At 59.9% G+C, this 104,596-nt stretch carries 100 protein-coding genes and 1 tRNA gene; 41 read left to right on the top strand and 60 right to left on the bottom strand.

Annotation, left to right across the window (positions count from 1 at the left end):
- Positions 1–171: 171 nt before the first annotated feature.
- Together WAW39_RS03275 and WAW39_RS03280 are read left to right on the top strand one after the other, a co-directional pair.
- Complete coding sequence (locus tag WAW39_RS03275) at positions 172–1,455, top strand: GDSL-type esterase/lipase family protein (RefSeq protein WP_422315732.1); 1,284 nt, start codon at positions 172–174, stop codon at positions 1,453–1,455.
- A 192-nt stretch (positions 1,456–1,647) separates the two neighbouring features.
- A complete protein-coding gene (locus WAW39_RS03280; protein ID WP_422315734.1) occupies positions 1,648–4,908 on the top strand; it encodes a tetratricopeptide repeat protein in 3,261 nt (1,086 codons plus the stop codon).
- Between the two features lie 122 nt (positions 4,909–5,030).
- Here WAW39_RS03280 and WAW39_RS03285 read toward each other — a convergent pair whose 3' ends face one another.
- The 20 genes from WAW39_RS03285 to WAW39_RS03380 all read right to left on the bottom strand — a co-directional run bounded on the left by WAW39_RS03285 (position 5,031) and on the right by WAW39_RS03380 (position 25,925).
- The gene (locus WAW39_RS03285; protein ID WP_422315736.1) at positions 5,031–6,107 is read right to left on the bottom strand and encodes a COX15/CtaA family protein; all 1,077 of its coding nucleotides are present in this window, start codon (positions 6,105–6,107) and stop codon (positions 5,031–5,033) included.
- A 94-nt stretch (positions 6,108–6,201) separates the two neighbouring features.
- Entirely contained in the window at positions 6,202–7,014 is an 813-nt protein-coding gene (locus WAW39_RS03290) for a cytochrome c oxidase subunit II (protein ID WP_422315738.1), read from the bottom strand.
- 16 nt (positions 7,015–7,030) lie between these two features.
- Complete coding sequence (locus WAW39_RS03295; protein WP_422315740.1) at positions 7,031–7,234, bottom strand: hypothetical protein; 204 nt, start codon at positions 7,232–7,234, stop codon at positions 7,031–7,033.
- Between the two features lie 5 nt (positions 7,235–7,239).
- Positions 7,240–7,446 (bottom strand): hypothetical protein, encoded by a 207-nt coding sequence (locus WAW39_RS03300; RefSeq protein WP_422315742.1) that lies wholly within the window; start codon positions 7,444–7,446, stop codon positions 7,240–7,242.
- A gap of 17 nt (positions 7,447–7,463) precedes the next feature.
- Positions 7,464–7,796 carry a cytochrome C oxidase subunit IV family protein gene (locus WAW39_RS03305; protein ID WP_422315744.1) on the bottom strand — a complete coding sequence of 111 codons (333 nt, stop codon included), beginning with the start codon at positions 7,794–7,796 and terminating at the stop codon, positions 7,464–7,466.
- A gap of 21 nt (positions 7,797–7,817) precedes the next feature.
- Positions 7,818–9,167 carry a cytochrome c oxidase subunit 3 gene (locus WAW39_RS03310; protein WP_422315746.1) on the bottom strand — a complete coding sequence of 450 codons (1,350 nt, stop codon included), beginning with the start codon at positions 9,165–9,167 and terminating at the stop codon, positions 7,818–7,820.
- 36 nt (positions 9,168–9,203) lie between these two features.
- The gene (locus WAW39_RS03315) at positions 9,204–11,165 is read right to left on the bottom strand and encodes a cytochrome c oxidase subunit I (RefSeq protein ID WP_422315748.1); all 1,962 of its coding nucleotides are present in this window, start codon (positions 11,163–11,165) and stop codon (positions 9,204–9,206) included.
- 10 nt (positions 11,166–11,175) lie between these two features.
- Entirely contained in the window at positions 11,176–11,988 is an 813-nt protein-coding gene (locus WAW39_RS03320) for a carboxypeptidase regulatory-like domain-containing protein (protein ID WP_422315750.1), read from the bottom strand.
- An 11-nt stretch (positions 11,989–11,999) separates the two neighbouring features.
- A complete protein-coding gene (locus tag WAW39_RS03325) occupies positions 12,000–12,719 on the bottom strand; it encodes a c-type cytochrome (protein WP_422315752.1) in 720 nt (239 codons plus the stop codon).
- Positions 12,720–12,745: 26 nt separating this feature from the next.
- A complete protein-coding gene (locus tag WAW39_RS03330) occupies positions 12,746–13,426 on the bottom strand; it encodes a cbb3-type cytochrome c oxidase subunit II (protein WP_422315754.1) in 681 nt (226 codons plus the stop codon).
- Entirely contained in the window at positions 13,423–14,910 is a 1,488-nt protein-coding gene (locus WAW39_RS03335) for a cbb3-type cytochrome c oxidase subunit I (RefSeq protein WP_422315756.1), read from the bottom strand. Before WAW39_RS03335 ends, WAW39_RS03330 begins: the two co-directional genes overlap by 4 nt.
- A gap of 3 nt (positions 14,911–14,913) precedes the next feature.
- The gene (locus WAW39_RS03340) at positions 14,914–15,435 is read right to left on the bottom strand and encodes a hypothetical protein (protein WP_422315758.1); all 522 of its coding nucleotides are present in this window, start codon (positions 15,433–15,435) and stop codon (positions 14,914–14,916) included.
- A gap of 14 nt (positions 15,436–15,449) precedes the next feature.
- Positions 15,450–16,766 (bottom strand): hypothetical protein, encoded by a 1,317-nt coding sequence (locus WAW39_RS03345; RefSeq protein WP_422315760.1) that lies wholly within the window; start codon positions 16,764–16,766, stop codon positions 15,450–15,452.
- A 24-nt stretch (positions 16,767–16,790) separates the two neighbouring features.
- On the bottom strand, positions 16,791–17,486 hold the full coding sequence (locus tag WAW39_RS03350; protein ID WP_422315762.1) for a c-type cytochrome: 696 nt from the start codon (positions 17,484–17,486) through the stop codon (positions 16,791–16,793).
- Positions 17,487–17,504: 18 nt separating this feature from the next.
- Positions 17,505–18,104: a DUF3341 domain-containing protein gene (locus WAW39_RS03355; RefSeq protein WP_422315764.1), complete on the bottom strand. Its 600-nt coding sequence runs from the start codon at positions 18,102–18,104 to the stop codon at positions 17,505–17,507.
- Between the two features lie 22 nt (positions 18,105–18,126).
- Complete coding sequence (gene nrfD / locus WAW39_RS03360; RefSeq protein ID WP_422315766.1) at positions 18,127–19,590, bottom strand: NrfD/PsrC family molybdoenzyme membrane anchor subunit; 1,464 nt, start codon at positions 19,588–19,590, stop codon at positions 18,127–18,129.
- A gap of 9 nt (positions 19,591–19,599) precedes the next feature.
- Positions 19,600–22,914 (bottom strand): TAT-variant-translocated molybdopterin oxidoreductase, encoded by a 3,315-nt coding sequence (locus WAW39_RS03365; protein WP_422315768.1) that lies wholly within the window; start codon positions 22,912–22,914, stop codon positions 19,600–19,602.
- Between the two features lie 24 nt (positions 22,915–22,938).
- Positions 22,939–23,745 (bottom strand): cytochrome c3 family protein, encoded by an 807-nt coding sequence (locus WAW39_RS03370; RefSeq protein ID WP_422315770.1) that lies wholly within the window; start codon positions 23,743–23,745, stop codon positions 22,939–22,941.
- 175 nt (positions 23,746–23,920) lie between these two features.
- Entirely contained in the window at positions 23,921–24,967 is a 1,047-nt protein-coding gene (locus WAW39_RS03375; RefSeq protein WP_422315772.1) for a retropepsin-like aspartic protease, read from the bottom strand.
- 64 nt (positions 24,968–25,031) lie between these two features.
- A complete protein-coding gene (locus WAW39_RS03380) occupies positions 25,032–25,925 on the bottom strand; it encodes an aspartyl protease family protein (protein WP_422315774.1) in 894 nt (297 codons plus the stop codon).
- Positions 25,926–26,064: 139 nt separating this feature from the next.
- Between WAW39_RS03380 and WAW39_RS03385 the strand changes: the two genes are divergently transcribed.
- The 5 genes from WAW39_RS03385 to WAW39_RS03405 are packed head-to-tail and all read left to right on the top strand — an operon-like array spanning position 26,065 to position 32,900.
- Positions 26,065–27,363: an ABC transporter permease subunit gene (locus WAW39_RS03385; protein WP_422315776.1), complete on the top strand. Its 1,299-nt coding sequence runs from the start codon at positions 26,065–26,067 to the stop codon at positions 27,361–27,363.
- Positions 27,363–28,883 carry an ABC transporter permease subunit gene (locus WAW39_RS03390; protein WP_422315778.1) on the top strand — a complete coding sequence of 507 codons (1,521 nt, stop codon included), beginning with the start codon at positions 27,363–27,365 and terminating at the stop codon, positions 28,881–28,883. Before WAW39_RS03385 ends, WAW39_RS03390 begins: the two co-directional genes overlap by 1 nt.
- Positions 28,880–30,940 (top strand): ABC transporter substrate-binding protein, encoded by a 2,061-nt coding sequence (locus tag WAW39_RS03395; protein ID WP_422315780.1) that lies wholly within the window; start codon positions 28,880–28,882, stop codon positions 30,938–30,940. Before WAW39_RS03390 ends, WAW39_RS03395 begins: the two co-directional genes overlap by 4 nt.
- A complete protein-coding gene (locus WAW39_RS03400) occupies positions 30,940–31,935 on the top strand; it encodes an ABC transporter ATP-binding protein (protein ID WP_422315782.1) in 996 nt (331 codons plus the stop codon). Before WAW39_RS03395 ends, WAW39_RS03400 begins: the two co-directional genes overlap by 1 nt.
- Positions 31,932–32,900, top strand: coding sequence for an ABC transporter ATP-binding protein (locus tag WAW39_RS03405; protein WP_422315784.1), 969 nt, complete (start codon positions 31,932–31,934; stop codon positions 32,898–32,900). The genes WAW39_RS03400 and WAW39_RS03405 overlap by 4 nt, the downstream gene beginning before the upstream one ends.
- Positions 32,901–32,972: 72 nt before the next feature.
- On the opposite strand, the gene WAW39_RS03410 is transcribed toward WAW39_RS03405, so the two are convergent.
- Both WAW39_RS03410 and WAW39_RS03415 read right to left on the bottom strand, forming a co-directional pair.
- Positions 32,973–34,541, bottom strand: coding sequence for a cation acetate symporter (locus WAW39_RS03410; RefSeq protein WP_422315786.1), 1,569 nt, complete (start codon positions 34,539–34,541; stop codon positions 32,973–32,975).
- A gap of 51 nt (positions 34,542–34,592) precedes the next feature.
- A complete protein-coding gene (locus tag WAW39_RS03415; protein ID WP_422315788.1) occupies positions 34,593–34,901 on the bottom strand; it encodes a DUF485 domain-containing protein in 309 nt (102 codons plus the stop codon).
- A 134-nt stretch (positions 34,902–35,035) separates the two neighbouring features.
- Between WAW39_RS03415 and WAW39_RS03420 the strand changes: the two genes are divergently transcribed.
- Both WAW39_RS03420 and WAW39_RS03425 read left to right on the top strand, forming a co-directional pair.
- On the top strand, positions 35,036–35,593 hold the full coding sequence (locus tag WAW39_RS03420) for a hypothetical protein (protein ID WP_422315790.1): 558 nt from the start codon (positions 35,036–35,038) through the stop codon (positions 35,591–35,593).
- An 86-nt stretch (positions 35,594–35,679) separates the two neighbouring features.
- Entirely contained in the window at positions 35,680–37,470 is a 1,791-nt protein-coding gene (locus WAW39_RS03425; protein WP_422315792.1) for an SLC13 family permease, read from the top strand.
- 7 nt (positions 37,471–37,477) lie between these two features.
- Here WAW39_RS03425 and WAW39_RS03430 read toward each other — a convergent pair whose 3' ends face one another.
- The 4 genes from WAW39_RS03430 to WAW39_RS03445 form a co-directional block, all read right to left on the bottom strand.
- Complete coding sequence (locus WAW39_RS03430; RefSeq protein ID WP_422315794.1) at positions 37,478–38,914, bottom strand: aldehyde dehydrogenase family protein; 1,437 nt, start codon at positions 38,912–38,914, stop codon at positions 37,478–37,480.
- Between the two features lie 216 nt (positions 38,915–39,130).
- Positions 39,131–39,862 carry a ribonuclease III gene (rnc, locus tag WAW39_RS03435; protein WP_422315796.1) on the bottom strand — a complete coding sequence of 244 codons (732 nt, stop codon included), beginning with the start codon at positions 39,860–39,862 and terminating at the stop codon, positions 39,131–39,133.
- A 47-nt stretch (positions 39,863–39,909) separates the two neighbouring features.
- Positions 39,910–39,984 (bottom strand) — tRNA-His (locus WAW39_RS03440).
- Positions 39,985–40,083: 99 nt separating this feature from the next.
- Positions 40,084–42,465, bottom strand: a complete 2,382-nt coding sequence (locus WAW39_RS03445) for an MMPL family transporter (RefSeq protein WP_422315798.1) — start codon at positions 42,463–42,465, stop codon at positions 40,084–40,086.
- Positions 42,466–42,550: 85 nt separating this feature from the next.
- Between WAW39_RS03445 and WAW39_RS03450 the strand changes: the two genes are divergently transcribed.
- Entirely contained in the window at positions 42,551–44,044 is a 1,494-nt protein-coding gene (locus tag WAW39_RS03450; RefSeq protein WP_422315800.1) for a GntP family permease, read from the top strand.
- A 73-nt stretch (positions 44,045–44,117) separates the two neighbouring features.
- On the opposite strand, the gene WAW39_RS03455 is transcribed toward WAW39_RS03450, so the two are convergent.
- The gene (locus WAW39_RS03455) at positions 44,118–44,849 is read right to left on the bottom strand and encodes a hypothetical protein (protein ID WP_422315802.1); all 732 of its coding nucleotides are present in this window, start codon (positions 44,847–44,849) and stop codon (positions 44,118–44,120) included.
- Between the two features lie 138 nt (positions 44,850–44,987).
- Between WAW39_RS03455 and WAW39_RS03460 the strand changes: the two genes are divergently transcribed.
- A complete protein-coding gene (locus WAW39_RS03460; protein WP_422315804.1) occupies positions 44,988–45,590 on the top strand; it encodes a nitroreductase family protein in 603 nt (200 codons plus the stop codon).
- Positions 45,583–46,131 carry a DUF456 domain-containing protein gene (locus WAW39_RS03465; protein ID WP_422315806.1) on the top strand — a complete coding sequence of 183 codons (549 nt, stop codon included), beginning with the start codon at positions 45,583–45,585 and terminating at the stop codon, positions 46,129–46,131. The genes WAW39_RS03460 and WAW39_RS03465 overlap by 8 nt, the downstream gene beginning before the upstream one ends.
- A gap of 40 nt (positions 46,132–46,171) precedes the next feature.
- Here the strand turns inward: WAW39_RS03465 and WAW39_RS03470 are convergent, their stop codons facing one another.
- Together WAW39_RS03470 and holA are read right to left on the bottom strand one after the other, a co-directional pair.
- The gene (locus WAW39_RS03470) at positions 46,172–46,543 is read right to left on the bottom strand and encodes a TSUP family transporter (protein WP_422315808.1); all 372 of its coding nucleotides are present in this window, start codon (positions 46,541–46,543) and stop codon (positions 46,172–46,174) included.
- A 6-nt stretch (positions 46,544–46,549) separates the two neighbouring features.
- Positions 46,550–47,674, bottom strand: a complete 1,125-nt coding sequence (gene holA, locus WAW39_RS03475; protein ID WP_422315810.1) for a DNA polymerase III subunit delta — start codon at positions 47,672–47,674, stop codon at positions 46,550–46,552.
- Between the two features lie 108 nt (positions 47,675–47,782).
- Here holA and WAW39_RS03480 point away from each other — a divergent pair, with 108 nt between their 5' ends.
- Positions 47,783–48,358 (top strand): tetratricopeptide repeat protein, encoded by a 576-nt coding sequence (locus WAW39_RS03480; protein ID WP_422315812.1) that lies wholly within the window; start codon positions 47,783–47,785, stop codon positions 48,356–48,358.
- 335 nt (positions 48,359–48,693) lie between these two features.
- Here the strand turns inward: WAW39_RS03480 and pdhA are convergent, their stop codons facing one another.
- Positions 48,694–49,767, bottom strand: coding sequence for a pyruvate dehydrogenase (acetyl-transferring) E1 component subunit alpha (gene pdhA, locus WAW39_RS03485; protein WP_422315814.1), 1,074 nt, complete (start codon positions 49,765–49,767; stop codon positions 48,694–48,696).
- A gap of 1,077 nt (positions 49,768–50,844) precedes the next feature.
- On the opposite strand from pdhA, the gene WAW39_RS03490 reads away from it, so the two are divergent.
- Entirely contained in the window at positions 50,845–52,788 is a 1,944-nt protein-coding gene (locus WAW39_RS03490) for a tRNA uridine-5-carboxymethylaminomethyl modification enzyme MnmG/GidA (RefSeq protein ID WP_422315816.1), read from the top strand.
- Positions 52,789–52,843: 55 nt separating this feature from the next.
- Here the strand turns inward: WAW39_RS03490 and WAW39_RS03495 are convergent, their stop codons facing one another.
- Positions 52,844–53,908, bottom strand: a complete 1,065-nt coding sequence (locus WAW39_RS03495; protein ID WP_422315818.1) for a zinc-binding dehydrogenase — start codon at positions 53,906–53,908, stop codon at positions 52,844–52,846.
- A 227-nt stretch (positions 53,909–54,135) separates the two neighbouring features.
- On the opposite strand from WAW39_RS03495, the gene WAW39_RS03500 reads away from it, so the two are divergent.
- From WAW39_RS03500 to WAW39_RS03510, 3 genes are all read left to right on the top strand, one after another.
- Positions 54,136–54,585, top strand: coding sequence for a hypothetical protein (locus WAW39_RS03500; RefSeq protein ID WP_422315820.1), 450 nt, complete (start codon positions 54,136–54,138; stop codon positions 54,583–54,585).
- A 57-nt stretch (positions 54,586–54,642) separates the two neighbouring features.
- Entirely contained in the window at positions 54,643–55,107 is a 465-nt protein-coding gene (locus tag WAW39_RS03505; protein WP_422315822.1) for a hypothetical protein, read from the top strand.
- 232 nt (positions 55,108–55,339) lie between these two features.
- Positions 55,340–55,522: a hypothetical protein gene (locus WAW39_RS03510; RefSeq protein ID WP_422315824.1), complete on the top strand. Its 183-nt coding sequence runs from the start codon at positions 55,340–55,342 to the stop codon at positions 55,520–55,522.
- A gap of 34 nt (positions 55,523–55,556) precedes the next feature.
- Here the strand turns inward: WAW39_RS03510 and WAW39_RS03515 are convergent, their stop codons facing one another.
- Positions 55,557–56,879, bottom strand: coding sequence for a 3-keto-disaccharide hydrolase (locus tag WAW39_RS03515; RefSeq protein ID WP_422315826.1), 1,323 nt, complete (start codon positions 56,877–56,879; stop codon positions 55,557–55,559).
- A 148-nt stretch (positions 56,880–57,027) separates the two neighbouring features.
- On the opposite strand from WAW39_RS03515, the gene WAW39_RS03520 reads away from it, so the two are divergent.
- Positions 57,028–57,264 (top strand): hypothetical protein, encoded by a 237-nt coding sequence (locus WAW39_RS03520; RefSeq protein ID WP_422315828.1) that lies wholly within the window; start codon positions 57,028–57,030, stop codon positions 57,262–57,264.
- A gap of 105 nt (positions 57,265–57,369) precedes the next feature.
- Here WAW39_RS03520 and WAW39_RS03525 read toward each other — a convergent pair whose 3' ends face one another.
- Complete coding sequence (locus tag WAW39_RS03525; protein WP_422315830.1) at positions 57,370–57,888, bottom strand: hypothetical protein; 519 nt, start codon at positions 57,886–57,888, stop codon at positions 57,370–57,372.
- Between the two features lie 39 nt (positions 57,889–57,927).
- A complete protein-coding gene (locus tag WAW39_RS03530; RefSeq protein WP_422315832.1) occupies positions 57,928–58,299 on the bottom strand; it encodes an MGMT family protein in 372 nt (123 codons plus the stop codon).
- 89 nt (positions 58,300–58,388) lie between these two features.
- On the opposite strand from WAW39_RS03530, the gene WAW39_RS03535 reads away from it, so the two are divergent.
- Positions 58,389–58,970, top strand: coding sequence for a hypothetical protein (locus WAW39_RS03535; protein ID WP_422315834.1), 582 nt, complete (start codon positions 58,389–58,391; stop codon positions 58,968–58,970).
- A 121-nt stretch (positions 58,971–59,091) separates the two neighbouring features.
- On the top strand, positions 59,092–59,478 hold the full coding sequence (locus WAW39_RS03540; RefSeq protein ID WP_422315836.1) for a hypothetical protein: 387 nt from the start codon (positions 59,092–59,094) through the stop codon (positions 59,476–59,478).
- 32 nt (positions 59,479–59,510) lie between these two features.
- Here the strand turns inward: WAW39_RS03540 and WAW39_RS03545 are convergent, their stop codons facing one another.
- The 13 genes from WAW39_RS03545 to dnaK all read right to left on the bottom strand — a co-directional run bounded on the left by WAW39_RS03545 (position 59,511) and on the right by dnaK (position 72,044).
- The gene (locus WAW39_RS03545) at positions 59,511–60,239 is read right to left on the bottom strand and encodes a hypothetical protein (protein ID WP_422315838.1); all 729 of its coding nucleotides are present in this window, start codon (positions 60,237–60,239) and stop codon (positions 59,511–59,513) included.
- The gene (locus WAW39_RS03550) at positions 60,236–60,754 is read right to left on the bottom strand and encodes a hypothetical protein (RefSeq protein ID WP_422315840.1); all 519 of its coding nucleotides are present in this window, start codon (positions 60,752–60,754) and stop codon (positions 60,236–60,238) included. Before WAW39_RS03550 ends, WAW39_RS03545 begins: the two co-directional genes overlap by 4 nt.
- A gap of 96 nt (positions 60,755–60,850) precedes the next feature.
- Positions 60,851–61,072: a hypothetical protein gene (locus tag WAW39_RS03555; protein WP_422315842.1), complete on the bottom strand. Its 222-nt coding sequence runs from the start codon at positions 61,070–61,072 to the stop codon at positions 60,851–60,853.
- Positions 61,073–61,149: 77 nt separating this feature from the next.
- Positions 61,150–61,578, bottom strand: coding sequence for a peptidoglycan endopeptidase (locus WAW39_RS03560; protein WP_422315844.1), 429 nt, complete (start codon positions 61,576–61,578; stop codon positions 61,150–61,152).
- A 390-nt stretch (positions 61,579–61,968) separates the two neighbouring features.
- Positions 61,969–63,483, bottom strand: coding sequence for a Gfo/Idh/MocA family protein (locus WAW39_RS03565; RefSeq protein WP_422315846.1), 1,515 nt, complete (start codon positions 63,481–63,483; stop codon positions 61,969–61,971).
- A gap of 76 nt (positions 63,484–63,559) precedes the next feature.
- Positions 63,560–64,057, bottom strand: a complete 498-nt coding sequence (locus WAW39_RS03570; RefSeq protein WP_422315848.1) for a hypothetical protein — start codon at positions 64,055–64,057, stop codon at positions 63,560–63,562.
- A gap of 226 nt (positions 64,058–64,283) precedes the next feature.
- Positions 64,284–65,648: an arylsulfatase gene (locus WAW39_RS03575; RefSeq protein ID WP_422315850.1), complete on the bottom strand. Its 1,365-nt coding sequence runs from the start codon at positions 65,646–65,648 to the stop codon at positions 64,284–64,286.
- A gap of 205 nt (positions 65,649–65,853) precedes the next feature.
- A complete protein-coding gene (locus WAW39_RS03580; RefSeq protein ID WP_422315851.1) occupies positions 65,854–66,363 on the bottom strand; it encodes a hypothetical protein in 510 nt (169 codons plus the stop codon).
- 149 nt (positions 66,364–66,512) lie between these two features.
- The gene (gene groL / locus WAW39_RS03585) at positions 66,513–68,135 is read right to left on the bottom strand and encodes a chaperonin GroEL (RefSeq protein WP_422315853.1); all 1,623 of its coding nucleotides are present in this window, start codon (positions 68,133–68,135) and stop codon (positions 66,513–66,515) included.
- Between the two features lie 43 nt (positions 68,136–68,178).
- A complete protein-coding gene (locus tag WAW39_RS03590) occupies positions 68,179–68,475 on the bottom strand; it encodes a co-chaperone GroES (RefSeq protein WP_422315855.1) in 297 nt (98 codons plus the stop codon).
- Between the two features lie 106 nt (positions 68,476–68,581).
- The gene (locus WAW39_RS03595; protein WP_422315857.1) at positions 68,582–69,394 is read right to left on the bottom strand and encodes a hypothetical protein; all 813 of its coding nucleotides are present in this window, start codon (positions 69,392–69,394) and stop codon (positions 68,582–68,584) included.
- A complete protein-coding gene (locus tag WAW39_RS03600; RefSeq protein WP_422315859.1) occupies positions 69,391–69,975 on the bottom strand; it encodes a hypothetical protein in 585 nt (194 codons plus the stop codon). The genes WAW39_RS03595 and WAW39_RS03600 overlap by 4 nt, the downstream gene beginning before the upstream one ends.
- 128 nt (positions 69,976–70,103) lie before the next feature.
- Positions 70,104–72,044 carry a molecular chaperone DnaK gene (dnaK, locus tag WAW39_RS03605; protein WP_422315861.1) on the bottom strand — a complete coding sequence of 647 codons (1,941 nt, stop codon included), beginning with the start codon at positions 72,042–72,044 and terminating at the stop codon, positions 70,104–70,106.
- A gap of 385 nt (positions 72,045–72,429) precedes the next feature.
- Here dnaK and nuoB point away from each other — a divergent pair, with 385 nt between their 5' ends.
- The 5 genes from nuoB (at position 72,430) to WAW39_RS03630 (ending at position 77,638) form a co-directional block, all read left to right on the top strand.
- A complete protein-coding gene (gene nuoB, locus WAW39_RS03610) occupies positions 72,430–72,966 on the top strand; it encodes an NADH-quinone oxidoreductase subunit NuoB (RefSeq protein ID WP_422315863.1) in 537 nt (178 codons plus the stop codon).
- Between the two features lie 12 nt (positions 72,967–72,978).
- Positions 72,979–73,551, top strand: a complete 573-nt coding sequence (locus WAW39_RS03615) for an NADH-quinone oxidoreductase subunit C (RefSeq protein ID WP_422315865.1) — start codon at positions 72,979–72,981, stop codon at positions 73,549–73,551.
- 85 nt (positions 73,552–73,636) lie between these two features.
- Complete coding sequence (locus WAW39_RS03620; RefSeq protein WP_422315867.1) at positions 73,637–74,899, top strand: PQQ-binding-like beta-propeller repeat protein; 1,263 nt, start codon at positions 73,637–73,639, stop codon at positions 74,897–74,899.
- Between the two features lie 129 nt (positions 74,900–75,028).
- Entirely contained in the window at positions 75,029–76,753 is a 1,725-nt protein-coding gene (locus WAW39_RS03625) for an LptF/LptG family permease (protein ID WP_422315869.1), read from the top strand.
- A 30-nt stretch (positions 76,754–76,783) separates the two neighbouring features.
- Positions 76,784–77,638, top strand: a complete 855-nt coding sequence (locus WAW39_RS03630; protein ID WP_422315871.1) for a hypothetical protein — start codon at positions 76,784–76,786, stop codon at positions 77,636–77,638.
- Between the two features lie 7 nt (positions 77,639–77,645).
- Here the strand turns inward: WAW39_RS03630 and WAW39_RS03635 are convergent, their stop codons facing one another.
- Entirely contained in the window at positions 77,646–79,823 is a 2,178-nt protein-coding gene (locus WAW39_RS03635; protein ID WP_422315873.1) for a S16 family serine protease, read from the bottom strand.
- Positions 79,824–79,947: 124 nt separating this feature from the next.
- Between WAW39_RS03635 and pyrE the strand changes: the two genes are divergently transcribed.
- The 12 genes from pyrE (at position 79,948) to WAW39_RS03695 (ending at position 88,599) form a co-directional block, all read left to right on the top strand.
- Positions 79,948–80,517, top strand: a complete 570-nt coding sequence (gene pyrE / locus WAW39_RS03640; protein ID WP_422315875.1) for an orotate phosphoribosyltransferase — start codon at positions 79,948–79,950, stop codon at positions 80,515–80,517.
- A 68-nt stretch (positions 80,518–80,585) separates the two neighbouring features.
- The gene (locus tag WAW39_RS03645) at positions 80,586–80,906 is read left to right on the top strand and encodes a hypothetical protein (RefSeq protein WP_422315877.1); all 321 of its coding nucleotides are present in this window, start codon (positions 80,586–80,588) and stop codon (positions 80,904–80,906) included.
- Between the two features lie 93 nt (positions 80,907–80,999).
- The gene (locus tag WAW39_RS03650; protein WP_422315928.1) at positions 81,000–81,281 is read left to right on the top strand and encodes a DUF1330 domain-containing protein; all 282 of its coding nucleotides are present in this window, start codon (positions 81,000–81,002) and stop codon (positions 81,279–81,281) included.
- Between the two features lie 141 nt (positions 81,282–81,422).
- Positions 81,423–82,271: a TIR domain-containing protein gene (locus WAW39_RS03655; protein ID WP_422315879.1), complete on the top strand. Its 849-nt coding sequence runs from the start codon at positions 81,423–81,425 to the stop codon at positions 82,269–82,271.
- Between the two features lie 42 nt (positions 82,272–82,313).
- Positions 82,314–82,535, top strand: a complete 222-nt coding sequence (locus WAW39_RS03660; protein WP_422315881.1) for a hypothetical protein — start codon at positions 82,314–82,316, stop codon at positions 82,533–82,535.
- 426 nt (positions 82,536–82,961) lie between these two features.
- Positions 82,962–83,234, top strand: coding sequence for a helix-turn-helix domain-containing protein (locus WAW39_RS03665; RefSeq protein WP_422315883.1), 273 nt, complete (start codon positions 82,962–82,964; stop codon positions 83,232–83,234).
- 27 nt (positions 83,235–83,261) lie between these two features.
- The gene (locus WAW39_RS03670; RefSeq protein WP_422315885.1) at positions 83,262–84,869 is read left to right on the top strand and encodes a DUF3987 domain-containing protein; all 1,608 of its coding nucleotides are present in this window, start codon (positions 83,262–83,264) and stop codon (positions 84,867–84,869) included.
- 180 nt (positions 84,870–85,049) lie between these two features.
- Complete coding sequence (locus WAW39_RS03675; protein ID WP_422315887.1) at positions 85,050–85,529, top strand: hypothetical protein; 480 nt, start codon at positions 85,050–85,052, stop codon at positions 85,527–85,529.
- Positions 85,530–85,661: 132 nt separating this feature from the next.
- A complete protein-coding gene (locus tag WAW39_RS03680; protein WP_422315889.1) occupies positions 85,662–86,651 on the top strand; it encodes a Fic family protein in 990 nt (329 codons plus the stop codon).
- Positions 86,652–86,949: 298 nt separating this feature from the next.
- Positions 86,950–87,381: a hypothetical protein gene (locus WAW39_RS03685; protein WP_422315891.1), complete on the top strand. Its 432-nt coding sequence runs from the start codon at positions 86,950–86,952 to the stop codon at positions 87,379–87,381.
- A gap of 32 nt (positions 87,382–87,413) precedes the next feature.
- On the top strand, positions 87,414–87,911 hold the full coding sequence (locus WAW39_RS03690) for a hypothetical protein (protein ID WP_422315893.1): 498 nt from the start codon (positions 87,414–87,416) through the stop codon (positions 87,909–87,911).
- 55 nt (positions 87,912–87,966) lie between these two features.
- On the top strand, positions 87,967–88,599 hold the full coding sequence (locus WAW39_RS03695; protein ID WP_422315895.1) for a hypothetical protein: 633 nt from the start codon (positions 87,967–87,969) through the stop codon (positions 88,597–88,599).
- Between the two features lie 222 nt (positions 88,600–88,821).
- Here the strand turns inward: WAW39_RS03695 and WAW39_RS03700 are convergent, their stop codons facing one another.
- The 9 genes from WAW39_RS03700 to WAW39_RS03740 form a co-directional block, all read right to left on the bottom strand.
- Positions 88,822–89,142, bottom strand: coding sequence for a type II toxin-antitoxin system RelE/ParE family toxin (locus WAW39_RS03700; RefSeq protein WP_422315897.1), 321 nt, complete (start codon positions 89,140–89,142; stop codon positions 88,822–88,824).
- Complete coding sequence (locus tag WAW39_RS03705) at positions 89,139–89,414, bottom strand: addiction module protein (protein WP_422315899.1); 276 nt, start codon at positions 89,412–89,414, stop codon at positions 89,139–89,141. Before WAW39_RS03705 ends, WAW39_RS03700 begins: the two co-directional genes overlap by 4 nt.
- Before the next feature lie 71 nt (positions 89,415–89,485).
- Complete coding sequence (locus WAW39_RS03710) at positions 89,486–90,502, bottom strand: exo-alpha-sialidase (RefSeq protein WP_422315901.1); 1,017 nt, start codon at positions 90,500–90,502, stop codon at positions 89,486–89,488.
- A gap of 44 nt (positions 90,503–90,546) precedes the next feature.
- Entirely contained in the window at positions 90,547–91,032 is a 486-nt protein-coding gene (locus WAW39_RS03715; RefSeq protein ID WP_422315903.1) for a DUF2059 domain-containing protein, read from the bottom strand.
- A 112-nt stretch (positions 91,033–91,144) separates the two neighbouring features.
- Entirely contained in the window at positions 91,145–93,397 is a 2,253-nt protein-coding gene (locus WAW39_RS03720; RefSeq protein WP_422315905.1) for a hypothetical protein, read from the bottom strand.
- A gap of 43 nt (positions 93,398–93,440) precedes the next feature.
- Positions 93,441–94,685 carry a DUF3142 domain-containing protein gene (locus WAW39_RS03725; protein WP_422315906.1) on the bottom strand — a complete coding sequence of 415 codons (1,245 nt, stop codon included), beginning with the start codon at positions 94,683–94,685 and terminating at the stop codon, positions 93,441–93,443.
- Between the two features lie 32 nt (positions 94,686–94,717).
- Positions 94,718–95,422: a hypothetical protein gene (locus WAW39_RS03730; protein WP_422315908.1), complete on the bottom strand. Its 705-nt coding sequence runs from the start codon at positions 95,420–95,422 to the stop codon at positions 94,718–94,720.
- A 180-nt stretch (positions 95,423–95,602) separates the two neighbouring features.
- Positions 95,603–97,702: a TonB-dependent receptor family protein gene (locus WAW39_RS03735; protein ID WP_422315910.1), complete on the bottom strand. Its 2,100-nt coding sequence runs from the start codon at positions 97,700–97,702 to the stop codon at positions 95,603–95,605.
- A 116-nt stretch (positions 97,703–97,818) separates the two neighbouring features.
- Positions 97,819–98,241, bottom strand: coding sequence for a hypothetical protein (locus WAW39_RS03740; protein WP_422315912.1), 423 nt, complete (start codon positions 98,239–98,241; stop codon positions 97,819–97,821).
- Positions 98,242–98,403: 162 nt separating this feature from the next.
- On the opposite strand from WAW39_RS03740, the gene WAW39_RS03745 reads away from it, so the two are divergent.
- The 4 genes from WAW39_RS03745 (at position 98,404) to WAW39_RS03760 (ending at position 103,085) form a co-directional block, all read left to right on the top strand.
- A complete protein-coding gene (locus tag WAW39_RS03745; RefSeq protein ID WP_422315914.1) occupies positions 98,404–99,858 on the top strand; it encodes a c-type cytochrome in 1,455 nt (484 codons plus the stop codon).
- A gap of 10 nt (positions 99,859–99,868) precedes the next feature.
- Entirely contained in the window at positions 99,869–101,188 is a 1,320-nt protein-coding gene (locus WAW39_RS03750) for a c-type cytochrome (RefSeq protein WP_422315916.1), read from the top strand.
- Positions 101,189–101,259: 71 nt separating this feature from the next.
- On the top strand, positions 101,260–102,564 hold the full coding sequence (locus WAW39_RS03755) for an ATP-binding protein (protein ID WP_422315918.1): 1,305 nt from the start codon (positions 101,260–101,262) through the stop codon (positions 102,562–102,564).
- Complete coding sequence (locus WAW39_RS03760) at positions 102,561–103,085, top strand: response regulator transcription factor (RefSeq protein WP_422315920.1); 525 nt, start codon at positions 102,561–102,563, stop codon at positions 103,083–103,085. Before WAW39_RS03755 ends, WAW39_RS03760 begins: the two co-directional genes overlap by 4 nt.
- Before the next feature lie 18 nt (positions 103,086–103,103).
- Here the strand turns inward: WAW39_RS03760 and WAW39_RS03765 are convergent, their stop codons facing one another.
- The 3 genes from WAW39_RS03765 to WAW39_RS03775 all read right to left on the bottom strand — a co-directional run.
- Positions 103,104–103,421 (bottom strand): hypothetical protein, encoded by a 318-nt coding sequence (locus tag WAW39_RS03765; RefSeq protein WP_422315922.1) that lies wholly within the window; start codon positions 103,419–103,421, stop codon positions 103,104–103,106.
- A 26-nt stretch (positions 103,422–103,447) separates the two neighbouring features.
- Entirely contained in the window at positions 103,448–104,173 is a 726-nt protein-coding gene (locus WAW39_RS03770) for an SCO family protein (RefSeq protein ID WP_422315924.1), read from the bottom strand.
- A 4-nt stretch (positions 104,174–104,177) separates the two neighbouring features.
- On the bottom strand, positions 104,178–104,596 hold a 419-nt coding region (locus WAW39_RS03775; protein WP_422315926.1), incomplete at its 5' end, for a c-type cytochrome.

Consider the following 104,596-nt stretch of genomic DNA (forward strand, 5'->3'; position numbering starts at 1 on the left):
GTAGTAGCGTGCCAGCCCGCGCTGCCGCCGTTCATCGAGCCTGCGCTGCGCGGTGAGTGCGAGCGGATGGGCGGGGATGGCGATGCCGTGGTGGAGCGGGGAGCGAAAGTCGAAGTTGTTCATGAAAATTTGCTTCGCATGCTGACGACTCAACCTTTCAACCGAGTCCTTATGCTGCGCCACTTCCTGTTTCTGCTTTTTGCCACCGCCACTCTTCATGCTGCGGATGAGTTCCCGCTCGTGCCTGCGCAGGAGTGCCATCCGCGCAACGGTCTGCCGAACTTCTTTGCGAAAGCGAACACGGCGGGTGCGGAGATCAAGATCGGGTATCTGGGTGGATCGATTACGGCGCAGCCGGGCTGGAGGCCGAAGACGCTGGCGTATTTCCAGCAGACGTATCCGAAGGCGAAGTTCAGCGAGATCAATGCGGCCATCGGTGGCACAGGCTCGGACCTGGGTGTGTTTCGTTTGAAGCAGGATGTGCTGGATTCCAAGCCCGACCTGATGTTCGTGGAGTTCGCGGTGAATGACGGTGGTGCCTCGCCGGATCAGATCTTTCGCTGCATGGAGGGCATCGTGCGACAGACGTGGAAGGCGCTGCCGGAGTGCGACATCTGCTTTGTGTACACGGTGACCGAAGCGCTGGTGCCTGCGATGCTGGAAGGGAAGTTCCAGCGCTCCGCGAGTGCGATGGAGAAGATTGCCGATCACTACGGCATCCCGACGATTCACATGGGCATGGAAGTGGCGAAGCTGGCGAAGGAAGGCAAGCTGGTGTGGAAAGCGAAGCTGCCAAAGACAGACGAGGAGAAGAAGGCGCTGGAAGGGAAATTCGTCTTCGCGCCGGACAGCGTGCATCCGCATGTGGAAACCGGACATGAGCTGTATTTGGCGGCCATTGTGCGTTCGCAGGAGCCGATCAAGGCGGCTTCAAAAACGCCGGGTGCGCATGTGCTGGGCGCACCGTTCATCGCCACGAATTACGAGCAGGCCAAGTTGCTGCCGATCAGTGCCGCGACGCTCTCGAAGGGCTTCACGCTGCTGGATTCCAAGACCGACAAGTTTGGCAAAAACTGGGCGAACCGCATGACCACGCTGCACAAAGGCTCGCAGCCGGGCGAGACGATCACCTTCAAGTTCAAGGGTACGCGCTGCTCCATCTATGACATCATCGGGCCGGATTGCGGGCAGGTCAGCGTGACGCTGGATGATCAGCCTGCGAAGATCGTGCCGCGCTTTGACGCCTACTGCACCTACCACCGCCTCAGTGCGCTGGTGATCGGCACCGATCTGGAAGACAAAGTGCACACGGTGAAGATCGAGATCGATGCGAAACAGCCAGACAAGGCGGCCATCCTCGCGAAGAACGGCAACAAGATCGACAAGCCGGAACGCTTTGATGCCACCGCCTTTTACCCTGGGGCCATCCTGATGGTGGGTGAGCTGGTGCCGTAGCGAGCTCTGGCGGGCCATCGCTCGTCCTTGCGCGTAAAATGCTCCTCACATCCTTTCCTTCTCCATGAATGAATATTCCTCATGGATGAGGAGTTGGGTGAACCGCTGTTAAGAGTCGTTTGAACCCTGATTCAATACCGCGAACCGAAGCAAGTCATATCTTTATGGAAATAATAATATGCACTGTTTCCTATGAACCACGACCCTGCCCGCGTCGAGCAGCTCTTCAACGAGGCGCTCGAACGTGCAAACCACATTGAGCGCCATGTCTTTCTCACAGGAGCATGTGGGAACGATACGGCGTTGTGGAATGAGGTCTGGGACAGGCTGCGCAATCACCCGGGCAATGGTGGACAGCAGCGCCGCACGCGAGGGATCCGCGTGCCTAAATCCCCCAGCCACGGGGCCTTGGAAGAGAAGCCGGGGGACATGATCGGCCCTTACCGGCTGCTGCAAATCATTGAAGACAGCACGAGCAGCACCATGTGGATGGCGGAGCGAAACGCGCGCGTGGCGGAGTTCGTGACCATCAAGATCATCGCTGCAGCCGCGAACGACTTTTTGATCCGCTATGAAGCCCAAAAGCATGCGCTGGCGCTGCTGGATCACCCCGACATCGCCAGGCCGCATGCCTGTGGCATGACTCCCGGCGGCAGGCCCTACCTCGTCACGGAGCTGCTGCATGGGACGCCCATCACCCAGTTTTGCGATGATCAAAAGCTCTCGCTGCTGACGCGCATTCGCTTGTTCATCCAGGTTTGTGAGGCCATCCATCACGCCCACCAGAAAGGCGTGGTGCATGGGGACATCAAGCCTGCCAACCTGCTCGTCCGATGGGGCGATCAAGGGCAGCCGTTGCTGAAGGTGACGGACTTTGGCATCGCGAAGGCGATGAACCACGCACTCGTCACACCCACGGGGCAGCTGCGGGCACCTGCCTCGTACCTGTCTCCCGAGCACGTGGCCGCCAAGGCGATCGATGCACGCACGGACATCTATGCGCTGGGCATGCTGCTGTATGAAATGATCACGGGAAGGCTGCCGATTCCCACTCCCAGAGACGCGGCTGAGCACCTGAACGAGGTGAAGAAGGTGGTGTGTGAGACGCTGGTGGAAAAGCCGTCCGCCCTGCTACGCACGCTGCCCAAGGCACAGCTCACGGGTCTTGCTTTGAACCGCAAGCTGGAGACCGCCACCTATCCTGAACTCATGGAGGAGCATTTCGACTGGGTGGTGATGCGGGCCTTGGAAAAGCGGCCTGAAAGCCGGTACCCGAGCGTGGATGCAATGGAGAATGATTTTCTACGCTACCTCAAAGAAGCGGCGGCTCAGGAGGAAAAGCCGGCGGTCCAGGGTACTGCGCTGGGCAATTTTATCAGTGAGCACCGGGGATTGTTTGCTCTCGCTGCGATACTGGTGCTGCTGGTGGCCGGCGGCATGGCGGTGATGGGCTGGCTGCTGGTGAAGGAGAAGCAGGAAGAAGCACGCGTGACCGTGAAACAAAAGGCTGAGTCCTATTCCATGACCTCCCGCTTTCTGCAGGAGATGTTTGCCTTTCTAACGCCGGAAACCGTGAAGGGAAAAGACACCACGCTGGTGAAAGGCATGCTGGACGCGGCGGTCGAACACCTGGACGCGCTGGCTGACAACCCTGAGTCCGGAGCGCGGGCGCAGGAGACGATCGGGCTGACTTATCTGGCGCTGTCACAACCGCTGGATGCGCAGAAGCAGCTCCAAGGCGCCCTTGAGAAGCGGAAGCTGGCGCTCGGGGGCACGCATCGGGACACGCTGCGCTCCATGCGGCAACTGGCGACCGCCATGGAGGCCGAAGGCCGGTATGTGGATGCGGAGACACTGCTGCGCAGGACCTTGAGCTCCCAGCAAAAAACTCTGGGTCCGGACCACCCGGACACTTTTGTGACGATCTCGGTGCTGGCGGCGGTCTGTGATGACCAAGAGAAGCATCTGGAGGCCGAGACTTTGTTTCTCAATCTCTATCAAGTGCAGAAGCGTGTTCTCGGGGCGGACCATCTCGATACCTTGGCGACGCTCGGCAATCTGGCGAATTCATGCACCCTGCAAGGCAAACATGCCGAAGCCATGAAACGACGTGGCGAGCAGGTGGATGGGATGAGACGTGCATTGGGAGCCAGTGATCCGCGCACCCTCATCACGATGAACGTTGCAGCCCAGGCCTGTGAAAAGGGCGGCATGCCATCGGACGCGGAGAAGCTGTACTTCGGCGCGCTGGAGATCTTGAAAAAGTCACTTGGTGCGGAGCACCCTGACACCTTGGTGCAGGCAGACGAGGTGGCGCTGATGCTGGGACGCCGCGGGCGGCATGTGGAAGCGCTGAGGTTGCACCACGAATGCCTGGACGCCAAACGCCGCATGCTTGGCCCAAAGGACCCGCAGACACTTTTTTCAATGAAGAACCTGGCGAACGAGTATGAGGCGCAGGGCAGGCAAGCCGAAGCCGAAGCTTCCCAGCAGCATGTGCTGGAGACTTTGAAAACGGCTTTTCCTCCGGAGCATCCTGAAATCCTCGCGCAGATGGACACCGTCGCCCAAGTGTATGACAGCCACGGGCGCTTTGCCGAAGCCACGAAACTCCGGCAGGAATCTCTAGTGGTGAAACGGCGTGTGCTGGGCGCCACGCATGTACAAACTCTGCACTCGATGCAACAGCTGGCCGCCTCGCTCGATGCAGATGGCAAACATGCGCAAGCCACCACGCTTCAGCTTGAGACGCTGGAAATCATGAAGACGGCCTACGGGCCGGGCGACCCTGATGTGCTGGCGCAGATGCATGCGATGGCGGCCATGCATGACCGGCATGGTGACCATGCGCAGGCGGAAAAGATCTACCAAGACCTGCTGCAGATTCAGCAGCGCGTCCTTGGCGTCGAACATGCGGACACAATCGCCACGCTGTCCGGCCTGGCAGCAACGCAGCGGCATGCAGGCCGGCTTGAAGAGGCCGAGGCCCTGTATCAGCAGGTGCTGGAACTGCAGCGCAAGCGCACGCCCGCAGACACTGCCGCAGTGGCCGCAGCCTCCACAGACCTTGGGAGCTTGTGGCTGCAAACCGGACAATCGGCCAAGGCGGAGCCGCTGCTGCGTGACTGCCTGGAGCAGTGCTTCAAACAACAGCCTGAGCACTGGCTGCGCTTCAATGTCGAGAGCCTGCTGGGAGGAGCGCTGCTGCATCAGAAAAAATACACCGAGGCAGGACCGCTGCTGCAATCTGGCTACGAGGGGCTGAACGCACACGCGGGCATGCTTGCGATTCAGGATCGCTTTCGGCTGCGCAACGCCATCGAACGCCTCGCTCAATTCAACGATGCCACCGGCAATGCTGCGCAAGCAGCGCAGTGGCGGCAGAAGCTCGCCGAGTTTGATCAGCCGCGGGTTGTCTCGGGCACCCCGAAACTCAGCATGAGCACGAAGTAGGGACGTTTACAGTTGCTGACCGTGGTTGACGGCAGACATCCAGAAGATGGAGTGAAGTCTGCGCGCCGTGTTGCAGCGCTGTTTATGATGGAGGACCACCTCTGCGTTATCGCAGACAAAGCTCAAGCATCGTCCACTTCGTCTGCACGACGGCATAGCCGGTCACCCCAGAAGGTGGCGACGAGCAGACTGCTGAGAGCGAGGAGGCCCAGTCCATTGAGGACATGGAAGTTGGTGACCCAGAAGCTTTTCCCGGTCAGGATCACGAAGATGCCCAGCGCCACCTGCACCGTGGGCATGAACAGCAGCAGCGTGGCGACAGGGCGCATCTGCGGCAGCGTGACCAGCCAGCGCCGCGCATGCACCGCGACGAAGATGATCAGCAAGGCGACGGTGAAGCCCCAGTATTTGTGGGCAAAGAGAAGAAACACATCTGGTGGATGAAGCGCCGGCAGCCACTGGCCCTTGGTGGTGAGAATGTCGCTCGCGGCCAGATGTGTGCGCTGCGTGTGGCGCAGGCTGGCGCCGAGAACCAGCTGGCCGAACACACAGAGAAACAATGCCAGCGACCAGAAGCGTGCCCTGGCGGCTTCTTTGAGTGTGAGAACGAGGCGGCCTTCCGTCCAAGTGCGGGAGGATGCGAAGGCGATGAACACCAGCAGGCAGTAGAACAACTGACCGAGCGTGCCATGCGTGACGCCCAGCGGATCCGACATTTTCAAGACCCGCAAACCACCGAGTGAAGCCTGCAGCACGACCAGCAACAACGCGAGCGTGGTCAGACCGCGCAGCAAGGGCCAGCGCTGGCTGTACCATTTCAGAACGAGCCAGGAAAAGCCGAGAGTCCCGATGAACGCAGCGGTCCCAACGGATCCCATGTAGATCAGCACCAAGAAGCCCATGGAACAAAGGATGATGCCGACACCCTCCATCAAGCCGGGCTTGAACTTGGCAAACTGCCAGAAGTAGAGGCCAAGCACCAGAAAACCGATGGTGGTGGCAAGCCAGCGGTGCCCATGCTCAAGCAGCAGAGCAGGCACTTTGTACCAGCCTTCAGGATTGAGCTTGCCGTAGCACAGCGGCCAGTCCGGCACCGCGAGTCCGACGTCTTCCGTGGTCACCGCTGCGCCCCACCAGATCAACACCACACCCACGGCGAGCGTGAACAGAGCATAGCGATGAAAAGCACGGGAGGGCATGTCGGTCAGATCAGAAACGTGCGGCAAAAGCAGAAGGGCAAAATAATGAGGTCATTATTTTGCCCTTCGGTTCAACCATCCAGAAGGATGGAAATTAGTGAGCGGCAGGCTTCGGCGCAGCGGCTTCGGCGTCTTTGGTTTTCTTGCTCGCGGCATCGGACTGCTCTTTGGCCCAGGCGTCATATTCGGCGGCGGGAACCACCTCGAGAATGGCCTTCATCTGGGCGTGGCCTGGGCCGCAAAGCTGACCGCAGATGATGTCCCAGCTGCCTTCCTTGACCGGCTTGAACCACATGTGGCTCTTCACACCAGGAGTTGCATCCTGCGCGGCACGCATCGGCACGAGCGCGAGATTGTGAATCACGTCCTTGCTGGCCACGTCCACGATGACCGGGCGGCCCACAGGAAGCTTCATGGTACCAGGATTGACGAAGTCGTCCTTGCCGTTGGGGTCGTGCAGGTCCTTGCCCATGGTGTTGGTGCCGCCGTCCACGTTGCGGAGATCCCAAGTGCTGAGCATCATGTCGGTGCCGGGGTATTGGAAGTTCCAGAGGAACTTCTCGCCCAGTGCGCGCATGCGGATGGTGTCGGGGGAGGTGGGATATTCGTCGGCCTGACGGGACCAGAGCGGGAAGGCGAAGCCGAGCAGGAGAATGGCTTCAACGATGACCACGCCGATTTCGATGTGCGTGGTCGCATGCCCGCGGAAGCCATGGTAGTCGGCACGGGCGGTCTTCTGTTTGCGGAAGCGATAGAAGGCGATGGCGAGATAAATGGACCAGCCTACGCCGAGCACGACCATGACCCAGTGGACAAAGCCCAGCATGTGGTCAACAAGGCCGCCGTGTTCTGAGGCGTTTGCGGTCTGGCCCATCCAGACATTGATAGAATCGAGTTTAAGGGTCATAAGCTAAAAGGGGAATTCAGGCGGAAGCGGTGGTGAGGTCCTGATGCGCGCGCTGACGGCGCACAAAGGAAAAAACGAAACAGGCGGCGCAGATGAACATGAAGGCGAGCATGCCCAGCATGAAAAGAATGGCGAAGCCCTGAGCCTGTCCGACAAGGCTGCCTTTGTCGGCCATGCAGGTGGCGCAGGCGAGAACGGAGGATGGAAGTGCGGGAATCATGTGGTTCAGACGATGATGGTGCGCATTTTTTTGATCACGTACCACACGCCATAGAACATAAGGGCCAGGCAGAGCAGACCCGCGTAGTTTTTCAGGGGTGCGGCACCGGCGGCGGCGGCGTCTTCAGGCATGAAATGCATCCACAGCCAGAACGCGGCATCGCACAAGATGGCGAAGACGAGAAAGACGATGTGGAAGTGCTTGAGCGACATGGCTGAGGTGCGGGGAACTACTGCTGTTCGACAGGAGCGTAGAAGCCTTTGAACTGGAGAGGGTCTTCGTGGGAGAAGATGAAGAGCGCGAAAAGGACGACCGCCAGCACCACCGTGAAGAGGAGGATCTTGTAGATCATGCTGCGCTCATGATTGAGATGCATGAAGATCAGCGCCACGAGCGTGGCCTTGATCGTCGCCAGAATCATGCCGACGAGGATGTTCAAGCTGTGGGTGGGCAGCTCCACATAGGAGAGCCACACGGTGGCTCCGCTGGCGAGGATCAGGATGCCTCCGATAATGAGGTACCATTTGATCGATTTCTGGATTGCTTCGATGTTGTCGGCCATGGCAGTGAAAAGGGTGAGTGATTACAGGAGGTACAACAGCGGGAAGAGGAAGATCCACACGAGATCGACGAAGTGCCAGAAGAGGCCGCCGACTTCGACGCGATTGGCGAGATGTTCGGGATCCTGGCGCAGGCGCTTGCCGTCAAACGCAAGGAAGTAGAGCAGCACCAGCGCACCGGCGATCACGTGCAGACCGTGCAGACCGGTGAGTGTGAAATAGATGGCGTAATAGGTGTTCAGCTTTGGCGTGAAGTTGGAGAAGAAAGTGAAGTCCTTCTTTTCCAGCACCACCGTGGGGTGATGGGCGTGAGCATCGCCGTGACCGCCGGCAGGAGCATGAGCTTCAGCACCATGCGCATCGCCATGGGCGGCACCTGCAGCAGGAGGCTCAGCGGAATTCAGTTTGAAGAAGAGGGACTCTTTCTGCAGCGTGGCCGAACGGGACTTGTCACGGGTTGGATAGTCCTTCTCGAATTTGGTGATGTGGTGGTCACGGTTTTCAACGAAGGCCTTCTGCCAGGCTTCACCCAGATAGCGGTGATCGAAAGCGAGGGACTTTTCCGACTGGGCGACGCCGCGTGCATCGACGCCGTCGACTTCGATGGTCATCTTGTCATCGGCCAGCTTGCCAGTGGCGGTGGTGCCGTCGCGGAAGGTGATGGTGGTGTCGGTGTAGGCAAAAATTTCGGAGGGCTTCACCGCGAACTTGATCGGGGCGGTGGCGATGAGCTTGATGGAAGCGGTGCCTTTTTTGGCTTCTTGCGCTTTTTTTACGGCTTCCGCGCTGAGCGCCTTGAACGAAGCTTCGTCCAAGGTGATTTCCTGACCGCCTTCGGTTTTGAACTTCGGAGCCGTGCCCTCGATGAACGGGAGGACGTGGCCGATTGGATCAGCGGTCACGGCGCTTGTCTTGAGCGGAACGGAGAGATTGAACTCCGTTGCACCCTCAAACTTCACCTGATAGCCATGAGGAAGATGGCCGGTGAGCATCGTGCCGTCCGTCAGTTTCACGGCGTAGTGGGCAAACTTGGCCTTGTACTCAAGGGACTTGTTGAACATGAAGACCCCAGCGCAAATCACGGTGATGGCCATGTTGATGCGGTACCAGCCAAACTTGCGCAGCTTGAGCATGGCCCAAGCCATGACGACCGTCACGGAGGAGGCGATGAGCACGACGGTGTTGATGAAACCGAGCGTCACATCCAGATCATGCACCGGCCATGGATAGTCGGCACCGACGCGAAGGAAGATGTAGGCGGAGAACAAGCCGCCGAAGAGCATGACTTCCGAGGCAAGGAAGAGCCAGATACCGATCTTGGCATTGTAAAGACCGGTGTCTGGACGGGCGTGAACTGTGTAAGGGATGTCCATTGAAGTAGTCGCGGTGCGCGGTTGGAAGTTCGCGGTTTAGTGATGAGCCTGGGCTTTTTCAGCGACGGCTTTGAGGTCGGGTTTGCCGGGTTCGGACTCCCACTGCGGATAGAAGTCTGTGGCGTGGCCAGGAACGCTGTACTCGTAGGGACCACGATGGGCGACCGGATCAAAGAGGAAGTTGCCGTGCGGAGGAGGCGTGGGTGTGGCCCATTCCATGGTGGTGGCATCCCATGGATTGTCGCTGGTGGCCTTTTTGCCGCCCTTGAGGCTGAACCAGAAGTTGATGATGAAGGGCACCTGGCCAAGCGCGAGGATGAAGGCACCGACGGACATGACGATGTTGAGGGACAGCATGTTGTCAGGGATGTCCAAGCCGAAGAAGGCGCCGACCTCGTGGGTCAGGGAGGTGGTCCAGTGGGACATGCCGCTGGTGTTTTCGAAGTACTTGCCGCCGTCATACCAGCGGCGGTGGAAGCCGGCCAAGCCCTGAACAAACATAGGGGCGAACACGAGATTCATGCCGAGGAGCGAAGGCCAGAAATGCAGTTTGCCGAGCTTGTCGTTCATGAAGCGGCCGGTGAATTTCGGGAACCAGTGATAGACGCCGGCGAAGAGGGCGAAGATTGTTCCAGGAGCGACAACGTAGTGGAAATGGCCGATCACGTAATAGGTGTCGTGCAAGGCGAGATCGATGAACGAGAATGCCAGAGGCAGACCCGTGAGACCACCGATACCGAACATGGGCAGGAAGGCGGAGGCAAAAAGCATCTGCGTGTTGAAGCGGATGGAACCGCCCCAGAGAGACACCATCAAGCAAGTCAGCAGCACCACGGACGGCACCGAGATGAGAACGGTGGTGATCTGGAAGTAGGTGGACATCATGGTGCCCATGCCGGTGAGGTACATGTGGTGGGCCCAGACGAGGAAGCTGAGGAAACCGAGCGTGAGCACGGAATACACCATGGACTTGTACCCCCAGAGCGGACGACGAGCATTGCAGGGAATGATGTCCGTCAGGATGGCGAATGCAGGAAGAATGAGCACGTACACCTCAGGATGGGCGAGGAACCAGAAGAGATGCTGGTAGAGCAGCGGGCTGCCACCACCGGAGATGTCGAGGTGCTTGCCACCTTCCATCAGGCCGGTAGGCAGGTAGAACGAGGAACCGAACACGCGGTCAGAGAGCTGCAGGATGGCCGCCACTTCGAGGGGTGGGAAAGCAAGCAGGAGGAGGAAGGCGGTGACGAACATCGCCCAGCAGAAGAAGGGCATCTTCATCCATGCCATGCCCTTGGTGCGCAGGTTGATGATGGTGGCGATGAAATTGACGGAGCCGAGGAGGGATGCGGAGATGTTGAACACCATCGCCATGAGCCACCACATATGGCCGTGGCTCCAGATGCTTGTCACGCCGATGTTGGTCGTGGAGGCGAGGGGCGAATACATCGTCCAGCCGGTCTGCACCGGGCCGGTGCCGACGAAGAAGCTGTACATCATCAGAATGCAGCTGATGAAGAAGAACCAGTAGCTCATCATGTTCAGGCGGGGGAACGCCATGTCGATGGTGCCGATCTGGAGAGGCATGACGAAGTTGCCGAAGGCGGCGAAGCCAAGTGGCACGATGCCGAAGAACACCATGACCGTGCCGTGCATGGCACCGAGCATGTTGTACAATTCACCGTTCAACGAACCGTCGGCGTTCAGCCAGCGGCCAAACATCTGCTCAAAAAGGTCTCCGATGAGGGGCAGGTGACGAATCACCTCGACCGCCGGCACCGGGATGCCCGGATAGGCGATGCTCCAGCGCATGAGCAGCATGAGGAAGAAGCCAAAGAGAAGGAAGATCAGGCCGGTGAGACCATACTGCAGACCGATGGTTTTGTGATCCGTGGAGAAGATGTACTTCCAGACGAAGCTCTGTTCATGATGCCCGTGTGCATGGTCGTCATGCGAGTGGTCGTGGGCGTGATCGTGAGTGGTGGCGGCGGCGCTCATAGGCTGGTGGTCAAAAGGGATCAGAGGGGTGGGCGTTCGCGAAGTCGAACTCGAAATCAGCGGTGGCCTTGCCGCCACGGACGGTGACGGTGTGGGTGATGCTTTGCGAAAACTGCGGATGCCAGGCTTCAACGACGTATTCGCCATCGGCGAGCGCACGGGAGATGGAGAAACGGCCGTCGGTGCCGGAGACTGCACTGTGCGCACCTTCGTGCACAAAGACCCAGGCGTTCATCCAACGGTGCACATCGCATTCAAGGCGGTAGATGCCCGGAGTGTTGAAGGTCTTCACATTTTCGTCGCCACGAGAAGGCTGCCCGAAGTTGTCGATGTTAGCACCTTTGCCCTGGGCATCGTAACGAGCGATGCGGATGTTGTGGAAGGTCAGGTCACTGTTGTGAAAGCGAACTTCCTGCCCGGCTTGGATGGACACGGTGTGCGGTACGAACTCGCACTTCGTCTGGTCCACCAAAGGAGCAGCGGAGACGTTGCTGGCGCGCTGGCTGCCACGCACGGTGATCACGGTGTCAGCGAGAGAGCCATCCGCAGCCACTTTCCAGGTGGAGTCAATGATGTCGCCATGGCCGGTGCAAAAGGGATTGCCACCGACATCGACAACTTTGCGCAGTGCCGCAGCATTGGCACCTTTGAGCGTCACCTTGCCGGTGATGCTGGGAGTTTCGGCGATCTGGACGGCAGGAGCGAGCTTCACCTCGGCGGCAGCTTCAGGCATCTTGCCGCAGCTTACGTTCGCGATCAGCATGACGGCTCCGAAGGCAGCCCAAGGTGCCTGGCGGGAGACGGTTTGCTTCACACGGGTCATTGCAGTTGAAATTACTTGGCGGCAGGTGCAGCGGCAGCAGTCGCGCCAGGGCCGGCGGGGATGTCACCTGGGACATTCTTTTTAGCGAAAGGCTCCAGTTCGGTAACAGTCCACTGGGAGGCGCGTTTTTCTTCATCGCGCACCTTCTGCACCATTTCCTTGGTGATCATGGAGCCTTCATTACCCCAGGAGTTACGAACGAAAGTCAGCACGTTGGCGAGATCCTGGGAGGACATGGCCGCACCGAAGGCCTGCATGCCGCCGGGGGTGTTGAAGCCCTGGCCGTTCACGGTGACGGGGCCGGTGAGGCCGTGCTGCACGATGCGGATCAGACGCTCGGTACCACCGAGGACGTACTCGGATTTGGCGAGGGGAGGGAACTGGCCGGGAAGTCCGCCGCCATTGCCCTGATGGCAACCACCGCAGACGGAATAACCGCTGGCGCCTTTTTTCATGGCCAAGGCGAAAGGATCAAGCGCAGCTCCGGCTCCGGCTCCGCCCGGGCGTGGGTCTCCGCCACCAGCGGCGGCAAAGGGATTGCTGACGTTGAAGCTCCAGCCGCCGGTCATCGGGCCAAGCTGGCCACCGGCGATGATGGCAACGAGCATGAGCAAAAACATCGCCCACAGGGGAGCGGGCTGGCTTTCGGGAGCGAGATCTTCCTTCTCGCGCTTCACGGCGGAGTGAAGGCGATCAAGATCGGTGCTGTCTGGATGGGCGGGTGCGCTCATGGGGGCGTGCGGGTCGCGAGAGGGGGCTATTTTTTGGCGGGAGAGGCAGCGACGGCTGCGCTCTGTCCGGGGACGGGATAATCCTTTTTCAGGGAGAGAAGGTATTCGACGAGGCGTTCGGCTTCTTTCGTCGGAACGACTTCATAACCGGCAGGCGGCGCAAACTTCTTCGGCAGCTTCAGGGCACGTTCGGAAACGGGGCCTTGAATTTTTTGCAGGGTGAAGAGGCCGGTGTAGGCGGGCATCGTGCTCCAATCGTGGATGGAGCGCGGTGAGTAGAGGTGCTGATAAAGAGCGGCCGCCGATGGTGCACGCCAGCCGTAGTTGGCGAGGTCAGGTCCGACACGCTGGATGCCGAGCAGGGCGTATTTCTCACCGAGGTAGTCACCCAGAACGTTGGAACGAGCTGGAGTGGTGGGGCGGGCTTCCTGATCCTGACCCCAGCCTTTGTACCAGCCATCCAGGCCGAGCTGAACCGGACGAATCATCTGTGTGTGGCACTGATTGCAGCCTTCACGGATGTAAACGAGCTGGCCCTGGCCATTGACGGGGGCAGGTGGGAAGAATCCTTCGACGCCGTCCTTGTCCTTGTCATAAGCGACAGGGGTGAGCTGTTCGTACTGCATCGCCGGAAGAACGATGAGACACAGCCATGGCAGCCCGAAAGAGGCGGCGAGACCGAGAATGAATGTGCGGAAGTTCGTCATGCGTGGGCTTCGTGGGGAAGAGCTTGATCGCCGTGGTCGTGTTCAAGCAGGGTAGGTGCCGAACTGCGGCGACCCAGGCCTGCGACCATGAGCAGAAGGTGAAGAAGGAACATGAAATTGGAGAAGCTGATGAGGCCCCAGGCCACCGCACGTGAGACCACGTAAGGGCGGGAATTGATGACGTGGTTCATGAAGGTCTGGTCCCAATGCTCAGGATCGTTCAGATCTGCACCCTGCTGCCAGCCGGCCACGAGGCTCATGATGACGATGGTGCCGATGCCATAGACCGAGAACCAGAAGTGGTTGCGGATCAGGCGGACGCTGAGCCATTCACAACCGGAGAGGCGGGGAACGATGTAGTAGATGGCACCAAACACGCACATGCTGAAGAAGCCATACAAGCTAACCACCTGAAACGAATACCATGACTGGGTGAACTGCAGGTTGGCACCGGTCCAGAAGGCGGAATTCAGGGCAAGAACCAAGCCCGACACAGGATAGAACAGGGCTCCGAAGAAGATGAAGCGGAGGGTTGGGCTGGCGGCCACGGAGCTGTGCTTGCCGAGGGTGGTGAGGTGGTGATTGAGACCCACAAGACCCACTGGAATCAGCAGGAGCACGCCGGCGCAGGCACCGACCGAAGACATCCAGGCTGGCAGAGGGCCACCCATGTATTTCTGCATGCCGGTCCAACCGCCAAGGATGGCGAGGCTCCAGAAACCGGCGGATGCCAGCTGTGCCGAAGCGATGGGCTGTCCGGTGATTTTTGGAATGAAGTAATAAGCCGAGCCGACACCCACGGGGACGAAGAAGAGCAGGATCACCGCGTGGATGTACCAAGCATCGATGCCAGCGCCGATGGCACCCAGGCCTGGCAGGCAATGGAGGGCGACGTTGGCGGTGATGAAGATCCATGGGAACCAGAAGCAGGCGCCGAGGATGTACCACGTGCTGACCATGAAGCCTTCGGGACGGAAGGCGCGGCCAAACATGCGGGCGATCGGCCAGGCATAGCAGAGGAAGCAGGCCAGCAGCACGGGCCAGACGAACTTCGGCATTTCAAGCCACTCGATCGAGGTGCTCTTGCCCATGAGGATGGCGAGGATGCCGAAGGTGATGGTGATGTTCCAGAACACGCCGGCGGTGATGAGGAGGGTCTTGCCACCCTTCAGTTCCTGACCGGAGCGGCGTGCCATGATCCACAGCATCACGCCCAAAGCGGCCTGGATGCCCCAGCCATAGACGAGCGCATTGATGTGCGCAGGCTGCAGGCGGCCATAAGTGATGTACGGGCAGTCTCCCAGAAACTCAGGTTCCACCAGCTTGATCGCGGCGAGAACGCCGAGCAGCGTGGAGAGCATGAGCCAGAAGGCTCCATTGGTGAAGAGGAAGAGCACAGGTCCTTTCACCGACTTGTCGATCGCCGCGCGGCGAAGATTGTCGGCCTGAAGGTCCGTGTCAGGAGTGGCGGGAGTGGTCTGCATGACTTACTTGGGCGAAGCGGGTGCGGCAGGGGCTGGTGCAGGAGCTGCGGGTACGGCGGGGATCGGAGGTGCGGAGCCAGCAGGAGCAGCGGGGACCGAAGGAACAAACGTCGTGGGAATCGGAGGCGCAGGGTTTGAGGGAGCAGCAGGAGCCGGGGCTGGAGCTGCGGGAGCGGCAGCAGCCGGTGCAGGAGCGGCAGCAGCGGCCTGTTTGAGCTGGGTGGGTGATCCCGGGACAACCTGGGTGCTGACGCCGGGCTTCTTGGCGCCAAGTACGGCGAGCGTCTTCGTAAAGACCGCGTTCTTCTTGGTCTCATCGTTCAGACCCAGCTTGGCGATGCTTTCTGACTGCGCCTTGAGGATCTCAGCGGTGTAGTCGCGGCGTTCCTGTTCACGCGGGTCAAAGCCCTGCTTCGAATCAGTGATGGACTGGATGAGGATGAAGAGCAGGGCGAAGCCTGCGAAGGCTCCGAGCACCCACACAAAGGTGGCACCGGCTTTTTTAGGTTGATCGGGCTGCGACATGGAAAATCGGGGAATCAGTTGATGACGTTCACGGACTCGAGGAGGCGCGGATCACGCCATGGATACAGGCTGTATTTGGCCAGGCCACGGAGGTAGAGGAAACCCATGATGCCAAAGACGGCGCAGAAAGCGGCGATGTCCTGCACCCAGGCATACGGAGCCAGGACGCCGAGGCCAAGGGACGGGCCACGCTCAGGGATGACATTCCAATAGATGTCCACCACGTGCATGAAGAGGATCCAGATACAGCCAAGGCTGATCACCACGGGGTTCTTTTTGCGCTGCTGGGAGAGCAGGAAAAGGAAGGGAACGATGAAATGCCCGAGGAGAATGAAGATGGAAACAGCCTGCCAGCCTTCCGTGTTACGGATGAGGTAGAAACGGGTTTCTTCCGTGATGTTGGCGTACCAGATCAGGAAATACTGGCTGAAGGAAATATAGGCCCAGAACACCGTGAAGGCGAAGAGCAGCTTGCCCATGAGATGGTAATGCTCATCTGTGACGACCTTCTGCAGGTAGCCCAAGCTGCGCAGCCAAGTGACGACCAGAATCGACAGTGCCATGGAGGCCCAGGCACAGCCGGCAAAGATGTACACGCCCCACATGGTGGAAAACCAATTGTAGTCCAAACCCACAAGCCAGTCGAAGGCGGCAAAAGTGACGGTCAGGGCGAAAGGCAGCAGGACGATGCAGGAGAACTGACGGGACCAGATGGTGTGTTTGATGTCGCCATCCTGCTCCTGCTGGAGTGATTTGCCACGCAGGGTGCGGGCAATGAACCAGAGGATGAGGAAGTAGAGTGCAAAGCGGGTGTACCAGGAGAACCAAGTGTTCAGGTTCATGTAACCGAACTTGGTCACAAGCACATGCAGATGGGGATTTTCCACGGCCATGTGATGCAGCGCCTGCTTCACGGTCGTTGGATGATCGGCATGGGCGGCATGTTCCGCAGCGGTGCGATGGTGGCCCATCCACTCATAGAGCGGCTTGTTCACCGCAGTGATGAGAAGGGGAGAGGCAAGAATGGCCAGAGGGACCACCATGTTGGCCAAGTTTTCCCAGATGCGGCGCACGGCAACGCCCCAGCTCGAATTGGAGGCGCTGTGGAGGAGGATCCAGAAGCAGCCGCCGACCACGAAGGTGAAGCAGAAGAAGACGGCGAACAGCCAGGAATAGGCAAAGGTGTCCGTTTTCGTGAAGAAGAACCAAAGGGAAGCCAGGAAACCGAGCCCGCCAAAGAAGCCGAGCGTGTTGATAAGCTTGCCGCCCTTGGCTGTTTCGAATTTTTCTCCGCCTTGGGGCAGATCTTTAAATGTGACGTGGTGACTCATGCCGGGATTCGAGTAATCGTGCCGTTACTGAAGGGGGAGGGTGACTTTAGACTCTTGGGCCGCGATTTGCAGAGAGCGGATGTAGGCCACAATGGCCCAGCGGTCGCGCAAGGTGATGTTGCCGCCGTAGCTGCCCATGAGGCCTTTGCCGTTGGTGATAACATCAAAGATGGCACCATCCGCACGGTAGGCGGCGGCATTGGCAGCATCCAGATTGCCAGGCTGCTGAAAGTTGAAGGCGGTGAGGATGCCGTATTTGGAGGTCACACCCTTGCCGTTGCCGGAGGTGCCGTGGCAGATGGCGCAGTTGATGTTGTAGCGCTGCTCCCCGCGCTTGATGAACTCCGCATTGAAGACAGAGGGATCGCTGGTGATTTCTTCCGGCAGACCGTCGCCGTAGAAGTCACCGACTTTGCCGGTGTCGTAGTAACCCAGACCGCTGGTGAAAGCGACACGGGCGGGCTTGGCCTTAGGACCGACGGCATCAACCGCAGCGACAGCGGGGATTTCGAAACCCATCGGCAGGGTGCCTTTGACCGGGAGGCGGGCTCCGCGGCCATCCGCAAAGAATTCGGTGCCGACCTGGTATTTCACCTTGGCCTGATGATCCATGTCCGGGATGACTTCGAGCGGCGGCAGTTCAGATTTGCTGCCACGGAAACCAAACGCGCTCACGACGATCGCGATGACGAAAAGATAGCTGAGAAAGAAGTACTTCATGGTGCGGGTAAGCGAGGCTTAGATTTCGTCCTCCACGAGTTCGATGTTCTTGCCGCCGACTTTTTCGAGAAGACTCTTGGTGCCTTCCTGGGAGAATTTAGGATCGCGGGCTTCGATGCAGACGAAGAAACCGTCGTCCGAGAACTTGCCGAAGTTCTTGGAAACAAAAAGAGGGTGGTTCCAGCGTGGCAGGCCGATGAGCGCCAGCAGGCCGAACAGGGTGGTGAAGGCGCTGAAGAGAATCGTCAGCTCAAACATCACCGGGAAGAACGCCGGAAGGGTCCAGATGTCGGTGGGCTTGCCCTGCACAACCGTCGGATAGGTTTCGACGATCTTTTGGAGGAAACCAAGGCCGATGCTGCTCCAGAAATTGGTCTGAGTGATCGTTTCGAGAGTGAAGGCGACCGCAGTTCCGGTGATGCCACCGCAGAAGACAAACATGGGCAGCTTGGAGCGTGGGTTGCCCATCGCCTCATCCATTCCATGGATAGGGAAGGGCGAATGCACGTCCCAGCGCTGGTAGCCGGCATCGCGCACATGCTCGGCGGCATGGTAGAGATCCTTCACGCTGTCAAATTCAGCGAGGTAGCCGTGGACTCGTTTGAGGGTGGTGCTCACAGTCAGGGTTCAGTTTAAAATGTTAGGCGGCAACGGGTTTGGCGACGTGACGGTCGGCGTAGTCCATGAGGTCTTCCTCCTGGATGCCCTTCTCAGCGTGGTCGTCCTGGTGCGGGTTCGACTGTGGGAGCACCCCTTTAACTTCGCCGATGGCGATGACAGGCAGGAAGCGCAGGAACAGCAGGAACAGCATCATGAAGAAGCCGAAGGTGCCGAGGAAGGTGTACTTATCGACCCAGGTGGCCTCATAGATGCCCCAGGAGCCCGGCGTCATGTGACGCTCCAGGGTGGTGGCGATGATGACGTAGCGTTCGAACCACATGCCGGCGTTCACGAACATGCAGACAATCATGACGACCCACACATTGTGGCGGCACCAGCGGCTCCAGAAGAGCTGCGGAGCAAACACGTTGCAGCTGAACATCCAGTAGTAGGCCCAGGTGGAAGGACCGGTGAGACCACGCAGCGTGAAGGCGGCAGCTTCATACGGATTGGCGCTGTAGTAGGCCACGAAGAGCTCCATGCAGTAGGCGTAACCGACGATCGTACCCGTGAGGAGGATGATCTTGGCCATGTTGTCCACGTGCTTGGCCGTGATGAGGTCATCCAGGCCGTAGATGCGGCGCACAGGAAGCATGAGGGTCAGCACCATCGCGAAACCACCGAAGATGGCGCCTGCGACGAAGTAGGGCGGGAAGATGGTGGTGTGCCAGCCGGGAACGATGGAGGTGGCGAAGTCGAAGGACACGACGGAGTGCACGGAGAGCACCAGCGGTGTGGAGAGAGCGGCCAGAAGCATGTAGGCGGTCTCATAGTGGCTCCAGTGGCGGTTACCACCGCGCCAGCCGAGGGCGAACAGGCCGTAGAGGAACTTCTTCAAGCCCGGGCGGCAACGGTCACGCAGCGTGGCAAGGTCGGGCACGAGGCCCAGGAACCAGAACACGGCGGAAACGCTGAAGTAGGTCGAAACGGCGAACACGTCCCAGAGGAGGGGGGATTTGAAGTTCTGCCAGATGGCGTTGGCGTTCGGAATCGGCGCGAGGAACCACACCATCCACACACGACCGACGTGGAAGGCCGGGAACAAACCGGCGCACATCACGGCGAAGATCGTCATGGCTTCCGCAGCACGGTTCACGGACGTACGCCACTTCTGGCGGGTGAGGAACAAGATGGCGGAAATGAGGGTACCGGCGTGGCCGATACCGATCCAGAACACGAAGTTGGTGATGTCCCAAGCCCAGGCGACCGGCTGCTTCTGACCCCAGACACCGACGCCGGTGGAAATGAGGTAGGTAAAGCAGAAGACCATCAGTCCGGTGAGCAACACGGAAGGCACAAACAGGATCCACCAGAGGGCGGGCTGCTTGTTTTCCACGATGCCGCAGATGCGGTTCGTGATCCACGAATAGGAGCGGTTGTTCAACACCAGCGGCTCGCGGTCGAGAATACGCGGGGTGTTAGATGCTGTAGCGGAGGCGTCCATGTGTCCGGGTTAGTATTGATTGTTGCTCCACACGGCGATGTTCTCTGCGCCGGGCATGTTCTTGTTCGGATTGCGCAGACGGGCGAGGTAGCTCGTGCGAGGGCGGGTGCCGATGTACTTGAGCAGCTGGTAGTTGCGGGGCGATTCCGGGATGCTCTTCGTTGGATCCTTGAGATCTTCGTAGCCTTTGATCTGGACGATGGCGCTGTTTCTGTCGGCCAAGTCCCCGAAGACGATCGCTTCTGCCGGGCAGGACTGCTGGCAGGCGGTTTTGACAGTGTCGGTCGGCACGCGGAAGTCCTTGGAGTCGCGCTGCACCTGCTTCTGCAGAATCTTGGCGGATTCGAGGCGCTGCACGCAGTAGGTGCACTTCTCGATGACACCGCGCATGCGGACGGTGACGTTCGGATTGCGCTGAAGGCGGATGCTTTCGTCTTCGCGCTTCTCACCCAGAGGGCCGGCGTAAAGATTGCCGACTTTCATGCCGAGCACGGTGGTGTCGATCAGCGGATTGCGCTTGTTGTAGTCGAACCAGTTGAAGCGGCGGGCGGTGTAAGGGCAGTTGTTCGCGCAGTAGCGGGTGCCGATGCAGCGATTGTAAGCCATGGCGTTGAGGCCATCTGGCGTATGGACGGTGGCGTTCACCGGGCAGACGGTTTCGCACGGAGCAGATTCGCACTGCTGGCAGGCCAGCGGCTGGTGCACCATTTCGGCGTTCTCGAGCTGCTCAGGCGTCGCGTTGTCTTCGGCCCAAGTGCTTTCCTGTTCGACTTCGTTCTTGCCCCACTTTGGCACGGCGAAGTAGCGATCCATGCGGATCCACTGCATCACACGTCCTTTGCGGACCTGATCTTTGCCGACGACTGGAATGTTGTTTTCGCTCTGGCAGGCGACGAGGCAAGCCGTGCAACCAATGCACTTGCTCAGATCGATGGACATGCCCCACTGGTGCTGCTTCTCGTAGTCGAAGCCGTCCGGGTTCTCTTCGGATTTCACTCCGACCTGGCCTTTGTAGAAGGAGATGTTTTCCGGGATGTGGCTGTCCATGCCGGTCTTCTGCGCGAAGGCCACGTCCTTGTTGAAGGTGTCGAGCGTACCTTCACGGTAGACCGCACGGCCTTCCATGGTGTTCTGGCTCTGAGTGATGGCCAGTTCAGCGATGGTGTCGAGCACTTCGATCTTGGCACCGCTCAGGACGAAGGTGCCGGGCTTCGTGCGCAGAACGTAAGCGTTCACGCCGCGGTCGCCACTGACCATGCCGACACCGATCTGGCCGTAGCCGAGAGGCAGGGTGATGGAATTGGACACATGCCCGGGGGCTTCGATGGCGGGGATTTCGATCGAAATATCACCAACGGTAATTTTGACGTGCTGGCCTTCTTTGAGACCCAGACGGCGGAAGGTGACGGAGCCAATCCAGGCTGCGTTTTCCCAGGTGAGTTTCGTCACTGGATCCGGAGCTTCCTGAAGCCAGGCGTTGTTGACGTAGCGACCGTCATAGACGCTGGAGTCGGCGACGAGGACGACTTCGAGCGCATCGTCCGTTGGTGCGACGACAGGCGCAGCCTTGGCGAGGATGCCAGCAACGGCGGCGACATTCGGAGCCGTGGTCGCCTTGGCGTAAGCGGAGCCTTTGAGGAAGCCGTCACGCAGGGTGAAATTCCATTTCTTTTCGTCGAGGCTGCCAGCCAGGGTGGCGAAAGTATCGCGCACGGCGGTGTAGGCGGCGTCTTCGGCGGGGGCAGCAGGTGCGGCACCGGCGGCGGCTGGCGCAGCAGCTTCGACCGGGCCAAGCTTTTTGCGGCCAAGCAGGGCAAGCAGAACTTCCACACGGCTTGCACCGTCGTAGAGAGGAGCGATCATCGGCTGGACGATCGAGTAGGTGCCATCTGCGGCACGGACATCACCCCAGACTTCAAGGTAGTGAGCAGCAGGAATGTGCAACGCAGCCTGACGAGAAGTGACGTTTTTCTGAGTGCCAACGTGAATGAGCTTCACGCCTTTGTCTGCCACGAGTTTGGCCAGTGCCGTAGCGTCTGGGGCGTCGTAGTAGAGACTGGAAGGAGTCAGCGAAAGAAGGGTCTTGACCTGACCGCCAGCAATCGCCGTCTGGAGATCGGCGAAGGTGCCGAGTTCAGGGGAAGGAGCGCCTTGCAGCAGTTCGATGGTTGAACCGTAAGCGCCAAGGGCGCTGTTGATCGAGGCAACCAGCGCATGCACTTCCGCGCCGTAGCGGGAACCGGCGAGGACGACGGCCTTGCCTTTGTTGTCGATCAAATCACGCACGGCAGGTGCGATCCACTCTTTGAGGCTGGCGGGCGCGGTGTCGGCCAGAGCCTTGGCGGAGGCGTCTCCCAGCTGGGCAGCGATCACAGCTGCGGCCACAGGGATGAGACTTGCCGCGATCGGTTTGCGGTGATCGGCCATGCCGCCGGTCAGCGTGTAGCGATTTTCCAGGACGTAGAGGCGGTTCATTTCCGCTTCGGTCGTTTCCTTTGTCTTGGCACGATGCTTGGTGAAAGCAGAGATGGGCTCGCCTGCCACGGGGTCCACCCCGAGGAAGTCACAGTCCAGGGAGAAAATGCGCATCGCGGAGCCGAGCTTCACGAAGGGCTTCACATCAGCGCCCAGCACTTCCTTGTTGGCAGCGGCCTGGCCTTCGCCACCCACCGCTTCGTATTTGAAGAGTTTGATCTGCGGGAAGGCAGCCTTCACCTCGCCCAGCAGGCGCTGGTAGGTCGGGGAAGTCGAGCCGCCCATCACGATGCCAAGGCTGGCACCCGAGGACTTTTTCGCTTCATCGATGGCTGCGGCGAGCAGTTCGTTCGCCTTGGCCCAGGAAAGTTCTTTGCCAGCGCCCATCGGCTTCTGGGAGCGCTCCGGATCGTAGAGATCCAGCACGGAGGCCTGCGCAAAGCTGTTGAGCCCTCCACCCAGCGGGTGAAGCGGATTGCCAGCAAGGTGCGTTGGACGACCTTCATGCGTGGTGACCACCAGAGGCACAGCACCACCGTTTTGGGGCATCGTGGTTGCGTACAGGAGCGACTTGCCCGGCACCATCCATTCGACGTGCTGGGTGTAAGGCAGGATGTTGACGAGGGGACGGCGGCAGCTGGCCAGACCCATCATGCCCACGCTGGCACCCATGATCTTCAAAAATTCACGACGGCTGTTCTCACGCTCTTCGTCGTTCAGGCTGTCTCCCGCAGGGAATTCCTGGCCCAGATTTTTCAAGAAATCTTCACGACGGTCCAATTCGGCGACACTGCGCCAATAGCGCTTGGCGTTCTGCGGCTCCTCAGGATGCTTCCAAATACGTTTCATGTGTCAGTAAAAGGGGCGCGGGGGTTAGCGATGGCAGGTGGTGCAGGATTCCGGCGGCTGAATCTGCCAGTGCTTCTTGATCTGGGTGCCCACTTCAGTCTGGGTCACGTTTTTACCGTAAGTTTTCTCCGCGAGAGCGACGATCTGTTCAAGATTGTCCGCTTTGGCACCTTCACCGCCGATGGTGGTGGCGATCTCGGCTGCTGGAACCTTCTTGTCGATAAGAGTCTTGTAGAACTCGTTGCGCTTCAGGTCGCTGGGCTGGTAGTCCAGCTTGGTGACGAACTCGAGAGGGCGGAGGTTCTTCTCAGGATTGCGGTGGCAGTCAAGGCACCAGCCCATGGACTGCGACTGATCGTGGCGGACGACTTCCATTTCGTTGATCTTGCCATGGCAGGAAACGCAGGAGATGCCGCGGTTGAGATGCGCGCTGTGATTGAAGTAAACGTAGTCAGGCGCCTTGTGGACCTTGACCCATGGGATCGACTTGCCGGTTTCGTTGGCCTTGATCACCATCTCCAGCTTGGGAGAATTGCTGCGGATGTTGCCTTTGCCCGGGCCATGGCAGTTGAAGCAGGTCTGGTTGGTCGGCACGTTCGAGTGACTGGAGGTCTCCACGAAACTGTGACAATACCGGCAGTCGAGCGCGAGCTGTCCTGCATGAATCTTGTGTGAAAATGGCACCGGCTGCGTCGGTTCATAACCTACGCGAGTGTATTTCGGTGTGAAGTAGTAGGCAATGCCGACACTCACGCCGAAGGCAATGAACACGACGGCAATGGCGAGCTTGAGCGGCAGCCAGTTGGTCCAACGCGGAAAAAAGTTACCCATAGAAAGTGTCGGCAGATGAGCTTGTGAAAAATTTCACAAGGAAGTCCAGAATAGGGAGACGTGAGCAGGTTTGCAACCGTCATCTTGATTTTTTTGAACTTTTGTATGCAATCCTTGTCTATTGCGATTCTGTCGCAAAAAAAGCCGCTGATGAGCGTTTTTCCCGCCTCTGGGTTCAACCCCACTCGACCCAGAGTACATTGTGCTCAAAATCCAAGGTTACACGATAGTCCTCCAGCAGATAGGTGCCGAGACGTGACGGCCCGGGCATCACATCCACCTGCGCAAAGGGGTAATAGGAGCCGAACAGGCCGAGCGCCTTGAACTCCAGCACGCGCACATTTGCCTCCTTCGGAGTCTGCGCGCCACCGACGCCCGTAATCAGGTAGTTTCCTCCCACGTCCCAACCGCCATTCTTGTAACCCAGCACCTCGGCGACGCGGCGGTCCAGTTGCACGCCGAAAACAGAACCTGAATCGACCACGGCCTCCCAGGAAAGCTTGCTGTATTTGAGCAAAGTCGTTGGCACGCCGTGTTTCATGCTGAGGCTGGCCTTGTGCATGTGCTTGCGCACCTGACCTGGAAAACTGCGGGTAATGCCAAACTCAAACTCCTCCTTCAAAAAATCGAGGGTCGCATACTTGCAGTTCCTGGCCAGCATGTTCACGCCAAGAAGGGAGACCCCCAAATGCTCCTTGAGAATGCCCGCACCCAGAGTCGTTCGCTGCATGCGGACGATGCAGGGCAGGTTTTCCAGACGCCAGGTGCCGATTTGAAGCGTCGGGATGATGGCGGCCATGCCTGGTACGTTTTCCAGCACTCCCGCCATGGTGGGCCTCACCTGCGGCACCGTGCGCATGCCGTACTCCACCGCTTGTTCAGCATCGAACACGCTCATGGCAGCCCCGGTGTCGAGCATGTACTTGGTCGGTTTGTGGCCATTGAGGCTGACTTTGAGATACGGGATGCCCCTCTCATAGTACATGGGCATCTTGACCACCCCCTCAGGCGGCGGAACGCTGTTCGTTCGTATGTTGAAGCCGCCTTTGCTCGCGGGCTTGAGTTCGGAGGCTGAGATCGCCTGCGCCTGCAACTGCTTCTGCACCGTCTCTGGCACCGCCTCTCTTTTCACCGCGAACGAATCGGCACACCCGGGGAGACAGGCCAGGGCGACGGTCGTCAGCGCCATTCTTAGGATGATGGTAAAATGCAGACCATTCATGATACGCAAGCCTTCCGTTGGGGATTGCCACTGTCAACCAGCAGCGCTCACAAGAGTTGCGTTCTCACCGCTCCAGCCAGAGCACATTGCTGCGAAAATCCACCGTCAATCGCGTGCCCTGCCAGAACCGTGAACCGATGCGCTTTGGGCCGGGCATGACATACAGGGTGGCTCCCGGATGAGTCTCCCCGCACAGTGTGGCCGCAGGAACTTGGATCGTGCGCGCACCCACCTGATCCGCCCGCACGCTGCCGCCGACGCCGCTCAAGATCAAACCTTCGCCCATGCCCATGCCATCGTGCGCATGGCCCAGACGGGCGGCAGTGCTTTGATCGATCACGATGCCCCAGGTCGAACCCGAATCCACCACCGCGTCCCAGGAGATGCCGCCGGAGCTGACCCGGATGACGGGCATGCCGTTCACCCAGCGCAAGGGCGTACGCGTCACCACACCCCGGATGGGCTGAAACGTATTAGAGAATCCCAGCTCCACCGTGTTGCGCTGGTAGTCGATGGTCAAAAAGCTGCAATGCCGGCGCAAGTGATCCATGCCGAGGATGGCGCTGCCCAGCCCATTGGGCCGAAAGCTGGAAATGCCACGCACCAAGCACCGCACGTTTGTAGCGTGCCATTGGCCGAGATCCATGGTGCTCATCACCGCCTGGCTGGCTCCTGCGGTACCATGAACGCCGCGAATCTGCAGCCGGTGCCCGCCGGAGGGGAGAAGACCGCAGTCCGTGGCCACATCGGGCTCGAAGACGCTCAGCGTTGCGCCGGTGTCCAGGAGCAAAGGAATGGCTCTCTGCCCGTTGATGCTGGCCATGACATGCGGCGTTCCCGAACGCAGCTGCATCGGCACCGCCACATCCGCCCCGGGATTCTGCGGTCCCACCGGCAGAAATGGCATCACGCAAGATGACATCAAACACGCGATCAGAAGGGCGAAGAACGTTTTCATGTGGCTGACACATGACTACCTCTTTTCCGCGCATGTGCATCCGGTGCTTTTGCCACGAGGCAGGACGATTCGTTCAAATCACACACAAATCCTTGTGCCCAGCGGCGTATTATCGGAGATTTCCTTTTTGCCGACCTGAATGACAGCCTACCTGATTCGACGCCTATTGCTCATCCCGCCGACGCTCATCGGCATGACGTTGGTGGTGTTTTTGATCATTCGCTTCACTCCCGGCGGCCCGATGGAGCAGGCTCTGCTGGAGGCACGCATGAAAAGCGACGGGCAGCGCGGCGGCACGAACCGCCAGCAATCCAGCGGCCTGACCCCTGCACAGCTGCTGAAACTGCAGGAGCAGTACGGACATGATAAACCCTTCCTGATCGCCTATGCCTCATGGCTGGGTGCCTGGCCGAAAGAGACAAATCGTTCCCGCGCTGAATACGCCGAGGGCAAAACGGAAACCGAAGTCAAAATTCCCGGCACAGCGAGCCTGGTGGTGGTAAAACGAACCACCCAGAACACCGCGGAGATCGTGCCGAGCAAGGAGGTGGACTCCTCCTCGTGGAGAGCCCGCATCATCACGCCGGAGCAGCAAAAGATCGAATGGGAGAAGGTGAATCCCGGCCAGAAACTCGACAAACCCCAGCCATACGTGGCGCTCATCTATCAGCCGAAATTCGCCGGAGTGCTGGAGGGCAATCTCGGTGACTCCACGCGCTACAGTGAACCGGTGTGGACGATGATGAAGCGACGGTTTCCGATTTCTCTGTTCTACGGCATCACCTCCATTCTGCTGACTTACCTGGTATGTGTGCCGCTGGGTGTCTTGAAGGCCATCAAGCATCGCACTCCCACAGACACCGCCACCTCGGTGCTGATCTTCTTTGGCTATGCGATTCCTGAATTCGTGCTCGGCGTGTTTTTGATGGTGATCTTTGCCGCACGGCTGCGCTGGTTTCCGCTGGAAGGCTTTGTGAGCATCAACTTCGCGGAACTCAGCTTCTTCGGCAAAGTCTACGATCTGCTCCATCACGCCTTCCTGCCGCTGTGCTGCTACATGGTCGGAAGTTTTGCCGGCCTGACGATGCTGGTGAAAAACAATCTGCTCGACCAGCTTGCCAGCGATTACGTGCGCACTGCTGTGGCCAAGGGCGTGGAATTCAAACGCGCCGTCATCGGGCATGCTCTGCGCAACTCCTTCATCCCCGTGGCCGCCACGATGGGGCAGGCGCTCACGGTGCTCGTGGCTGGCAGCTTCCTCGTGGAGCGTATTTTTGACATCGACGGATTCGGCCTCATGGGATTCAACGCCTTGCTGGAAAAGGATTACCCCATCGTCATGGCCACCGTCACCGTGAGCGGACTGTTGCTCATGCTCGGCAACCTGCTTTCCGACATGATCACCGCACGACTGGATCCCCGCATTCGATTTGAGTGATGAACCGCAAACTCTCCATCGCAGCCATCACCCTCGGTGCTCTCGCCATTCTCGGCGAGCTGTGCGGCATCTTGATTCCCACCGTTTCCTGGTTTTTCGACAATGGTCGCACGTTTGGCTGGACCAGCTCGATTCTGCTCATCGTTGGCGGCATTCTCGGTCTGCGGTTCCTGCCGCGTGAGATCCGCTGGACGCCGGTGACCTTGCAGCGCTTCCGCCGTTTCCGCAGCATTGGCCGTGGCTGGTGGTCGTTCCGCATTCTGCTGGTGCTGATCGCACTGGCAATGCTGGATCAGGCTTTGGTGGGCAAGCGTGCGCTGCTGGTGCGGTGTGATGGCAAAACATATTTCCCTGCGTTCTCCCAGAAGCGTTATCAAGCGCAGGATTTTGGCCTCGCGGGAGAGCAGGAGGCGAATTATCGCGAACTGAAGGAGCGCCTGAGCAACGAGAAGCGCGGCTTCGTGTGGATGCCGCTGGTACCATGGGACCCGGTGCTGGACACCGACTCGCTGCAATCGATCACGCTGGAGCAGCGTGGTGGCGTGTGGTTCAAGCCGGGTGATGCCGAGCCCTATTCCGGCCGTGCGCAGCAGTTCTATGCAGACGTGCCGACGCAAAAGCACACGGATACACGTTTCCGCAAAGGCCTCCCAGATGGAGAGTCGCTGGGCTACTCACGCACCGGAGCACTGGCGCTTTCCGCCTACTACAAGGCCGGGGTGAAAGACCGTGAAAAATGGACCGGTGAGATGCCGCAGGAGGAGTTTGAGAAAGCGGCGGTCACCTCCTATGAAATGATCATTTATCCGGCGATTCCACCCTTGTGGAAGGCAGGTCATTACCTCGGCACGGACAGCCGTGGCTGGGATGTGCTGGCGCAGATTTATGGCGGATGGCAGCTCAACCTGAAGGCGATTTTGCTCTTCATTCTTTTCACCTATGGCGTGGGCATCATCATCGGTTTGCTGATGGGTTTCCTCGGCGGCTTTTTTGACATCGCCATGCAGCGTTTCATCGAGATTCTCGATGAGCTGCCCTTCCTCTACATCGTGATGATCCTGATCAGCATCATCGGCGTGGCCAACATGAACCTGCTGATTCTCCTGGGTGTGATCTGCTTCTTCTCCTGGACGAGCCTGACCTACTCGCTGCGTGCGCTGGCTTACAAGGAAAAGGAGCGTGACTACATCGCCGCCGCCCGCCTGCAAGGAGCGAGCACCTGGCGCATCCTCACGCGCTACCTGCTGCCGAACATGCTCGCCACCATCGTGACGAAAATTCCGTTCAGCGTCGCCGCCATCATTTCATCGCTCACCGCACTGGCGTTCCTTGGCTTTGGCCTGCCGGAAACTTATCCGCAGTGGGGCTGGCTGTTTGACGACGGCACCAGCCACCTTTCCGCCGTGTGGATCTCCATCTCGATGTTCAGCGTGATGGTCTTCATCCTACTGCTCGTCACATTTGTCGGTGAAGCGCTGCGTGAGGCGTTCGATCCGAAGAAGTTCACCACCTATCAATGAAGCTCGCTGTTCCCCGTTTGCTGTTGGCTTTTACCACCGCCGCCATCTTTGGCGGTGCGCTGCATGCCGCAGATTTCCCGCCTTATGACGGCACCAAGGAGCGCGAGGCCTTTTGGAGCTTCTACAACAAGAAGGTGCTCGCAGGACTGCAGGGCCAGGAGAAGGAACTGCCCGATTTGATCGCGAAGGAAGCTGACGCAGCGAAGAAAGCGGAGCTGGAGGCCCAGCTCACCGCGACACGCGAACGTCTGAAAAAGCCTGAGTACTTCACCTTCGCCAAACCGGAGGATGTGCCGGCGGATTTGAAATGGGAGAACGGCATGGATGAGCCGGAGATCGGTGACGCCCATGCGAAGAAAGGCGGCACGATGCGCCAGTATGTTCTCTCTTTCCCACCGACGCTCCGCGTCCTGGGCGAGAACAGCAACAGCTCCTTCCGCGGTTATCAATACGACGATGTGGAGATGGCGTTGATCAGCCTGCATCCGGAAACCGGGCGCATGATTCCTGCCATTGCGAAAGAGTGGGCCGTGGCCCCGGATAATCGCACGGTGTATTTCCGCATCGACCCGGATGCGACCTTCTCCGACGGCACGCCAATCGAGGCGGATGACTTTTTCAATCAGTTCTACATGCAGCTCAGCGAGTACCCGAAGAACCCCTTCGGCAATCAGTGGTATGGGGAGAACTACGCGAACATCACGCGCTACGATGCGCGCACGTTGTCCATCTCGCTCACGGAGCCCAAGCCGCTTGCGGCTTATTATGTGAACACCTCTCCCATGTCCCGCCGCTTCTACAGCGAGTTCGGACCGGACTTTGAGCAGCGCTATCAATGGCGCTGCCGGCCAACCTCCGGGCCCTATGTGATCCGTGAGGAGGACATCCATTTTGGTCGCGACATCGCTCTTACTCGCGTGAAAAACTGGTGGGCACGGGACAAGAAATTCTCCCGCTATCGCTTCAATGTGGATCACATCGTTTATCGCGTCGTGCGTTTGCAGGAGAAGGTGATGGAGCTCTTCCGGCAGGGCGAGCTGGACGTTGAAGAGCTCATGATGGGCATCCCGGAATACTGGTATGAAAAACTGGAGATCCCCGAGGTGCACAAGGGCTACATCCACAAGGCGAAGTTCTACAACGTCTGGCCGGGGTCTCACGCCGGCCTGTGGCTGAACTGTGCGGTGGCACCGCTGAACAACAAGGAGGTGCGCCTGGGCCTGAGCTACGCCACGAACTACCAGAAGGTGATCGACTTCGATCTGCGCGGCGACTTCCAGCGGCTCAACTGCTTCAGCAAAGGCTTCCCGCTCATCGGCGATCCGCCCATCACTGCAAGACCCTTCGATGTGCAGCTGGCACGCGAACACTTTGCCAAAGCCGGATACACCAAGCTCGGCAACGACGGCGTGCTGGTGAATGACAAAGGCGAGCGCCTGTCTGTGACCATTCTGCACCGCAAGGTGGAGATCATTCAGAAGGTCATGCAAAGGCTCAAAGAGGAGGCGATCAAAGCCGGCGTGGAATACAAGCTCGAAGGCCTCGAAAGCACATCCTACTTCCAGAAGGCCACGCAGAAGAAGCATCAGATCGCGTCCGTGGCTTTCAGCGTGACGCCCCCGATTCCCGATCACTACCAGGCCTGGCACTCCAAGGATGCCTTCATGGAGGACGGCAAAACGCCGAAGCTGAACACCAACAACCTCTGCAGTTTCGCCGATCCGCGCATGGACAAATTCTGCGAGGACGAACGCCACGCGACGACCATCGAGGAGATCCGCAAAGCCTCCTGGGGCGCAGACCAGATCATCTACGACGAGGCCGCATGGATTCCCGCCTATGAACAGAACTACTACCGCTGCGCCTACTGGCGCTGGGTGAAGTGGCCGGAAAAAACCTTCAATGTTGCTGTCAGCGAACTGCCGATGTCCAACCACGTCCACTGGATCGACGAAGATGTGAAACGTGAAACCGAAGCCGCGATGCGCGCCGGAAAAACCTTCCCCGAAACTGATCAGGTCTTCGATCACAACCTCAAAGCAGGAGGAACCAAGTAATGCCAACACCTCTGCTCGAAGTCCGCAATTTGCGCGTCGGTTTCCAGACCGATGAAGGTCTGCTCACCGCCGTGGATGGCGTCGATTTTATCCTCGAAGCCGGCAAGACGCTCGGTGTTGTCGGTGAAAGCGGCTGCGGCAAAAGCGTGACGGCCATGAGCCTGATGCGTCTGCTGCCACAGCCTGCAGGGCGCATTCTCAGCGGCGAAGTACTCCTCGAAGGCCGCGATCTCACGAAGCTGCCGATCGACGCCATGCGGAAGATTCGCGGCAATGACATCGCGATGATCTTTCAGGAGCCGATGACGGCCCTGAATCCTGTGCAGCCTGTCGGCATGCAGATCATCGAAGCGATTCAGCTGCATGAGCCCACCACTCCTGCCAAAGCGCTCAGGCGTGCTGTCGAACTCATGGAATGGGTCGGCATCCCAGCGCCCGAGCAGCGTGTGAACGAGTATCCGCACCAGCTCAGCGGCGGCATGCGCCAGCGCGTGATGATCGCCATGGCGCTGTCTTGTCACCCGAAGGTCCTCATTGCCGACGAGCCGACCACGGCGCTGGATGTCACGGTTCAGGCGCAGATCCTCGACCTCCTGAAACGTCTGCAAAACGAAACGGGCATGGCGGTCATTTTGATCACCCATGACCTCGGTGTGATCGCTGAAACCTGCGATGATGTCGCCGTCATGTATGCGGGTCGCATCGTCGAACGCGGACCGGTGTATCCGATTTTCGCCAAACCGCAGCACCCCTACACGCAGGGTCTCATCCGGTGCCTGCCGAAGCTTGATCATCCGCCCAAGACAACGCTGCCCGTCATCCCGGGCATGGTTCCCAGCCTCAGGGACATGCCTGCAGGCTGCCGCTTTGCCTCGCGCTGTCCGAACCCGCACAGCACCGATGTTTTAAACACCCGCCAGCCCTGGAAAGAATGCGGCAGCGGTCATGGCGTGGAAGCCTGCGCTTGCTTTGCCTCTCAAATCTCCGCGTCATGAGCCTTCTCTCCGTTCAAAATCTCAAGATGCACTTCCCGGTGCGTGGCGGTGTGTTTTACACCACCCAGGCTGTGTGCAAGGCCGTGGATGGCGTGAGCTTCGAGCTGAAAGCAGGCGAAACGCTGGGCCTCGTCGGTGAAAGCGGCTGTGGGAAGTCCACGGTGGCCCGCTCCGTGGTGCGACTGCTCAAGCCCACCTCCGGCAATGTGATCTTCAACGGCCACGACATCTCCACGCAGTCACAGAGCGCGCTGCGCAGCCAGCGCCGTGAAATGCAGATGATCTTCCAGGACCCTGCCGAGTCGCTCAATCCAAGGCACACCATCGGGCAGATCTTGGAGGAGCCTTTCATCATTCAAAAGATGGGGACTCGCGCAGAACGGGCGGAATGGTCGGTCGAGCTGCTCAAGCGTGTCGGTTTGCCGGCAGATGCCATGCATCGCTATTCATTCGAATTCAGCGGCGGTCAGCGGCAGCGCATTGGCATCGCGCGTGCGATCGCCTTGAATCCCAAGCTCATTGTCTGCGACGAGCCGGTCTCTGCGCTCGATGTCTCGGTGCAAAGCCAGGTGCTCAATCTGCTGCTCGAACTGCAGCGTGACATGGGGCTGAGCTACTTGTTCATCGCTCACGGGCTTAATGTGGTGAAGCACATGAGCGACCGCGTGGCGGTGATGTATCTCGGCAAGATCGTCGAGCTTGCGCCAGCCAGCGAACTCTATCAAAACCCGCGCCATGCCTATACCAAGGCATTGCTCGACGCGATCCCCATCGCTGATCCGAGGCAGCGCCGCGCACGGCAGCTCCTGCGCGGTGACGTTCCTTCACCGATCAATCCGCCCGCCGGCTGCGCCTTTGGCCACCGCATGAAGCATCCGAAGTGGGAGCAGAGCGTGGGCATGGATCTCACGCTCAAGGAAATCTCACCGGGGCACTTCGTGCAGCCTTGTCCGTGCTGCACGTGATGAAGTGATGCAGGCATCGCTGCCTGCATGGCGAGATGACTGCGGGCAGGAGGTGCCCGCATCACTTTTCGATCAATGCGAGGTCGCCTTTTCCGAGCCAAGGCCGGTGTGGGCGCGGACTTTGAGCTCGGCGAATTTGGCCTCCGCTTCGGGATCGCGTGCGCTCAAGAGAGTGCCCAGCCAGGCGGCGAGGAAACCGATGGGAATGCTGACGATGCCAGGATTGCTGAGCGGGAAGGGGGCGGCCTTGCCGTAAATGCCGCTGGGGCTGAGCAGGATGAGAACGATGGAAACCACCAGACCGGTCGCCAGACCGGCGACGGCGCCAGTGGTGTTGAAGCGTTTCCAAAACACACTGAGCACGATGACAGGCAGATTCGCCGAAGCGGCGACCGAGAACGCAAGACCCACCAGGAAGGCGGCATTCACGGTTGGCCCCAAGTAGATGGCGAACCCGATGCTGGCTGCGCCAACACAGAAAGCCGTGATGCGGGCGACGCGGATTTCCTGGCCCGGGCGGTTCTCTTTGCCGTGATGAATGACGTTGGAATAGAAGTCATGTGCAAAGGAGGCGCTGGCGCTCATGGTCAGACCGGCGACAACTGCGAGGATGGTGGCGAAGGCGACGGCGCTGATGAAGGCGAAGAAGAACTCGCCGCCCAGCACCTTGGCGAGAATCGGTGCGACCATGTTGACATCCAGCTTCCCATCGGTGGTGAGCTTGGCCTTTTCGATAATGGTCGCGGCGCCGAACCCAAAGAGGGTGGTCATGATGTAGAACAGACCGATGATGGCCATGGCCCACACCACGCTGGAGCGCGCCGTCTTGGCATCTGGCACGGTGTAAAAACGCACCAGGATATGCGGCAGGCCAGCGGTGCCCAGCACAAGGCCGAGGCAGAGCGAAATGAGGTCGATCGGTCCCCACGGCCCGGCGACGGCGACGCCGAATTTAAGGCCCGGCTCCATGAGGTTTTTCGGTGCGGCGCTGCCGCCGTAGTCGGCATGAGCGACGGCGTTGAAGAATTCGGTGAAACTGAAGTGATGGAACTTAAGCACGAGGTAGCTGAGCATGATCGCACCGACCATGAGCAGGAGCGCCTTGATGATTTGCACCCAGGTGGTGGCCAGCATGCCGCCGAAGACGACATAGACGAGCATCAGCAAGCCCACGCCGATCACAGCCGGTTCGAAGCTGATGCCGATCAACTGCTTGATGATGGCACCTGCACCGACCATCTGAGCAATCATGTAAAAAGTGGAGACCACCAGCGTGCTGAGCGAGGCGAGCGCACGCACCGGGCGCGGCTTGAGCCGGTAGGCAAGCAGGTCGGCCATGGTGTACTTGCCCGCGTTGCGCAACGGCTCGGCCACGATGAGCAGGACGGTGATGTAGGCGACCAGAAAGCCCACGGAATACATGAACCCGTCATAACCAGCGACGTAGATCATGCCGGAAATGCCCAGGAAACTCGCGGCGCTCATGTAGTCACCGGCCACTGCCAGGCCGTTCTGCCAGCCGGTGATGCTGCGACCGGCGGCGAAATAGGCGCTGGCTCCAGTGTTTTTCTTGGCCGCCCAGAAGGTGATGAGAAGCGTGAGGCCGACGAAGGCCAGGAACATGATCAGGGGAGTGTTCATCGAGAGGGAAAGAAGCAAAGAGGAGAGGAAGATGCAGCAGGAGAGCAGAGATCAATCGTGACCGTGGATCACAGCGGCAGCAGATTTGTCCCACTTGGCGGCAACGCGCACATAGAGAAAGGCCAGGACCCAGGCCATGATGAACTGCGACAGGGCGAACACGTAGGCCACATTCACTTCACCCCAGACCTTCTGTTTCATCATCTCGGGGAAATAACCCACCAGCACCGGCAGCGCGATGTAATAGAGCATGCAGAAGATAAAAGCCGGAATGATGAAGGCTTTTTTTTGCGCCAGCAATGCGCGGAATTCCGGCTTCGCCTCAAGGGCTTCCCAGTTCACAGGTGTTTTTTCGCTCATAGTGGGGCGGAGAGTATGGAGACAGACGCTGGATGGCAAGAGTGGAAAGCAGCGGAGATGAAAATGCCCCGGGTTTTCCGTTCCCGCTGACAGACCGTTGCTTGACTCTTTATCAAGCACCTTGAAATGGGTTCATGATTCCTCGGCAAAAATGCGCGCATTGCGGGAAACTCGCGGATTTTAAAGACGAGTTCTGCACCTCCTGCTGGAGTCATCGTACCAAGGGGAAGGTGCTGACCCCGGAGCAGATCACCACGTGCGAGGCGCAGTATGCCGCATTGAATGACAAGAAACGCTGGCAGGCTGAACTGGGGACATGGCAGAACCGGCTGCTGCTTCCGGCCATCCTGATGGTCCTCTGGAGCCTTTACGGGGTTTTTAGCCTGCTGCCCTTCTATTTAAAATTCGGTGTGGGCCAGCTTGAGCTCGCCATCAACGTGTTTTGCTCGGCGAGTTTTGCCATTGGCGGTTATCTAGTCGGCGGAGCCAGGGCGCTCAAGGCCGCCTGCTGGTTGCTGATTGTCGCCAGCCTCGCCGCCACTTATCACAGTGGAGACTATTTGCTGGATGTGCTGCACGATGAGGCAGAAATCGACAAGGGGTTTCTTTACAGCTGCATTCGTCTGCTGTTCTGCGGTGCGATTCTGATCTCGTCCATCCAGATTCTGCGCCTCAAACGCCCTGCTGACTGATCTTTGCACGGTAAAGGTCAGTGCGGATTGCCACCACAAAAACGGCTTCCAGCCATGGTTTGCGCGGCTTGTTCCTTGAGTGGTGAATGTCCCTGCGCCACTGGTGCGTCCTAATGGAAGCATGGATCGTCATCGGACTGCTCGTCGTAGCCGTCATCGCCTTTGCCACGGAAAAAATCTCCGTGGATCTCGTCACTTTGTCGATGCTGTGCGTGCTGGTCATGTGCGGCATTTTGAAGGCTGACCGCGCCTTTGCCGGATTTGGAGATCGGGTGATCATCCTGCTGGCGGCGATTTTTGTGATTGGTGCCGCGCTGCGTGAGACCGGCGTGCTGGACATGATGGGCGGTGTGCTGGCACAGACCTTCGGCACCCAGCCAAAGCGGCTCATGGGTTTCATGATGGCCGTGGTGGGCGGTGTGTCCGCCTTCATGAACAACACCACCGTCACCGCCGTGTTTGTGGGTCCGGTGATGGGCCTCTCGCGCAAGCTGCGCATCCCGCCTTCACGCCTCCTGATGCCACTGGCTTTTGCCTCGCTGATGGGTGGTACCTGCACGCTGATCGGCACCTCCACGAACGTGGCCGTGAGTGGTGCGATCACCAAGCTGGGTTTGGAGCCGCTGCGCATGTTTGAATTCACCGGAATTGGTCTGGTGCTGATGCTGACCGGCATCGTCTACATGGTTTTCATTGGCACCCGCCTGGTGCCTGAACGCGACAAGGCTGCGGCTGCTTCCGGTGATGCCATGCGTGACTACCTCGCCGAGGTCATGGTGCTGCCCGGATCTCCTCTCATCGGCCAAGCCGCGTTTGATTCGGATTTCTCCGCGTTGGACTTTCAGGTCATGAAAATCCGCCGGGCCGACCAACCTCTGGATGCCGGACCCAATCTCCGCTTCGAAGAAGGCGATGTCGTTCTCGTCGCCGGGAAGGTGGAAAATCTGATCCGGGTGAAGAAGATCGAAGGACTGGACATTCTCGAAGACGTCACGTTGCGCAGCTCCGGCGTGGACATGCGCGATGCGCAGATCGCTGAGGTCGTGCTCACGCCGCGCTCCGGCTTTGTCGGCCGGTCCTTGCGCGACAACAACTTCCGCCAGCGCACCGGCCTTTCGGTGCTGGCCTTGATGCGTGGAGATCGCACGTTGATGCATCACATGGCGGATGAGAAACTGCGGGCTGGCGATGTGCTGCTGCTGCAGGGGCCGAGCGATCGCTTCCGTGCCTTCGAAGAAGGAAATGACATGATCGTCATCACACAGCATCAGTTCAGTGCAGAGGCGCGCCGAAGAGGCGTCATGCTGCTGGCTGCCTTTGTTCTCGCCGTGATCGTGAGCAGCATCGGCTGGGTGCCTGACACCATCGCTTTCGTCATGGTCGCCATCTTGGCCGTCCTTTCCCGCTGCATCAAACTGGAGAACGCCTATGCCAACATCGACTGGCGTCTGCTCATCCTGATCGGCGGCATGATGGCTTTTGGTGAGGCGATGCAGGTCTCTGGCGCCTCCAGCATGATCGCCCATTTCATCACCGGCTGGCTGCAGCCCTGGGGAGTGTTTGCGGTTTTCGCCGGATTCTGTTTGCTGACGATCCTGCTCACCCAGCCGATGTCCAACGCTGCCGCGGCCCTCGTTGTGCTGCCGGTGGCATTGCAGGCCGCTGCCAGCATGGGTGCGAATCAGCGGGCCTTCGCCATCGGCGTCATGCTCAGCGCCTCCGCGTCCATGCTCACGCCGTTTGAACCCAGCTGCATCCTCGTCTATGGCCCCGGGAAATATCGCTTCGCAGACTTCATCAAGGTGGGGGGTGGTCTGACCCTCGTGATGCTGATCGTCATCCTGGCCATGGTGCCGGTGTTCTGGCCGCTGAAGTAGCTCGTTCTTACTTGCCGCCAGGCCCAAGCCCTGTCTTCTGTTTCAGGACCATTTTTTCGATGGCTTTCATCTTCGAATAGGGTGGATGAGGCAGAGGCACCAGCGAGGCGATGAAGCCACCCTGGTGCACCACAGCGCGTTCGTGTGAGAACGTGAGAAAGCTGTGATGACCGTGATAGCTGCCCTGGCCGCTCTGGCCCGCGCCACCGAAGGGCAGATGTGAGTTTACAATGTGCAGCAAGGTGTTGTTGATGACCGTGCCACCGGCACTGGTTTCACCGAGCATGCGTTGAATGAAAGCCTCATCCTGACCAAAAGCATACAAGGCCAGTGGTTTGCCGCCGGACTGGATGAAGGCGAGCACTTCATCGAGCGAATCGTAGGCGAGCACTGGCAGCAGCGGACCAAAGATTTCCTCCTGCATGATGGGCATGGACGTGGTGACACCGCTCAGCACCGTGGGTGCCACATAGCGTGAGGCTTCGTCTGTTTCACCGCCGATGACAGCATGAGCCCCGGCTGCGATGGAAGTATCAAGCAAATGCTTCATGCGCTGCCAGCCGCGTGCATCCACCACGCGTGCCAAGTCAGGCGAAGTCAGGCGCTCCTCTGGTAACTCGCCATAAAATTCACGTATTCGTGCGCTGATTGCCGAGATGAACTCCTCAAGCATAGAACGTGGCACCCAGACATGATCAGGAGAGATGCAGGTCTGACCAGCATTGAGGAATTTGCCAAACGCAATGGCAAGGGCTGCTTTGGGAAGGTCGCAACTCGCATCCAATACCGCCGGTGATTTGCCGCCCAGCTCCAGTGTGACAGTGGCCAAATGTTGAGCAGCTTTCGCCATGACCTTTTTGCCGACCGCCGGGCTGCCGGTGAAAAACACATGGTCAAAAGGACATTCCATCAAGGCTTCCGCTGCTGGCACACCACCCGTGAATGCAGCGACCTCATTGGAAGGGAAGGTCTCATTGATGAGTTGTTTCAGAACCGCTTCCGTATGGGGTGTGCGGTCTGAGGCTGACATCATCACCACATTGCCTGCAGCAATGGCACCCACGAGGGGCAGCAGAAACAGATTCACGGGATAATTCCATGGCGCTAAAATGAGCACCTGACCTTTGGCTTCATAACGCACCTCACTGCGCGACCCCAGCGTGAAGAAATGAGCGGCCACGCGCCTGGGCTTCATCCAGCGTTTCAGTCGAGCACAGACAAACGCGATCTCCTCCGTCACGGGAGCGATTTCGGAAATCGCCACCTCTGCCTGGCACTTGCCAAAGTCTTTCTGCATCGCTGCGACAATCTCATGCCCTCTTGCGAGCAAAGCGTCTCTGAGCCGTTTAAGCTTGGTGATACGCTGCTCCGCTGTGCTCTGGGCGATGTGCCAGCGATTTTGACGCTGGGCCTCAAATACTTTCTGGATGTTTGAAGGGTCCATAAGGCTTGAAGAGGCATCAGATGCTGAGTTGTTCCCAGCTCTTATGATTGGGGTTAGCTAGTTTGTTAAATTACTCATATCCGTAAGTACTGCGAACAAGCGCAACAAGTGGGTTCCCCTTTGGAAACACAAGGGTTCCACGGGCAGACGAGCTGTGAACGGATCCGGCAGGAAATGTGAGCGAACTCGAACAACTGGGACTGTTCACCTTTACTCTCATGACCTGCGGTTTTGTTGGTCCAGTTGTACACGAGTTGTTCGCAGCAATTCTTGGAGCGCTGGATTGTCGAGCGCGGCCTGGGCTGCCACCACTTCGGCGTCTTTTTTGCTGCGCCCGGTGCCCCGCCCGAGCTGGGTGCCGCGCCAGGAGACGGTGGCGATGAAGTTCTTGGCGTGATCCGGCCCCTCAGCACCAATGATCTCATAGACCGGCGGCTCCACACCCACGGCTTGAATGAGTTCTTGAAGCTGCCCCTTGGGATTGGCATCCAGCTGGCCGCGATTCAGGGCTTCAAGATCTTCGGCGAAGAGCCGTGCGGCAAATTGATGGGCGGCGTCGGTGCCGGAATCGAGATGGATGGCGCCTGCGACGGCTTCGAGGGCATCGGCGAGGGTGGATTCGCGGTCCCGGCCGCCGTTGGCCTCTTCACCACGCCCCAGGTGCAGGTAGCCACCGAGTCCGATGCGGCGGGAGATGCGTGCCAGGGCCTTGGTCGAGACGAGCTGGGCACGTGCTTGGGTCAGCACGCCCTCGTCTGCCTGAGGGAGGCGCTGATAGAGCAGATGGGACAGGGCGAGCTGCAGCACGGCATCGCCGAGGAATTCGAGGCGCTGGTTGTCCGAGTGAACGCGCTGGTTTTCATAACCGACGCTTCCGTGCGTGAGCGCGAGCTGGAGCAACGCGGGATCGCGAAAGGTGTGGCCTATGACTTGTTCCAGCGGTTGCATGTGTGCTCTTTTGTAGCCGGAAGTCCGGCAGCACTCCATGAAAAAAGTGGGGTGACCGACGGGACTCGAACCCGCAACAACCAGAATCACAATCTGGGGCTCTACCGTTGAACTACGGCCACCATCTCTACCGAGAGTCGAGCATAGTACTCGGGACGAGCGTTTGCGCCAGTGAAAAATCAGGGGTGGGGAAAGTCAGGGTGGAAAGCGCGCCCATGGGGTCATTCTTTCCGCCGGAACCAGACCCATGGCAGGGCGAAAGCGGCAGTGATCAGCACGGTAAGCACGCCAATCATGGCGGTCATGCCCAGGGTGATGAGCCCGCGATTGCTGCCTACTGCCAGGGCACCGAAGCCCAGCCCGGTGCTGAGACCGCAGTAGGCGAGCGAACGGCCCAGGGAGGCGACGCGTTCGCGGGTCATGCCGGGCTCACGCAGAGAATGCATGACATGGATGGTGAAATCGAGACCCAGACCCAGGCAGAGGGGGATGGCCCCGACGCTCATCAGATTCCAAGTCAGCCCCCAGGCGGACATGCCACCGAGCAGAATCCAGCCGCTGGCTGCGAGGGTGACGAAGGCGAAGGCGCGCTCACGCCAGCCATGAAACACGAGCAGAAACAGGAGGCAGGCGATGACGACGGTGGGCACGCAGACGTACAGGATTTCACGCTTCAGCAAGGGCTCCAGAGAGGTGCGGAGGAAGGCCCAGCCGGCGGGATGAGCATCCGGAATTTTTTCCAGTTCATGTAGGATGGGGGCGTTTTCCAGGGATCTCTCCGGGGAGAGGCGAATGGAACCCATCGCCATCAAACCGTGTTTGTCGTGCTGGGAGACAATGCCGCCGAGATTTTCGAGCACGATGGGCTTGGGCCAGAGCGGCAGCGCTGTTTTGGCTGCAGCCCATTCACGCAGCTGCTTGAAGACATTCTGCGTCAGGGCATAGGCGACGTCGGTGAATCCGGCGGCATCGATGGCTTGCTTGAATGCGTCTTCGCGTGCGGCGAGGGATTGCAGCGCGGCTAGATTTGCCTTTTGCGCGTCCGCATCGGGAACCAGTGCAAGCGGCAGCAGCTGGGCTTCGACTTCATCGCTTTTGAGCGTTTTCTGTGCGGAGAGAATGCTCTGGCGCAGGGCGGTGGCATCTGCGGCAGCGAAGACCACTGGCACGTTGCGTCCCGGCTCATTGCTGGTGTTCAGCATGCGTTGCTCGATATCTTCCAACACATCGAAGGCCTCGCTCTTGTCAGGACGCAGGACGGCAGAGCCGAAATCCATCTTCGGCAGACCCTTCCATCCCACCACCGCCGTGGCGGCAATGAGGGCGATCAAGACGAGCCACACCATGATGCCCTGCATTCTCATGGCCAGGCGAATGCTGCCGTGATGCTCCTCCAGTTTGCCTGTGGTCATGCCCAGAGGCAGAAAGCCGAAGATCATGACCGCTGCGCCGATCAGTACTCCGAGCGCCGACAGCACACCGAGCTGCGCCACGCCGGGAAGCTGGCTGAGGCCCAGCATGGCAAAGATGCCGGCAATGCTGACGGCCGACCACGTGACACTGGGCAGCGCCCGCCGGCAGATGCTGCCAAATCGTTCACCCGGATGCTCGCGTGACACATGGAGGCCGTAGACGCCAAAGTCCTCAATCAATCCGGTGAGGATGGCCGCGAAGCCCATCGACATCACATTGAGAGAGCCATAGATCACACCCGCTGTGCCGAGCGTGATCAGGTTGGCGCAGAGAATGGCGAGCAGCAGCCAGAGCAGGGGCTTCACACTGCGGTGCAGCAGCCAGAAAAGAAAGCCGACAATGAAGGTGACGGCACCAATCGACTGCCGCATGTCCCCTTCCATGCCGGTGGCGATTTCGGCTTGGAACGCCGGGTCGCCGGTGAAGCCGATCTTCACGCCCGCGAGTTCTTTTTGCTGGGGCAGCCATTCCTCACGCACGGCCTTCTTGATCTGCGTGAGCCAGGCATTGGCCGCACGATAATCAGCGAGCGCCTGCCCCGGTGGTGTGACAAAGAGCAGGCGCAGCGTGCCATCGGTGCTGCTGAATTCATCGCTCATCAGGCTGCTCATGTCCCCTCCCCCGCTCATGAGCGCCAGCGCACCGCGTGCGAGGCCGAGAGGATCATAGCCGCTGAGCGTGGCGTTTTGCAGATCCAGAGAAGAAGCTGCGGCTTCCTTGGATTTGGCGAGCAGAGCTGTGAGCGAAGCGGGATCAAGCGAGGTGATGAGCTTCGCCACCTCCTGTGGCGGTGCATTGAGCCAGAGATAGGCGACGACTTCGGCGATGATCGCAGGATCGGATTGCAGCAGGGATTTGCTGCGAACGCTGGCGCAGAGCTCTGGCTTGGCGGCCAGGTGTTCGGCCAGTGCGTCTGCGGTGACTTCGGCGAGCGCCGGATCTTCGGCCTGAACGGCGATGAGGAGCAGGTTGCGCTTCTGCTCGCGCAGCAGGCGTGTGCCCTGCAGTCCTGGCAGCTCCTGCGGCAGCAGGCTGAGAGGATCCACATCGAAATCCAGCCGTGAAACGCCGAACGCTCCCGCCACGATGACGAGCAGGACAAAGAGCAGGCGGAGATAGGCTGGTTTCATGCGCGGCTGAAAGAAGCGGAGTCAGGCGGGAAGTCCACTGTCGAATGTCTTGACGTGTCCTCTGCCTCCCTCCAGCATCGCGGCCATGTTTCTCCTTGCCGCAACCTCGGCCAGCTATTGGCCCTTCTTCGTTCTCGCTGTCAGCGTCGTTTTCATCATCATTGCGATCAGCAAGCTGCGCATGCACGCCTTCGTGGCGCTGATCCTGGCGGCCATGCTGGCGGGGCTGCTCGCCAACAAGGACTCGTGGGACATTGTGCAGAAAGACGGCAAGGTGAAGGCGATGTCATCCATGGTCGGCGTGGTGGAGATGGTGTCCAAAGGACTGGGCGACACGGCACGTGACATTGCGATCTCGATTGCGCTGGCGGCGATCATTGGCATGTGCCTGATGGAAAGCGGCGGTGCTGACAAGGTGGTGCGCCGCTTCCTGGCCTTCTTTGGCGAGAAGCATGCGGGCTGGGCGCTGCTGTGGAGCACGTTCATCCTGAGTGCGCCGATCTTTTTCGACACGATGTTCATGCTGATGGTGCCGCTGGCGATGGCGCTGCGCATGCGCACAGGCAAGGATTACACGCTCTACCTGATGGCGATCTGCTGTGGTGGTACCGTGACGCACTCCATGACGGTGCCGCATCCGGGCCCGGTGGCCGTGGTGGATGATCTGCATCTGAACGTGGGTGAATCAATTATCGGCGGCATGATGATCGGTGCCATCACCTGCGTGTTTGGTTTCATGTTCAGCAAGTGGTTGAACCGTCGTACCGATGTGCCGCTTCGTGCCATCGGCGGTGTTTCTTTGGATGATCTGAAGGGCGTGAGCGCGAAGTCTGAGAGCGAGCTGCCGAGCTTTTTCTGGAGCATGACGCCGGTGCTGCTGCCGATTATTTTGATCAGTCTGACGACGGTGTTTGAACTCGCGCACAAAGGCGCGGCGACCGGCGCAGGCTGGGGTGTGTCGCTGGTGAATCTCTTCGGTGGTGATCAAGGATTCACCGCCGCGCGTGCCTGGGTGGACTTCATCGGCCACAAGAATATTGCGTTGTTCATCGGCGCGGCGATCTCACTCGCCGTGCTGGCCAAGCAGCGCGGCCTGGGTCTGAAAAAGATCGAAGATCTCGTGGGCCCGCCGCTGGAAACCGCAGGGATGATCATTCTCATCACAAGCGCGGGCGGTGCCTTCGGCCTGGCTCTGCGCAGCGCGGGTGTGGGTGATGCCGTGCAGGCACTTGCTCAAGGCTACAGCCTCAATCTCGTGCTGCTGGGCTGGCTCGTGGCCGCCGTCGTTCGTGTGGCCCAAGGCTCCGCCACCGTGGCGATGCTCACCACTTCTTCGATCATGGCCCCGATGTTGGTCGGCACGCAGCTCGGCTGCCATCCGGTCTATCTCTTCACCGCCATCGGCTTCGGCGCGATGTTCTGCTCCTGGATGAACGACAGCGGCTTCTGGGTGGTGAACCGCCTGAGCGGCATGACCGAGAAGGAAACCCTGCGCACCTGGTCGTTGCAGCTCACGGCGGATTCGATCATCGGGCTCTTGGTGACACTCACCTTGAGCAAACTGCTGCCGATGGTGTAAAAGTTCCGTGCTGTCATGAGTGCGAGAGAAGTGATTGAGCTTTACGATGGTTTGCCTTTAGGACCCTTGTAGCTCAATCATCCGATATTATGTACAACGGATAACCCAAGAGGTCGTTCACCCGTCGACGCTCGCCTTCGTATTGGTAAGCTTGCTCATTTGTGAGATATCGTTTTCGATAAAGACTTTTGATCTTCCTCGTCTCGGTTGCTATTCCACCAATATCTTTCAGCTTATCTATAGGGTGGAGGTCTCGACCTCTACCATACGGTTCAAATTCTTCATTTACGTAGTCGAGGAAATTTTTGCCTGTAATCTGATTGATCACTGCTTGAAGCGCCGATACCCCAGAAAAAACAGTTGAGAAACCATGGTTATCCCAATGGCACTCGGTGAGGTATAAAAACGTCCCTCTCCAGTCGTATGGTTTGTGGCTGTATAGCTGGGGCTCAGGATCGGAGATCCAGATGGCGATTTGAGACAATCCCTCTACTCCTTTGTATTCATCCGATGGAATGATAATCTTTTGAGCAGTCATCGCCTCTAATACAAAACGACAACTCTGGTGGTTATCCTGCTCGTTCATCTGCACCGGTCGTTGATAGCTCACATCATTTTGTGCTTTGAGAAAAGCCTCGATGAGAACTATTTTGTCATGCAAACTCAATTCTGAATCAGGGCGATTCGGCACATGATCTGGAAATGTTTCGACCAACATCTGCTGAATTTCAGCACGTACTTGCTCTGAATATTGGGAAACCAATTTGATGTCAGTATATAGATACTCGAGTAGTTTTTTGGCCATATCCTTCACAAATTTGGTTCTTGAAGTAGAGAGACAATTTCCTTGAGTCGTCAATTACGCATTTCTCTACTATTTGAAGATATGCGACTACTTGTGCATCTTGACAGCAGGACTCGCTGGCCGGATGACTCGTGAAGCATGTCTGACATCGCCACGCATTCCCAACTCAGCGCACTGATCCGCCACCGTCGTTCCATCAAGCCGGTGGACATGGATGCGACGCGGAGTGTGGAGCGTGCACTGCTCACGCAGGTGCTGGAAGATGCGACGTGGGCGCCGACGCATGGCTTGACGGAGCCGTGGAAATTCATCGTGCATCAAGGCGCGGGTCGCGCGCTACTGGCGGAGACGATGCAGCGGGTTTATCGCGAGACGACACCCGCTAATGAGTTCCGCGAGGACAAGATGAAGAAGATGAGCGAGAACCCATTGCTCTCACCGGTGGTGATCGCCTGTGTGATGGAGCGGCGCGGTGGAGCCAAGATTCCTGAAGTGGAAGAGATCGAGGCAGTGGCCTGTGCGCTGCAAAACCTGCAGCTCTCCGCCACAGCGGCTGGGCTGGGATGCTACTGGTCATCCCCTCCCCTGCTGGGCACGCGTGAGTTTTCAGAGTATCTGCAAATCGGCGCGGAAGATCGCTGCGTGGGTCTCATTTATCTCGGCTGGCCGCGTGCCGGGCTGAACTGGCCGAAGAGCGTTCGGCAGCCCGTCGAATCCAAAACCCAATGGCGCGATGACTGAGTGGTTCACCCATGCCTGGCATAACACGGCGCATTTTTTTACCACGATGCCGTGGCAGATGTGGGGCGTGTGGTCGCTGACCATCTGCCTGCTTCTCGTGGGCATCATTGGTTCGGTGGTGCCGTTTCTGCCGGGGCCACTGCTAATTTTTGCGGCAGGTATTTTGCACACCGTGCTGCGTCCTGAATCCGGCATGAGCACCTGGGGCTTTGTGATTTTATCACTCGGACTGGTGCTGTCTTATGTCGTTGATTTCGTCAGCGGTGCGATGGGCGCACGCTGGTTTGGCGCGAGCCGCTGGGGCATCGCTGGTGTGTTCATCGGCGGCATTGTGGGCATGTTCTTCATCCCCTTTGGTCTGGTGCTGGGTCCGCTGATCGGCGGTGTTTCCTTTGAGCTGATCTTTGCCAAGAAGAGGCTGCAGCCTGCGGCGAAATCGGCCTGGGGATCGTTGCTGGGTACGGGTGTGGGCTTGGTGCTGCGCCTGATCGTGGCGCTGGCCATGGTGGCCACATTCTTCCTCGATGCGCTGGTTTGGTAACTTCAGAACCGGCTAAAGCCGGGACTACAATACACGGAACTCAAGCCTTGCCCTGCAGCAGCATGCGAGCACCAAAGACGACGAGGATGATGCCGAAGATGCGCGTGAGTGTTTCGTTGCTCATCGACTTCAACCAGCCTGCGCCAAAGTAGGCGAAGATGGACGCGGAGACCGCGGTGATGGCGGCGACTTTCCATTCCACGAAGCCATGCCTGGCATTCTGCGTGGTGGCCATCAGCGCGGTGGGAATGATGATGGCGAGCGAAGTCGCGACGGCCGTTTTATGCGGCAGCTTGAGGAAAAGCACAAACGCAGGAACCATCACGACACCACCGCCGACGCCACACAAGGCGGCGACTGCGCCGCTAACGACACCAATGGCAAGACAGGCGAGAATCGTGGACGTGGGCATGATGAATCAGCGGGATTGTCGGGCGAGCAGGCCGACGAGGAGGCGCTCAAGAACAAGCTTGGGATCGAGCGATGAAGTGACGAGCTTCGAGTTGGCGACGAGACAGGCTTTGAATCCGGCGTGGAGTTCTTCGAGTGAGAAGTTGCCGGTCTCGGGGATGGCGAGAAACATCGGATAGGCGTTGAAGCCGGTGCCGTCTTTTTTGCGTGGCAGATGCGAGGTGGCCGTCGAAGGCAGGCTTTCCAGCGAGGAGCAGAAGCCGGCGTAGTTGAACTTGTTGATCTTGTGGCGTGAGCCGAGGTCTTTGATGAGCAGCAGGCTGCGCACACGTGGCACGATGGCGGCGAGCAGCAGGCCGATGGCGTTTTGCCCCTGATACATGAGCGTGCTGAGCAGCTCGAGAGCGCGCGGCAGATCGCGTTTGCCGATGGCATTGCCGAGATCCCACAGCACACCAGCGCGGCTCATGGACACCATGCTTTGCACGGTCTTCAGTCCAGCGCGGCGGCGCTCGCCGAGAAAGAGATCGATCTTTTCGAGTTCGTTCTCCATCTGCCGTGTGTCATCGCCGGCCATCTGCACCAGGAGTTCCAGCGCACCGCTTTCAAAGGTGATGCCGAGTTCCTTGGCTTTGCGTGAGGCCATGGCGAGCACCGGGCCTTCCCATCCGGCGCGGGAGGTATCCGGCTTGTCGAAGACTTCGAAGGCGGCGATCTTCGAGATGCGCTTGTAGGTGCTGCGGCGCTTGTCGATGCCAGTCGCACTGATGACAAAACTCACGTCACTGCCGAGGCCGCGTTCGATGACATCGAGGATGCGTTCGAATCCGTTCACCGCATCCTGGCCACGACCCGCACCGGAGTCCCCGAGGAAGTTGGCGTTCTTGAGCCACACCACTTTGCTGCCGCCGAAGAAGGGCAGCGTCTGCAGAGCCATGCACACGTTGGAGCAGATGTTGCCGGCGTGTTCGGAGTTGTCGGCGGTGCCGTCGATGATGTCGTTGCTGAAGTCTCCGGCGTCCGGTGGTGTGAGGCTGCGCACGAGGATGAGCGCGGCTTCCTTCACGCGCGCTTCATCGCTGCCGATGAAGACATTCACCTGGCTGGCAGCGGTTTTTTTCGGCGGGGGCATGCTTCACCGATGGAGCAGGATGCGCATGGCATCAAGCTTTGCGGTGCGTCTGCGAACTTGACATTCTTTCAGCGATTTGATGAAATTAGGTCAAATCCATCTACCACCATGAAAACATCAATGATTGGGTCCAAGGTTTCCACGGCAGTCGCGCTTTTGACGACTGCTTTTTTTATGTCTGCCGCCGGCTTTTCTGCGCAAGCGGAAGATCTGAACGCCGTGTTTCAGCAGGGCCGCGCCGCTTACTACAAGGGTGACTTGGACACGGCGTACAAGCTGCTCTCCCGTGTGGCCGCAGCGAACCCGAAGCACGCCGAGACGGCGAACATGCTGGCTTACATCCGGGCCAACTACCAGCCGAAGGACAACTCACTCAAAAACCAATACGCCGCCGTCATTCTGCCGAAGGTGTCCATGGATGACGTGACGCTGAGCGAAGCCATCGAGGGTCTGCGCGCGCTGTCCAAAAATGCGAGCGGCGGCAAAGTGGTGCCCAACGTGATCGTGAAGGGCGAGGAACTGACGAAGAAAAAGCTCAGCCTCTCACTGGCCAACGTCCCCTTGGACGAGGCGCTGAATTACGTGACGCAGCTGGTGGAAGCCAAGGCGACCTATGACAAGCATGCGGTCATTCTGACCAGTCAGGCGGACACGATCACGTCCACGGCGACGGCGACCAAGTGATTTGTTATTAATCTGATAATGAATGATTTAGGTGTAGAAACGTGCCGAGAATGACCGAGGAAGATCACGATAGGTGGTATCAGCGCCAGATTGCCGATTTCCCGCCCCTCCGGGCAAGGCAGCTTGGGAGGTGTGGAGCCGGTGGCTGCCCATCTGGCGTGAGCGTGGCCGCATCGAAGACTATCCGCGTGGAGTTGTATCTGCCGAACGGTGAATGAGGATCGCAGCTAGGGTGGCAGATTTGCTCAGTGACTTGGAATGTTCGTGACATCATCTGAGCACAAAAATGGGAGAGCTTTGGCTCTCCCATTCAAATTATTGGCTGCCTGGCTTTCTCAGTCGTTGAAGAAGTGACGTCCGGTCTGGCCGGCTTCGGTCTTGTTGTCCACTTCCCAGTACACATCTTCAAAGATGGACTCGGGTTCTGGATAAGGGCTGGCCTTGGCGAACTCGGCGGAGTCGTCCGCTTCCTTCTGCGCTTCCTTGTCGATCTTCTTCAGCTCCTCTTCGGTGGCGACACCTTCAGAGAGAAGGTTGCGTTTCCACACCTGAATCGGGTCATGATCGTTTTGGAATTGCTCGACCTCTTCCTTGGTGCGGTACTTGAACTTGTTGGCGTCAGCGACGGAATGCCCTTCCCAGCGGTAAGTGGCGATTTCGATGATGCTCGGCTTGGACTGGGTATGTGCCCGCTCAATGGCTTTGCTGACTCCGGCGCGGACTTCGTAGATGTCTGCACCATTGAACTGCTCCCAGGCCATGCCGTAACCTTCAGCGCGCTTGGCGAGGAAGTCGGTGTAGGCGGAGGAGCGCTTCTGGCTGGTGCCCATTGAGTAGCCGTTGTTTTCGATCACATAGATCACGGGCAGATCCCACAGCTCGGCGAGATTCAGAGATTCATGGAAGGCACCCTGGTTCACGGCACCGTCGCCGAGGAAGCAGAGTGCGGCACCTTTGAGGCCGCGGTATTTCAGACCGTAGGCGAGGCCGAGGCCCAGCGGGGTCTGACCGGCCACGATGCCGTGACCGCCCCAGTAGTTTTTGTCAGGCGCGAAGTAATGCATGGAGCCGCCCTTGCCGCGGGAGCAGCCGGTGGCCTTGCCGAAGAGTTCGGCCATGCACTCGTTCATGTTCATGCCCACTGCCAAGGCGTGAGCGTGATCGCGATAAGCGGTGATGACGTGATCGTTTTCGCCCATCACGGAAACCGTGCCGACGGCCACAGATTCCTGACCGATGTAGAGGTGGAGGAAACCGCCCATGCGACCGGCTTGGTAGTGCTGAAGGGACACCTGCTCGAAGCGGCGAATGCGGACCATCTTGCGGTAAAGCTCCACCTTGTCGGCGGCGGTGAGCTTCTGATTGATCGGGTCGGCAGCGTGTTTTGTGGGGGCGTTTGCGGAGGCCATTGGTGGGGGCGATACTAGCGGGAAGCATGCCGGAAGCAAGCATCGTGTTTGAACTGCGGCAGGGGAGAATCGGCCTCCTATGCGTGGGATAGAAGACGTGAAAGTCGGTGGCTGAAAAGGCATTCTCTGATGCGTTTTTGCGAAACAGATTTTCCGGTAGGTGAGCGTGGAGAGGCTCGGCGGCGGCTTGAGGACCGCCCTATCTCGTGCTGGGACGTGCATGCCCAGCGCTGGTAGGGCTGGTTGTCCTCAACCAGCCGGCGTCAGAGCCCAAGGTCTTCGAGCACGAAACAGCCTGCTAAACGGAAATGAGTTTCGCGAACCGCTATAAAGCTACGCTGAGCGACCAAAGGGCTGATGGGCACTCATGTTCGGCGTCGGTGTGGTAGCCTTACGGGGAGATGAACGTGGGGTCGCGCGAATGGCATTCGGCCTGCCGGAATGGGTGATCGGCTTACTTGGTTCGATATCTTTTTTCAGCCAAAGATGAGGCAGGCGACCGCGAGTTAGGGCTGGGTGATTGGATTCAAGACGCTTTCCCCTTCCCCGTTCGGCATGTATTAGACAAGCATCATTGGCCCCGTCGATGGTGCTTCAGCGTTCCTCTCCAGCTGTTTGGACTGTGGTCTCAGGGTCCGTCGGCAGCGTTGTACGTCCGGGCTATCTCAGCCTCCTTTTCAATCTCAGCGATCATGGACGTGGCCTCATTCGGAGCAGGTCACCTGTCCGCTGCAAATGCATGTGGCCGGAATTCCGCGTCCGCAGGGAGCTTAACCTCCCTCCTCTTCCACCCCGATCATCTGCCACCTCCCCTGCCCCACCCTGTCAGCTGGCCGCTTTTATCCCCTCCTTTTGATTCTTCTGGCGTGTGATTTCATCCCTCAAGCTCCCCATTCGACACTCCATGGGCAGCTCTTTTTCACCCTCGAAGACCGCTCGCTCCGTCTACTATCCCTCCCCCATTGGCTTCACTAACCCCTCCACTTGGCCGTCTTCCCCCGACTCTGAAACGCGGTCTACGATTCCCTTTTGTTCCACATGGAACAATTTCCGGCCTGTGTTAGTCTCATTACCCCCATGCCAACCAGCCTCTACACCTTCCCCAAGCACTACGACGTCATTGTCTGCGGAGCCGGCCATGCCGGGGTGGAGGCCGCCATGGCGGCTGCACGGCTCGGTTGCCAGACGGCCATCCTCACTCAGAACCTCGATACCATCTCCCAGATGTCCTGCAACCCCGCCATCGGGGGCTTGGCCAAGGGTCATGTGGTGCGCGAGATCGACGCCCTCGGCGGGGTCATGGGCCGGAATACGGATGCCACCGGCATCCAATTTCGCATGTTGAACGCCCGCAAGGGGCCCAGCGTCCAGGCTCCCCGTGCCCAATGCGACAAGAAGGCTTACCAGTTTCGCATGAAATGGTTGATCGAAAATCAGCCCAACCTCGACCTCCATCAGGGCAATGCCGCTGAGATTTTGGTCGAAAACGACGCCATCACCGGCGTCCGAACCAGCCTCGGAATGATCTACCGGGCCAAGGCGGTGGTCATTTCTTCCGGCACTTTCATGCGTGGCCTCCTCCATGTGGGGCAGCAGAACCAGGCGGGCGGGCGCATGGGGGACAGCATTTCGACCCTTTCCGACAGCCTCCGCGAACTCGGTTTCGACGTCCAGCGCTTCAAAACCGGCACTCCCTGCCGCCTCAACAGCCGCAGCATCGACTTCTCCAAATGCGAACTTCAGCCCGGAGACGAGCCCGCTCCGCGCTTCAGCTACCTCTCCGGCACCCTCCCGGAGGACGAAGATGAGGCCCCAATCGAGGGTGCTACTCCCCTTCCCGGCACCGGCCCCAACCAGTTTACCCTCAACTCCTGGGCCCCGGAAAAGTTCCACGTGGAACAAATTCCCTGCTGGATTACCTACACGACCCCCCAAACCCACGACATCATCCGGGCCAATATCCACAAGTCGGCGATGTATTCTGGCCGGATCGAGGGGGTGGGACCGCGCTACTGCCCCTCCGTGGAGGACAAGGTGGTGCGCTTTGCGGAGAAGGAACGGCACCAGATTTTCCTCGAACCCGAGGGCCGCCACACCCGCGAATTCTACGTCAATGGCGTCTCCACTTCCCTGCCCTTCGAGGTGCAGTATGACTTCATCCGGTCCATCCCCGGCCTCGAAAAGGCCGAGATCGTCCGCCCTGGATACGCCGTGGAGTATGATTATTGCCCCCCTACCCAGCTCCACCCCACCCTGGAAACCAAGCGCGTTTCCGGCCTCTACTTCGCCGGGCAGATCAATGGCACCTCCGGCTACGAAGAGGCCGCAGGTCAGGGCCTCATCGCCGGGGCGAATGCCGCACTCAAGGCCCAAGGCCGCCCCCCTTTCCTGCTCCAGCGCAGCCAGGCATATCTCGCCGTGATGATCGACGACCTCGTCACCAAAGGCACCACGGAGCCCTACCGCCTCTTCACCTCCCGAGCTGAGTATCGCCTCCTCCTCCGTCAGGACAATTGCGACCTCCGCCTCACCCCCTTGGCTGCCGCCATCGGTCTTGCCTCCCCTTTCCGCATCCGCCATACGGAGGCCAAATCCACCGCCCTCGCCACTGCCCGCACCCTGCTGCAGGAGATCCGCCTGGACGGTGTGACCCTCGAAAAATGGCTGCGCCGACCCGAAAGCATTCCCTCCCAGCTGCCCGCCGAGATCTACTCCCAGTTCACACCCGAGGTCTGGAGCTTGGTCGAAAACGACGTCAAATACGCTGGCTACATCACCCGGCAGGAAGACATGGTCGCCAAAACCTCCCGCATGGAGGAAAAGATGATCCCCGCCGACTTCGACTACCACGCCATCCCCGGCCTCAAAACCGAGGCCAAACACCGCCTCACCGCCCTCCGCCCCGCTACCCTTGGCCAGGCTGCGAGAGCCCAGGGCGTGAATCCTGCGGACATTGCGTTGCTTGCTGTGATGCTGAAGCGCGGCAGCAAAGATCTCGAAGGCACCGATGTGGGGGCCTAGCCTTCGCTCTTCAACCGTGACATGACGTCCAGAGATCTTGGTTTTGCGCGCCTCTTTATGGCGTGATCAAAACCTTCAGCACACTCTCCGCGCGACTGCCAAAGACTTCGTAACCCTGCTTGATATCGGCCAGTGAGAAGCGGTGCGTGACGAGCATGGTGGGGTCAAACCGACCGGACTGCACCACATTGATCAGCCGACGCATGCGCTCCTTCCCACCCGGACAGAGCGTGGTGACGATGCGGTGATCGCCAAGCCCGGCGGCAAAGGCTTCGTAGGGTATCTGAAGTTTGCCCGAATACACACCAAGACTGGAGAGCGTGCCGCCAGGTCGCAGACAGCGCAGACAGGCTTCAAACGTCTCCTGCGTGCCGAGCGCCTCGATGGCCACGTCCACGCCGCCGCCGGTCAGCTTCTGTACTTCTTCCACCACATTGCATTCGCGAAAGTTCAGGGTCACATCCGCTCCCATTTTGCGCGACATTTTGAGCCGGTTCTCGTCGCCATCCACAGCGATGATCATGGTCGCTCCCATGAGTTTGGCACCCACCGTGGCGCACAGACCGATGGGCCCCTGCGCAAACACCACCACGGCATCGCCGATCTGGATATTGCCGCTTTCCGCCCCGCCAAAGCCGGTTGAGGCGATGTCTGCCAGCAGCACCACCTGCTCGTCCGTCACCTCGTCGGGGATCTTCGCCAAATTGGCTTGGGCGTATGGCACCAGCAGGTACTCCGCCTGCGCGCCGTTGATCGTATTTCCAAAACGCCAGCCCCCCATCGCCTGGCAGCCGTGACCATGGCCGCACTGGGAGGGTTTGCCGGAAAGGCACGCGCGGCACTGCCCGCAGGGGGTAATGGCACCCACCAGCACTCGGTCGCCGATATTGTAGCCCGTGACGCCCGCGCCGAGCTCCTCGATCACTCCGACCGGCTCATGGCCGATGATCAGTCCGGGCTTCACTGGGTACTCGCCGCGCACAATGTGCAGGTCGGTACCGCAGATGGTTGTCGCTGTAATGCGCAGCAGCGCTTCGCCCGGTCCCACCGTGGGTTTGGGCACGGATTCAACACGGATGTCATTGATGCCGTGAAACACATTGGCCAGCATGGTTTTCATGATGGGGCCATCATCGCGGTAAAATTCCTTCCCTGCTCCGCAGCCTTTGGCCAATGCTGTGCCGGATTGGTTGTGCGACCGTCGCTAGTCGCGCCAAGCTTTCGTGACGTGCAAGGTTATCTCAGTGAGGGGGGCAAAGATTTCCCAGCTCCAGAAAGTGATCTTCACCTCCTTTGGAATCCCATAGAAATTGCACCGGTGGAGGATTTCGGATTTAATGAAAGGCCATGCACCCGCCTCCATTGCTTGCCCTCATTTTTGGGATCGTACTTGGCTTTTCTGGCCTGTCTCACGCCGACGCACCAGCAACGGAATTCTTCGCCATCGAAACTTCCAAACTCACAAAGCTCGCTCCGACTGATGCGGACCTCGACTCTCTCTCCCGCAATCAGCTTGATGAAGTCAGCCTGGCGCATGGCTGGTACAATGGCGGGCTAGCCATGAGGTTCGACACGGCGACTTTTCGTATGGATGCCCGCTTCAGTGACAGTGCTCACACTCCGACGGGAGATCCGGCGTCCATCGGCTACAACATCTGCGCCAGCAACAATCAAAAGACTTGGAGCCTCCTGGCCGTGCAGGGTTCCGCTACCAGGCTGGGAAAGCAGTTCGTCACCGAGAACTGGCGGACGCAGCCTGTGACGGTCGTCCTGCGCTTTTTGAATCTCAAGAGGTGAGCAGAGCCAGGCTGCAGTTCTCGCCCAATACAACTCCAGACCAATCCCCTCCCCGCCATGACTCAATTGCACTCCTCCTTCCAGACGGTGATGCAGCGGCGGATCGTTCCGGCCTTCATGATCGCCCTCAATGCCGGCGTCTTTCTCAGCCTGCTCATACCTCGCCCGGCACCGCTCAAGGTGATTTGCATCGCGGCCCTCGTCCAGCTGATCGTCTGCATGGTATACTACCTCATCTACCAGAATATGGTATCTCCTGCTGCTGACTCGGTGATTTATGAAGATGGCACCCTGCGCGTCCGGCGCCACGGGCGGGAGGTTTCCATCCCCGTCGCCTCCATCACCGGCATCCGGGGCAGACTCGGCCTGAACCCCGAGACAATCACCCTCGACCTCTCCGAGCAGACAGCCATCGGCTCTTCGGTGACCTTCATTCCACCTGCACGGTTTCCGAGCATCAAGGAACATCCCATGATGGCGACCTTGCGGGAATTGATGGTGCAGCCTTCGCTGGCAGAATGAGCGAGCTCAAATGATCTTTAGGCTTGCTCCCGAACAAACGAATCTGGTAATGGTCTCCTTGGCTTGGTGATTTCGCAAACCTCCTCGTAGAAACCCACATATGAGCTCCCTTGAATACGGTCATCTTTTGACTGCCGCGTGCTTTCTTTTTGGAGGCGCTTGTTACGCTTTCAGCCAGCGGTTGTTCGGTCACGCTTCTCGCTGGCCCATGTTCCCGTGGGGCGGGTACCCCATGTCGTCGTTTTCCCGTTGGCTGCTGTTCAGTCTGAGTACCACGCTGGCGTTGAAGGAGATCGCCCGCGGCCTCTTCCACCTGCGACCTTCGCTCCCCGTGGTCGTCATGCTCCTTTTCTTCGCGATAGCACTCTTCGCTGCCTTCCTGCATGACCGCCGGCGTGCCCGCGCCAAGGGCTGATCTTCGATTTGTTTGCCCGCCACGGACTTCCGTTTCACCTCCCCGCCTGCACCACCAGCCCCCTCACCTCCAGGGTCTCCCCTGGCCGGAGCTTGAAACAGAAGTAGCCTTTCATACCAGCGGAGGCTTTGCTGTTCTGCACTTGGGCGGGGGCTTCTTCGATGCGTGCGACGTACTGCCCCTGCTTGCGGCCGAGGAGGACGGTGTGCCATTGGTTGTCCTGCGGCGGGTTCAGGCAGGTGAGGCGCTGGTTGCCACCATCGGCGGACTGGAGGTCGAAGGATTCGAGCTGGCCGCAGTAGTCGGCGGAGACGATGAAGTCGCCGTCCAGCAGGGTGCCGCGATAGACGAGGATGGCACGGGGCCAGTTGCTGTTGGTGGTGTTGCTGGCGCTGAGCACGCCGTCCTGGATCTGCACGGTCATCTTGTCCAGCGGGTGCTCCACCCAGCGGTTGTCGGCTTTGGACCAGCACCAGACACGCCAGTCGGCGGCCTGCATGGGGATCTTGCGGGCTGTCACGGTTGATGAGGCTGCCGCAGGCGTGGACGGCGGCGGCGTTGGCGCTGCGGCCACCGGAGCACTACCGGCACTGGTGGCCAGCACGCGGATCTTGAGATTGCGATACGCCACCTCTGCGCCGTGATCCTGCAAAGCGATGGAGGTGGCGCGCTTCACACCCACACCGGGGTAATACTTGTACTTGCTGCTGGCGATGATGCGCTGCAGCTCGGGGCTGCCCAGCTCGCACTCGGCCACCTTGCGGCCATTGAGCCAGTGCTCCACGTGATTGCCATCCACCACGATGCGGCCCTGATTGAACTCGCCCACGGGGCGCAGCGTTTTGCCGGTAGGCGTTACCAGCGAGTAGATGGAGGCGGCGAGCCGGTTGGCTGCGTTGTTTGCGTGCGGGGCGTCATCCAGCACCTGGTATTCAAAGCCCACCGGGCTGTCGCCGGTGTCGCCTGGATAAAAGTTGGCCGTGCGCTTCTCGCCTTCGGTGAAGAGGTATTCCACGCCGCTGTTGCCCACGGGGCCCACGCGCCATTCGAACTCAAACTCAAAGTTCGTGAACATCGCATTCGTCACGAGATCACCGCCCGTGCCATTCGGGCGGCCATTGCCCGCAGGCAGGACAAGGCAGCCGTCTTTGATCTTCCACGACCCGGCTGTGACGGAATTCTTCCCATACGTGTGCCATCCCGTCGTGCTGCGGCCATCAAACAGCAGCTTCCAACCTGCCGCCTGCTCCTGCGGCGTGAGGGTGTTGGGCGCGGCGGCCAGTGCTGCCACGGATGGAATGGAAAGGGCGGCGGCCATCGCAGCCAGCCGGGGAAAGAGGGAGGGAGGTCGGTGCATGGCCAGCGGTGTGGGCCGAATCAAAGCGGAATGCGAGGTGGAAGGCAAGCCCGGAGCCTGGGGAGCATCTCATTACAAAACCGAGGAAAGAATATCGCAGTACGATGTATGGGTTGCATCATCGCGACACAAAGGTTCATTGCCGTTTATGAAGCGTCCCAACCCCGCCTCCATTGTCCTTGGTCTTAGCATGCTGCTGTCCTCCTCCTGCGTCTCCGTGCCTGATGCAAACGGCACCTACAACGGCAAGCCCGTGCTCACTCGCGCCAGTCACCCTGCAGGTGGCTCGATGCGTGAGGTGAAGGGCACCTACCTTGGCCGCCGCTACTTCACGCCGCCCGGTTCCAAGAGCGGTCTGCAGTGGATCGATGTGTATGGCCAGTAATGCGGGCGTGACCATCTCCAGTACTGCGGCGTGGCGAAGCAAGAACGAGTGTTTGCCGCTCCGTCGCAGCCAGCCATGGCCCTTGCCGGTGCTCCTTTTGAGCGATCACGAGATCATGCCTCGTCTGGCGACGAATGTTCCCTGCCCGCATTTCGGGCAACTCTTTCCTTCGAGTTGCCAAGACTGCCACAGTTCAGGCTTCTCGCAGCTGGGGCAGTTCATCGAGTCACGCCTGGGGTCACGTCGTGCTTGATGAGCGCAATGCATGCAAAGGTATTCGGCTTCATTGCCACCACGTGATCTGCAGAAATCCAAGTATTCTGTTTCGCTGATGGAATGTGACATCGACTCTGCCATTAGGAAGATGTGGTGATCTAGGCCCAGATTTACCAAGTCTGATGAGTCTGCATCGGCTTCTGCCAGGGCTAACATATCTTCGACCTTCTTGATCAGTCTTGGGTCCATCGTTTGCCGCGCCATGAAGAGGCGCTCTTCCTTCTCATTTCCCGGGTGATAAAAGAAGTGCCGCTTGCCCTCATTGTCCGTCAGGTACGGGTTGCCCTCGTCCCAGGCTGACAGGGTGAAGTCACAGTGGCTACAGGTGAAGATTTTGGAACAGGCCATGGTGAAAAGATTTTGCAGCAGGATGTCTCATTGGGTCCATCATCCTTCACTCCAGCGGATGTCCCGCCGCACACCCACGTTGTGAAAATGATCATCGGCGTCCTGGATGAAGCCCTCTTTGTCGATGCGCAGGCCTTCGGCTTTGAGAAGGCGGCGTTGTTTGCGTGCCGATTCGGGAGGCATGTTCGGGCTGATGCGCGCATTGGCTGCCACCACGCGGTGCCAGGGCAGCGCGGCGGATTCTTCCGGCGTGAGATGGCTGAGCACCGTGGCCACATGTCGGGCGATCACATTCATGTGAATGGCGATGCTCCCATAGGTGGTGAACTGGCCAGCAGGGATCAGGGCGACCAAACGAATCACCTCCGCACGGATGCGGGCGAAGGCGACGGATTTTCCACGAGCGGCCATGAATGAGGAGGATGCGCAGCGTGCGCGTTTTGTCGAGGTGGTGCATGCGGAGCCACACCAGCTGCTTCCATAAATGGCTGGGAAATGTCATGGCGACGAAGTGGGTGTGGCGCATGATCGCATTCGTCATGCTAAGTCCCCTTGCCCACCACAAACGTCTGGAACGCGTCGAACTGGAACCCGGTCTGAACGCATTCCGCTGTCCAGAAACTGGCGGACACTGGATCCCGGCGGAGAACTACTGGCGCTGGCGCAGCAAGCTGCCTGCGACAGAGGTGGCCGAGGAAAGTGCGGCGGCTGAGGCCGTGCCGGTGAGCGAATTTGATGGTGCGGTCAAACTGTGTCCCGAGTCGGGTACGGTGATGACACGCTATCGCGTGGGCCATGGGCAGTCGTTTCGCGTGGAGCGCTCCCATACGGGCGGCATCTGGCTGGACGGTGGCGAGTGGGAGGCGCTGTGTGGCGGCCACTTGCAGAATTCGATCCATTTAATCTTCACCGCACCCTGGCAGAAGGCCGTGCGCCAGCAGGAGCTGGATGCGGTGCACTTGGCACAGCTGCGGGAGCGGCTGGGCGTGGAACTGCTGGAGAAGCTTCAGGTGCTGCGCAGGGAACTCGAAGAGCATCCACAGCGCTCCGCCGCCCTGGCATTCCTGAATGCGCAGGCTTGATCGGCGGGTGCAGGTGTGATGATCGAGCGCCGAGGTGCATGCAGGAACTGCGCTGCCGCCGGGGATTGAATAAGCCGAATGGCAGGCCGTTTAATAGGGTGGAACAACCCTCCCTCATTGTATGAAAACACTCTTCAGTCTCCTTGCTGCGGTCAGTGTGTTGAGCATCGCCATGCCTGCCCATGCGGCCCCGCCTCCGTTTGTCAATCAGCGCCACATCGTGAGCTACCTGACCAATGGCATGCCGGTGTACGCCGTCTACCAGATCGTGGGATATGACGCCATGGGCTACCCCATTTACCAATGGGTGACGCAGCCCCCCGCTCCGGTGTATGTACGGCCTTACTACGGTCACAGCTACGGCTACCGCAGCTACAACTATCGTCCCAACTATTATGTGCATCCCCATTTTGGCGGGCATGTCCATGGACCGGTGTTGCATGGCGGTGGGCACATGAGCCACGGTGGTGGCGGGCATGCGGGCCATGGTGGTGGTCATCACCACTGAGTAGAGGCTCGCATTAAAGACGAGGCATAATCTCAGCGATGTGGCGCAGCCTTCAGCAGACCGAGCGTGCGCAGCGAGGCGAAGAGCTGCCTCCCAAAGGCCTGCAGCAGATCGGCGTCCACCTGCTCGCGTGCAGCAGGCGCACCCTGTTTCGCCGGAGAAACAGGAAGGGACTGCTCCAGCGTCGGGACATGAATGAAGAGCACAAGGCGCAGCGCCTCAGGATGCTGCTGCTGGGCGTAGAGGAGTGAATAAAGCATTTCCTCGCACAGGTAACGTCCGGCGCTCTGAGACACGTGGGTGGGAAACCCCGCCTGGGTCAATGCGGCGGCAAGGTCCTTCACCTGCGCCTGCTGTTTCAGCACAGGGGCTGAATTGCTGACGATGTCCGGTGTGGCAGGTTTGGCCTTCTGGTTGTCCGGATAACTTCCACGCTGATTGTGTGCGAGGATTTCGATCTGAAACTCCGGGGTGCCTTCACCAAAAGCGATCCACACCTGCGGCAGCGGTTGGGTGTTGTTGATGGCGGTCAGCGGGGCACCCCAGACGACGGGTATCTGCAAGGCGCGGACTTCGCGAGGGAAGGCCTTGGCGATTTCTCGAGCCAGAATCCAGGAGGCATTGCGGTCACGGCCCCCAAAGGGCTCAAAGCCACTGACGACGATGGCAGGCTGCTGCGTATCGGCCGCGGTCTGCGCACGCAGAACAAAGCCTGTCAAACTGAAGGCTGCGAACCAGACAAGCGTGCGAGCGGCGGTCATTGCACCTGCATGCCGCTGATTTGAAACATGCCGCTGTCACTCGTCTTATCCTGCAAATACCAGGTGCCTGAGAGCAGGGCAGAGCCCGGCGGGAGCGAGCCCTGATAGAGCACCGGCGGCTCCTTGGAGTGGCGGTAGGTTTTGCGGAATTTCAGATGGATATAGCCGCTCTCACTCACGCAGGTGCCGCTGACGTTGGACCAGACATAGCCATCCTTCAGAACGCCAGAGCCGGTGTAGGCTTCCTTGATCACTCCGGTGATATTGCTGGAGCCGCGCGCCTGCTTTATAGAGATCTCAAAGGAGACCGTCTGCCCGGCCAGCTTGTGATAGGCACCGCCGTAGGTGTAGGAGCCTTGGTAGATGCCCTGGACATTGGGCGTGGCGGCACCGGACAGCCCGCCATTGCCCGCAGGCACTTCGCAGGATGCCAGCAGCACCAGCGCCGCAGCTTGCAGCATCCAGGCTTGCAAGCGTTGAAAGACAAACAAAGTGGCTGGGGTGCATGACTTCATATGGCACGCATTCTGCCCGCAGAGCAGCGGCGCTGTCAATCCGCATGAATCCTATCTTTGATCAGGCGCGAATGAGGTGACTTCAGGCCGCGTCCCCTACTTCACCGGACCAGCTTTGGGCGCTTCTTTGGCCTCGGCCTTTTGGAGGATAGCAGCCTCGTTGATGGCGGCCGTTTTTTTGTCGGCGGCGGCCCTGACTTCGATGGCTTTTTGCCGGGTTTCAGCATCCATGTCCGCCTGGGCGGGCGCGGCTTTTTTGTGGCAGGCCATCTGGCCGGAGCCAAGGAGAAGACTAAGCATCAACAGAGGGGTGTTCATGGGCGAGCTTCCACGCGTATGGCATGGATCACAAGCCCGGTTCCCCTCTAGATCTCATGCGAGTGCGCGGCGTTGTTTCAGAGCCACGCAGGATGACGCGCATAAAAGCCGTCGTAGGAACGGCTGGTGGCACGCCAGCGGGGCCCCTCCCCGGTCAGCGCGCCCGAGGTGTCAAAACGGAGGCCGCAGATCTGCAAGAAAACGTGGTGCTTGGGTTTGACGAAAAGCGTGACGTAATTCCCAGGTCCGGCCCAGGCGTACCGGGCAAAGGCCACGGAATTGAGCGGTTTGTCCAGCAGCTTGGCACGGTAGAGCACGTGAGAGACGGAGCCTGAGCAGTCGAAGCCGTTATCAAACAGAACTTTGTGACCCCCGCCCCACTTGTAGGGCTTCCCCACCAGTTCATTCCCGGCGGCCACCAGCTGATGAACCACCGCAGGGTGGGTTTCATGCGCGAAGGCATAAACGCCATTGAAATACAATGGCACGATTGCAGGAGGGGCCATGTAGTAGCCCATACCTCCTCCAATCGTGCCCAAGGCACCCCACATACCCAGTTTCATCCAGTGCCTGCGCCCGAACAGCTGCCGCACACATTCGGCTTCGGGCGTGTCACTCAGAGATTCTGGTATGGGGGTGTCATCCTCTTGTTTGTCCACGCAAACACAGTAATTCAAATGTCTGAGTTGCGCGCCTAAGTAGATATTCAGATCCGTCTCAGGTCTATCTTAGCTTCTTAAGATGAATAGCGGGATCTTATACCGGGTAGCGATTTAATGAGAGCCAGGACCCAAGATAGCTGGGCGGTCGCGTCTTCATGCCATAAAAAACCGCTGCCCCGTGAAGGGCAGCGGTTGGGAAGGATGCTCATGGGCGCTGGGCCCAGGCGGTGGCTTTTAGACCTTGGCCTTCTTCTCTTCTTTCTTCTTCGCAGCGGGCTTCGGCCGTTCTGGCGGAGACAGCGGCTCCTCGGCAGGGGCTGGAGGCATTGGGATGAGCGGAAAGGGATTGGCCTGCGGCTCCATGGCGTACTCGCGGTCTTTGAGGATGCCAGGCTGTGGCACAGGGTACTTGCCGTTTGCATCAGCGATGAGCGGTGCAGGACCATCAAGGGTGAGCTTGTCGACGCCTGGGGCGAACTCGAACGCGCTGTTGATGTAGTCATCGTAGCGAACGACCTGGCCGGTGTGCGCCGCGGCACGGCCCATGGCGGTGGTGACGCTGGACTTGATGCCGCGCTCCACTTCATTGTAAGGCTTGTCGGCAACGATGGCGTCGATGAGGTCCTGCCACTCGAGGTCATACGGATTCGGCTCCGGCTGCTTGCCGCGCCAGATGATGTTGGAACGCTGCATCTTCTGGCTGTTGAAGGTCATCGCCTTGGAGGGGAAGTGACCGGCGGTGGAGACGATCGCACTGCCCTTCGTGCCATGCACCTGGGTGGCAAACTGGTTGTGCGTGCCGATGGCGGTGCGGCCTTCGAGGAAGAGCTTCGCGCCGTCTTTGAAGGTGTACTCGCAGCTGTAGTGGTCGAAGTTCTGATCAATGTAGTCACCGCGGTCGCTGCGGCCGCCGCTGGCCTGCACTTCGACCGGCCAGTCGTTCTTCATCCAGCAGGCTTCGTCGATGTTGTGGATGTTGAAGTCGCTGAAGCCGCCGCCGCTCGCCCACAGGAAGCTGTGGAAGCGCTGGATCTGCCACTGCAGTTCGCTCGGGTCCACTTTCGGATCACGTGGGAGGGTGAAGGCAGAACCCACGGGGCCCTGCATGCGGTAGGCGCGCATGAGGAGGAGATCGCCGATCTCGCCGTCCTGAATGCGGTTGAAGAGTTCGCCACGGACGCGGCAGTGGCGGCACATGAGGCCCACGCCGACTTTGAGATTCTTCTTCTTGGCTTCTTCATTCAGGGCCAGCAGACGGCGGGCGGTGGGGCCGTCGGTGCAGATCGGCTTTTCCATGAAGATGTTCACGCCCTTTTCGATGGCGTATTTGAAGTGCACCCAGCGGAAGGCCACCGGCGTGGTGAAGATGGCCACGTCACCTTTGCGCAGGGAGTCGATGGCGTTTTTGTAGGCGTCGAAGCCGATGAACTTCGCGTCTTCAGACACGGACATGCGGTCAGGGTGCTTGGTGCTCAGTGCTTCAAAGCTGCCCTTGAGACGCTTTTCAGAAACGTCTGCCATCGCCACGAGGCGGGTCACGCGCTTCTGGATGCCCATGGCATTGCTGGCAGCACCGGTGCCACGGCCACCGCAACCGATCAAAGCCGTGCGGATTTCATCACTGCCAGCGGCATGAACATTGGGAAGGGTGATGCCGGAGAGCACGGACAGACCGGCGGCAGTCTTCGTGGTGGTTTTGAGAAATTCGCGCCGGGATGAAGCGGCAGGGTCGGTGATAATGGTATTCATGAGGAGCACTTTTGTACGTTGCCTCATGGGCCGAGTTTGCCAAAGAATCTTCGCTGATATTCTGCGGAGGCAAAAATCAGCTGATCATTCCGCCGCGGGCGGAGATTTCTGAAAACGCGCGCGTCAGGGCGTTGTTCAGTTCATGCAGCGTCGCTTGCTCGAGCTGGGGGTCGAGCGTGGCCGTCAAAGTCGGTGGCAGGATGATCGCCTGATGCACGGTTGAAACCGTCTTCACGGGCGCCTGAGGGGGTGGCACAGCCGGAGCTGGCGCAGGTGCTGGTACTGCTGCGGGAGCCGATGTGACCATTGAGGGAGTCGGTTCCGCAGAGGGCAGCGTCACGGGACGCGGTGCCTCTAACAAAGTTGCCACCGAATGGGTGCACTTCGATTCCTCCGCATGCGTGGCGGCACAGAGCTGCCTCAAGCTGGCGAGCTGCGCATCGAGCCGATGGTTAAACCACTCCCGGGTGCGTTGAATGTCCTGCACCAGCGCGGCCAGCTCATTGGCGAAAAGGTCCCCTGAGCGAACAGGCAGGCCGGGCGGCAGAGTGGTGTTGGATGATTGGAAGCTCATGCAAAGTCAAACATATTAAAATTTCCATAAATAATCAAGCCTTCTTCACTCTCAATCCTATAGAATTTCAAAATATTGCCTTTTTCGGTCTCTAAATTTTTAAGTTTGGAAGTACTGTAAATGGATCTTTAGGGAAGCGCACATGGAATTCTTCTCTTCTTCCAAAAAGCCCATAACAGGCACAAATACCCAAAAGCAGAAGGGTGCGAAAGCAGCGCTGTTGGGCTCAGGGTTTCTTCTTCTTGTCCCGCCCTGCTCGCTTCTGAACCAGCGGCCAGTCGGGATCAGACGTGCGGGAAGTTTCCATCAGTGCGGCGGCTTTGGCCACGAGATCAGGCTTCTCCTTGGCGAGGTCATGCGCCTCTGCCGCATCGGCCTTGAGGTCGTACAGTTCAATGGGGCTCTCCGGGCCGTTGCGCACGGCTTTCCAGTCGCCAAAGCGCACCGCCTGTAGAGAGGCCCCTTCATGCAGCTCCCAGTAAAAGTGATCGCGCTGCGGTGCCGGGCCGCCTTTGATGAACGAGACCAATGAGTGGCCATCGGTCTTGCACTCGGCGGGAACCTTCGCGCCGGCGAGTTCGGCGGCGGTGGGCAGGAAATCCCAGAACGCCCAGGGTTCATCCGTCACGCGTCCGGCGGGAACCTTGCCGGGCCAGCGTGCCAGTGCGGCTTGTCGCAGCGCACCTTCATACAGGCCGCGCTTGTAGCCACGCAGGCCGTTGGAGGCCTGTTCAAAGAGCCTGCCCATTTCGGACGTGGGATCAAAGGACGAGCCGTTGTCACCAGCGGTCATGACGAGCGTGTTGTCATCAATGCCGCACTCTTTGAGCGTGTCGAGCAGGCGGCCCACATCGCTGTCCAGACGAGTGACCATGGCGGCGTAGTTCTTCTGCATCTCAGTCCATGGCTTGTCCTTATAGAGACCCTGGCTGTCGATCTCGAAGTTGCCATGTGGCAGCGTGATCGAGTAGTAGAGGAAAAAGGGGCCGGACTTATGCTCGCGCACCCAGCGCACGACTTCATCAGAGATCAGCTGCTGCGCGTAGGTCTTGCCCACGCCTTTGCCGGTGTTGCCGGGCAAATCGAAGCGCTGGTCGTTGTTGTAGAGGTAGGTGGGGAAGTAGCTGTGCGCGTGGCGCTGGCAGTTGTAGCCGTAGAAGTGGTCAAAGCCTAGTTTGAGCGGACTGCCCGTGGTGTCGAACATGCCCATGCCCCACTTCCCCATGCAGGCGGTGGCATAGCCCGCATCATGCAAAATCTGCGCCACGGTGATCGTGCCCGCTGGCAGCGGCTTCTGCCCTTCCGCGCCGATCTCGCGATTCGCACGGATCGGGCAGTGCCCGGTGTGCAGGCCGGTCATCAGCGACGAGCGCGAAGGTGCGCACACACTCGTGCCGCTGTAGGCCTGCAGGTAGCGCGTGCCCTCCTTCGCCATGCGGTCGAGGTTCGGCGTCTGAATCAGCTTCTGCCCGTAGCAGCCCAGGTCTCCCTGTGCGAGGTCATCGCTGAGAATGAAAATGAGATTGGGCTGGCCTGCGGCGGCGGTGGAGAGTACGCAGGCGGCAAGGAGCAGGACGAAGGGTCGGATCATGGGACGATGGGAACGCTGCACTGGCGGCGTTCTTGACGTGAATCTGGATGGAGCGCACGCGTCCTCGCTTGCTGCATTCAGCGTCCCGCTGAATGCTGTCCATAAAGGGGGGTGTCACGTTGCACCCGTCTGCCAGCTTGAGTGTCCTCAAGGGACGGTTTTCCGCGAGGACGCGGAAAACAGCACGCGAGACGCGTGCGCTCCATTACCGCACCTGGCACACCGTTTTTGCCACGGCCTGCGCGTAGGTGTTGGCAATGGTGTTCATGTTCACCGCCAGGCTGTAGAGGCCGCCGATGGCGAAGGCTTTGTTGATGATGAACTCACCCACCTTCACCCGCTTGGGCATCTGATACACCGTCACCACCCCATCGAGATGCATCTGCCCCATGCCGGGCATCGCGGTGCGCACGAAGCCGCTGCCTTTGGTGTAACGGGTGATGTTGACCACGAGTTCATAACGGCCTGGTGTTCCCGAGCCGGGCTGTGCCAGCGTCTGCACCGCCTGGGTGATCCGGTCTCCGAGCATCTGGCGCTCCTCTTCAGACATGCGTGCGTCCGTGGTGCTCACCTGGGTGGTGACGCCGTCTCCCTGGCTGATGACCGCCGTGAGAGGACTGACGAAGACGGGACGCGGCGTGTGGGTGGCGCAGCTGGAAAGCACCAGGGCAACGGCGAGAAGGGAGAGATGGCGGAGGGCGTTGTGGATTTTCATCGTAAGAAGGAAGTGAGGTGGCGGACATCTACGAAATTATTGTTCCAAGACGAGTACAAAAAAAATAACGGCCCGGAATCACTTCCGGGCCGCGTGGGGGTTTTGGGTTTTGAAGCGCCGCGTGGGTTGGGTCACGCAGCGGTCAAAAATTACATCATGCCGCCGTGGTCGTGGGCATGGCCGGCGTCAGCGGCTTCTTCCTTCGGAATGTCGGAGATCAGACATTCGGTGGTGAGGAGGAGGCCGGAGATGGAGGCGGCGTTCTGGAGAGCGCTGCGGGTCACCTTGGCTGGGTCAACGACACCTGCCTTGATGAGGTCTTCATACTTGCCGGTGGCGACGTTGTAGCCGTGGTTGCCTTTGCCTTTCTTGACTTCAGCAACGACAAGCGCGCCTTCGATGCCTGCGTTGGCAGCAAGCTGACGAAGAGGAGCTTCGATCGCACGTGCGACGATTTCAGCACCGGTCTTCTCGTCGCCGGTAAGGCCGAGGTCACCGATGGAAGCCTGAGCACGGATGAGGGCGACGCCGCCCCCAGGAACGATGCCTTCTTCGACGGCTGCACGGGTGGCGTGCAGGGCGTCTTCGACGCGGGCTTTCTTTTCCTTCATCTCAGTTTCGGTGGCAGCACCGACGTTGATGACGGCGACGCCGCCGGCGAGCTTGGCAAGACGCTCCTGGAGCTTCTCACGGTCGTAGTCGCTGGTGGTTTCGGAGATCTGGTTCTTGATCTGGGAAACGCGGCCTGCAATGGCTTCGCTGCCGCCTTCGCCTTCGACGATGACGGTGTTTTCCTTGCCGATGGTGATGCGCTTGGCACGGCCAAGGTCAGCGAGCTCGATGTTCTCAAGCTTGATGCCAAGGTCTTCGGTGATGCAGCGGCCGCCGGTGAGGATGGCGATGTCTTCGAGCATGGCCTTGCGGCGGTCGCCGAAGCCAGGAGCCTTGACGGCCACGATGTTGAGGGTGCCGCGCAGCTTGTTCACCACGAGGGTGGCAAGGGCTTCACCTTCGACGTCTTCAGCGATGATGAGGAGGGGCTTGCCAGAGCGGGCGACCTTCTCAAGCAGAGGCAGCATGTCCTTCAGGTTGCTGACCTTCTTCTCGTTGATGAGGATGTAGGCGTTCTCAAGGTTGCACTCCATCGTCTCCGGATTGGTGACGAAGTAAGGGGAGAGGTAGCCCTTGTCGAACTGCATGCCTTCGACGACTTCGAGAGTCGTTTCGATGGACTTGGCTTCTTCGACGGTGATGGTGCCTTCCTTGCCCACTTTGTCCATGGCTTCGGCGATGATGTTGCCGATGCTGGAGTCCCAGTTGGCGGACACGGTTGCGACCTGGGCCACTTCCTTGCTGTCCTTGACGGGGGTGGAGATTTCCTTGAGCTTGGCCACGATGGCCTCGGTGGCCTTCATGATGCCGCGCTGAAGCGAGATCGGGTTGGCGCCGGCGGTCACGTTGCGGAGACCTTCTGCGTAGATGGCTTCAGCCAGGACCGTGGCGGTCGTGGTGCCGTCACCAGCGATGTCGGAGGTCTTGGAGGAGACTTCCTTGATGAGCTGAGCGCCCATGTTTTCATAAGCATCTGGAAGCTCGATTTCCTTGGCGACGGTGACGCCGTCCTTGGTGATCGTTGGGCTGCCGAATTTCTTTTCAAGGATGACGTTGCGACCAGCAGGGCCGAGAGTGGCCTTGACGGCGCGAGCCAGCTTGGTGACGCCGCGGAGGAGTGCCTGACGGGCGGCTTCGTCGAAGTAGAGTTGTTTAGCCATATCTGTTTAAGTAGTGTGAGTTGAGGTGGGTTTTGAGGGGGGATTAGCCGATGATGCCGAGGATGTCGGTTTCGTTGATGATGAGGACGTCATCGCCGTTGAGCTTCACTTCCGTGCCGCCGTACTTGGAGATGAGGACCTTGTCGCCCTTCTTCACGGTGAAGAGGGTGGCGACGTCTTTGCCTTCGTCGTCCTTGCCGGTGCCAAGGGCGAGCACTTCAGCTTCCTGTGGCTTTTCTTTGGCAGTGTCAGGGAGGAAGATGCCGCCAGCGGTCTTTTCTTCGCTGATGGAACGCTTGACGAGGACGCGGCGTCCGAGGGGTGTGATGGAGGTGGCCATAGTTGGTCTGGTTTGTGCTTTGAGGGTTTCTGGTTCTGGTTTGGTTCGGGTTGTCTGCCCGGCCTGCTGTCACACGGGTTGGTGTGCCGGCTGGCCGGGCGGAAATTCATTCGGGGTCGGTGGGCGGTGCCGCAGCGGCTGGCGCCGGAAGGGTGTTGGGGACGATGGCGACTCCGTTCGGAGCGCGCTCCAGGCCGCCATAGCTGAGGTCTGGGGCTGCCTCGCCGATTTCACTGACGAGGAAGTCCACGATGCGCTGCGGCTCTTCGGAGAGCACGGACTGCAGCATGCGTGAGGTGCGTGCCTGATCGTAGCCTTTCATGTCCAGGTCAAGCTTCGCGGCACCTTCGAGGCCTTTGATTTGTGCGGCGAGATCCACGGTGGAGTTCACGCGCTTCAGCAGGACGGGGTCAGCCGCGAGTTTTTTCATCGCCACGGCCAGCTTGTCCTTCACTTCCGGCGTGTTCAGCAGCTCGGTGGCGGTCTTGCCGGGGTACTGTGCGATGATACTGTCCGCTTCGCTCTTCAAAGCGTTGTCTGCGGGGGAGGCGCTCTTCTCAGGCGCAGGCGTCAGCGCGCTGGAGATTTCGGCTTCGATGCGTGAATCTGCTACTACAGCCTTCGGTGTCACAGGAGTTTCAGGCGTCTTGGCAGCCTCGGGCGATTTGCCGCAAGCAGTGAAAAACATGGCAAGGCCCAGCAGCGCACAGAGTCGCGAAGCGTCTTGGAGTGCGTGCGGGAAGCGAAGCGCCACGCCGCTTTTTGGCTTGCGCAGGCGTGGGAGATTCTCGGGCACGGTGAGACGCTCGAAAGCGGTGTCGCAGGCCACCGCACTCCAAGACGCTTCGCGTTTTGCGGCTGCGCATTGGCTGTCGGGGAATGATGCCATCACCGGAGGCTGTGAAGTTGAAGCATTCATGCGGCGCGTGGGGCGATGGCTGCGTTGGAGATTTCACACAGGGCTGTTTTCACAGCCTGGTCGAGAGTTTGGAAGGGCTCATAAGGAGAGCCCAGCATGCCGGTCATACCGTGCATGTTGGAGGTGTTTTCCAGGCGGCCCATGACGAACCACTGGTCACCGCCCTGGTTTTCGATCAGCGACTTCAGATACTCGATCTCCAGCTTCTTGTTCGTGATCTGGTCGTTCGTGTCGGCGCTTTGATTCGTGAACTGCACCAGCGGCTGGCGGCAGAGCAGGATGCCGTAGGCTCGGTTCTGGGCCAGCGAGCAGGTCACGGAATACTTCGCCTGAGAATCCACCAGCGTGTGGGAGGGGTCCGTGCAGCTGATCATCAGCTCCGTTTCGGAGAGCCGGGCGGTGGCGCCCATGGGATCGCGTGTGATGCGGAAGCCCTCGGCCTCGGTCAGCCCGGTGAAACACTCCACGATCTTGTTGAGAAAAGTGCGGCGCATCTTCAGCAGGAGCTCATCATGCCTCGCGAGGAGGCCCTTGGCCTCTCCGTCGAGTGCAGACAGTTCCTTGAGCGCTACCAAACTCATCGTGACACTGGGGTTGAGATGGAAAACGCCGACGTTGCCATAGCCACGGCGCGACCGGAATGGCGACTATTCGTCGCCATTCCAAAAGCTGCCTGTGCTGTCGTCGTTCCTGACATTCTCGTGATCAATTACTTGTCCTTGTCCACGACTTCGAAGTCGGCATCGACGACCTTGCCTTTGTCCTGCGACTTCGTTTCCGAAGCAGCGGCTTCCGGGCCTGCGCCGCTCATGTCGGGCATGCCACCGGGGGCTCCGGTTGCGCCTGCGGCGGCAGCGGCTTGATAGGCGGCGGCGAAGAGTTTTTCGAGTTCTTCGGTCTGGGCCTTCATCTTGTCGGTGTCACCGGATTCGACGGCGGACTTCAGGGAAGCGAGCTTGTCCTTGATCGGGGTGAGCTGGTCGGCGGGGACTTTGCTTTCCCACTCCTTGAGCTGCTTTTCGATCTCGAAGCTGAGGCCTTCCGCCTTGTTCTTCACTTCGACGGCTTCCTTGCGCTTCATGTCCTCGTCGGCGTGCTCTTCGGCATCGCGCTTGGCTTTTTCGATCTCTTCCTGGCTGAGGCCGGAGCTGCCCTGGATGGAGATCTTCTGCTCTTTGCCGCTGACTTTTTCCTTGGCGCTGACGTGCAGGATGCCGTTGGCGTCGATGTCAAAGGTCACTTCGACCTGTGGCACACCGCGTGGGGCTGGTGGGATGCCGTCGAGCTTGAAGGTGCCGAGCGTCTTGTTGTCGCGGGACATCGGGCGCTCGCCCTGCAGGACGACGATTTCCACGCCGGGCTGGTTGTCGCTGTAGGTGGAGAAGATCTGGCTGTGCTTCTTCGGAATGGTGGTGTTGCGCGGGATCATCGGGGTGGCCACGCCGCCTGCCGTCTCGATGGAGAGGGTGAGCGGGGTCACATCGAGGAGGAGCACGTCTTTGACGTCACCTTTGAGCACGCCGCCCTGGATGGCTGCGCCGATGGCGACGACTTCATCCGGGTTCACGCCCTGATGGGGGTCTTTGCCGGCGAGTTTCTTTGCGGTCTCAACGACCTTGGGCATGCGGGTCATACCACCCACGAGCACGAGTTCGTCGATCTTGCTGGCGTCCAGTTTGGCGGCGGCAAGGCAGTCACGCACGGGCTTGATGGTGCGCTCGAACAGGTTGTCCGTGAGCTGCTCCATCTTGGCGCGGGTGAGGGTCTTCATGATGTGCTTCGGCCCGGAGGCGTCGGCGGTGATGAAGGGGAGATTCAGGTCGTAGCTCTGGCTGGAGCTGAGGGCGATCTTGGCCTTCTCAGCTTCTTCCTTGATGCGCTGAAGCGCGTCAGGCTGGCCGCTGAGGTCGATGCCGCTGTCGGTTTTGAATTCGTTGACGATCCAGGTGATGAGGGTGTTGTCCCAGTCGTCACCACCGAGGTGGGTGTCGCCGTCCGTGGCGAGCACTTCGAAGACGCCGTCGCCGATTTCCAGCACGGAGATGTCGAAGGTACCACCGCCAAGGTCATACACGGCGACTTTTTCGTCCGACTTGCTGTCGAGGCCGTAGGCCAGGGCGGCTGCGGTCGGCTCATTGATGATGCGGCGCACGTTGAGGCCGGCGATTTCGCCTGCGGCCTTGGTGGCGTTGCGCTGGCTGTCGTTGAAGTAAGCAGGGACGGTGATGACGGCTTCCGTGATCGTTTCGCCGAGCTTGGCTTCTGCGTCGGCCTTCAGCTTCGCAAGGATCATCGCGCTGACTTCCTGGGGGCTGTAAACTTTCGTTTCGCCGCCGACTTCGACCTGCACGTGGGCGTCGCCATTGGCGGCAGCCACGATCTTGTAAGGCATGCGCTTGTCAGCTTCGGTGAGTTCCGCGAACTTGCGGCCCATGAGGCGCTTCACGGAGAAGACGGTGTTGCGGGGATTCGTCACGGCCTGGCGCTTGGCAGCCTGACCGACGACGCGTTCGCCGCTCTTGGTAAAGGCGACGATGGAAGGCGTCGTGCGTGCGCCTTCGCTGTTTTCGAGCACCGTTGCTTTGCCGCCTTCAAGGACGGCCATGCAGGAGTTGGTGGTGCCGAGGTCAATGCCGAGGATTTTGCTCATGATTTTGGGGTTGGGGGGAAAGTGATACTGAGGGTTTTGGTGCTTCTTACTTGGCTAGATGCGTGCCAAGTGGTGTTTTGGAAACACAATGAACTGATTTTGAATGATATAAGTGGGAAATGGCACAATCCTCAATGAGTCAATAATTGTGCCAAAGTGCCAAAATGTGGCACACTTGCGCTGGCACTTGGCACAATTGGGCGAGATCCCGTCGCTTCAGGTTCTGTTTTCTGCGTGTCCCTGAAATCGGACCCCAGGCTTGATGCTTTCAGCGTGAGTCATTCTCGGAATGACGGCTTTGCAGCTTGTGAAAAGTTTCACAATCTGATTGCCGCCCCTGCGCAGGGGGCGTAATTCTCAAGGTCCCAAAATCCCTCTGACTCCCATGGTCGCTCCCGCTGATTCCACCGTTACTGCTTACGACTCGAAGGTCGAAGGCAATATCATCTTCACCAAGATGGACGCCGCCATCAACTGGATGCGCAAGAACTCCATGTGGCCGATGCCGATGGGCCTCGCCTGCTGCGCCATCGAAATGATGGCCGCCGCCTGCAGCCGCTACGACTTGAGCCGCTTCGGTGCGGAAGTGATGCGTTTCTCCCCCCGTCAGGCGGATGTGATGATCGTGGCCGGCACCGTGACTTACAAGATGGCCCTCGCCGTGAAACGGGTGTGGGACCAGATGCCGGAGCCGAAGTGGTGCATCGCCATGGGTGCCTGCGCCTCCAGCGGCGGCATGTACCGCAGCTACGCAGTGCTTCAGGGCATCGATCAGCTCATCCCGGTGGACGTTTACATCTCCGGCTGCCCTCCACGCCCGGAAGCCTTGCTTGAAGGCATGATGCGTCTGCAGCGCAAGATCGAAACCGAGCACTCCTTCACCGAGCAGAAGAAGGAACTCCTCGCCGAACTCACCGCTTAATTTTTCACGACCATGAATGCCGCCCAAATGGTTGAAGCCTTGAAGCAGAAGTTCGGTGATGCCGTGCTGGAAACGAAGGAGTTTCGTGGCGAACACACGCTCGTCGTCAAGCTCACCAACGCCAAGCCGCTGCTCGCGTACTGCCGCGATGAACTGAATTTCGACTGCCTCGTCGATATTTGCAGCCTCGATTACATGGGCAAGGAGCCGCGCTTTGAGATGGTGTATGAGCTCTATGGCTACGGCCACTTGCAGCACCTGCGTGTGCGCGCCGCTGTGGCCGAGGACGTGGAAGTCCCCACCGTCAGCGACATCTGGCCCACCGCCAACTGGCATGAGCGCGAGGTGTATGACATGATGGGCATCAAGTTCAGCGGCCATCCCGACATGCGCCGCATCCTCATGTGGGAAGGCTACCCGTTCTTCCCGCTGCGCAAAGACTTCCCGCTCGAAGGCAAGCCCAGCGACATGCCCGACGTCGGCTTCACCAAGACCGCACCGATGGCGGACGGTCCCTTCGTCACTTGTGCAGGCACCGGCGATACGGTGACGCGTGAGCCGCGCTCCCGCAGGCCCACGGAGTAACGCGGCAGTGCTGTGCACGCAGATGCTGTGCGGGCTGCGTTGTACCGAAAGAGCCCCACGGCGTCACTCGTTCCATTTCCTTCCCATGACACGCACTCATCTCACCACTGTACTTGGTCTGGCACTGGCCACGACCGCTTTCTCCGCTGAATCCACCGACTGGGGCGCCTTCCGGGGTCCTTCCGGCAATGGCGTCGTCCCCGCCCTGGCCAATGCCAAATGGAGCCTCAAGGAAGTCTGGAAATCACCCACCAATCTCGGCTTCAGCTCCTTTGCTGAATCAGATGGCAAGGTGTACACGCTCGTCACGGGTGAAACCGACGGCAACAGCGGTGAAACAATCGTCTGCCTCGATGAAAAGACCGGCAAGCAGCTGTGGAGCAAGCCGCTCAGCATCGTTCCCAAATACACCGGCGGCGGTGACTCCGGCACGCCTGACAACAAAGGCGGCGACGGCTCCCGCTCCACTCCGGTGGTCAATGCCGGCAAAGTGTACGCCATCGACTCCATGCTCGGTGTCTTCTGCTTCGACGCCGCCACGGGCAAGGAAGTCTGGAAGCACGACGTGATGAAGGACAACGCCGGCGTACAGATCAAATGGGAGAACGCCGCTTCTCCCGTGATCGATGGTGATGTGCTCCTCCTCGCCGGCGGTGGTGCAGGCCAGGCGCTCATCGGCCTGAACAAGAACACCGGCAAAGTTGTGTGGAAGGGTGAAGACGACAAGATGACCCACGCCACTCCCGTGCTCGCAGACATCCTTGGCGTGCATCAGGCCATCTTTTTCACGCAGACCGGCCTCGTCGCCGTTGACCCCCAAAAAGGCAGCGTGATCTGGCGCGCCCCCTTCCCTTACAAAGTGAGCACCGCCGCCTCCCCGGTGGTGTTTGAAGACATCGTGTACTGCTCCGCCGGTTATGGCGTGGGTGCCGGTGCGTTCAAGATCAGCAAGAGCGGCGGCAAACTGGAAGCGACCCAGATCTGGCGTCGTGAAAACCAGTGCTTCAACCACTGGAGCACCCCCGTCGTCAAAGACGGCTACCTCTACGGCATGTTCAGCTTCAAGGAATACGGCGCCGGCCCCCTGGCCTGCGTGGACATCCGCACGGGCGAAGACAAATGGGCGGAAAAAGGCTTCGGCCCCGGTCAGGTCATCCTCGCAGGAGACAAGATCATCGCCACCAGCGACAAGGGTGAAATCGTTGTTGTCGAAGCCAGCCCGGACAAATACAAGGAAGTGGCGCGCAAAGATGTGCTTGATGGCAAGGTCTGGAGCTACCCGATCCTCGCCAATGGCAAAATCTTCGCCCGCAGCACGACCGAAGGCGTGTGCCTGGATGTGAACTGATCTGGCCCCTGCAACCAGTCTTAAAATTCGAAGCCCGGAGCTCAAAACTCCGGGCTTCTTTTTGTCCGGAGTCCGTGCACCCTTGACGCATCGGCGGCTCTAACCGACTCTCAGGGCTCTCTTGACGGCATGAAGTGGCAGCAACGTGTGATCCAAGCCTGGCAAAAGGCGCGTGAACTCCCCTATTTGGGACGGGGGTCGTTTGCCGTGGCCATCACCCTGCTGATCATCTCCATGCTGATGGGCTGGCACCGCACGCACCCAGATGATGCGGTGGATGCCGCGCTGCAGCAGGCGCAGGTGGCGCAGATGGATGTGCCGCAGGGCATTTTGATCCTCTCAAGAGTGCTGCCCTATCTCAATCTGTGGGTCAGGCTGGGCATCCCGGTGCTGTTGATCGTGATCTGGCGCCGCTGGGGCGATCTGCGCCGCCTGATGCTGCCGGTCAGCATCGCCTCCGTCTCCATGGCCGTGTGGTCCATCGCGAGTGATCTGGTCGATTACATCGCGCATTCGCACATGACGGAAATGGGCGAACCGCCGGAGCCGGTGGCCTTTGCCTTCAAGCTGGTGTTCATCGCGCTGGTGTTTCTGTCGGTTCCCTTTGCCCTGCACTACTACCGGCGCATCGGCATTCTGGAGCGCTACACGTTGCGCACCTTCCTGCATCCGCTGGTGTTCTGCTTTGTGTCCTTCTTCACCCTGTGGATCATCATGGATCTGCTGGACAATCTGAAGGAATTTCAGGAATCCAAAATCGGCGTGGTACGGGTGATCACCTTTTATCTGGGGATGATCCCCTTTGTGTACACGCAGATCCTGCCGGTGGCGCTGCTGCTGGCGGTGCTCTATTCCCTCACCCGCATGTCGAAGGCCAACGAGCTCATCTCCATGCTGGGCACCGGCCAGAGCCTGACCCGGGTGCTGCGCCCGATTTTTGTCACCAGTGTTTACGCCTGCCTTCTGAACATGGCGGCCAGCTACTACTGGGCGCCGCGTGCCGAGGGCAATCGTGAGGCCGTTTTTAGCGGCATGAAAGTGCATGCGGCGGATTCCATCATGGCGTTTGGCATCATGTTTTATAATGAGCAGAGCCACCGCACCTGGTATGTGGCCACCTTCCCCTTTTCCCTGCGCAGCGGGCACGAGCGCATGCACGGGGTGCAAATCCGTGAGGAAGACAATCTGGGGCGGCCCGCGCACACGATCATCGCGCCATCGGTGGGCTGGTCGCCACGCACCGGCTGGCGCTTTTATGACGGCAAGGAGCTGATCTATCAAAACGGTCACCTCGCATCCATCCGGCCCTTTCCTGTGGGAGCAGACGGTCAAAGCGTCCTGGAAGTGAAGGAAATCGAGGAGACCCCCTGGAGCCTCGTGAGCTATGCGCTGCGGCCTGATTTCATGAGCGTGCCGGAGCTTGTCTCCTACCTGAGCGCTCATTCGAAGGCGGCGGACGACAAGCTCGCGCCCTTTCGCACGCACTTCTGGCAGCGCTTCGCCATGCCCTGGCAGGCCATGGCCTTGGTGCTCGTGGCCGCGCCGCTGGGGGTGGCCTACTCACGCCGGGGCTCGGTGGGTGGCATTGCAGGCAGCGTGTTCATTTTCTTCATCTACATGTTCATGAACAATCTCTGCCTCAATCTGGGCAAAGGCGGGCACCTGCCGCCCTGGCTCACCGTGTGGATTCCGCACCTGTTGTTTGGCACCCTTGGCCTTGTCCTGTTCCATTACCGCTCGCAGAACCGCGACCTGCCAAGCTTCAAACTGCGTCTCTCCAAGCTCAAGCCCCAGATCGCCCGCCCGCGCAATCGCAGCGGTGGTACGGCGTTGCCCAACGCCCCTGCCGCTTGATATTTTGAACCAGAAACTTAAAAATCGCTGATGCAGCAAAATTGGTCCATTCGCAGCCGCGCACACACCTGCGCCGTCACTGGCCGTCAGTTTGAGGACGGCGAGAGCTTCCACACGACCATCTACTTTGATCCGGAGGAAAACGGCTACGTCAGGCGAGACGTCTGCGCCGAGGCGTGGGCGCAGGAGGTGGAGCAGCGCAAGCCCGTGGCCGCCTGGAAGACGATCTATTCCAGAGTCCTCGCCGAGGCGAAGCCCGAGATCACCCCCAAGGAAGGTGCACAGGCCCTGCTGCAGCGCTTCATCGAAGAAGGAGATCCGCGCACCGAAAACGCGCGCTACATCCTAGCCCTCATGCTGGAGCGGAAACGCCAGCTCCACCAGACCGCCGAGAAGGAAGTGGATGGAGCCAAGATGCTCTTCTACGAAAACAAAAAGACCGGTGAAATCTTCATCGTGCGCGATCCCGAACTGCGCCTCGACGAAATGGCCGACATGCAGGACGAAGTGGCCACCCTCCTGGCCTTCGGTGGCCCTGCGGCAGATGCAGCGAAAGCCGTGGGCGTGACGTTCACCGTGGATGGTGTGGTTCCCAAGCCGGATGCCGAGGCACCGAAGGATTCTGAAGGCGCTGCTGCTGCTGCTCCCGCAGAAGCTGCTGACACCGAAGCCAAGGCCGAGACAGCGCCCGAAGCCGAACCAGCGGACGCAGAAAACGAGGCGGAAGCCCAAGCCGAATCCAAGGCTGAGGCCGAGCCCGACGTCGTGGTGGAATCGGAGATTGAGATTGAAATCGAGATGGAGTCCGAGCCTGAGCCGGATGGAGAGTCCGAGGCAGATTCAGAGTCCGCTGCTGAGCCCGAAGGCGAAGCTGAGGAGGAATGAGCGGGGATTAGAGCCCCAGCTCCTCGCGCACCTGGGAGTCGTTGATCAGCTTGTCATAGGCGGCCTTGACGGTGCCCGCCGCCTTCTTGGCCTTGCTGACCAGATCTGTGTAGCGTGCTCCAGAGCGCACCGGATTGAGCAGTGCGCCACGGATCACCTCTCCGTAGGCCACCAGCCCGTCCACATACGGCCACACGCGCGCATCCAGAAGCGGCCGGACCTGCCGCAGTCTGAACAGGCTGTTGCCCAGCTCGTCCCCCTTGAGGCTGGAGACATTGGCGTCCACGTCGTGATCAATGGCAGACACGACGGACTGCGCATTGTTCTGAGCCGCCTCGATGGAGCCACCGATGGAAAGCGCGCGAGGTCCGCGGCCCTGCAGATACAGCAGCAGGTACTTGGCGGAGTAGCAGTTTGGCGCAGCGGTCAGCAGGGCTTGCAGACGCTGTGCCGCATGCGGGGTGCGCAGCAGCGGCACCATCTGGCGCGGATCTTTCATCATCACCGTACGCATGCTGTCAAAGTCCGTGAGGGCACTTTGCAGCGCCGGCGGCCGTTCGGTGCTGGCCAGCAGCAGGGCATCGTCGAAGCTCGTGATGCCAAAGACGGTGATGCCCACCAGCGGTGCCGGACCTTCCAGCACCAGAAGATCCATCACGGACTTTTCGTTCTTCACCGGCACACCCATGAGCTTGCAGGAGCCTTTGGTCGCGCCGCGGATCTTCGCCTGCACACCGCCGATGGGCTGCACGCTGCCGTCTGCGTTCATGTCGCCGGTCACCGCAAAGGCGGGGTCCCATTTCTTGCCGGTGATCGCGGCTTCTAGCAGCAGGGCGCAGGCCACTGCGGCGGAGGGGCCGTCCTTGCCGATGTACTTGTCTTCAAAGCCGATCTCCAGCGAGTGGCCCACCGGCCAGCCGCCGTGGCGCAGCTGGGAGAATTTGCTGACCTCATTGAGCGCCTTGCCCATGCTTTCTCCCACGTCTTGATTGAACTTGAGCGTGGAAGGCGACTCCCCCAGCGAGGGCAGCGCGGTGAGGTTCATGCGCGTGACCTGCCCGGCCTCGCCGCCGGAGGAGAGCTGGGAGATCAGCAGGCCGTTCACCTGATTGATGCGTGATTTGAAGGACACTCCGGCGGCGGAAGGGGTGCCGGTGATCACTGCGTTATTGCCAGCCGGTGCCACACCTTGGGGGGCTGCCGGAGCATTAGTGTTGGCGTTCGCGATAGCGCTGCTCATGTCGATGAGCTTCCAGACCTGCTGCAGCTGCTGGGGCGTGGCGCCTGCGTCTGGTAAAGCCGCGACCTTGAGGTGGCTGCCATCCCATTCGTGAGCCTGGCTGGAGCCGGCCGGGAATGACGCGGCGATCTTTTCAAAACTCACCTTGCCGTTGACGGTCTTGTCCGGCAGCTCCGGATTGCCCTTCTCCCATGCCAGCCTCAGCACCACGGGCGCCACCACAAAGTTCGCGGCGGTTCTTGAAAGCACATCCAGACATTCACATTGGGTGAAGCGGCATTGGCTGGTGGTCAGCAAGACATCCGTTCCGGTAAATTTGGTGCTGTCAAACAGACACTCTACGTAGCGCGTGGAGCGCTGGCTCCCATCGGTAGGATAAGATTCCAGCACACAGGACACAAAGGTACAGCGTTTGGCGGCCATTCCGCATAAAAAAGGCGAGGCCAGCGTGCTGCCAGCCACCACGCACTCTGTCATGTTCAGCTTCGGCGGACCGATCTCTCCGTAAAGATCCTCGGTGGTGAATGCCACACCGTTGCTGCGGCGGAAGTCTCCCTTGTCATTGGACACGTAGCAGTCCTCCAGTGCGCAGCCCGTCAGATTGAAGCTGCCGCGTGAGGTCATTTTGAACGCCACTCTGCGCAAGATGCAGTTGTTCAGATTCACGACCCCGCCGTTGGTGGTGTTCAGCGTCACGTCCTCCAGCACGGTTCCCGCCGGGAAGGTCACCTCCATCTGGGTTGCGCGGGGAGTCGCTAAATAAGGATCGACCTTCACCAGGATGCCGTTTCCGACATAATGGCCAGCGGGCAGCGAGCGCTCCTCCTGCAGGCAGAGGCCCGACTTGGATGCCCGTGCATACCAACCGGGCTCCGCCGCATAAATACCGCCTAGGACGAACGACAAAGCCGGCAGCAGAAAAAAAAGAGCCCGTGTTTTCTTCATAAGGGCCCAGCTAAGGAAATATCTTGGAAATCGTCAACCTGCATTAGGCGTGATCACGTAGAAAAATGTGTTCCTGCGATCAGTCGCCTCTTGTCATCCACGGTCCTCAATTCTAAATCGCCCCATGTCCCTCCAGCAAGACCGCGAAGAACTCCTGCAAATTCTCAAAGCCAAGTCCATCAAGACCGGCAAATTCACCCTCGCCTCCGGCAAGGAGAGCGATCTCTATGTGGACTGCCGTGTGACCACCCTCGACTCCCGTGGCGCGGTGCTCGTGGGCCGTGTGCTGCATGCGCTGCTGCGTGAGGAGGAAGCGAAGCGCGGCCTCAGCATCGGCTCCCTCGGTGGCCTCACCATGGGTGCGGACCCCATCACCCTGGCAGTGGCCATGAGCTCCAGCCTCGCGGGCGATACGCCACCGGTACAGGCCTTCGTGGTGCGCAAGGAACCCAAAGGCCATGGCCGTGGCAAACGCATTGAGGGGAATTTCATCACCACCCAGCCCGTCGTTGTCGTCGATGACGTCATCACCACCGGCGGCTCCACCCTGAAGGCCATCGAAGCCATCGAGGAAGAAGGCGGCAAAGTCGCCTTCGCCTTGATCCTCGTGGATCGCTCCGAAGGCGGCCGCGAAGCCATCGAGGCCAAGGGCTACCCGGTGGCGGCTGCGTTCACGCGTGCGGATCTGGTGTGATGAAATCGCTGCGGGAGTTCCTGCCTGGAAGTACGATGGACACTCTTGTCCGTCGACCAGCGCTTACGATGCACCCTCATTATCCGAGCTATGGACCGTGCACATTGCTGTGTGCCGTCCTGCTTCTCTTTGCCACCTCCTGCCTGCACAGGCGTACGGTGGTGTTTGATCACGACACCCGCACCGGACGAGATACCATCACCTACCGTGGGAAGTCGATGACGCCCGAGGAGTTGTTTGAGCTCGGAGAAAGAGCCGACGATGATCAGATCGACCTCATCATGAAACAAGACGGCACTACGCAGAAGGTGGATTTGAAAAAATGGCACACGGGCATGAGGATGCTCCCGGAGGTGATGCAGTCGATGCCAGGAGACGTGATGGAATGACGGCTTTTCAGTCTTGCGTGCCCAGCGCCTTTTCGCCTAGCTTCGCTGCTTACCAACATCCCAACCTTCCCTGAATCCACGCCAGCCTACATCATCGGAAGCGTACAGGTGACGGACTGGCCCCGCTACTCGGAGTACATGAAGCAGACTCCCGGCATCATCGCGCAATACGGCGGTCGCTTCATTGCGCGGGGTGGTGAGTCCATGACCCTCGAAGGACCGGAAGTGACCGAGCGCGTGGTCATTCTCGAATTCCCCACCTTCGAAGCCGCCAAGCAGTTCTTCCATTCGGAGGAGTATCAATGCGCCAGGACTCTGCGCGAAGGCGCTGCGGTGGCGCAGTTTTATGCGATTGATGGCGTGCAGGTGGCTTAGCTTTTTTCTCCGGCGGAGGTTTTCCACCGATTAGGGCGCACAGTTATGGGCATGTTCATTGTTTGATAAAATTGTGGCATAGAGCGCCAATCATGGCTTTGATTGTTTTGCCGATAGTCAAATACTATGCCTGCAACTGCCATGTCAAACCACGAAGTAGCTCTCTCTTTTGCGGGGGAAGATCGCGCATATGTCGAGATGGTCGCGCGATTTCTCCAGAACCATAAAGTATCGTTCTTTTACGACGATTACAATGCCGTCGATCTTTGGGGTAAAGACCTGTACACTCACCTGAGTATGGTTTACTCGGAAGCACAACGGTACGTGGTCATGTTCATATCGCATCATTATGCCGATAAAGTATGGACAAACCACGAAAGGCGGTCAGCTCAATCACGTGCTCTGATTGAGAAAGGCGAATATATTCTCCCTGTGCGATTTGACGACACTATTGTTGAAGGCTTACTCCCAACAGTCAGTTATCTCGATGCTCGGCGCATTTCTCCGGAAATTTTGGCGAGCAAAATTTTAGAAAAGCTCGGACGACCAATCATTTTGTCCAAGGCGAACGCGGTGCCCGCACCACATAGTCCGGCGTTGTGTGGACATGTGGTATTCGATCACTGCTCCCATGATGGAAGATTTGAGTTGGGACATGGCGATTTGACATTCGAGTCCAGATGGGGTGGAGCTGCCAATCAAAGTATTTACTGCTACAACGATGCACCTTCAATCAGAGGTGTAGCGGAGGTTCCAAAAGAGTTCGAATTTAAAGCGCTTAGTGATGTCTCTACCTTGGATTTCACATCTAGAACTCGCCGCCCCGCAGTGGGACAGTTTGTGGTTCTACAGAACAGTAAAGGTTTTTTTGCTCTATTACGCATCGAGTCCATAGAAGTTATGAGCCGTGGAGATCCTTCGAACGAGCTTCGGTTTCGTTATTGGATTCGGCCCAGTGGCGATTCTGATTTCAGCAATGAAAATGGTTAGAACACCAAGTTTGTGTCTGAAAGTTCAAGCCCCCCCTCCGCCATGCACTACACCGAGTTCAAAGCCGCCATCCAGCAGCACCTGAAACGGAAGCGCCAGGGGGCGACGTGGGTGGAGTTGAGGGAGACGCTCGCCCTGCCTTATGAGCGGCCATGCCCGGAGTGGACGCGCAGGCTGGAGGAGGAGATCGGGCTGGTGCGGCGCAAGGGCACGGGACGTGCACTGGTGTGGGAAGTGCCACTGACACCGAAGCCCCGCGTTTGATTGGCACCCCCGCAGCGGCTTGATCCTCATCCTGCAGGAAACACGCCCGACCCCGCCGCGCGAGCTGGCAGTACCTACCATGATTCAACGCTTTCTGCGATGAAATGCATTTTTTCTCAGCAATCGTCGTTGACATTTGAAAAACGGGCCCAAGTCTGTTTCCATTCCTGATGAAGGGCCGGCGTGAAGAACGCGGCCTGCTGCAGAGATGACAGCGAAGCAGCAGTGAAGAACTCTGGCATCGCAACCCGCGCAAGACGCTGAAGCCGCCGACGGCTTCCGGCCCACCACGCACCAAGACCACCACCGCACGCGGTCTCCGCGCTTCTCCGGCATTTCCATGCCCCGGCGCGCCCGCATGCTACCACGAAACACCACTAAATACCAAACGTTGGAAAACAGACATGCTCAGAAATCATCATCATCATGAACTCCATCACCACCACCACCCCTCTTCCTCCACAGACGTCTTCTACCGCCGCCGCAGCCTCCGGGGAGCTGCTCACGCAGGATCAGCTTGCGCGCAGGCTGGGCATCTCCCGCCGCACCCTGCACACCTGGATCCGCCACAAAACGGTGCCCATGATCAAGGTGCGCGGCTTCTGCCGCTTTGAGTTTCACAAGGTCCTCGCCGCGCTGCAGCAGCATGAGCAGGCCGTCGTCCCCTCCCCTGAGAGCACACGCATCATCAAACGCTGAACCCTTCACCCCTCCCCTCTTCAGATCATGAACTCTGATTCCAATTCCAATCCCAAACCCGGCTCCCTCACAGATGGCACCGCTGAGCTGCAAGCCCGCCCAGCCTTCCGGCCCTCCGCCGACTGGACGAGCTATCTGCGTCCCGTGAACGCTCCCGTCCCCGACTGGTACAAGCCCCAGCCGCCCGCAGACAAACCGAAGCCCCCACCCGCGCCAAGCAGCGGAGAGACTTCCACATCTTCCACGGGAGGCTCTACCCACACAGGACCCACCAGCGGAGAAACCTCCCCAATCTCCCCAATTTCCTCGGGGGGGTATGTGCACGCAGCGGCTGCCAGTGGGGAAACTTCCGCAACTTCAACATCTTCTGCGGGGGGGTGTACGCGGGAGCACCCCATCCCGGAGGATTCCATCCTGGCGGACTACCGCGACTTCGTGCGAAAGGTCTCGGAGCTGCCGGACGGCCTCATCCTGGCACCCATCCTTTCCCTGTGTGGCAGACTGCTGACGCCCGCTGTCACGCTGGACTTTGGCGGCAGCAAGCCGCTGACCATGTACAACTTCATCGCCACGCCCGCCGGGCTGCGCAAGAGCACCACGTTCAAGCCGGCGGAAAAGATCGCCCAGAAGATCCTCATGAGCAGTGATCTGCTGTATGGCAATGCGAGCGACTCCGCGCTGTTTGACAGCTTTGAGCAGCAGCCCCACCGGATGCAGTTTGAGGATGAGGGCAACACCCTGCTGCGCACCTGGGAGACCAGCGCCCACGGCAAGGAGGTGTCTGCCAGGTATTTGAAACTCTACGATGGTGCACCCTGGACCCAGAACTACCTGCGGGAGCGCAAGCTGCACGAAGGCGGCAGCTCAGAGCGCCACATCCCGCAGGCCACGCTGAGCCTCTGCATTGGAGCCACCTATGGGGTGGCACGGCTGGACAATCTGGAGGCGGGCAGCGGGCTGCGCCGCCGCTTCGGCTTCTACCTCGCCAGCCAGCAGGCACGGGAGATCTGGTGGCCGCGCAGCCTGGAAGGTGCCGCACTCGACGAACTGGCAGAGCAGTTTCGCAAGCTGTCCGACCTTCAAGGCGTGGTGGGCGCGAACAGCTTCACCCAGGAGGCACGGGAGTACTGGATCAGCCTGCAGAAGCGCAACCGCGAGCGCTGCAAGCAAATACCAGGATACACCAGCGGAGAGGAGAGCCTGCTCTCCAGCCTCAATGAATCCCCGGCCCGCTGTCTCAAGCTGGCCGTCATCTTCCAGGCCTGCCGGTGGGCCAGGGGCAGCATTGAAAATCCTTACCTCATCACCCAGGATGTGCTCGCCCTCGCCGAAGCGCATCAGGACGCCTGCCTGGACGCCCTCGTGGAGCTGGAGGCCCAGAGCCGGCGTGTCCTGGTGGCGGACACCGGGGAGTGGCTGATGTCTCAAATCAGCGGAGACCACCCCGGCCAGCGCAGCGCGGACTACACCCGCACGGAGCTGACCCGCCGCTTTGCCGCCAATCCAGGCCGCCAGGGTGCCCTCACCGTCTCCCGCCTCTACGGCGAGATCCTCCCCCAGCTCGTGAAGCAAGGCCACTGCCGCATCCGCTCCAAGGTGGGCAGATGCACCACCTACACATTCACCTGGGACTGACGTGCACGTACACCCCCCCGCAGAAGATGTGGAAGTTGCGGAAGTTTCCCCCCGCCCCGCCGGCGGCGGGGGGAAAGTGGGCTGGTGAAAAGAGGCCGGACATCGCGGCCTCTTTTTCCAGCAGCTTTTTTCCAACTCTCGCGGACCTTGGAATGAATGAGCAACCAACCTCTTTTTTGGATGATCCTTGGCATCGCGTGCCTGGTCGGCATCGCCCTTCTTCTTCGCTCCCCCGGGCCTCTTCCACACAACGCTTTCTACAATCCGATCTCCGCTGCGGATGCCATCAACAGCCTGCGCCAGGCGCCTGAAACAGACATGGTGTTTGCCGTGTCCCGGGGGTTTTGGAGCGAAGGCAGCCAGTTTGATTCCGTCTATGCGGCTTATGAAAAGCACTTTGAGAAGAGGCGCGGTGAAATCACCGCCATTCTCGGCGCACCCACCTTTGACGGGCACTGGATGCAGGAGTCCTATCCCCTCTTTGCCATCGGGGAGAGAGTCGCCGTCTGGGGCGGCGGAGACGACACCCTGTACCTGCGCATCCATCACGAGGACAAGGAGGTGGGCATTGAGGTCTCCCTGCTCACGCCACGCTCACCCAACTCGAATCACGAACCCGAGTCGCCGTATGAAGGGCTGAGAAAGTACGCTTCGAGATAACTATAGAACATGAGCTGCGGGAAAGAGGCCAGCCAGCATGCGTCAGGCATTGGGCATGATTGTGCTGGCAGAAACTCCCTGCATCCCTGACTCTCCCACCGGCTCTTGCGGTCGTGCCGCCTGAGCTTTGCCATGCCATCCAGCTACACACCTCCCTTCACGCTGACCTCGAAGATGCTGCACTTCGTGGCGGAGATCAGTGCGGAGATGGGTCGGCAGGGGCTGCGCGCGGAGTCGCCGATGGCCCCCGCTTTGCGCAGGGGGAATCGTTTGAGAAGCATCCAGGCCTCCCTCGCCATCGAGAACAACAGCCTGAGCCTGGAGCAGGTCACGGCGGTGATCGCAGGCAGGCGCGTGCTGGGGCCGCCGCAGGAGATCCAGGAGGTGCGCAATGCCTTTGCAGCCTATGAGGCCATGGAGGGCTGGAAGCCCTGGGCGGAGAAGCACTTCCTCGCCGCGCATCAGCTCCTGATGAAGGGGCTGGTAGACTCCGCAGGCCGCTACCGGCGGGGCGGAGTGGGCATCGCTCAAGGAACGCAGATTGTGCACATGGCCCCGCCTGCGGCGCGGGTGCCCGGCTTGATGAAGGATCTGCTCGGCTGGCTCAAACGCACCGATGCCCATCCCCTGATCTCAAGCTGTGTCTTCCACTACGAGCTGGAATTCATCCACCCCTTTGCCGATGGCAATGGCCGCATGGGGCGGCTCTGGCAAACTCTCATCCTGAGCCAGTGGCACCCGCTGCTCGCCTACCTGCCGGTGGAGACGGTGATCCGTGAACGCCAGGCCGAGTATTACCGCGCACTGGCCGCGTCCGACAAGCAGGGGCACTCCACGCTGTTCATCGAATTCCTCCTCTCTGCGCTGCTGCAGGCCCTGCGCGAAGCAGCCGCAACCGACCAAGTCAGCGATCAAGTCACCGACCAAGTCAAAGCCCTGCTCAAGTGCCTGGGAACGAAGCCAGCCAGCGCACTGGAATGCATGAAAAAGCTGGGCCTCTCCCACCGGCCCACGTTCCGCAAGAACTACCTCCAGCCCGCGCTTGATGCCGGGTTGATCGAACGAACTTTGCCAGACAAGCCAAACAGCCGGCTGCAGAAGTACCGGCGCAGAGGGGTTTGAGAGGAAGGTGGTTTGTGTCCAGTGCGCAGGTCTGACAACACCTTGACGCTTTTTGTGGCGAGGTTTCGCCGGGAGGGGAGTTGCCGCACGCTGGCGGCAGACTGGAATCACGCGCTTAGTCAAGTCAGCTGGTCGGTCATCTCGAGTGAAACGGTCAGAAGAATGGCTGGTGTGTATTTCTCTGAGAGCGTGAGCCATTGGCACTCGACAAAAAGGTCTCGCATCCCATGCTCAGGCCTGGCCAGCAGCCCTTCGCAACATCAGCTTTGACTCATTCAATATTCTTGAGCAGATCGTCATGTCGGAAATAAACCGGCCTGATGCGGCCACTGCTCCGCGCATGGAAGTTTATCGTCGCTCCATTTCTGCCGAGGCGCTGAGGCATCGATTGCACGGCTTTTCGGACGAGCCTCATTTTTCAATCCGCTGCCTGCTGGCTTCGCAGGACGAAGGCACGGATCTGACGTCCTTCTTTTCCCTCGACCCCCTCGCCAACCGCACCGAGCGAGCTGTGTTTGAGCTGTTGTTTTCCCGTTATTCAACGCGCACGCGCGATTCCCGCCGCCACGCTGTGTTTACCTTCTCATTGCCCGTGCCTGTCGGAGATGCGCACGTGATCTACTATGCGGCGAATTTTGGATTTCTTGCCGGGCATGATTCGTTATGCAGATTCGAAGGAAGTTTTGAGTCGCCTGCCTCGCTGGAATTTCAACTTCTTAGCCAATCATAACGAGGCTCTAAGCGGCATATCAATCGCAGCCCATGAAGCAGACACTTCGCGCTTTTTCTCTGCCGTTGTTGTGGCGTGGTGATCGGCTCCGGAACTCGGTCAGCCTCTGGTTCATGGCCATGGCTCTTGGAGTTGTAGGATGGTTCACCTTGGGTGGTTGGATGAAGGTGCTGTGCATGGAAGGGGCCGTGATCTCTTTTCTGGTTTTCGGATACTGGTCATCGGCCCGGCTGCAGCGTTGGTTGGGATTGCGCCATTTGGCCGCTCAGGCCTGCCCGGTGTGCGGCGTTCAGATTGGCAAGAAGGCCTCCTCGCTGGCCTTTGCAGCGCACACCCAATCCTGCTCTCAGTTCATCCAGGAAGCCAGGGCCAAGGGTGCCTTTTCCATCGAACCCGGCAGGCCACTGGGTTTTTGCTGCCCTGAATGTTCGAGAGAACTGTTCTACGATTACCTCGGCTCTGATGAGCTGTTTGTGCATGAGGACGACGACGTCCCAGCACCTGCTTCAGAGACCGATGAGAGCAGATGATATTTTGCCGCTTCGAAAGCTGCTGACAAATCTCGTAATCAGCAGATTGTTTGGCATGTATGCCGCCATCGGTGGTGTTTGCGTCTGCTGCTGCCTGAGCCGAGACTTTCGCATACCAACCGAGCTCCATGTCGTGAAACCACCGCCGTTTGTTGCCAGCCTCCGTTTTGAAGCGTCTCTGAAAACTCAGGGTTCTGGAACGATACCTCCGGATGACAGCTTCAGTTTGGAACTGTGCCTTGAGTGGTCCATATGGATCCATGATCCGGAAAAGGTGTTTTATTTTCCGGGTTTTGTCTTCAATCCTGCGGCCTTGCTGTCGGCTTTTACGCCGCAAAGCGCTCCTCTGGTCCTGTTGGATTACAGCGATACGGATCCACTAGATAATGTACATCTCGAGGTCGTTGATCACGACACCCGAACAATTGCCTGGCATCACAATGGATTGAAGGGGCTCGTTCGCACCGGGTTCGCCCCGTATGAAACCAATGCATGGGAGTCACTGCCAAATCCGCTCTACTTTCGCAAGCTGCACAATCAGCACGTGCCCAGGCAGTTTGCGCATGCCGTCTCCCAGCTGGTCCGAGCCTTTCCAGGACGCGTCAAGGGTGCCTATACGCCGGAGATGCAGCAGGCTGTCTCTGCCTTTATCGGCGAGGAACTGCCTCCGCCTCGTTTGCATTCCTGACTCGGCATCCCACGCGGCTTCGACCGATCTCTCGTCGTCGCCTTCACTCACTCACTTCACCTTCACCCGCGCATAGTAGATCGCGGGCTTGCCTTCGTGGCTGGAGTAATAGTTCACGTGAAGTTCGTCGTCGTGCCAGTAGAGGCAGGGGTAGCTGCAGTCGCCGCCGCTGGGGAGTTCGAGGATGGGTGTGAGGTGGCCGCAGTCCCGCGGAAGTTTGAATCAGAACATTTCTTTTGATTCGCGGATGCGCTTTCGCCAGTAATACGGGCGGCGCTTGGCGTGCGCGACGGCGAGGATGACCACGCGATCCTGCCAGATTATGAACGGCAGATAATATTCGCCGAACTGCGGTGCCAGATTGGCCCGGCGTACGAGTCCTTTGCGTCTGCTGAAATGCAGAGGGTGTTGCGTCATTTGGGTCTTGTAGGACTCAAAGCTATTCACGAAGGCATCGGCCAGGTCCGGGTCAATCGCCGCGTAGTAATCGGTGACTTCATCCAATTCCCGCTCGGCGGCGGGATGCATGGCCGGCGGCTTCATGCCGCTGACGTAAGATCGGCCCGACGAGCCGCAAGCTTGGAGCGGATGCGCGCAATGGCTTCGTCAGCGGAGACGAGTTCCACCTTGCCCTCCTCGATCTCCTTCACACGAGCATCAATTTCTGTATCCCAAGCTGCATCGACCGATTCTTCATCGTCATTCTCGGCCACCGGCTGCTCAAACTCCTGGGCCAGATCGCGCCACAAATCAAAACGCTCGGCAGGCCGGAGCGTTTTGATCTCCTGCTTGATGTGATCCAGCGTTTGGCTCATGGCCGAAAAGTAATGTTTTCGAGTGCGGTTGTCGAGAGGGGATCTGAGCCGGGCCGTCGTCATTTCCCCTCCTACTTCACCTTCACCCGCGCATAATAGATCGCGGGCTTGCCTTCGTGGCTGGAGTAATAGGTCACGTGCAGGAGGTCGTCGTGCCAGTAGAGGCCGGGGTAGCTGCAGTCGCCGCCGCTGGGGAGTTCCAGGATGGGGGTGAGGCTGGTGGGGGTCATGGCGAAGAGGACCATGTGGGCGCCGGGGGTTTTGCCGAAACCACGGGAGCCGGCGATGAGCTTGCCGTCGGGCAGTTCGATGAAGTTCGGGCCGCCGAGGGGCAGGCCGGTGGCGGCGTAGGTCCAGTCGCGGTACGGGGCCTGAGCTTTGCCGATCACGCCTTTGCGGTCGCCGCCCTGACGGGCGATGAGGGCGAGGGCGGTGCCGTCTTTGAGGAAGCGCAGCGTGGTTTCTCCGGGCTGGCCGGGCACGTTCATGAGGGAGGAGAGCTGCCACACGCTGCCGTCCGTGCTAGCGTAGGTTTTGAGCGACCACTCCTTCTCAGGCGCAGGGCCGCCGGTGTTGGGATGGATGTTGAAGCTGACGCCGTAGAAGCGTTTGTCCGCCGGATTGATGGTGGCACGCCAGAGCCAGTCGCCTTTGGACAGGAGCTTCTGCAGCGGGGTCCAGACCTTGCCGTCCATGGAGGTGGCATAGCGTGTCTGGCGGCCCAGGGTGGCGGAGTCGCCGCCGCAGAGGAGGTAGAGGCGTTTTTCATCGGGCGTGACGATGAGCTTCGGATCGCGCAGATCCACGCCGGGCTCGTTGAGGGTGACGTTGTCCACCCAGACCTTGCCATTGGAGGAGATGAGGGTGTGGATGACGCCCTCGCCTTTGGTGGGGGAGTCGGCCTCCCGGAAGCAGCAGTAGAAGAGGTTCTGAAAGCGAGTGAGGTCGGTGGCGCCGTTGTGCGGGGCTTTGTCCGAGATTTTTTCCACGGAGACCAGCTCCGCCGTGGGGGCCTGCGCATGCAGCAGGCTGGCGCTGGCAAGGGACAGAAGGGTGGCGGCAGGAAGGGAAAGCAGGCGTGAGATCATGGCGAAGGAAACGTCAACGTTAAACGTACGCAGCCGGGTCTGTCTTATTGCTTGGTCATCTCTGCCTGCATGATCTCCATGATCTTCGGCTGCAAAACTTTCATCTTCTCCTGGGTCACCTTCATCAGGTCGGCAGTCACCTTGAGCTGCTTGCTGAGAAGCAGCTGGCCGGCGGGCGATTCCATCAGCGCAGTGACGTCCTTCGCCTCCTGCTCGGTGAAATTTTTGCCATAGATCGCCACGACATCGGGCTTGAGTTTTTCCCAGCCCATCAGCTCAAGGATGGCGGTCTTCACCTTCTCGATGGCTGCGGCGAACTTCTGCTGCATCTCCGGGGGCATGGCTTTGATTTGATCCGAGGTGACGCCCATGCCGGCTTCAAATCCCAGGATGAGGTTGCTCTCGAACTGTTTTTGCACCTGAAGGGCGACCACCAGTTTTTCGATGGAGGCCTGGTGGGAGGGGGTCAAGTCAGCACGTGCAGTGGTGAGACAGAGAGCGAAGGTGGCGAGGATCAGGATATTTTTCATGGGTAGTAGGAGTGTTTAACCGATCCCTTGAAAAACAGGAAGGGCAAAAATACAGCGCGTTTGTAATTCAACGTTTCTTTGGCCGCGTGGCACTGGAACGATCTCCAGCGCTTCATTCCAGGGTAAGATCAAAGCGCCAGTCCATTTCCGGAAGCCAGCGCTTTTGATCTGCCTCCTGGGCCATAGGCACGGAGGGATTGCGGTTTACCAGGGCCTTGTAGAAACGATCGGCGGATTTGTTGTCCCGATTTTTCAGCCAGTTGCCGGCGGTGGCGAGCACGAGGGCGGTTTCTTCTTGGTCATCCGGCATGAGGCGCGCCGCACGCCAGGCGAGATCAGCCGCGACGTAGCGGTAGTGAAAGCGCTGCTCGAAAGGCGGGCTGTAGTGGCGCAGGCTCCAGAGCTCGTCCGCCGTGGCGGGGAGCATGGGTGTGAATTTCAGCGCCTCCTCGGGTGTCTGCGGTGCATCCTCCCACCTGGAGCGCCACAGGGGCGACTTCCGCCGCTCGTGGAAAGAGTCCAGATGGAACAAACCTCCGCACAGCGTGAAGTCCGGAGCATCCTCATAGCCAAACAATTCCATGCCGAGTCTGCGCTCGATCTGTGCCGCCGTCCACAGCGCGCGTCCGCGCTCTGCGGCAGTCAGGCGTGCGTCTTTGGAGCGGCGTCGTTCGGCATCGAAGCGCAGCAGCGCGCGTTCGAGATCCGCCGGCAGCAGCTTGCAGGCTTCTTTGATCAAGCCTTCGCGGGCCAGCCGGCGTGCCACGAGATAGGTGAAGCGGTCCATCCCATCTGGCTCCATCCACCCACCGTACTTCGTTTCCAGAAAGCCAATGCTCAGCGGCCCTGTCCGAGGCTCAGCATCCGGCACACTCATTTTTTTCAGCGGCTTGATCTTGCCACGGTGTGAGAGCGCGAGCAGCTCCTCCACGGACAGCAGCCGCTCGGCGATGTAGGCGGCATCACTCCAGTAATCGGTGCGCAGAAAAGTTTGCAGGGCGCCGGCAAAGTCATTGCGGGCCACCTGCGCCACACCGCAATCCGCGAGAAGCTTGTGCGTGCGAACGGCGGCGTAATTCGCGCTGCTGAGGGGGTACCATTCGTTTTGCTGTTCGCGTTCCCAAGATCTGCGCGCAGCGGGTTCAGGCGTGGGCAGCTTGGTGGCCATGCGTGTGAGAGCCTTCTGGGCCTCCTGGCGGTTTCCTCGCAGCGCGGCCAGCTTGCCACGCAGGGCCAGGGCGTTCACATCCTCGGCAGGCGCCAGTGCCAGCCAGCGGCGGGCCTCGTCAAAGCGGGCGGCATTGTAAGTGATCCAGGCCAGCAGCACGGCCTCCTGCTGGTCGGTGACTCCTGCTTTTTCAAAAGACGCCAGCCACTGCTGCAGATTGTCGTCGATCAAAGGCTTCTGTGGCTGGCCCGTCGACCAGCCGCCGAGAGACTCCATGCTTTCGATGAGCTGGAGCATTTGCACACGCCGGAGAAAGGGGGCCGCCAGGACTTCGCGCGCAAAGTCCTCGCTCCAGTCCACGAGCAGGCGCCGGTCATGCCGCAGGCGGTCTTCCGCATGGCTGAGGCCCAGCGGAGCGCGCAGCATGGCGGCACGCTTCCACTCGGCGGCTTTCACCTCGGAAGCTTCCGCATAGTCGCTGCCCTGCCTGCCGAGAATGTAGGCGGCCTCGATGCCCAGATGCAGGCAGTCTTTGAATCCCGCGCGCGCCAGCCTGCGCGTCTCGGCCAGCCAGCGGCCCTGCTCATCATGCGGCGTGGTGCGGAAGAGCATCCATGCGGCCCAGGTGCTGCGGTTGGCGCGCTTTTCTGCCGGCAGCGCGAGCAGTTGCAGCCAGAATTCGCGCGCTGTTTTGAAGGGGTCATCCACGGTCAGGTCCTTCGCATCCAGACGCGCCGCCGCACCTTGCAGATAGAGCCGCATGTCCTCCGGCAGAGGAGCGATGATCTTGGCAAGATCTTGTTTCACCTTGGACCATGGCGGTCGTGCCATGTCATCTTTGGGACGCATGCTGTGCTCCGAGCGGTCGCCGTCATGCAGCATCGCGCGCCGCAGTTCCCGGTAGCTTCCGAACCAGGCCTCATCCATGGGCTGTCCTGCCATGATCTGCTTCAGCTCCTCCATTTCGAGATCGAGGGTGAAGGCGGGTGTGCCCGGCGGATTCATCACGCGGACATCAGGCGGCAGCGCCGTCTGCTTCATTTCACTTTGGAAATGAAACAAGGGCGGCCGCAGGATGCCGCGTGGCTGATCGAGGGCGTTTTCAGGAAAAAAGGGGCCGCAGGCAAGGACGGCGACGGTGCCGAGCAGCGTCGAAGCGCAAAGCCAGCCATGGCCCGAAGTGGGGCGCAGAGTCATGGCGGCATTTTTAGTCCGTTAATGAAAAACGCTAAGGACTTTTTCAAGGAATTAGGCGGGCCGCCATTTTCACCTCCGGCCCCTCCGGCAGGCGCAGCCACCCGGCCACGATCTGCTGCCCTCGCTGCACGCGGCCAAAGCGTGCCGGTTGCTCCAGCCTCAGCGTCAGGCTCCCGGCTGCCTGCTTCGTGACCTTGTAGCCACGCAGGCCGTCGCAGCCCTCGGCCTCGCCACCCTGCCATGAGACCAGCACCTCACGCGGCAGATCATCCGGCGCCTCGCCCTTTTGTTGCAGGATGATTTCACAGTGGCCTTCTTTGTCGGGACGGACCGCCGCCACCCAGCCACGCTTGAGGGTTTCGCCAGCCGCCACTTTGTCCAGCAGTCCTGCGGACCAGTTCAGGCGGTCACCACGGACTGGCAGACGATACCAGATGATGGCCTGCATGAGCGGGGAGGCATGGGCGCGCCAGTCCGCCACGAGCGCCGACAAAGCGTACGCATCTGAATCGAGCACCGCATAGCTTCGTGCGCTGAGCGCAATGCCGGCGGGCATGTCTTCGCCGTGCACTTCGCGCACGCGGCCATCGTCCGCAAATTCCACCACGCATGAGTAAGTCGGCAGCGCGACGCGGAACGGCACGCCGATCTCCACCGCGCGCGCCACTGCTGCCTGCGTTTCATGCATATCCATGAGGCCCGTCAGGCCACCGTTTTTCGGCAGGTGCAGAGAGTGCACCTGAAGGATATAACCGGGAGAGAGGCGCAGCAGATTCTTCGCCGAGTCGTGCCGCAGCCATGCAGGCAGAGCGGTGATGCAGAGGGGAACGTCCATGTGCAAAGCGCCCAGCAGCCGCGTGTAGTCCGCCAGCCGTGATTCCGCGCAGTCATAGTCGAGCTGAAGTTCGGCCACGTTCACGCCACCGGCTTTGAAGCGCGAGACGGTGTCTGTGCACAGCCGACGCATCTCCTGGATCAGCGCCTCGTTCCAGCCGTTTTTCCCCACGGAAGCATGCACCCGCAGCACCGCGCTGATCGGCCTGCCTGCATCTCCCAGCGCCCGCCAGTCAGGAGTGATGACCGTGATCTCGGGCTTGTCATTTTTGAAGCTGAACTCGGCGGCGAGCACATGCAGGGCCTCGAACTTGGAAGCACGCACCGCCGCTGACACCTCCGGCGTCCAGGCCCGCTGCCACACGTAGGCCTGTGCCGGCAGGGGTGTCTGCCTCACCTCACGGCCGCAAGCTGCGAGCAGCAGCAGAGTGAGGAGCAGGAGGCGGCGGCGCATGCGTTATTTTATACTCAGCCGCGCGGGAACTCTCATCGTTTCTTCGGCCGCGTGGCAAAGAACAGCGCGATGCCGAGGCAGGCGACGAGGAAGATGCCGAAGGTCACCACGGTGAGCACGAGGTCGCGGGTGTCCTTGTTGGGGATGAAGCCGAGCTTGTGGAAGTTCGTGAACACGGTGGCTTCAAACTGGCGCTGCTTGTCGGTGTGGCGCGTGACGCTGCCGGTGGTGGTGGAGACATAGACGCGGGTGTCCAGCGCATCGCCGGCATCAAAGCGGTACACGGGCAGGATGCGGAAGATGTTGATGTACTCGCTGTTGAAGGCGGTGAGGAAGTCCGTCTTTTTCACCTCGGCTCCGGCGAGGAATTTCGTCGCGATCTCCGCAGCGTAGGCTTCATCCATGGCGGGGTCCACCTTGCCATCCACGGCACTGACGTACTGTGGTGCCCGTGAGGTGGTGGTGTAAATCTGGTACCAAGGCTGGCCGCCGATGCCGCGCAGATTCACTGCCTGCACCTCGGGTTTTTCTTCGGCCAGTTTGGCCACGGCTTCAGCCACGCTGACTTTGATCGCGTTCACATCCATGCCGCCGCCGGAGGGTTTCGCCTGCGGAGGTGCGGCCTGGGTGCGCGTCATGACGTTGTGCAGGACGCCGCTGCCGGAGGCCATGAGCACGGAGACACTGAAGAGCAGGCCGAGCCAGCGGTGGAGTTTGCGGATGAGGCGGGAGTTCATGAGGTGTAGGGAGGGGTGTGAACGGTGGGTGTTGCGGGATGAAATGTCGCGTGAGCGTCCTGGAGTGCTCCAGTCCTCTGGAGCTTTTCGCAGGCTATAGAACGTTCGAAAGCGCCGGAGGACCGGCGCACTCCAAAACGCTCACGCGCGGTTGGTAAACGTGCTTCGTCATTCACACGCTCACCACTTCCACTCGATGCCGCCGTAGAAGCTGCGGCCGTCGCCGGGGAGGAAGACGGCGGTGCTGCCTGCTGCGGTGGCGTTCTTCACCACGTTGACGGTGGGGCTGTAGATTTCGTCGGTGAGGTTGCGCGCCTCCACATAGAAGGACAGGCCCTTCTTGGTGCGGTAGCCGAACTTCAGGCCCAGCAGGGCATACGGGTCTGCAAAGGTGGTGCGTGCCAGGTCGGCGGCAAAGCGGAAGGGAGACCACTCCAGCGTGGGGCCGGCGTAAAAGCCGCTGGGATGCTCATAGAGAAGCTGCGCGCGGTAATACACGGGCGAGTAGCCCGGCAGCAGGCGGCTGCCATAGGCGGCGTCCTTGTTGAAGCTGAAGTTGTTCCAGAGGAAGTTTTGGTTCAGCACCAGGCGGTCGGATGAAACCGCGAGGCCGCGCAGCACGTCCACGTTCAGGCCAAACTCGATGCCCTGGTGGATGGTCTTGCCGGCATTGACGGTGGTCGTGGGGGCGAGGATGGGGGAGCCGAGGCCGAGGAGCTCGCGCTCCACCCACGCATAATAGTAGCTGAAGTCCCAGGACACACGGTCGCGCTGGCCGCGTGTGCCGATTTCCAAGGTGGTGGCGGTCTGCGGCTTCAACTGCAGCAGGCCCGTGCCGGCGGGTGTGGCCTCGCCCAGAGTGGGCGGTTCAAAGCTGCGGCTCGCGTTGAAATAGATCTGTGTCTTGGGGTCCACCTCGTAGAGCAGACCGAGTTTGGGACTGAAGCCCCAGGCTTCGAGGCGGTCGCTGTTGTTAAATGTGTTTCCCGGAAAGTACTGCAGTTCATCCAGCTCACGCGAGGCGTAGGCCACCTGGGCTCCGGCAAACGCGGAGAGCTTCTCGGTGAGCTGCAGCTTGTCCTGGAAGTAGAAGTTGAAGTTCGTGGCCTGCAGCCGGTAGGCGGCCACCTGGGCTCCGCGTGTGCCATTGATGTTGGTGAAGCGGTTGTCATTCGTCCCGCCATACATGAAGCCCGTGCCCACGGTCAGGGTGTTTTCAAGCCCCAGCAGTTTGCCCTTGTGCTCGTAGCGCAGGTCAAAGCCGAGGTCATTGCTGAGCTGGTCAATGACTTGGAAGATCGGATGATTCAGATCCTTCCAAGACCAGAAGGTGGACAGCGTCAGGGTGTTGTCTCCGTCACTGTAGGTCAGCTTGTCCGCCAGGCGGAAGAGCCGGTAGTTGCGCTCCTGATAGCCTGCGCCGCCCGGCACGGTGGGGAGGAAGGAACCCGGTGCGGCCTGCTGCGGATTGGCCTGCATCTGCGCCTTGGTCAGGTTTCCGGGGAGCTGCGAGTTGCTGTCCACATAGGTGATGTAGAGGCGGTTCTCCAGGTTCGGGCTGATCTTGGTGCCGACGTTCGCAAAAGCGCGGAAGCTCTCCTGCTTGCTCCAGTCGCGGAATCCGTCCGTGTGGGAGGCGGTGATGCTCACGTACACATCCGTCTTGCCGCTCACAAAACCGGAGGAGATCTGCGCGCGGTAGGTGTTGAAGCTGCCGACCTCCACGCGTGCCTGGCTGGCAGGCGCGGTGTAGCCCGTGTTGGAGATGAAGTTGATCGCACCCCCGAGCGTGGCGGAGCCGTACTGCAGCGCGTTCGCACCACGGAAGACTTCGATGTAGTTCGCCGTCAGCGGCTCGATGGCCTGCATGTCAAAGCCGCCGTCCGCCAGATTCAGCGGCATGCCGTCCTGCATCAACCAGATGCCGCGACCATGGAAGGTGCGCTGCAGGCCGGAGCCACGGATGGAAAGGCGCGACTCCTCCGCGCCGAAGCGTGATTGAATCAGCACGCCGGGCGCGAAGTCCAGCGCGTCCTTCAGCGTGGAGGCACGGCCGCGTTTGTAAAAGTCCGCGTCCACCACACCGGCGCCGCCGGGCGTGGAGGCAGCGATCTGCTCCTTGCGGAGTTCCAGGCTTGGGACCGTGAGTGAAGGCGAATCTTTCTTCGCCGTGATGATGACTTCGTTGAGTTCCGTTATCGGGGGGAGTGTCGGGGTGGCGGGCTGTGCGAGCGCAGCGCCGGTCAGAGAGAGAGAAAAGAGAATAGAAAAGGGTTTCATAAATGAAGCGGGAGACAGGCAGCCGCAGAGATGGCGGCATGCGCAGGAGTGTGGGCCGGACTTCCGAGTCCGGCGTGTGGCGGAGAGACGCGGTTTTGGAAAACCGCTCTGCTTGTTCAGACCTGCCCGCGTCGTGGCGGTGGTGGCTCCGGCATCCCTTTTCGACTGATCAGCACTTCGCACAGCGGTGCGAATGAAAGGATCTCTTCGGCGGGAGGAATCAGCACCGTGGGGCTCACCAGCACGGCATGCAGCCCCTTCGTGGCATCATCTTCCTGCGTGCTGGAGCTGGAGTTGTTGGAGTCCTGAGTCCCCTTCTTCACCTTCTTGCACAGCTCGCAGGCATGCTGCCCGTCAAAGGTCTTCTCCACCGCTTCGATCACCGATCCTTCACGCGCGAAGCTGATGAACATCCCCGTCCAGGCGATGCCTTGCAGCAGCGCCCATTGCAGACCCAGCGCCAGGCACAGCAGCAGCACCGTCCCGCGCTGCGCGTGGCGCAGCCAGGGGCGTGGAGGTGCAGATGCGGCGGGAAACATGCGGGGCGATTATGGAAGCGGGAGTATCCGTGTCAAGACAAGCACGGGCCTACTTTCCCTGCGCGCCCACCACTGCGGCAAATTGCCGCAGTCCCAGAGAGGAGCGGATGGCTGCGGCATTTCGCCACATTTTAAGCAGGCCTTTGGCGGCGATGAGTGGGCATGGACTTTCCTTCGTTTTACATGGACCACCTCGCGGGTGGCCGGCTCATCATCGGCCTCATCGCCAGCCTGCATGTGCTCATCAATCATCCGCTGGCGGTGGGTGCGTACCCGCTGCTGACGTGGATGGAGTGGTGGGCGCACAAGAACAACCGGCCGGACATTGATCAGCTGGCCTACAAGATCACGTTCATCGTCTTCATCGTCACCACCACGGTCGGGGCCATGACGGGGGTGGGCATCTGGCTTTCCACCTCGCTCTTTGCACCGTTTGCCATTGGATCGCTGCTGCGTGTGTTCTTCTGGGGCTGGTTCGCGGAGTGGCTGGTGTTCATTTCGGAGGTGGGGCTGATCCTGTGGTGGTTTTTGACGTGGAAGAAGGCGAACACGCCGGAAAAGAAGCGCAAGCACATCCGGATCGGCATGACGCTGAGCCTCATGTCCTGGCTGACGATGGCGCTGATCGTGGCCGTGCTGGGCTTCATGATGAAACCCGGGGAGTGGAATCAAACACGCGCCTTCTGGGATGCGATGACCAATCCGCTCTACGCACCGCAGCTCGGCTTCCGCACCTTCATCGCGCTGATGATGGGGGCGGTTTTTGTGTGGTTTGCCACGTTCTTTTTCACGAAGAACAAACGCGGCTACGAGAAAGGCACGGGGCCACGGCAACTGCGGAGCTGGGTGGTGTACCGCATGTCTCATGTGGTGCTGGTGAGCCTGATGGGTACATATCTGTTCGGCACCTGGTATTGGAGCGCCATCCCGGAAACGATGAAGGCGAACAGCTCGGTGGCGCTGCTCACGCAGGAGTTCATGAGCTGGCACGGGCAGTTTCAAAGCCTGCTCGGCTGGACGATTCTGGTCTTTGCCTTCATCGGCCTCGGCGGTCTGGGCACCAGCTTCCTGATCCCGCGCTGGGCGCTCCTGATTCCCAGCCTCATGGGCATCTGGCTGCTGGGGCATTTTGAACGCGCCCGCGAGTTCATGCGCAAGCCCTGGGTCATCGGCGAATACATGTATTCCAATAGCGTCCACAAAGACGAGCTGGCCTTCCTGCAAAGCGAAGGTCTCCTGAAACACGCGACCTATGCGAAGCACCGCGAGGTCACCGAAGCGAACAAGGTCGAGTGCGGCAAGGACGTCTTCATGCTCGCCTGCTCGCGCTGCCACAGCACCACGGGTCTCAATGGCGTGATCGAAAAATTCACCGCCATGTATGGCGCGGACAAGGACTGGGACAGCGGCGGCATGGCCCTCTTCATCCAAGGCATGCACCAGACCCGCACCTTCATGCCGCCCTTCCCTGGAAACGACAAGGAGGCAGCGGCGCTGGTGGCCTTCATCCAGCAAGTCCGCGCCACCCGTGAGTCCCTGCCCGGTGCGCAGAGCGCGGGCGTGGTGGTCGCTCCGCCCCCCGCACCGCCTGCCATGACCGCCTCCTCCCAACCCTGATTGCATGACCATGATACCTCTTCTAGCCAACACCCCCATCCCCCGCGACCTCCCCCTGCCGCTGCCGTTGCCCGAAGGCGTGCTGATCGTACTGCTCGTCATCTTCTTCCTGGTGCACATCCTGTTTGTGAACCTCATGGTCGGCGGCTCGGTGCTCGTCACATTCTTTGAATGGCTGGGGCGCAAAGACGCGCGCTGGGACCGGCTGGCGGCGGCGATCGGCCGGACGATCACGGTGAACAAAAGCCTGGCGGTGGTCATGGGCATCGGGCCGCTGCTGTGCATCAACCTGGTGTATACCATGCAGTGGTATTCAGCGAACTCGCTCACGGGGCATGCGTGGCTCATGATCGTGCCGCTGGTCATCGTGGCCTTCCTGCTGACCTACCTGCACAAATACAAGTGGGAGTCGTGGTCGCATGGCGGCTGGAAGTGGCTGCATCAGCTCGTGGGCCTGGGCGCGACGCTGCTGCTGCTGTTCGTCCCGCTGATCTTCCTGGCCAATGTGAACCTCATGCTGTTTCCCGGGGAGTGGGAGAAGGTGCGCGGCTTCTTCTCCAGCCTGAGCATTGGCAATGTGCTGCCACGCTACCTGCACTTCATCGCCGCGAGCATGGCGATGACGGGGCTCTTCCTCGCGGGCTGGTTTGGCCGTGAGGGGCATGAGATCGAGAACACCCCGGGCTTCACGCGGCCGGAGCTGCGCCGCATCTTTTACAAAGTGGCTGCCTACGTGACCCTTGCGCAGTTCGTGTTCGGGCCGCTGCTGCTCTTCACGCTGCCGGCGGCGGGCATCACCACGCAGCTCTACATCATCATAGTTTCCGGTGCGCTGGTCGGTGTGCTCACGCTGTGGCTGCTGTTTCGTGAGCTGAAGTCCGGCGATGAACGGATTGGCCGCAGCTACGTGCAGATCTGTGTGCTGTTCAGTTTCGTGGTGCTTGGCATGGGCAGCGGGCGGCATGTGTATCGGCAGGCCGCGCTCGCTCCGCATCAGGCGGAGATCAAAGAGCGCACGGCGCATTACGCCGCTGCGCTGGCCGCCTTCAACCAGCAGCGCGCCGCCGCACCGCCAGTGGAGCAAACGCCGGAGCAGCTCTTCATGAACTGCGCCGCCTGCCACGCGCCGAATGTGAAGCTCGTTGGGCCGCCGCTCACGGAGATCGCGCAAATCTACGCGGGCAATCCTGACGGCATCGTCGCCTGGGCCAAGGCACCCGGCAAAAAACGCCCCGAACTCCCGCAGATGCCGCCCATGATCCATCTGGGTGAAGCAAATCTGCGCAAGATCGCCGAGCTGATGCTGGAGAAAGGCAGGGCGGCGCAGTGAAGCCGGCACAGGTGTGGCAAATCGCCGCAGCGGGTGGACATAAGCCTTCGCGGCGTTCACCTTGAAGGCCTATGCCAGCCAGTGCCACTCATCCCAAACCCTCCATCCCAGGCTGGCGGCGCTGGCTTGGTCTGAGCGAGGTGTGGGTGGGCGTGGAGCTTTCATCCCGTCTGCTGGTGCTGCTGCGCTGGCTGGCGGCCGTCGGGCAGAGTGTGACGCTGCTGGTGGTGGAGCAGCTGGGCGTGGCCGTGCCGTGGTGGCCCTGCGGGATCGCGGTGGGCATCACGCTGGTTTCGAATGCGGTGCTGGCCTGGTGGACGCGGGTGCTGGGCGGCCACCTGAGCGGCGGCTTTTTCCACGTGCTGCTGTGGGATGCCTTCGCACTGACCTTCCTGCTGCACTGGACGGGCGGACTGGTAAATCCGTTCGCGCTGTTCTATCTCGTGCAGCTCACCGTCGCTGCGGTGGCGCTGCGCTCATCTGCGGTGATCAGCCTCGGCGCGCTGATGGCGCTGGGGTGCGGCTGGCTGTGGCGGTACGCGCTTCCCCTGCGGATGCTGGACGGTTCCGCCGTGCCTGAAGCACTGCTGCAACAAGGCCGTGGCGTGGCGATCGTGCTTGTGGGCATTTTCATTCTCGCACTGCTTCTGTCCTTGCGGCGGCGCTCGCATCGCCTGCAAAAGGAGCGCGCACGACTGCGTGCCGAACTGGAGACCCGCGACCGCTTCCTCTCCGTCGCGGCTTTGGCCACGGGCTTTGCGCATGAGCTTGCCACACCGCTGGGCACCATCGCGCTGGCGGCGGAAGAGATGAAAGCGCTGCCGACGCAGGAAGTCGCGGAGATCATCGCCCGCGAAGCCGCGCGCTGTCAGGAAGTGCTGGCGCGTTTGCGTGAGCTGGGACAGGAGGCCGTGGGACAATCGGCTGACGTGTGTGAGGTCACGGATGTCGTGGCGCAGGCTTTGAACGATCTGCCAGCGCAGCAACGCGAGAGGGTGAAACTCACACAGGGAGCTCACGATGCCCGCATCACCTGCGCGGGCCTGCGCGAGGCACTGCTGGTCCTGCTGCGCAATGCGCTGCTGTCCTCTGCGGATTCATTGCCCGTAACGCTGCGGGTGGAAGCTGCGGGCGGCAGCGTGCGCTTCATCGTGCAGGATCACGGTCCGGGCTTCAGCGAGGAGATGCTGCGTCACTGGGGCGAGCCCTTCCGCAGCACGCGCGAGCAAGGCGCAGGCATGGGGCTGGGCTTGTTCTTTGTGCGGCGTCTCGCGGCGGCGCAGCATGGCGGCGTCGAGGTGCGAAATTTGAGCGCTGGTGGCGCGTGTGTGACTCTCATGCTGCCGCTGCAACCTTCCACCCCTCCTTTGAAATGATGCAGGTGCTGTTGATTGAAGACGACGAAAGCTTTCGCACCACGCTGGCGCTGGCGCTGAAAAGGCGTGGCTGTGAGGTGCATCAAGCCGCGAATGCCACCGCTGCCATGAGTGAAGCACGCGCCGCCATGCCGCAGGGCATCGTGCTGGACATGCGTCTTGGCAACAGCCATGGAATGGCGCTCATCCCCGAGCTGCGGCAACTTTTGCCGGAGGTGCGTCTGATCGTTCTGACCGGCTATGGCAGCATCCCAAGCGCTCTGGAGGCCGTGCGCCTGGGGGCGGATGACTACCTGCTCAAACCCGCCAGCGCAGATCAAGTCCTCGCCGCCTTGGAAGGCCACGAGGGCTCCTCCGCACGTCCCGCAGCGGGTGATCTGCCCAGCCTGGCCAGGCTCGAATGGGAGCACATCCAGCGCGTGCTGCATGACTGCGGCGGTAACATCTCGCACGCCGCCGCAGCGCTCGGCATCGACCGCCGCACACTGCAGCGCAAGCTCGGCAAGCAGCCGCCAGGCTGAGGACGCTGGACTTCGGACTCAGGGAGCTTTCACCAGCTTCAGGCTGCGGATGTCATACATCTTCGCATCGTCTCCCAGCGCCTTTACGGCGTCTTCGCGGGTGATCCTCGCGTTGGTCGCGATGATCTCGAGCTTGGGCAGGCCGCCTTTTTCATTGCGCGTGATTTTGACGCTTTGCACGTCGGGGAGTTTCTTCATCGCGGCTTCGACCTTGTTCGTGCAGTGGATGCACATGATGCCCGCGACTTCGCCCTGATAGACGAATGTCACCGGATCTCCGGCGGTGCATGAGGCGATGGTGATGAGACTGAGGAGGAGTGTGAGGAGGTGTTTCATAGATTTGGAGATGTGGGGTGCGTTGATTATTCAGCGGGGTTGTCGAGCAGGCGCTGCACGTCACGACCGAGCTTTTCAGTCATGAGCGTGGCGATCTCGGCTTGAGGGTGGAAGACGGCGTAGTAGCCGCGCACGCGGCCCTGGCGGTCGATGAGGACCATGCGCAGGTCATGCTCGTAGAGGTCCAGCGGGTTGATGCGCTTTTCCTCCGGGATGGCGGCGGGAGCCTGCAGCTGCAGCTCATGGGTCATGTAGTCCCAGATGCGCTGCTGCTCACCCGTCACGAACCACCAGGGATCTTCGGGCCTCGCGCCCACGCCTTCAGCGTAGGCCTTGAGGAAGCCGGAAGTGTCGCGCTCCGGTGCCACGGCGAGAGAGACCAGATGGAAATCCGGCCGCGTGCGGTAGGCGGCATTGAGCTTCTGCATCTGCGCCACCACCGCCGCGCATCCATGCGGACACACGGTGTACAGACAGGCCATGACGGTGACTTTCCCGCGCAGGGCGGAAAGCTTCACCGTCTGTCCGCTGCGCTCGGTGGCTTCCAGATCACCTTTGATTTGGGTGACCACTGGCAGGGGTGCCTGCGGGAGCGCCTGCCGGGCATAATGCCCCAGCACCACCACACCCGCGATGGCCATGCCGATGCCCAGCACCATGCGCACCCAGGAGCCGGTGCTGACGCGAAGGTCAGCACCGGCGGAGGTGTAGCGAATGCCCGGAGGCGATGCCTCAAGAGGTGAATCCGGCATCGTGTTATTCGGTGGGGATTTTGAGGATTTCGGCCTCCGTCCACATCGCACTGCGCGCCTTCTCCGTCTCACGGATCGCGGCGACCTCTGCGGGCGTGACGGCCCCCGCCTTGTTGCCAAAGTTGCTGCGCACATAGGTCAGCACACCTGCGATCTGCTCATCATTGAGCGCACCACCTTGCGGCGGCATCAGCGGTGCAGGCGAGGTGAATGGCTGGCCGTTGAGGGTGAACGGACCGGTGAAACCGTGAAGCACCATGCGGATCATGCGGTCGGGTTTTTTCACGTTGACCCAGTCAGAGCCCGCGAGCGGCGGAAACATGGGCGGCAACCCCTGCCCCGTGGGCTGGTGGCAGGCGATGCACACGGTGGAGTAGATGCGCTGGCCGGTGGCCAGCAGATCTGTTCCGCCGGCTGCAGCAG

Source organism: Prosthecobacter sp. (assembly GCF_049294395.1).
Lineage (GTDB): Bacteria > Verrucomicrobiota > Verrucomicrobiia > Verrucomicrobiales > Verrucomicrobiaceae > Prosthecobacter.

Bases quoted from the DNA above. Each gene is read 5' to 3' on its own strand.
- WAW39_RS03665 (WP_422315883.1), top strand. From the start codon at position 82,962: ATGAACTCCATCACCACCACCACCCCTCTTCCTCCACAGACGTCTTCT.
- WAW39_RS03300 (WP_422315742.1), bottom strand. From the start codon at position 7,446: ATGTCGCTCAAGCACTTCCACATCGTCTTTCTCGTCTTCGCCATCTTG.
- WAW39_RS03720 (WP_422315905.1), bottom strand. From the start codon at position 93,397: ATGACTCTGCGCCCCACTTCGGGCCATGGCTGGCTTTGCGCTTCGACG.
- WAW39_RS03500 (WP_422315820.1), top strand. From the start codon at position 54,136: ATGCACCCGCCTCCATTGCTTGCCCTCATTTTTGGGATCGTACTTGGC.
- nuoB (WP_422315863.1), top strand. From the start codon at position 72,430: ATGGTCGCTCCCGCTGATTCCACCGTTACTGCTTACGACTCGAAGGTC.
- WAW39_RS03375 (WP_422315772.1), bottom strand. From the start codon at position 24,967: ATGAATGGTCTGCATTTTACCATCATCCTAAGAATGGCGCTGACGACC.
- WAW39_RS03510 (WP_422315824.1), top strand. From the start codon at position 55,340: ATGTCGTCGTTTTCCCGTTGGCTGCTGTTCAGTCTGAGTACCACGCTG.
- WAW39_RS03320 (WP_422315750.1), bottom strand. From the start codon at position 11,988: ATGACCCGTGTGAAGCAAACCGTCTCCCGCCAGGCACCTTGGGCTGCC.
- WAW39_RS03350 (WP_422315762.1), bottom strand. From the start codon at position 17,486: ATGAAGTACTTCTTTCTCAGCTATCTTTTCGTCATCGCGATCGTCGTG.
- WAW39_RS03390 (WP_422315778.1), top strand. From the start codon at position 27,363: ATGAACCGCAAACTCTCCATCGCAGCCATCACCCTCGGTGCTCTCGCC.
- WAW39_RS03730 (WP_422315908.1), bottom strand. From the start codon at position 95,422: ATGAACTCCCGCCTCATCCGCAAACTCCACCGCTGGCTCGGCCTGCTC.
- WAW39_RS03630 (WP_422315871.1), top strand. From the start codon at position 76,784: ATGCAGCAAAATTGGTCCATTCGCAGCCGCGCACACACCTGCGCCGTC.
- WAW39_RS03430 (WP_422315794.1), bottom strand. From the start codon at position 38,914: ATGGACCCTTCAAACATCCAGAAAGTATTTGAGGCCCAGCGTCAAAAT.
- WAW39_RS03335 (WP_422315756.1), bottom strand. From the start codon at position 14,910: ATGCAGACCACTCCCGCCACTCCTGACACGGACCTTCAGGCCGACAAT.
- WAW39_RS03405 (WP_422315784.1), top strand. From the start codon at position 31,932: ATGAGCCTTCTCTCCGTTCAAAATCTCAAGATGCACTTCCCGGTGCGT.
- WAW39_RS03690 (WP_422315893.1), top strand. From the start codon at position 87,414: ATGAAGCAGACACTTCGCGCTTTTTCTCTGCCGTTGTTGTGGCGTGGT.
- WAW39_RS03545 (WP_422315838.1), bottom strand. From the start codon at position 60,239: ATGACCGCCGCTCGCACGCTTGTCTGGTTCGCAGCCTTCAGTTTGACA.
- WAW39_RS03480 (WP_422315812.1), top strand. From the start codon at position 47,783: ATGAAAACATCAATGATTGGGTCCAAGGTTTCCACGGCAGTCGCGCTT.
- WAW39_RS03285 (WP_422315736.1), bottom strand. From the start codon at position 6,107: ATGCCCTCCCGTGCTTTTCATCGCTATGCTCTGTTCACGCTCGCCGTG.
- WAW39_RS03345 (WP_422315760.1), bottom strand. From the start codon at position 16,766: ATGAGTCACCACGTCACATTTAAAGATCTGCCCCAAGGCGGAGAAAAA.
- WAW39_RS03725 (WP_422315906.1), bottom strand. From the start codon at position 94,685: ATGCGCCGCCGCCTCCTGCTCCTCACTCTGCTGCTGCTCGCAGCTTGC.
- WAW39_RS03735 (WP_422315910.1), bottom strand. From the start codon at position 97,702: ATGAAACCCTTTTCTATTCTCTTTTCTCTCTCTCTGACCGGCGCTGCG.
- WAW39_RS03460 (WP_422315804.1), top strand. From the start codon at position 44,988: ATGTCTGACATCGCCACGCATTCCCAACTCAGCGCACTGATCCGCCAC.
- WAW39_RS03495 (WP_422315818.1), bottom strand. From the start codon at position 53,908: ATGAAAACCATGCTGGCCAATGTGTTTCACGGCATCAATGACATCCGT.
- WAW39_RS03635 (WP_422315873.1), bottom strand. From the start codon at position 79,823: ATGAAGAAAACACGGGCTCTTTTTTTTCTGCTGCCGGCTTTGTCGTTC.
- WAW39_RS03380 (WP_422315774.1), bottom strand. From the start codon at position 25,925: ATGAAAACGTTCTTCGCCCTTCTGATCGCGTGTTTGATGTCATCTTGC.
- WAW39_RS03410 (WP_422315786.1), bottom strand. From the start codon at position 34,541: ATGAACACTCCCCTGATCATGTTCCTGGCCTTCGTCGGCCTCACGCTT.
- WAW39_RS03660 (WP_422315881.1), top strand. From the start codon at position 82,314: ATGCACTACACCGAGTTCAAAGCCGCCATCCAGCAGCACCTGAAACGG.
- WAW39_RS03520 (WP_422315828.1), top strand. From the start codon at position 57,028: ATGAAGCGTCCCAACCCCGCCTCCATTGTCCTTGGTCTTAGCATGCTG.
- WAW39_RS03280 (WP_422315734.1), top strand. From the start codon at position 1,648: ATGAACCACGACCCTGCCCGCGTCGAGCAGCTCTTCAACGAGGCGCTC.
- WAW39_RS03705 (WP_422315899.1), bottom strand. From the start codon at position 89,414: ATGAGCCAAACGCTGGATCACATCAAGCAGGAGATCAAAACGCTCCGG.
- WAW39_RS03395 (WP_422315780.1), top strand. From the start codon at position 28,880: ATGAAGCTCGCTGTTCCCCGTTTGCTGTTGGCTTTTACCACCGCCGCC.
- WAW39_RS03625 (WP_422315869.1), top strand. From the start codon at position 75,029: ATGAAGTGGCAGCAACGTGTGATCCAAGCCTGGCAAAAGGCGCGTGAA.
- WAW39_RS03675 (WP_422315887.1), top strand. From the start codon at position 85,050: ATGATCCTTGGCATCGCGTGCCTGGTCGGCATCGCCCTTCTTCTTCGC.
- WAW39_RS03415 (WP_422315788.1), bottom strand. From the start codon at position 34,901: ATGAGCGAAAAAACACCTGTGAACTGGGAAGCCCTTGAGGCGAAGCCG.
- WAW39_RS03740 (WP_422315912.1), bottom strand. From the start codon at position 98,241: ATGTTTCCCGCCGCATCTGCACCTCCACGCCCCTGGCTGCGCCACGCG.
- WAW39_RS03530 (WP_422315832.1), bottom strand. From the start codon at position 58,299: ATGGCCGCTCGTGGAAAATCCGTCGCCTTCGCCCGCATCCGTGCGGAG.
- WAW39_RS03445 (WP_422315798.1), bottom strand. From the start codon at position 42,465: ATGAAACCAGCCTATCTCCGCCTGCTCTTTGTCCTGCTCGTCATCGTG.
- WAW39_RS03580 (WP_422315851.1), bottom strand. From the start codon at position 66,363: ATGAAAATCCACAACGCCCTCCGCCATCTCTCCCTTCTCGCCGTTGCC.
- WAW39_RS03535 (WP_422315834.1), top strand. From the start codon at position 58,389: ATGGCGACGAAGTGGGTGTGGCGCATGATCGCATTCGTCATGCTAAGT.
- holA (WP_422315810.1), bottom strand. From the start codon at position 47,674: ATGCCCCCGCCGAAAAAAACCGCTGCCAGCCAGGTGAATGTCTTCATC.
- WAW39_RS03575 (WP_422315850.1), bottom strand. From the start codon at position 65,648: ATGATCCGACCCTTCGTCCTGCTCCTTGCCGCCTGCGTACTCTCCACC.
- WAW39_RS03755 (WP_422315918.1), top strand. From the start codon at position 101,260: ATGCCAGCCAGTGCCACTCATCCCAAACCCTCCATCCCAGGCTGGCGG.
- WAW39_RS03525 (WP_422315830.1), bottom strand. From the start codon at position 57,888: ATGGCCTGTTCCAAAATCTTCACCTGTAGCCACTGTGACTTCACCCTG.
- WAW39_RS03305 (WP_422315744.1), bottom strand. From the start codon at position 7,796: ATGGCCGACAACATCGAAGCAATCCAGAAATCGATCAAATGGTACCTC.
- WAW39_RS03370 (WP_422315770.1), bottom strand. From the start codon at position 23,745: ATGGGTAACTTTTTTCCGCGTTGGACCAACTGGCTGCCGCTCAAGCTC.
- WAW39_RS03515 (WP_422315826.1), bottom strand. From the start codon at position 56,879: ATGCACCGACCTCCCTCCCTCTTTCCCCGGCTGGCTGCGATGGCCGCC.
- WAW39_RS03765 (WP_422315922.1), bottom strand. From the start codon at position 103,421: ATGAAACACCTCCTCACACTCCTCCTCAGTCTCATCACCATCGCCTCA.
- WAW39_RS03465 (WP_422315806.1), top strand. From the start codon at position 45,583: ATGACTGAGTGGTTCACCCATGCCTGGCATAACACGGCGCATTTTTTT.
- WAW39_RS03745 (WP_422315914.1), top strand. From the start codon at position 98,404: ATGGACTTTCCTTCGTTTTACATGGACCACCTCGCGGGTGGCCGGCTC.
- WAW39_RS03315 (WP_422315748.1), bottom strand. From the start codon at position 11,165: ATGAGCGCCGCCGCCACCACTCACGATCACGCCCACGACCACTCGCAT.
- WAW39_RS03490 (WP_422315816.1), top strand. From the start codon at position 50,845: ATGCCAACCAGCCTCTACACCTTCCCCAAGCACTACGACGTCATTGTC.
- WAW39_RS03685 (WP_422315891.1), top strand. From the start codon at position 86,950: ATGTCGGAAATAAACCGGCCTGATGCGGCCACTGCTCCGCGCATGGAA.
- nrfD (WP_422315766.1), bottom strand. From the start codon at position 19,590: ATGGACGCCTCCGCTACAGCATCTAACACCCCGCGTATTCTCGACCGC.
- WAW39_RS03595 (WP_422315857.1), bottom strand. From the start codon at position 69,394: ATGAATGCTTCAACTTCACAGCCTCCGGTGATGGCATCATTCCCCGAC.
- WAW39_RS03325 (WP_422315752.1), bottom strand. From the start codon at position 12,719: ATGAGCGCACCCGCCCATCCAGACAGCACCGATCTTGATCGCCTTCAC.
- WAW39_RS03700 (WP_422315897.1), bottom strand. From the start codon at position 89,142: ATGAAGCCGCCGGCCATGCATCCCGCCGCCGAGCGGGAATTGGATGAA.
- WAW39_RS03550 (WP_422315840.1), bottom strand. From the start codon at position 60,754: ATGAAGTCATGCACCCCAGCCACTTTGTTTGTCTTTCAACGCTTGCAA.
- WAW39_RS03565 (WP_422315846.1), bottom strand. From the start codon at position 63,483: ATGAATACCATTATCACCGACCCTGCCGCTTCATCCCGGCGCGAATTT.
- WAW39_RS03750 (WP_422315916.1), top strand. From the start codon at position 99,869: ATGATACCTCTTCTAGCCAACACCCCCATCCCCCGCGACCTCCCCCTG.
- WAW39_RS03670 (WP_422315885.1), top strand. From the start codon at position 83,262: ATGAACTCTGATTCCAATTCCAATCCCAAACCCGGCTCCCTCACAGAT.
- WAW39_RS03680 (WP_422315889.1), top strand. From the start codon at position 85,662: ATGCCATCCAGCTACACACCTCCCTTCACGCTGACCTCGAAGATGCTG.
- WAW39_RS03540 (WP_422315836.1), top strand. From the start codon at position 59,092: ATGAAAACACTCTTCAGTCTCCTTGCTGCGGTCAGTGTGTTGAGCATC.
- WAW39_RS03505 (WP_422315822.1), top strand. From the start codon at position 54,643: ATGACTCAATTGCACTCCTCCTTCCAGACGGTGATGCAGCGGCGGATC.
- WAW39_RS03290 (WP_422315738.1), bottom strand. From the start codon at position 7,014: ATGACCCTTAAACTCGATTCTATCAATGTCTGGATGGGCCAGACCGCA.
- WAW39_RS03400 (WP_422315782.1), top strand. From the start codon at position 30,940: ATGCCAACACCTCTGCTCGAAGTCCGCAATTTGCGCGTCGGTTTCCAG.
- WAW39_RS03655 (WP_422315879.1), top strand. From the start codon at position 81,423: ATGTCAAACCACGAAGTAGCTCTCTCTTTTGCGGGGGAAGATCGCGCA.
- WAW39_RS03420 (WP_422315790.1), top strand. From the start codon at position 35,036: ATGATTCCTCGGCAAAAATGCGCGCATTGCGGGAAACTCGCGGATTTT.
- WAW39_RS03695 (WP_422315895.1), top strand. From the start codon at position 87,967: ATGTATGCCGCCATCGGTGGTGTTTGCGTCTGCTGCTGCCTGAGCCGA.
- WAW39_RS03615 (WP_422315865.1), top strand. From the start codon at position 72,979: ATGAATGCCGCCCAAATGGTTGAAGCCTTGAAGCAGAAGTTCGGTGAT.
- pdhA (WP_422315814.1), bottom strand. From the start codon at position 49,767: ATGGCCTCCGCAAACGCCCCCACAAAACACGCTGCCGACCCGATCAAT.
- rnc (WP_422315796.1), bottom strand. From the start codon at position 39,862: ATGCAACCGCTGGAACAAGTCATAGGCCACACCTTTCGCGATCCCGCG.
- WAW39_RS03555 (WP_422315842.1), bottom strand. From the start codon at position 61,072: ATGAACACCCCTCTGTTGATGCTTAGTCTTCTCCTTGGCTCCGGCCAG.
- WAW39_RS03385 (WP_422315776.1), top strand. From the start codon at position 26,065: ATGACAGCCTACCTGATTCGACGCCTATTGCTCATCCCGCCGACGCTC.
- WAW39_RS03620 (WP_422315867.1), top strand. From the start codon at position 73,637: ATGACACGCACTCATCTCACCACTGTACTTGGTCTGGCACTGGCCACG.
- WAW39_RS03310 (WP_422315746.1), bottom strand. From the start codon at position 9,167: ATGGACATCCCTTACACAGTTCACGCCCGTCCAGACACCGGTCTTTAC.
- WAW39_RS03715 (WP_422315903.1), bottom strand. From the start codon at position 91,032: ATGAAAAATATCCTGATCCTCGCCACCTTCGCTCTCTGTCTCACCACT.
- WAW39_RS03365 (WP_422315768.1), bottom strand. From the start codon at position 22,914: ATGAAACGTATTTGGAAGCATCCTGAGGAGCCGCAGAACGCCAAGCGC.
- WAW39_RS03590 (WP_422315855.1), bottom strand. From the start codon at position 68,475: ATGGCCACCTCCATCACACCCCTCGGACGCCGCGTCCTCGTCAAGCGT.
- groL (WP_422315853.1), bottom strand. From the start codon at position 68,135: ATGGCTAAACAACTCTACTTCGACGAAGCCGCCCGTCAGGCACTCCTC.
- WAW39_RS03450 (WP_422315800.1), top strand. From the start codon at position 42,551: ATGTTTCTCCTTGCCGCAACCTCGGCCAGCTATTGGCCCTTCTTCGTT.
- WAW39_RS03340 (WP_422315758.1), bottom strand. From the start codon at position 15,435: ATGTCGCAGCCCGATCAACCTAAAAAAGCCGGTGCCACCTTTGTGTGG.
- WAW39_RS03760 (WP_422315920.1), top strand. From the start codon at position 102,561: ATGATGCAGGTGCTGTTGATTGAAGACGACGAAAGCTTTCGCACCACG.
- dnaK (WP_422315861.1), bottom strand. From the start codon at position 72,044: ATGAGCAAAATCCTCGGCATTGACCTCGGCACCACCAACTCCTGCATG.
- WAW39_RS03710 (WP_422315901.1), bottom strand. From the start codon at position 90,502: ATGATCTCACGCCTGCTTTCCCTTCCTGCCGCCACCCTTCTGTCCCTT.
- WAW39_RS03570 (WP_422315848.1), bottom strand. From the start codon at position 64,057: ATGAGCTTCCAATCATCCAACACCACTCTGCCGCCCGGCCTGCCTGTT.
- WAW39_RS03330 (WP_422315754.1), bottom strand. From the start codon at position 13,426: ATGACGAACTTCCGCACATTCATTCTCGGTCTCGCCGCCTCTTTCGGG.
- WAW39_RS03645 (WP_422315877.1), top strand. From the start codon at position 80,586: ATGCACCCTCATTATCCGAGCTATGGACCGTGCACATTGCTGTGTGCC.
- WAW39_RS03275 (WP_422315732.1), top strand. From the start codon at position 172: ATGCTGCGCCACTTCCTGTTTCTGCTTTTTGCCACCGCCACTCTTCAT.
- WAW39_RS03470 (WP_422315808.1), bottom strand. From the start codon at position 46,543: ATGCCCACGTCCACGATTCTCGCCTGTCTTGCCATTGGTGTCGTTAGC.
- WAW39_RS03560 (WP_422315844.1), bottom strand. From the start codon at position 61,578: ATGGCCCCTCCTGCAATCGTGCCATTGTATTTCAATGGCGTTTATGCC.
- WAW39_RS03425 (WP_422315792.1), top strand. From the start codon at position 35,680: ATGTCCCTGCGCCACTGGTGCGTCCTAATGGAAGCATGGATCGTCATC.
- pyrE (WP_422315875.1), top strand. From the start codon at position 79,948: ATGTCCCTCCAGCAAGACCGCGAAGAACTCCTGCAAATTCTCAAAGCC.
- WAW39_RS03295 (WP_422315740.1), bottom strand. From the start codon at position 7,234: ATGATTCCCGCACTTCCATCCTCCGTTCTCGCCTGCGCCACCTGCATG.
- WAW39_RS03770 (WP_422315924.1), bottom strand. From the start codon at position 104,173: ATGCCGGATTCACCTCTTGAGGCATCGCCTCCGGGCATTCGCTACACC.
- WAW39_RS03455 (WP_422315802.1), bottom strand. From the start codon at position 44,849: ATGGCCAAAAAACTACTCGAGTATCTATATACTGACATCAAATTGGTT.
- WAW39_RS03600 (WP_422315859.1), bottom strand. From the start codon at position 69,975: ATGAGTTTGGTAGCGCTCAAGGAACTGTCTGCACTCGACGGAGAGGCC.